At 66.6% G+C, this 114,921-nt stretch carries 101 protein-coding genes, 2 tRNA genes and 1 other RNA gene (1 of these 104 only partly in view); 39 read left to right on the top strand and 65 right to left on the bottom strand.

The genetic code is table 11. The features are described from left to right. Window positions 1–15: 15 nt before the first annotated feature. A complete protein-coding gene (locus BMY25_RS00780) occupies window positions 16–780 on the top strand; it encodes a 16S rRNA (uracil(1498)-N(3))-methyltransferase (RefSeq protein ID WP_092494691.1) in 765 nt (254 codons plus the stop codon). 30 nt (window positions 781–810) lie between these two features. Beyond that, window positions 811–2,181, top strand: coding sequence for a glutamate--cysteine ligase (locus tag BMY25_RS00775; protein ID WP_092494690.1), 1,371 nt, complete (start codon window positions 811–813; stop codon window positions 2,179–2,181). Window positions 2,182–2,370: 189 nt separating this feature from the next. On the opposite strand, the gene BMY25_RS00770 is transcribed toward BMY25_RS00775, so the two are convergent. Next, the gene (locus tag BMY25_RS00770; RefSeq protein WP_092494689.1) at window positions 2,371–3,246 is read right to left on the bottom strand and encodes a LysR substrate-binding domain-containing protein; all 876 of its coding nucleotides are present in this window, start codon (window positions 3,244–3,246) and stop codon (window positions 2,371–2,373) included. A gap of 122 nt (window positions 3,247–3,368) precedes the next feature. On the opposite strand from BMY25_RS00770, the gene BMY25_RS00765 reads away from it, so the two are divergent. After that, window positions 3,369–3,743 carry a YjiS-like domain-containing protein gene (locus BMY25_RS00765; protein ID WP_092494688.1) on the top strand — a complete coding sequence of 125 codons (375 nt, stop codon included), beginning with the start codon at window positions 3,369–3,371 and terminating at the stop codon, window positions 3,741–3,743. 73 nt (window positions 3,744–3,816) lie between these two features. Here the strand turns inward: BMY25_RS00765 and BMY25_RS00760 are convergent, their stop codons facing one another. Continuing rightward, on the bottom strand, window positions 3,817–7,008 hold the full coding sequence (locus BMY25_RS00760; protein ID WP_143061843.1) for a sensor histidine kinase: 3,192 nt from the start codon (window positions 7,006–7,008) through the stop codon (window positions 3,817–3,819). 351 nt (window positions 7,009–7,359) lie between these two features. Between BMY25_RS00760 and apaG the strand changes: the two genes are divergently transcribed. Further along, entirely contained in the window at window positions 7,360–7,752 is a 393-nt protein-coding gene (gene apaG, locus BMY25_RS00755) for a Co2+/Mg2+ efflux protein ApaG (RefSeq protein WP_092494687.1), read from the top strand. A 72-nt stretch (window positions 7,753–7,824) separates the two neighbouring features. On the opposite strand, the gene BMY25_RS00750 is transcribed toward apaG, so the two are convergent. The 3 genes from BMY25_RS00750 to BMY25_RS00740 are packed head-to-tail and all read right to left on the bottom strand — an operon-like array spanning window position 7,825 to window position 11,023. Next, complete coding sequence (locus tag BMY25_RS00750) at window positions 7,825–8,892, bottom strand: Hsp33 family molecular chaperone (protein ID WP_092494686.1); 1,068 nt, start codon at window positions 8,890–8,892, stop codon at window positions 7,825–7,827. Next, on the bottom strand, window positions 8,892–9,809 hold the full coding sequence (gene argF, locus BMY25_RS00745; protein WP_092494685.1) for an ornithine carbamoyltransferase: 918 nt from the start codon (window positions 9,807–9,809) through the stop codon (window positions 8,892–8,894). Before argF ends, BMY25_RS00750 begins: the two co-directional genes overlap by 1 nt. 17 nt (window positions 9,810–9,826) lie before the next feature. Continuing rightward, window positions 9,827–11,023 (bottom strand): aspartate aminotransferase family protein, encoded by a 1,197-nt coding sequence (locus BMY25_RS00740; protein ID WP_092494684.1) that lies wholly within the window; start codon window positions 11,021–11,023, stop codon window positions 9,827–9,829. A 352-nt stretch (window positions 11,024–11,375) separates the two neighbouring features. Between BMY25_RS00740 and BMY25_RS00735 the strand changes: the two genes are divergently transcribed. Continuing rightward, a complete protein-coding gene (locus BMY25_RS00735; protein ID WP_092494683.1) occupies window positions 11,376–11,900 on the top strand; it encodes a GcrA family cell cycle regulator in 525 nt (174 codons plus the stop codon). A 108-nt stretch (window positions 11,901–12,008) separates the two neighbouring features. On the opposite strand, the gene phoB is transcribed toward BMY25_RS00735, so the two are convergent. The 9 genes from phoB to BMY25_RS00690 form a co-directional block, all read right to left on the bottom strand. Next, a complete protein-coding gene (phoB, locus tag BMY25_RS00730) occupies window positions 12,009–12,710 on the bottom strand; it encodes a phosphate regulon transcriptional regulator PhoB (RefSeq protein WP_092494682.1) in 702 nt (233 codons plus the stop codon). Window positions 12,711–12,721: 11 nt separating this feature from the next. Further along, entirely contained in the window at window positions 12,722–13,408 is a 687-nt protein-coding gene (gene phoU, locus BMY25_RS00725) for a phosphate signaling complex protein PhoU (RefSeq protein ID WP_092494680.1), read from the bottom strand. Window positions 13,409–13,418: 10 nt separating this feature from the next. Then, entirely contained in the window at window positions 13,419–14,201 is a 783-nt protein-coding gene (gene pstB / locus BMY25_RS00720) for a phosphate ABC transporter ATP-binding protein PstB (RefSeq protein ID WP_092494679.1), read from the bottom strand. Then, the gene (gene pstA, locus BMY25_RS00715; RefSeq protein WP_092494678.1) at window positions 14,198–15,049 is read right to left on the bottom strand and encodes a phosphate ABC transporter permease PstA; all 852 of its coding nucleotides are present in this window, start codon (window positions 15,047–15,049) and stop codon (window positions 14,198–14,200) included. Before pstA ends, pstB begins: the two co-directional genes overlap by 4 nt. Window positions 15,050–15,052: 3 nt before the next feature. Beyond that, entirely contained in the window at window positions 15,053–16,030 is a 978-nt protein-coding gene (pstC, locus tag BMY25_RS00710) for a phosphate ABC transporter permease subunit PstC (RefSeq protein WP_092494677.1), read from the bottom strand. A gap of 116 nt (window positions 16,031–16,146) precedes the next feature. Next, window positions 16,147–17,427 carry a sensor histidine kinase gene (locus BMY25_RS00705; RefSeq protein ID WP_177176639.1) on the bottom strand — a complete coding sequence of 427 codons (1,281 nt, stop codon included), beginning with the start codon at window positions 17,425–17,427 and terminating at the stop codon, window positions 16,147–16,149. Between the two features lie 200 nt (window positions 17,428–17,627). Beyond that, window positions 17,628–19,517: a sulfate adenylyltransferase subunit CysN gene (gene cysN / locus BMY25_RS00700; RefSeq protein WP_238858070.1), complete on the bottom strand. Its 1,890-nt coding sequence runs from the start codon at window positions 19,515–19,517 to the stop codon at window positions 17,628–17,630. Then, window positions 19,517–20,419, bottom strand: a complete 903-nt coding sequence (gene cysD, locus BMY25_RS00695) for a sulfate adenylyltransferase subunit CysD (RefSeq protein ID WP_092494675.1) — start codon at window positions 20,417–20,419, stop codon at window positions 19,517–19,519. Before cysD ends, cysN begins: the two co-directional genes overlap by 1 nt. Before the next feature lie 107 nt (window positions 20,420–20,526). Next, on the bottom strand, window positions 20,527–21,696 hold the full coding sequence (locus BMY25_RS00690) for a glycosyltransferase (protein WP_238858069.1): 1,170 nt from the start codon (window positions 21,694–21,696) through the stop codon (window positions 20,527–20,529). 129 nt (window positions 21,697–21,825) lie between these two features. On the opposite strand from BMY25_RS00690, the gene folP reads away from it, so the two are divergent. Next, a complete protein-coding gene (folP, locus tag BMY25_RS00685) occupies window positions 21,826–22,728 on the top strand; it encodes a dihydropteroate synthase (RefSeq protein WP_143061842.1) in 903 nt (300 codons plus the stop codon). Next, on the top strand, window positions 22,725–23,237 hold the full coding sequence (gene folK, locus BMY25_RS00680; protein WP_346432135.1) for a 2-amino-4-hydroxy-6-hydroxymethyldihydropteridine diphosphokinase: 513 nt from the start codon (window positions 22,725–22,727) through the stop codon (window positions 23,235–23,237). The genes folP and folK overlap by 4 nt, the downstream gene beginning before the upstream one ends. Window positions 23,238–23,265: 28 nt before the next feature. On the opposite strand, the gene BMY25_RS00675 is transcribed toward folK, so the two are convergent. The 6 genes from BMY25_RS00675 to BMY25_RS00650 form a co-directional block, all read right to left on the bottom strand. Further along, complete coding sequence (locus BMY25_RS00675) at window positions 23,266–24,723, bottom strand: NAD-dependent succinate-semialdehyde dehydrogenase (RefSeq protein WP_092494672.1); 1,458 nt, start codon at window positions 24,721–24,723, stop codon at window positions 23,266–23,268. A 130-nt stretch (window positions 24,724–24,853) separates the two neighbouring features. After that, a complete protein-coding gene (locus BMY25_RS00670) occupies window positions 24,854–27,568 on the bottom strand; it encodes a bifunctional acetate--CoA ligase family protein/GNAT family N-acetyltransferase (protein WP_092494671.1) in 2,715 nt (904 codons plus the stop codon). 168 nt (window positions 27,569–27,736) lie between these two features. Continuing rightward, on the bottom strand, window positions 27,737–29,197 hold the full coding sequence (gene glgA / locus BMY25_RS00665) for a glycogen synthase GlgA (RefSeq protein ID WP_092494670.1): 1,461 nt from the start codon (window positions 29,195–29,197) through the stop codon (window positions 27,737–27,739). 157 nt (window positions 29,198–29,354) lie between these two features. Further along, the gene (locus tag BMY25_RS00660) at window positions 29,355–31,853 is read right to left on the bottom strand and encodes a glycogen/starch/alpha-glucan phosphorylase (RefSeq protein ID WP_092494669.1); all 2,499 of its coding nucleotides are present in this window, start codon (window positions 31,851–31,853) and stop codon (window positions 29,355–29,357) included. Between the two features lie 82 nt (window positions 31,854–31,935). Continuing rightward, window positions 31,936–33,465: a UxaA family hydrolase gene (locus tag BMY25_RS00655; RefSeq protein ID WP_092494667.1), complete on the bottom strand. Its 1,530-nt coding sequence runs from the start codon at window positions 33,463–33,465 to the stop codon at window positions 31,936–31,938. Window positions 33,466–33,567: 102 nt separating this feature from the next. Next, window positions 33,568–34,278 (bottom strand): GntR family transcriptional regulator, encoded by a 711-nt coding sequence (locus BMY25_RS00650; protein ID WP_092494666.1) that lies wholly within the window; start codon window positions 34,276–34,278, stop codon window positions 33,568–33,570. A gap of 116 nt (window positions 34,279–34,394) precedes the next feature. Between BMY25_RS00650 and uxaC the strand changes: the two genes are divergently transcribed. Genes uxaC through BMY25_RS00620 form a run of 6 tightly spaced genes read left to right on the top strand, consistent with a single transcriptional unit; the run spans window position 34,395 to window position 41,438 of the window. Further along, window positions 34,395–35,798, top strand: coding sequence for a glucuronate isomerase (gene uxaC, locus BMY25_RS00645; RefSeq protein ID WP_092494665.1), 1,404 nt, complete (start codon window positions 34,395–34,397; stop codon window positions 35,796–35,798). Between the two features lie 5 nt (window positions 35,799–35,803). After that, on the top strand, window positions 35,804–37,324 hold the full coding sequence (locus BMY25_RS00640; RefSeq protein WP_092495121.1) for a mannitol dehydrogenase family protein: 1,521 nt from the start codon (window positions 35,804–35,806) through the stop codon (window positions 37,322–37,324). A 31-nt stretch (window positions 37,325–37,355) separates the two neighbouring features. Then, on the top strand, window positions 37,356–38,555 hold the full coding sequence (locus BMY25_RS00635; RefSeq protein ID WP_092494664.1) for an ABC transporter substrate-binding protein: 1,200 nt from the start codon (window positions 37,356–37,358) through the stop codon (window positions 38,553–38,555). Between the two features lie 22 nt (window positions 38,556–38,577). Further along, window positions 38,578–39,684 (top strand): ABC transporter ATP-binding protein, encoded by a 1,107-nt coding sequence (locus tag BMY25_RS00630; protein WP_092494663.1) that lies wholly within the window; start codon window positions 38,578–38,580, stop codon window positions 39,682–39,684. Next, window positions 39,681–40,592 carry an ABC transporter permease gene (locus tag BMY25_RS00625; RefSeq protein WP_092494662.1) on the top strand — a complete coding sequence of 304 codons (912 nt, stop codon included), beginning with the start codon at window positions 39,681–39,683 and terminating at the stop codon, window positions 40,590–40,592. Before BMY25_RS00630 ends, BMY25_RS00625 begins: the two co-directional genes overlap by 4 nt. A gap of 3 nt (window positions 40,593–40,595) precedes the next feature. Continuing rightward, window positions 40,596–41,438 carry an ABC transporter permease gene (locus BMY25_RS00620; protein WP_092494661.1) on the top strand — a complete coding sequence of 281 codons (843 nt, stop codon included), beginning with the start codon at window positions 40,596–40,598 and terminating at the stop codon, window positions 41,436–41,438. 42 nt (window positions 41,439–41,480) lie between these two features. Here BMY25_RS00620 and BMY25_RS00615 read toward each other — a convergent pair whose 3' ends face one another. Together BMY25_RS00615 and hutC are read right to left on the bottom strand one after the other, a co-directional pair. After that, complete coding sequence (locus BMY25_RS00615) at window positions 41,481–42,851, bottom strand: formimidoylglutamate deiminase (protein WP_092494659.1); 1,371 nt, start codon at window positions 42,849–42,851, stop codon at window positions 41,481–41,483. An 81-nt stretch (window positions 42,852–42,932) separates the two neighbouring features. Further along, window positions 42,933–43,670, bottom strand: coding sequence for a histidine utilization transcriptional repressor HutC (gene hutC / locus BMY25_RS00610; RefSeq protein ID WP_092494658.1), 738 nt, complete (start codon window positions 43,668–43,670; stop codon window positions 42,933–42,935). 200 nt (window positions 43,671–43,870) lie between these two features. Here hutC and hutI point away from each other — a divergent pair, with 200 nt between their 5' ends. From hutI to BMY25_RS00580, 6 genes are read left to right on the top strand one after another with little or no spacing between them, the layout of a single operon-like run. Beyond that, complete coding sequence (gene hutI / locus BMY25_RS00605) at window positions 43,871–45,079, top strand: imidazolonepropionase (RefSeq protein WP_092494657.1); 1,209 nt, start codon at window positions 43,871–43,873, stop codon at window positions 45,077–45,079. Further along, entirely contained in the window at window positions 45,076–46,620 is a 1,545-nt protein-coding gene (gene hutH / locus BMY25_RS00600; protein WP_238858068.1) for a histidine ammonia-lyase, read from the top strand. Before hutI ends, hutH begins: the two co-directional genes overlap by 4 nt. Beyond that, on the top strand, window positions 46,617–47,453 hold the full coding sequence (gene hutG / locus BMY25_RS00595) for an N-formylglutamate deformylase (RefSeq protein ID WP_092494656.1): 837 nt from the start codon (window positions 46,617–46,619) through the stop codon (window positions 47,451–47,453). The genes hutH and hutG overlap by 4 nt, the downstream gene beginning before the upstream one ends. 15 nt (window positions 47,454–47,468) lie before the next feature. Next, the gene (gene hutU / locus BMY25_RS00590) at window positions 47,469–49,133 is read left to right on the top strand and encodes a urocanate hydratase (protein WP_092494655.1); all 1,665 of its coding nucleotides are present in this window, start codon (window positions 47,469–47,471) and stop codon (window positions 49,131–49,133) included. A 31-nt stretch (window positions 49,134–49,164) separates the two neighbouring features. Further along, window positions 49,165–51,180, top strand: a complete 2,016-nt coding sequence (locus BMY25_RS00585; protein ID WP_143061841.1) for a N,N-dimethylformamidase beta subunit family domain-containing protein — start codon at window positions 49,165–49,167, stop codon at window positions 51,178–51,180. 11 nt (window positions 51,181–51,191) lie between these two features. Then, on the top strand, window positions 51,192–51,770 hold the full coding sequence (locus BMY25_RS00580; RefSeq protein ID WP_092494653.1) for a HutD/Ves family protein: 579 nt from the start codon (window positions 51,192–51,194) through the stop codon (window positions 51,768–51,770). A gap of 6 nt (window positions 51,771–51,776) precedes the next feature. Here BMY25_RS00580 and BMY25_RS00575 read toward each other — a convergent pair whose 3' ends face one another. The 4 genes from BMY25_RS00575 to BMY25_RS00560 are packed head-to-tail and all read right to left on the bottom strand — an operon-like array spanning window position 51,777 to window position 56,073. Then, complete coding sequence (locus BMY25_RS00575; RefSeq protein ID WP_177176638.1) at window positions 51,777–52,544, bottom strand: LutC/YkgG family protein; 768 nt, start codon at window positions 52,542–52,544, stop codon at window positions 51,777–51,779. After that, window positions 52,541–53,959: a LutB/LldF family L-lactate oxidation iron-sulfur protein gene (locus tag BMY25_RS00570; RefSeq protein WP_092494651.1), complete on the bottom strand. Its 1,419-nt coding sequence runs from the start codon at window positions 53,957–53,959 to the stop codon at window positions 52,541–52,543. Before BMY25_RS00570 ends, BMY25_RS00575 begins: the two co-directional genes overlap by 4 nt. Next, window positions 53,956–54,720, bottom strand: a complete 765-nt coding sequence (locus BMY25_RS00565; protein WP_092494650.1) for a (Fe-S)-binding protein — start codon at window positions 54,718–54,720, stop codon at window positions 53,956–53,958. The genes BMY25_RS00570 and BMY25_RS00565 overlap by 4 nt, the downstream gene beginning before the upstream one ends. Window positions 54,721–54,747: 27 nt before the next feature. After that, window positions 54,748–56,073, bottom strand: coding sequence for a hypothetical protein (locus BMY25_RS00560; protein ID WP_092494649.1), 1,326 nt, complete (start codon window positions 56,071–56,073; stop codon window positions 54,748–54,750). Between the two features lie 70 nt (window positions 56,074–56,143). Here BMY25_RS00560 and BMY25_RS00555 point away from each other — a divergent pair, with 70 nt between their 5' ends. Then, complete coding sequence (locus BMY25_RS00555; RefSeq protein ID WP_092494648.1) at window positions 56,144–56,932, top strand: SDR family NAD(P)-dependent oxidoreductase; 789 nt, start codon at window positions 56,144–56,146, stop codon at window positions 56,930–56,932. 26 nt (window positions 56,933–56,958) lie between these two features. Here the strand turns inward: BMY25_RS00555 and BMY25_RS00550 are convergent, their stop codons facing one another. The 8 genes from BMY25_RS00550 to BMY25_RS00515 all read right to left on the bottom strand — a co-directional run bounded on the left by BMY25_RS00550 (window position 56,959) and on the right by BMY25_RS00515 (window position 64,779). Beyond that, entirely contained in the window at window positions 56,959–57,966 is a 1,008-nt protein-coding gene (locus tag BMY25_RS00550) for a zinc-dependent alcohol dehydrogenase (protein WP_092494647.1), read from the bottom strand. A gap of 19 nt (window positions 57,967–57,985) precedes the next feature. Further along, window positions 57,986–59,308 (bottom strand): histidinol dehydrogenase, encoded by a 1,323-nt coding sequence (gene hisD / locus BMY25_RS00545; protein WP_092495119.1) that lies wholly within the window; start codon window positions 59,306–59,308, stop codon window positions 57,986–57,988. 53 nt (window positions 59,309–59,361) lie between these two features. Then, window positions 59,362–60,156 carry an ABC transporter ATP-binding protein gene (locus tag BMY25_RS00540; RefSeq protein ID WP_092494646.1) on the bottom strand — a complete coding sequence of 265 codons (795 nt, stop codon included), beginning with the start codon at window positions 60,154–60,156 and terminating at the stop codon, window positions 59,362–59,364. Continuing rightward, window positions 60,153–60,998, bottom strand: coding sequence for an ABC transporter permease (locus tag BMY25_RS00535; RefSeq protein ID WP_092495118.1), 846 nt, complete (start codon window positions 60,996–60,998; stop codon window positions 60,153–60,155). Before BMY25_RS00535 ends, BMY25_RS00540 begins: the two co-directional genes overlap by 4 nt. A 93-nt stretch (window positions 60,999–61,091) precedes the next feature. Beyond that, the gene (locus BMY25_RS00530; RefSeq protein ID WP_092495117.1) at window positions 61,092–62,108 is read right to left on the bottom strand and encodes an ABC transporter substrate-binding protein; all 1,017 of its coding nucleotides are present in this window, start codon (window positions 62,106–62,108) and stop codon (window positions 61,092–61,094) included. An 86-nt stretch (window positions 62,109–62,194) separates the two neighbouring features. Next, window positions 62,195–62,977, bottom strand: a complete 783-nt coding sequence (locus BMY25_RS00525) for an ABC transporter ATP-binding protein (protein WP_092494645.1) — start codon at window positions 62,975–62,977, stop codon at window positions 62,195–62,197. Next, a complete protein-coding gene (locus BMY25_RS00520; protein ID WP_092495116.1) occupies window positions 62,974–63,747 on the bottom strand; it encodes an ABC transporter permease in 774 nt (257 codons plus the stop codon). The genes BMY25_RS00525 and BMY25_RS00520 overlap by 4 nt, the downstream gene beginning before the upstream one ends. An 84-nt stretch (window positions 63,748–63,831) precedes the next feature. Beyond that, window positions 63,832–64,779 carry an ABC transporter substrate-binding protein gene (locus tag BMY25_RS00515; protein WP_092494644.1) on the bottom strand — a complete coding sequence of 316 codons (948 nt, stop codon included), beginning with the start codon at window positions 64,777–64,779 and terminating at the stop codon, window positions 63,832–63,834. Window positions 64,780–64,957: 178 nt separating this feature from the next. Between BMY25_RS00515 and xth the strand changes: the two genes are divergently transcribed. Then, on the top strand, window positions 64,958–65,728 hold the full coding sequence (gene xth, locus BMY25_RS00510) for an exodeoxyribonuclease III (protein ID WP_092494643.1): 771 nt from the start codon (window positions 64,958–64,960) through the stop codon (window positions 65,726–65,728). Between the two features lie 9 nt (window positions 65,729–65,737). Here the strand turns inward: xth and BMY25_RS00505 are convergent, their stop codons facing one another. After that, complete coding sequence (locus BMY25_RS00505) at window positions 65,738–66,904, bottom strand: MFS transporter (protein WP_238858067.1); 1,167 nt, start codon at window positions 66,902–66,904, stop codon at window positions 65,738–65,740. Window positions 66,905–67,152: 248 nt separating this feature from the next. Here BMY25_RS00505 and BMY25_RS00500 point away from each other — a divergent pair, with 248 nt between their 5' ends. From BMY25_RS00500 to BMY25_RS00470, 7 genes are all read left to right on the top strand, one after another. Then, entirely contained in the window at window positions 67,153–68,943 is a 1,791-nt protein-coding gene (locus BMY25_RS00500) for a thiamine pyrophosphate-requiring protein (protein WP_092494641.1), read from the top strand. Between the two features lie 10 nt (window positions 68,944–68,953). After that, window positions 68,954–70,060 carry an enolase C-terminal domain-like protein gene (locus BMY25_RS00495; RefSeq protein WP_092495115.1) on the top strand — a complete coding sequence of 369 codons (1,107 nt, stop codon included), beginning with the start codon at window positions 68,954–68,956 and terminating at the stop codon, window positions 70,058–70,060. A 7-nt stretch (window positions 70,061–70,067) separates the two neighbouring features. Continuing rightward, window positions 70,068–71,036, top strand: a complete 969-nt coding sequence (locus BMY25_RS00490) for a hypothetical protein (RefSeq protein ID WP_092494640.1) — start codon at window positions 70,068–70,070, stop codon at window positions 71,034–71,036. Then, the gene (locus tag BMY25_RS00485; RefSeq protein WP_092494639.1) at window positions 71,033–71,674 is read left to right on the top strand and encodes a gluconate 2-dehydrogenase subunit 3 family protein; all 642 of its coding nucleotides are present in this window, start codon (window positions 71,033–71,035) and stop codon (window positions 71,672–71,674) included. The genes BMY25_RS00490 and BMY25_RS00485 overlap by 4 nt, the downstream gene beginning before the upstream one ends. Further along, window positions 71,667–73,307, top strand: coding sequence for a GMC family oxidoreductase (locus tag BMY25_RS00480; protein ID WP_238858066.1), 1,641 nt, complete (start codon window positions 71,667–71,669; stop codon window positions 73,305–73,307). The genes BMY25_RS00485 and BMY25_RS00480 overlap by 8 nt, the downstream gene beginning before the upstream one ends. Window positions 73,308–73,383: 76 nt before the next feature. Continuing rightward, on the top strand, window positions 73,384–74,781 hold the full coding sequence (locus tag BMY25_RS00475; protein WP_092494637.1) for an aspartate ammonia-lyase: 1,398 nt from the start codon (window positions 73,384–73,386) through the stop codon (window positions 74,779–74,781). Window positions 74,782–75,019: 238 nt separating this feature from the next. Beyond that, complete coding sequence (locus BMY25_RS00470) at window positions 75,020–77,218, top strand: TonB-dependent hemoglobin/transferrin/lactoferrin family receptor (protein WP_177176637.1); 2,199 nt, start codon at window positions 75,020–75,022, stop codon at window positions 77,216–77,218. Between the two features lie 209 nt (window positions 77,219–77,427). Here BMY25_RS00470 and BMY25_RS00465 read toward each other — a convergent pair. From BMY25_RS00465 to BMY25_RS00450, 4 genes are all read right to left on the bottom strand, one after another. Then, a tRNA-Met gene (locus tag BMY25_RS00465) sits at window positions 77,428–77,504 on the bottom strand. Window positions 77,505–77,669: 165 nt separating this feature from the next. Next, window positions 77,670–77,828 carry a DUF3309 family protein gene (locus BMY25_RS00460; RefSeq protein WP_092494635.1) on the bottom strand — a complete coding sequence of 53 codons (159 nt, stop codon included), beginning with the start codon at window positions 77,826–77,828 and terminating at the stop codon, window positions 77,670–77,672. Window positions 77,829–77,934: 106 nt separating this feature from the next. Next, window positions 77,935–78,396 carry a phage holin family protein gene (locus BMY25_RS00455; RefSeq protein ID WP_092494634.1) on the bottom strand — a complete coding sequence of 154 codons (462 nt, stop codon included), beginning with the start codon at window positions 78,394–78,396 and terminating at the stop codon, window positions 77,935–77,937. A 4-nt stretch (window positions 78,397–78,400) separates the two neighbouring features. After that, complete coding sequence (locus tag BMY25_RS00450; protein WP_143061840.1) at window positions 78,401–78,718, bottom strand: hypothetical protein; 318 nt, start codon at window positions 78,716–78,718, stop codon at window positions 78,401–78,403. 136 nt (window positions 78,719–78,854) lie between these two features. On the opposite strand from BMY25_RS00450, the gene BMY25_RS00445 reads away from it, so the two are divergent. Then, window positions 78,855–80,060, top strand: a complete 1,206-nt coding sequence (locus BMY25_RS00445; RefSeq protein WP_092494631.1) for an AI-2E family transporter — start codon at window positions 78,855–78,857, stop codon at window positions 80,058–80,060. 50 nt (window positions 80,061–80,110) lie between these two features. Here the strand turns inward: BMY25_RS00445 and mnmA are convergent, their stop codons facing one another. Further along, window positions 80,111–81,274, bottom strand: a complete 1,164-nt coding sequence (gene mnmA, locus BMY25_RS00440; protein WP_092494629.1) for a tRNA 2-thiouridine(34) synthase MnmA — start codon at window positions 81,272–81,274, stop codon at window positions 80,111–80,113. Window positions 81,275–81,441: 167 nt separating this feature from the next. Here mnmA and sciP point away from each other — a divergent pair, with 167 nt between their 5' ends. After that, on the top strand, window positions 81,442–81,717 hold the full coding sequence (gene sciP / locus BMY25_RS00435; RefSeq protein ID WP_092494628.1) for a CtrA inhibitor SciP: 276 nt from the start codon (window positions 81,442–81,444) through the stop codon (window positions 81,715–81,717). A gap of 458 nt (window positions 81,718–82,175) precedes the next feature. Here sciP and BMY25_RS00430 read toward each other — a convergent pair whose 3' ends face one another. Next, window positions 82,176–82,502, bottom strand: a complete 327-nt coding sequence (locus tag BMY25_RS00430) for a flagellar export protein FliJ (protein WP_238858065.1) — start codon at window positions 82,500–82,502, stop codon at window positions 82,176–82,178. A gap of 425 nt (window positions 82,503–82,927) precedes the next feature. On the opposite strand from BMY25_RS00430, the gene ctrA reads away from it, so the two are divergent. Beyond that, window positions 82,928–83,629 (top strand): response regulator transcription factor CtrA, encoded by a 702-nt coding sequence (gene ctrA / locus BMY25_RS00425; protein ID WP_092494625.1) that lies wholly within the window; start codon window positions 82,928–82,930, stop codon window positions 83,627–83,629. 79 nt (window positions 83,630–83,708) lie between these two features. Here the strand turns inward: ctrA and BMY25_RS00420 are convergent, their stop codons facing one another. Further along, entirely contained in the window at window positions 83,709–84,074 is a 366-nt protein-coding gene (locus tag BMY25_RS00420) for a response regulator (protein WP_092494624.1), read from the bottom strand. Window positions 84,075–84,143: 69 nt separating this feature from the next. Continuing rightward, window positions 84,144–84,818: a histidine phosphotransferase ChpT gene (gene chpT, locus BMY25_RS00415; protein WP_092494622.1), complete on the bottom strand. Its 675-nt coding sequence runs from the start codon at window positions 84,816–84,818 to the stop codon at window positions 84,144–84,146. 189 nt (window positions 84,819–85,007) lie between these two features. Here chpT and BMY25_RS00410 point away from each other — a divergent pair, with 189 nt between their 5' ends. Both BMY25_RS00410 and BMY25_RS00405 read left to right on the top strand, forming a co-directional pair. Beyond that, window positions 85,008–85,601, top strand: coding sequence for a DUF1134 domain-containing protein (locus tag BMY25_RS00410; protein WP_428976929.1), 594 nt, complete (start codon window positions 85,008–85,010; stop codon window positions 85,599–85,601). Window positions 85,602–85,714: 113 nt separating this feature from the next. Then, window positions 85,715–86,647, top strand: a complete 933-nt coding sequence (locus BMY25_RS00405) for a hypothetical protein (protein WP_092494621.1) — start codon at window positions 85,715–85,717, stop codon at window positions 86,645–86,647. 142 nt (window positions 86,648–86,789) lie between these two features. Here BMY25_RS00405 and BMY25_RS00400 read toward each other — a convergent pair whose 3' ends face one another. From BMY25_RS00400 to BMY25_RS20655, 3 genes are all read right to left on the bottom strand, one after another. Further along, complete coding sequence (locus tag BMY25_RS00400) at window positions 86,790–88,745, bottom strand: potassium transporter Kup (protein ID WP_238858064.1); 1,956 nt, start codon at window positions 88,743–88,745, stop codon at window positions 86,790–86,792. Window positions 88,746–89,103: 358 nt separating this feature from the next. Next, window positions 89,104–89,178, bottom strand: a tRNA-Glu gene (locus BMY25_RS00395). Window positions 89,179–89,237: 59 nt separating this feature from the next. Next, window positions 89,238–89,378, bottom strand: a complete 141-nt coding sequence (locus BMY25_RS20655; protein WP_177176635.1) for a hypothetical protein — start codon at window positions 89,376–89,378, stop codon at window positions 89,238–89,240. Here BMY25_RS20655 and BMY25_RS00385 point away from each other — a divergent pair. Continuing rightward, complete coding sequence (locus BMY25_RS00385) at window positions 89,358–90,686, top strand: RluA family pseudouridine synthase (RefSeq protein ID WP_346432133.1); 1,329 nt, start codon at window positions 89,358–89,360, stop codon at window positions 90,684–90,686. The two genes, BMY25_RS20655 and BMY25_RS00385, sit on opposite strands and share 21 nt — an antisense overlap. A 107-nt stretch (window positions 90,687–90,793) precedes the next feature. Continuing rightward, complete coding sequence (gene rpoH / locus BMY25_RS00380) at window positions 90,794–91,702, top strand: RNA polymerase sigma factor RpoH (RefSeq protein WP_092494618.1); 909 nt, start codon at window positions 90,794–90,796, stop codon at window positions 91,700–91,702. Window positions 91,703–91,804: 102 nt separating this feature from the next. Here the strand turns inward: rpoH and BMY25_RS00375 are convergent, their stop codons facing one another. From BMY25_RS00375 to BMY25_RS00360, 4 genes are all read right to left on the bottom strand, one after another. Further along, window positions 91,805–93,244: a hypothetical protein gene (locus BMY25_RS00375; RefSeq protein ID WP_092494617.1), complete on the bottom strand. Its 1,440-nt coding sequence runs from the start codon at window positions 93,242–93,244 to the stop codon at window positions 91,805–91,807. Between the two features lie 37 nt (window positions 93,245–93,281). Continuing rightward, window positions 93,282–94,577 carry an adenylosuccinate synthase gene (locus tag BMY25_RS00370; protein WP_092494616.1) on the bottom strand — a complete coding sequence of 432 codons (1,296 nt, stop codon included), beginning with the start codon at window positions 94,575–94,577 and terminating at the stop codon, window positions 93,282–93,284. Window positions 94,578–94,722: 145 nt separating this feature from the next. Further along, window positions 94,723–96,309, bottom strand: a complete 1,587-nt coding sequence (gene serA, locus BMY25_RS00365) for a phosphoglycerate dehydrogenase (RefSeq protein WP_092494615.1) — start codon at window positions 96,307–96,309, stop codon at window positions 94,723–94,725. A 116-nt stretch (window positions 96,310–96,425) separates the two neighbouring features. Next, window positions 96,426–97,604, bottom strand: coding sequence for a phosphoserine transaminase (locus BMY25_RS00360; RefSeq protein WP_092494614.1), 1,179 nt, complete (start codon window positions 97,602–97,604; stop codon window positions 96,426–96,428). A 193-nt stretch (window positions 97,605–97,797) separates the two neighbouring features. Between BMY25_RS00360 and BMY25_RS00355 the strand changes: the two genes are divergently transcribed. Further along, window positions 97,798–98,460 (top strand): Crp/Fnr family transcriptional regulator, encoded by a 663-nt coding sequence (locus BMY25_RS00355; protein ID WP_092494613.1) that lies wholly within the window; start codon window positions 97,798–97,800, stop codon window positions 98,458–98,460. A gap of 20 nt (window positions 98,461–98,480) precedes the next feature. Here BMY25_RS00355 and BMY25_RS00350 read toward each other — a convergent pair whose 3' ends face one another. The 11 genes from BMY25_RS00350 to tolQ all read right to left on the bottom strand — a co-directional run bounded on the left by BMY25_RS00350 (window position 98,481) and on the right by tolQ (window position 111,238). Beyond that, a complete protein-coding gene (locus BMY25_RS00350; protein ID WP_177176634.1) occupies window positions 98,481–99,707 on the bottom strand; it encodes an acyltransferase family protein in 1,227 nt (408 codons plus the stop codon). A 204-nt stretch (window positions 99,708–99,911) separates the two neighbouring features. Then, window positions 99,912–100,688, bottom strand: coding sequence for an outer membrane protein (locus BMY25_RS00345; RefSeq protein WP_092494611.1), 777 nt, complete (start codon window positions 100,686–100,688; stop codon window positions 99,912–99,914). Between the two features lie 177 nt (window positions 100,689–100,865). Then, a complete protein-coding gene (gene glmM / locus BMY25_RS00340; RefSeq protein WP_092494610.1) occupies window positions 100,866–102,206 on the bottom strand; it encodes a phosphoglucosamine mutase in 1,341 nt (446 codons plus the stop codon). 247 nt (window positions 102,207–102,453) lie between these two features. Next, entirely contained in the window at window positions 102,454–104,376 is a 1,923-nt protein-coding gene (gene ftsH / locus BMY25_RS00335) for an ATP-dependent zinc metalloprotease FtsH (protein ID WP_092494609.1), read from the bottom strand. Between the two features lie 197 nt (window positions 104,377–104,573). After that, window positions 104,574–105,917 (bottom strand): tRNA lysidine(34) synthetase TilS, encoded by a 1,344-nt coding sequence (tilS, locus tag BMY25_RS00330; protein ID WP_092494608.1) that lies wholly within the window; start codon window positions 105,915–105,917, stop codon window positions 104,574–104,576. Then, on the bottom strand, window positions 105,889–106,731 hold the full coding sequence (gene ybgF / locus BMY25_RS00325) for a tol-pal system protein YbgF (RefSeq protein WP_177176633.1): 843 nt from the start codon (window positions 106,729–106,731) through the stop codon (window positions 105,889–105,891). The genes tilS and ybgF overlap by 29 nt, the downstream gene beginning before the upstream one ends. Window positions 106,732–106,859: 128 nt before the next feature. After that, window positions 106,860–107,387, bottom strand: a complete 528-nt coding sequence (gene pal / locus BMY25_RS00320) for a peptidoglycan-associated lipoprotein Pal (protein ID WP_428976928.1) — start codon at window positions 107,385–107,387, stop codon at window positions 106,860–106,862. A 187-nt stretch (window positions 107,388–107,574) separates the two neighbouring features. Then, a complete protein-coding gene (gene tolB, locus BMY25_RS00315; RefSeq protein ID WP_092495112.1) occupies window positions 107,575–108,930 on the bottom strand; it encodes a Tol-Pal system beta propeller repeat protein TolB in 1,356 nt (451 codons plus the stop codon). Then, on the bottom strand, window positions 108,930–110,066 hold the full coding sequence (locus BMY25_RS20650) for a hypothetical protein (protein ID WP_092494605.1): 1,137 nt from the start codon (window positions 110,064–110,066) through the stop codon (window positions 108,930–108,932). The genes tolB and BMY25_RS20650 overlap by 1 nt, the downstream gene beginning before the upstream one ends. A 3-nt stretch (window positions 110,067–110,069) precedes the next feature. Further along, complete coding sequence (gene tolR, locus BMY25_RS00305) at window positions 110,070–110,522, bottom strand: protein TolR (protein WP_092494604.1); 453 nt, start codon at window positions 110,520–110,522, stop codon at window positions 110,070–110,072. Continuing rightward, the gene (gene tolQ / locus BMY25_RS00300; RefSeq protein ID WP_092494603.1) at window positions 110,522–111,238 is read right to left on the bottom strand and encodes a protein TolQ; all 717 of its coding nucleotides are present in this window, start codon (window positions 111,236–111,238) and stop codon (window positions 110,522–110,524) included. The genes tolR and tolQ overlap by 1 nt, the downstream gene beginning before the upstream one ends. Before the next feature lie 251 nt (window positions 111,239–111,489). Here tolQ and BMY25_RS20645 point away from each other — a divergent pair, with 251 nt between their 5' ends. Next, complete coding sequence (locus tag BMY25_RS20645; RefSeq protein ID WP_177176632.1) at window positions 111,490–111,654, top strand: hypothetical protein; 165 nt, start codon at window positions 111,490–111,492, stop codon at window positions 111,652–111,654. On the opposite strand, the gene ybgC is transcribed toward BMY25_RS20645, so the two are convergent. From ybgC to ruvC, 4 genes are all read right to left on the bottom strand, one after another. Further along, the gene (gene ybgC, locus BMY25_RS00295; RefSeq protein ID WP_092494602.1) at window positions 111,638–112,075 is read right to left on the bottom strand and encodes a tol-pal system-associated acyl-CoA thioesterase; all 438 of its coding nucleotides are present in this window, start codon (window positions 112,073–112,075) and stop codon (window positions 111,638–111,640) included. The genes BMY25_RS20645 and ybgC overlap by 17 nt on opposite strands. Then, complete coding sequence (gene ruvB / locus BMY25_RS00290) at window positions 112,062–113,105, bottom strand: Holliday junction branch migration DNA helicase RuvB (RefSeq protein ID WP_092494601.1); 1,044 nt, start codon at window positions 113,103–113,105, stop codon at window positions 112,062–112,064. Before ruvB ends, ybgC begins: the two co-directional genes overlap by 14 nt. Then, window positions 113,102–113,719 carry a Holliday junction branch migration protein RuvA gene (ruvA, locus tag BMY25_RS00285; RefSeq protein WP_092494600.1) on the bottom strand — a complete coding sequence of 206 codons (618 nt, stop codon included), beginning with the start codon at window positions 113,717–113,719 and terminating at the stop codon, window positions 113,102–113,104. The genes ruvB and ruvA overlap by 4 nt, the downstream gene beginning before the upstream one ends. Window positions 113,720–113,843: 124 nt before the next feature. Next, window positions 113,844–114,356 carry a crossover junction endodeoxyribonuclease RuvC gene (gene ruvC / locus BMY25_RS00280; RefSeq protein ID WP_092494599.1) on the bottom strand — a complete coding sequence of 171 codons (513 nt, stop codon included), beginning with the start codon at window positions 114,354–114,356 and terminating at the stop codon, window positions 113,844–113,846. 127 nt (window positions 114,357–114,483) lie between these two features. Between ruvC and ssrS the strand changes: the two genes are divergently transcribed. Further along, a non-coding RNA gene (ssrS, locus tag BMY25_RS00275) (6S RNA) lies at window positions 114,484–114,640 on the top strand. Window positions 114,641–114,688: 48 nt separating this feature from the next. Then, window positions 114,689–114,921: the 5' end (the start) of a 5-formyltetrahydrofolate cyclo-ligase gene (locus BMY25_RS00270; RefSeq protein ID WP_092494598.1), read on the top strand. The gene runs 361 nt beyond the window's last position; 233 of the gene's 594 nt are visible here — the first part of the coding sequence; the start codon lies at window positions 114,689–114,691; its stop codon lies off the right edge, out of view.

Genomic DNA, 114,921 nt, shown 5'->3' with positions numbered 1-114,921 from the left:
TCTGAACCGCACCGGATGAGAATCGACTTCCGCAGCCAACGCCTCTTTCTTGACCAGCCGCTTGCCCCGGGCGCGGCGATCACGCTGGACAAGGCGCAGGCGAACTATCTGCTGAACGTGCTCCGCATGGCGGAGGGCGACCGCTTCCTCGCCTTCAACGGACGCGACGGCGAATGGCGGATGCGCATCGCGGAAACCGGCAAGCGGACCTGCGGCCTCGTCGCGGAAGAGCGGATGAGGCCGCAGCCCCCGCCGGGCGACCTGCATTACCTCTTTGCGCCGCTGAAGCACGCCCGTCTGGACTACATGGTGCAGAAGGCGGTGGAGATGGGCGCCAGCGCCCTTCGTCCGGTGCTGACGCAGCATACCCAGGTGAACCGCATCAATTCCGAACGCATGCGGGCCAATGCGATGGAAGCGGCGGAGCAATGCGGCGTGCTGGCGCTGCCGACCATCGAGGAAACCGTCGCGCTGGAAGCGGCGCTCGATGATTGGGACCCCGCCCGCCGACTTGTCTTCTGCGACGAGGATGCGGAAATCGTGGACCCCGTCGAAGCGCTTCGCGCCGTGCCGCGGGGTCCGGTGGCCCTCTTGATCGGGCCGGAGGGCGGTTTTTCCGAACAGGAGCGCCGGATGCTCTTGTCTAAACCCTTTGTTGTCGCCATTTCGCTCGGTCCGCGCATCCTGCGCGCCGATACCGCCGCCGTGGCCGCCCTGGCCATTGTGCAGGCGGTTCTCGGCGACTGGCGCGACGGACTTTACCCGGCCGCGTCCTCTTGATTAAGGTCGCCGGCCTCGCAAGGAGTTTCCATGGCGCGTGACACCGCCGATCACACTTTGATCGAAAATCGCGACCAGCTCGCCGCCTATCTGGAATCCGGATCCAAACCCGAAGCCGAATGGCGCATCGGGACCGAGCACGAAAAGATCGTCTTCTATCGCGACGGCAACCGCCCCGTTCCCTATGAGGGAACGGCGGGCATTCGCGCGCTGCTGGAAGGAATGCAGGCGCTGACCGGCTGGGAGCCGATCCACGACGAGGGCGCGATCATCGGCCTCGCCGATGCCGCCGGCGGTGGCGCGATCTCGCTGGAGCCCGGCGGCCAGTTCGAGCTTTCCGGCGCGCCGCTCTCCTCCCTGCACCAGACGCGGGACGAGCTGGCCGGGCACCTGGCGCAAGTGAAGCAGGTCGCCGAGCCGCTGGGCATCGACTTCCTGGCGCTCGGGTTCAGCCCGAAATGGACGCGGGCGGAAACGCCGGTCATGCCGAAATCGCGCTACCGCATCATGACCAACCACATGCCGCGCGTCGGCTCCCTCGGTCTCGACATGATGTACCGCACCTGCACGGTGCAGGTGAATCTCGACTTCAAGAGCGAGGCGGACATGCGCGACAAGCTTCGCGCCAGCCTCGCGCTCCAGCCGATCGCAACCGCCCTCTTCGCCAATTCCCCCTTCACCGACGGCCGGCCGAATGGCTTCCAGACGTTTCGCGGCGAGATCTGGAAGGATACGGACACGGCGCGGACGGGCGGTCTGCTCTGCGCGTTCGGCGACGATTTCGGTTTCGAGCGCTACACGGACTGGGCGCTCGACGTACCGATGTATTTCGTCGTCCGCGACGGCCGCTACCACGACATGACGTCGGTCACGTTCCGCCAGTTCCTGGAAGGGGGCGCTCCGGATACGCTTCGGGACAAGACGCCCACCATGGGCGACTGGAAGAACCACCTCTCCACGCTTTTCCCCGACGTGCGGCTGAAGACCTTTCTTGAGATGAGAGGCGCCGATTGTGGCTCGCCGGAGATGATCGTGGCGCTTTCCGCCCTCTGGGTCGGCCTGCTCTACGACTGCGCGGCGCTGGATGGCGCGTTGCAGCTCGTCTCCGGCTGGAGCGCGGAGGACCGGCTCCTGCTCCGCAACGATGTGCCGAAGGCGGCACTTGCCCTGCCATTCCGCGGCGGTGCCGTTCGCGATGTGGCCCGCGAGATGGTGGAACTCGCCAAGGGCGGCCTCCAGCGCCGCGCCGTCGTTGCGAACGGCGAGGACGAGACCACCTTCCTCGCGCCGCTGGAGGAAATCCTGTCCTCCGACCGGACCGATTCAGACCGCCTGCTGGGCCGTTTTTCCGGCGCGTGGGGCGGCTCCATAGAGCCGGTCTTCACGGAAAACACCTACTGAAACGGAATAAGCCCGAGGCGATCGCTCGCCTCGGGTGCTGCCTGTTTTTCAGGCCGCCAAGGGATGGACGATCCTGCGGATCGCCAGGGCCTGCGGATCGCCAGGCGAGTTGGGCACTGGACGATCCTGCGGATCGCCAGGCGAGTTGGGCACTGGACGATCCTGCGGATCGCCAGGGGCGGGACGGCTTCAGGCCGCCAGGGGCAAGCTGACCTGGCTCAGGCTAGCCAGGATATGCTCTTCCAGACCTTCGGCGAGGCGGCTCTCGGCCTTGGCCGAGCGAAGCACCGCGATTTCGCAGCGCGGCAGCCCGGGGAAACCCTCCTCGACACCCAGCACGCGCATGCCCGGCTGCACGGCCGAGAGCGGCAGCACCGAGATCGCCAGACCGGCCAGCACCGCGGCGCTGACGGCGCTTGCATTCGAGCTGGAAAACGCGACGCGATTTTCGCGACCGACGAATTCCAGCGAACGAAGGGCCGTACGCCGCCAATCGCAATAGGTGCTGCCGAGGGCCAGCGGCAACAGTTGCTCCTCGTGCACGTTGTGCCGCTCCGAGGTTACCCAGACCAGCTGCTCGCGCCGCGCCACGACGGGCGATAGCCTCGATGCCGCGTGGCAGCTCGTGATGATGGCGATGTCGAGTTCGTCATTGTTTATCGCTTCCAGCAGCGACTCCGTCGGCAGGCAGACGACCGACATTTCCGCCAACGGATGGTGGGCCGCGAACCGCCCCAGAATTTCCGGCAGGAAGGTGGCGTAGTCGTCAGGCGTGCCCAGCCGGATCGTGCCGGCCTGTTCGGCCGTATCGAAGGCGGCGAGCGTTTCCGCCTGCAGGCGCAGCAACCGGCGCGCATAGGGGAGCAGCCGCTCGCCTTCGGCGGAGAGCCGGCTCGCGCGGCCGTCCCGCTGGAAGAGCGGCTTGCCGATACGCTCCTCAAGCTTCCGCATCTGCATCGAAACGGCCGACTGGGTCTTCGCCACGACCTCGGCGGCACGCGTGAAGCTCCCGCCTTCGGCGATGGCGATAAACGTTCTCAGCTGGTCGGGATCAAGGGGGAGCATGGCTCCAATTCCATCAAGAAGATTGATACGTCCCATCATAAACATTCGTTGGACGCATAGGTCAAGGAGGAGCATCCCGGTGCTGCGCACGAAACGCGCCAGGATGAGGAAAGGACACGACAATGTTGCGGTTCATGGTTGCACGGGCAGAGAAGCATTCGGGTTTGCCGAAGGTGCTGCGTCCGATCGCCGCCATCTGGTTCATGGGTGCTCGAATTGCCAAACGCGCCAGAAACCGCCGAGCCGTAGCCCGTCTGGCCACGTGGGACGCCCACACGTTGAAAGATATCGGCCTGACGCCGTCCGACGTACATCTGGCGCTGGCCGTACCACTGCATGAAGATCCGTCCACGCGGCTGATGTTCTGGTCGCTGGAGCGTCGCTCCGCGCGCATGGCGAACTATCGGGACATGGAGGCTCGCGCCCGCAAGTCGCGGGTTCGCCTGGACGCCCCGGCCAGCCGCGCGCCGAAGAACGAGAACGACCTGATCGCGTAAACGCCGGTAGCGATCGGCCCCACGAGAAAGCCCCGGAGAACCCTCCGGGGCTTTGTTCGTTTCGAGCAGGCCATTACTCGGAAAGCACCCGCGTTGCCGGGAAAGTGACGGCGACGACCGTCCCCTCGCCCCGCGTGCTCTTGATGGAGAAGGCGGCGCGGTTTGCCTCCACCAGCGCCTTGGTGAGCGGCAGGCCCAGCCCGGTGCCGGTCCGCTCGCGAAGGGCGGAGGTGTTGACCTGCCGGAACGGCTCCATGGCGCGGACCAGATCTTCCTCGTTCATGCCCTCGCCGGTGTCGCGCACCCGCAGGATCGCCTCGCCTTTTTCCGCCAGCGAGGTGGATACGATGACCTGTCCGCCGGGACCGGTGAACTTCACGGAGTTGGACAGGAGGTTCAGCACGATCTGGCGCAGCGTCCGCTGGTCGGCGACGAGCGCCGGCACGTCGCGCGACAGGCTGGAGCGCAGGATCACATGCGCCCGGTTCGCCTGCGGCTGCATCAGCGCCATGCATTCGCGCACGAGATCGTTCAGCGACACGGCCGCGAAATGCAGGTCGAGCTTGCCGGCCTCGATCTTGGAAATATCGAGAAGGTCGTTGACGAGGCTGACCACATGCTCGCCGGAAGTGCGGATGTCGCGGAGATATTCGCGGTACCGCTCGTTCTCGACGGGGCCGAAGCGCTCCTCGATCATCACCTCGGCAAAGCCGATGATGGCATTCAGCGGCGTGCGGATCTCGTGGCTGACGCGGGCGAGGAAGTCGGACTTCTGGCTGGACGCCGTCTCGGCATTCCGGCGCGCCGCGACGAGGTCGGCTTCCGTCCGCTTCCACGGCGTGATGTCGCGCAGCACCGCGCAGAAGCGGCCGCCATGCTCGTCGCCGATGCGGCCCATCGTCATGAAGAGCGGAATGGTCGCGCTGCCCACGCGGCCCTCTACTTCGCGGCCTTCGTTGATCAGGCTGGCGACGCCGTTGTCGCGAAGACCGTTCAGGTAATCGAGCGCCGACTGGAAACTCTTGGCCGTGAGCAGTTCGCGAAGGGTCTCGCCCTCCACGTCCGACGAGTCGATGCCGAACAGCGCCTCGGCGCTGGCATTCAGGCTCTCGATCCGGCCTTCGCGATCGAGGATGACCACGCCGTCGGTCGCCGTGTCCAGAATGGCCGTGAGTTCCTGGACCCGCTGCTGCGTGCCGCGGTCGAACGCGACCGGCGCGACAGTCGGCACCATTCGCTCAGCCCGGGGCTCGGCCGGGGGCTCAGCCAACGACTCAGGCCGGGGCTCCGGCTGCTCGTCCTCCGCCGAAAGCGCCTCCATCCGGGCCGGGCTTTCCGGCGTTTCATGGGGCGCGATATCCGGAATTTCCGGACCGGGGGCCGGCTCGCTCGGTATCTCCGGCTGCGGCTCGGACGGCTCGTCTGGAATCTCGGGCTGCGGCGTCGGGTTCGTCGGCTCTTCCGGCTGCGGCTCCGGTGTTTCCGGGGGCTGCGGTTCGCGGACGGGTTCGGAGGCCAAAGGCGACGCTTCCGCCCGGGTTTCTTCGACTGGCTGGCTGGCGGGCTCCGCCGCGGCCAGTTCCGCTGCCGCCTCGCTGGCCTGGGCAGCCCGGCGCAGCGGCTCCTCGATACGATCCCGAAGAGCGAGCGCGATCTCCTCGAAGGCGACGCGCTCCTGCGGCGAGAGGCGCGCGAAATCCGGCAGCAGCTCAAGGTCGGCGCGGATCGGGATCACGTTGCCGGGCGTGGCGAGCGGCGCTTCCTCATAAGGCGGAATCTGCTCGACGGGCGCGGACGGTTCGCCATCCTCGCGGCCGAAACGGGCGTCGAAGGCGTCCGGCATCAGGGCTTCCGCCGGCTTCAGCACGCCGAAGCCGCGATAGCCCTGAAAACTCTGGTCCAGCCCGAAGACCGGCAGGGCCGTCAGTTCCACGGGGATGCGCACCGCGGTCTCTTCCACCGGCCACCATGCGGTGAGCCCGCTCCAGGTATCGTGCCGCCCCATCATGTTGCCGATCCGCTGGCTGGGATCGAGACGCAGGCGGGAGGCGGCCTCGCCCCAGCGCTCGCCAACCACATCGGCGTTGCGACCGACAAGCTGTTTCAGGCCCGGCGAGACGAAGAGGAAGCGCCCGTCCGGATCGGTCTGCCAGAGAAAACGGACAGGACCGCGCGGCAGGCTCGACGGGCGGGCGGACTGCCCTGACGGGGAAGTCTCTGCCGGGCGCGCCGGGCCGCCCTGCTCGGAACGAGGCTCTGACCATGACTCCGGTCGGCTTTCGCCGATGGAGGTGACACGCGCAACGCCGCGCCCGCGTTCCGAGCGGATCCGGGCCTCAGTCTCGTCGCGGAACGAGACGACCAGCGGCATCTCGGGATCTCGGGCCGCCTCGCCGGTCTCTTCGGCCTGCGCGGGGATCTCTTGCGCCGAACCGTCCCGCTCCTCGACCTCGGCGATTGCCGTCACTTCGGGCTCGTCGATCTCCAGCTCGGTCGCGATTTCCGGTTGCCCGGCCACTGTCTCGCCAAGGGCCTCAGCGGCATTCATCGGATCGGAGGGAAGGGGGGGCGCCAGGGCCACGGCCTCGGGCGCGGCCGGCTCTTCCGCAACGGCGACCGATGCCTGCGGCGGGACGACGGCGGCAACGAGCGGAGCCGGCTCGATCACTTCGGCCACTTCGGCCACTTCGGACCGGGGACGGAGCGCCAGGTAAAGCGTCCGGCCGGATGCCTCGATCCGGGTTGCGCTCGGGGAGAAGGCCAGTGCCGTTCCAGATCCGGCGCCGCCTTCGCCATCCGAAGCGAGGAGGCGCTGGCTCGCGTCGAACAGCGAGGCGATGCTGTCGCGATCCGACAGGAAGCGGCTGATGGCGATTTCGCTGGCGCCGGAGCGGAGCGGAGCCATCGTCGCCACAGCGAGAAGTCCGCGCTCGCCGGAACCGGTGCGCACGCGGCGGCATTGCGCGGGGATCGTCAGCGAGCGGAGGCCCGACATGAGGCGAAGCCTTGCCATGGTGCTGCCGCCCTCGGGGGCCGCGCGCCAGACGGTTTCCAGATCGCGACGAAGCGGATGATCGGATGCCCAGTGACGAAGGGCGAGCGCGGCGAAAGCCTCGTGACCGAGCTGCTCTCCGCCCGCCATGTTCGACCACTCCACGCGGCTGCCGTCGCGCGACCACACCCAGGCCGGACGGGCGTCCATAAGCAGGGCGCCGACCTCGGGCAATGCGCTGAAAGCCAGGAAGGAATTCCGCCAGTGCGTCATCTGCCAACCGTTCTCACGCCGATACGCCACCCTAACATAATGGTAAATGAAAGGTTATTGGTGCAGGTATCTGCATGCACTGAGTCGAGCGATGTCTCCGCATCCTTTTCCGCTGAATGGTTAACGCGGATTCGCTTCCCCGAGGGCAAGTCTGCGGTTCGATGCCATTGAAATATGGCTGATTCGCGCTCATGTAGCGACCCGACCGATGAGGTACGATATCGGCGCAGGAGCCGTAAAGCCGGCGGAGGGCACTATCCCCGGACAGGCTGCTCCGGGTTGGTCGATCCCCGCGGCGCGCGGCGCTCCAGGCCCCTTGCCTTGCTATCCAATGTGGCGCAAAAGCGGGCCATGTACTCCGCGACCACACATGGCATCCGGGTGACCGTCGAGCCTCAATACATGGAAGACGAGTCCGATCCCGTCGAGGCACGATTTTTCTGGGCCTACACCGTGGAGATCGAGAACGGCTCGACCGGTCCCGTCCAGATCATCGCCCGCGACTGGACCATCACGGACCAGACAGGCGCGGTGGAATCGGTCAAGGGCCTCGGCGTCGTCGGCGAGCAGCCGGTCATCGAGCCCGGCTCGTCCTTCAGCTATACGAGCGGCTGCCCGCTGAAGACGCCCTCCGGCTTCATGGTCGGCACATACCAGGCGGTCGGTTCGGAAGGCGAGGTCTTCACCATCGAGATCCCGGCCTTCTCCCTCGACCTGCCGGATACCCGCCGCGTCCTGCACTGAGCGCCGGGCCAAGGGCTTCCCGCCGCCTCAGGAGCCGAATGTCGGTACCTGAAGCGTAAGGAGCCGGGATCGTCACGAGCCGGAGGCCGGCTCCGGGATCGTCGCCGGGAACTCGTCGCGCTCGAAGCGGTATTCCGTGCCGCAGAATTCGCACCGCACCTTGATGTCGCCCTCGGCGGCAGCCCCGTCGAGCTCCTCCGGCCCGAGTTGCAGCAGCACGCGCGAAATGCGCTCGCGCGAGCAGGAGCAGCGCTCTTCCAGATAAATCGGTTCGAAGACGCGCACGCCGCTCTCATGGAAGAGGCGGTAGAGCAGCGTTTCCGCCGAAACCTCGGGATCCGTGAGCTCGTGATCCTCGACCGTGTCCACCAGCGCCGAGGCTTCCACCCAGGCGTCGTCGTCGGGATGCTCGTGCATCGGCTCCGCCGTCTCCGGCACGTCGCCGCCCGGCAGGTCGCGCCGTCGCAGGCGATCTTCCGAATAAGGCAGGAACTGCGCGATGATGCCGCCGGCGCGCCAGCTGTGGCGAGGCGCGCCTTCCTCGTCGCGGTCGAACATTTCGGCCACGGCGATGCGGATGCGCGTCGGGATCTGCTCGGACTGACGGAAGTAGGTATGAGCCGCCTCTTCCAGCGTTTCCGATTGCAGCGGCACGAAGCCCTGGTAGCGCTGCGAGCTGTGGCCCTGCTCCACCGTCATGGCGAGCGTGCCCTGCCCGAGGAGAGAGACGGCATCGGCCTTGCCGTCCGCCACCGCCGCCGAGACCGCTTCCGCGTCGAAGGAAGCGGTGGCGCGAATCTGGCCGGGCATGCGGATATCGACCACGATCATGGAGACCGGGCCGTCCGTCTGGGTCTGCAGGATGAAGCGGCCGAAATCCTTGAGCGAGGTGGAAATCAGCGACGCGAGAACCGCCGCCTCGGCCATCAGCTTCTTCACCGGAAGCGGAAAGTCGTGACGGTTGAGGATCGTGTCGATCGACGCGCCAAGCGTCACGGTGCGACCGCGCACCTCCAGCTTGTCGACCTGAAAGGGCAGCGCGCGATCGTCGCTTCCCCTCACCTCGGATTGTTCGTGACCGTGATCTTCCGCGTGTTCGTGCTCGTTCTCGTCTCTCGGCCCGTGTTCGGCTTCCGACATCAATCCGCTGCTCCAAGACACCAGGCGAGAACGCCCTTTTGCGCGTGCAACCGGTTCTCGGCCTCGTCGAAGACCACCGATTGCGGCCCGTCCATCACGTCCGCCGTCACTTCCTCGCCCCGATGGGCGGGAAGGCAATGCATGAAGATCGCCTCGGGTTTCGCCCGCGACATAAGGCGCGCATTCACCTGGTAGGGCATCAGGAGGTTGTGGCGGCGCTCCGCCTCCTCGTCGCCCATGGAAACCCAGGTGTCCGTCACGATCGCGTCGGCTCCCTCTGCGGCTTCTTCCGCATCCTGGCCGAAGCGGATATCGGCTCCGCTTTCCGCCGCCCAGCGCGTCAGCCGCTCCGAGGGGGCGAGCTCCGGCGGCGTCGCCACGTCGAGCCGGAAGCCGAAACGGTCGGCCGCATGGACCCACGAAGCCAGCACGTTGTTGCTGTCGCCGGTCCAGACGATCTTGCGACCCTTGATCGGCCCGCGATGCTCCTCGAAGGTCATGACGTCGGCCATGATCTGGCAGGGATGAGACAGCTTGGTGAGGCCGTTGATCACCGGCACGGTGGCGTTTTCCGCCAGTTCCGTCAGCGCGTCATGGTCGAGGATGCGGATCATGATCGCATCGACATAGCGCGACAGAACGCGGGCCGTGTCGGCGATCGTCTCGCCGCGGCCGAGCTGCATTTCCTCGCCGGTCAACATCAGCGTCTCGCCGCCGAGTTGCCGCATGCCGACATCGAAGGACACGCGGGTACGCGTGGAGGGGCGCTCGAAGACCATGGCCAGCACGCGGCCGGCCAGCGGGCGCGCATGCCCGTCGGCCATGCCGCTCTTGATGCGCTTGCCGGTGTCCAGAATGGTGCGGAGGGTTTCCGGCGAATGGTCCGTCAGGTCCAGAAAGTGACGAAGCTCTGTCATGGAATGTCTTTCGCGTCTCAGGCGGCGCTCTGCCGGGCAGGCACCCGGGCCAGAGCGCGCTCCAGCCGGTTCACCGCCTCGTCGACATCGGCGGCCTCGATCGTCAGCGGCGGCAGGAAACGGATGACGTTGTCACCGGCGCCGACCAGCAGCAATTGCTCCTCGCGCGCGGCGGCAACGATGTCCGTGTTCGGGACGCGGCATTGCAGCCCGAGCATCAGCCCCTCGCCGCGAATGCCTTCCAGCTGGCCGGCATGGGTGTCCACCAGGGCCGCGAGCTTCTGCTTCAGGTAAAGCCCGGTCTGGCGGACATGCTCCAGGAACCCTTCGCCCAGCACCACGTCGAGCACCGCGTTGCCCACCGCCATGGCGAGTGGATTGCCGCCGAAGGTCGTGCCGTGCGTGCCCGGCGTCATCGCGCTGGCCGCTTCCGCCGTGGCGAGGCAGGCGCCCAGCGGGAAACCGCCGCCGATGCCCTTGGCGACCGCCATGATGTCCGGCTCCACATTCGCCCATTCATAGGCGAAGAGTTTGCCGGTGTGGCCGATGCCGCACTGGATCTCATCGAAGATCAGCAGCATGCCGTGCTTGTCGCAGAGGGCGCGGAGATAGCGCAGTTCCTCGGGCGGCACGGGGCGCACGCCGCCCTCGCCCTGGATCGGCTCGATCATAATCGCCGCCGTTTCCGGCCCGATCAGCGCCTCCAGCGCCTCGCGGTCGCCGACCGCCACCTGGTCGAAGCCTTCTGCCTTGGGCCCGAAGCCCTCCAGGTACTTGGCCTGGCCGCCGGCGGCCAGCGTCGCCAGCGTGCGCCCGTGGAAGGCGCCCTCGAAGGTGACGATGCGGAAGCGCTCCGGCTGGCCCTCGGCGAAATGGTAGCGCCGCGCGGTCTTGATCGCGGCCTCGACCGCCTCCGCCCCGGAATTGCCGAAGAACACCTTGTCGGCGAAGCTCGCCGCCACCAGCCGGGAGGCGAGTTCCGCCTGGCCGGGGATCTCGAACACGTTGGAGACGTGCCAGAGCTTTTCCGCCTGCGCCTTCAGCGCTTTCACCAGATGCGGATGGGCGTGGCCCAGCACATTGACGGCAATGCCGCCCATGAAATCGAGGTATCGCTTCCCGTCGTCAGAAATCAGCCACGCCCCCTCACCTCGCTCGAAGGCGACCGGAGCCCGAGCAAAGGTTGAAAAGAGCGCAGCATCCTTGTCCGACATCTTGAAGACACCCGAGATCTGTCTGAAAATAAAAAGCCGCCCGAAGGCGGCAGCCGATACTTGGCGACGCTATCACGCCCCCCCGTCCCCCGGCAATTGCCGTGGCGGGAAAAGGCGGGTGTGGCATTCCCGACTCACAATCGACTCAATGAAGTGGATAGTTGCCGAAAAGCGCGGACGGACTCTTGTGGGCGAGTCCACGCACCAGTAGTTTCAAACCCGTTAAAGCACGAAATGTCGTGTGGCGGGTCTGAATCCCAACAAGGTCTTGCGTGTAGCGCAACGGCGACAGCCTTGCGGACGCGGCCGGATTCTGCCCATGCGGCGGGAAGATTCAGCCTGAGGAGGCAACATGTCCTGGACCGACGAGCGTGTCGAGACTTTGAAGAAACTCTGGCAGGAAGGCCTCAGCGCCAGCCAGATCGCCGCCGAGCTCGGCAGCGTCACGCGTAATGCCGTTATCGGCAAGGTGCATCGGCTGGGCATGTCCGGACGCGGGCAGCCGGTCGCCAGCGCCAAGCGTCAGCGCCGCGCGGTTTCCCCGCAGCAGCAGCAGTCGGTCGAGCGCAAGATCGCCAAGCCTCCCGTCACGATCGGCAACCTGGCGCTGAAGCCGGAGATCGAGGTTCTTCCGGTCACGGAGACACAGGTCGTCGCCCGCTCTTCCGTCTCCGTGGTGCCGATTTCCAAGCGGCTGACCATCGAGAAGCTGACGGAGCGCACCTGCAAGTGGCCGATCGGCGACCCCAGCACCGAGGACTTCCATTTCTGTGGCTGCTCCAGCATCGAGGGCCTGCCCTATTGCGAGTACCATGCGGGCGTCGCGTATCAGGGCATCGACCTGCGCAAGCGCGTGAAGCGGTTTGCCCGCGGCTGAACGCTTGAGGTGATCACTGCGGCACCTTTCGAAACGAAAGAGGCGGGGTCGAACCCCGCCTTTTCCTTGTCTGCGGCCTCGTGAGGCCGGACGCCCGGCCGTCCTCAATCAGGCCCGCTCGAACTGCTCGTCGAAGGCATAGCCGGCGCCGCGCACCGTGCGGATCGGATCGCGCATCCGGCCCCGGTTGATGGACCGACGAAGGCGGCCGACATGGACGTCCACCGTGCGCTCGTCGACATAGACGTCGCGGCCCCAGACACCGTCCAGAAGCTGCTCGCGGGAAAAGACGCGGCCGGGGCTGCGCATCATGAACTCCAGGAGCCGGAATTCCGTCGGCCCGAGATGGATCTCGCGGCCGGCGCGGCGCACCCGGAAGGTTTCGCGATCGAGCTCGAGGTCGCCGGCCTTCAGGCTCTGCGACACGGTCTCCGGACGCGAGCGGCGCAGGATCGCCTTCAGGCGCGCCATGAGTTCCGGCACGGAGAAAGGCTTCACGACGTAATCGTCGGCGCCCGTGTCCAGGCCGCGAATGCGATCGCCTTCCTCGCCGCGCGCCGTCAGCATCAGGATCGGAACCCTGGCCATCTCGGGCCGGGAGCGTATCCGACGGCAAAGCTCGATGCCGGAAAGGCCGGGCAGCATCCAGTCCAGGATCAGCGCGTCCGGCTCGCGTTCGCGCAATCGAAGCTCCGCCTCGTCGCCGCGCGTGACGATCTCCATCTCGAAGCCTTCCGCCTCGAGATTGTAGCCGAGCAGCATGCCGAGGGTTTCTTCGTCCTCGACAACCATTACCAGCGGTTTTCTCATGGCTCGACCCGTCAGACGCGAGTGCTCGACGCGCGCTCTTCTTCGATCTGCTGGCCGGTCACCATGTAATGGACCGTCTCGGCGATGTTCGTCGCGTGGTCGCCGATGCGTTCGATGTTCTTGGCGCAGAACAGGAGATGGATGCAGCGGCTGATATTGCGCGGGTCTTCCATCATGTAGGTCAGGAGTTCGCGAAACAGCGAGGTGTAGACCGCGTCGATTTCGCTGTCGTTCTTCCAGACCTCGGCGGCGGCGGCGGTGTCGCGCAGCGCGTAGGCGTCGAGCACCTGCTTCATCTGCTGCAGGCCGAGCTGGGCGAGATGCTCCACGCCGACCATCAGCGTCTGCCGGAAGGCGGTGCTTTCCATGGCGATGGTGCGGCGGGCGATGTTCTTGCCGAGATCGGCCACGCGCTCCAGGTCCCCGGAGATGCGGATGGCGGCCATCGTCTCGCGGAGATCCTGCGCCACCGGCTGGCGCCGCGCGATCAGGAGCACGGCGCGCTCCTCGATGTCGCGCTGCATGGCGTCGACGATGCGATCCTTGGAAATGACCTCCTGCGCCATATCCGGGTCGGAATGGAGCAGCGCGGTGATGGCGTTGCCGAAGAGTTCCTCCGCATAGCCGCCCATCGCGCCGATGGCGCTGTTCAGCTCCTTGAGGTCCTCGTCGAAGGACGTGACGATATGCTGGGCCATGATGTCCCCCTCAGCCGAACCGGCCGGTGATGTAGTCTTGCGTCCGCTTGTCGGACGGCATCGTGAAGATCCGGCTGGTCTCGTCGAATTCCACGAGCTCGCCCAGATACATGAAGGCGGTGTACTGCGAGACGCGCGCCGCCTGCTGCATGTTGTGAGTGACGATGGCGATCGTGTAGTCGCTCTTCAGTTCGTCGATCAGCTCCTCGATGCGCGAGGTGGAAATCGGGTCGAGCGCCGATGCCGGCTCGTCGAGCAGCATCACTTCCGGCTCTACCGCGATGGTGCGGGCGATGCAGAGGCGCTGCTGCTGGCCGCCGGAAAGACTGAGGCCGCTGGAGTTGAGCTTGTCCTTCACCTCGCCCCAGAGCGCTGCCCGGGTCAGTGCCGCCTCGACCCGTCCGTCCAGCTCCGAACGGGAAACCTTTTCGTAGAGCCTGATGCCGAAGGCGATGTTGTCGTAGATCGACATCGGGAACGGTGTGGGCTTCTGGAAGACCATGCCGACCTTGGCGCGAAGCAGGTTCAGGTCCTGGCCGGGCGCAAGGATGTTCTCGCCGTCCAGCAGCACCTCCCCTTCCGCCCGCTGCTTCGGATACAGGTCGTACATGCGGTTCAGCACGCGCAGCAGCGTGGACTTGCCGCAGCCGGACGGCCCGATGAAGGCGGTCACCTTGCGATCGTATAGCGGCAGGCTGATGGACTTGAGCGCCAGCGTGTCGCCGTAGAAGAACTTGAGATCGCGGACGGCGACCTTCTGCTTCTGGCCCTGTCCGACCATTGGAGCGTTCATTGGGGGTTCCTCGACCTGACGAGAATGCGCGCGCCGATATTCAGGACCAGCACGGCGAAGGTGATGATGAGGGCGCCGGTCCAGGCAAGCTGCTGCCAGTCGGCGTAGGGGCTGAGCGCGAACTGGAAGATCACCGCAGGCAGGCTCGCCATGGGTTCGTTCAGGTTCGTGCTCCAGAACTGGTTGTTGAGCGCGGTGAAGAGCAACGGCGCGGTCTCGCCGCTGATGCGCGCCACCGCCAGCAGCACGCCGGTGACGATGCCGGCCTTCGCCGCCCGGTATGTGATGCTGCGCACGATGATGGAGCGCGGCAGACCGAGGGCCGCGGCCGCCTCGCGCATCTGGCCGGGCACCATCGACAGCATGTCTTCCGTGGTCCTCACGACCACCGGGATCACCAGCACGGCGAGCGAGACGGCGCCCGCCCACCCCGAGAAGTGGCCGAGCGGCGCCACCAGGATCTCGTAGATGAAGAGGCCGATCACGATGGACGGGGCGGAGAGCAGGATGTCGTTGACGAAGCGGACGACCTGCGACAGTCGGCTGAAGCGCCCGTATTCCGCCATGTAGGTGCCGGCCAGGATACCGATCGGCGCGCCGATGACGGTGCCCAGCACGGTCAGGATCAAGCTGCCCGCGATGGCGTTCAGGAGCCCGCCTTCTGAGCCGGGCGGCGGCGTGCTCTCGGTGAAGAGCGCCGGCGTCAGGCCGGGAAGGCCGTTCCACAGGAGCGTCGCCAGGATCAGCACCAGCCAGATGAGGCCGAAGCCGGTGGCGGCGAAGCAGAGCGCCACGGCGAAGCGGTTGCGGCGACGGCGGGCATTGTATCGCGACATGCTGATCGCCATGGCTCAGGCTCCCGCGCGGCGTTCCATGCGCATCAGCATGTAGCGAGCCAGCGCAAGGACGATGAAGGTGATGACGAAGAGGATCAGGCCGAGCGCGATCAGCGAGGAGGTGTAGAGATCCCCCACGGCCTCGTTGAATTCGTTGGCGATGGTCGCCGAGATCGTGGTGCCGGGCGCCAGGACGGATGCGGAAAGCCGGTGCGCGTTGCCGATCACGAAGGTGACGGCCATCGTCTCGCCCAGCGCGCGGCCGAGCCCCAGCATGATGCCGCCCGTGACGCCGACGCGGGTATAGGGCAGCACCACCTGGCGGGAGACCTCCCACGTCGTGCAACCGAGCCCGTAGGCGGCTTCCTTCAGGACCGGCGGCACGGAGGAGAACACGTCCCGCGTCACGGCGGTGATGAAGGGCAGCACCATGATCGCGAGGATCAGGCCGGCCGTGAAGACGCCGACGCCGAAGGGAGGCCCGGCAAACAGCAGGTTCAGGCCCGGAATGGGCGAAAACAGCGCGATCAGCCAGGGCTCCAGCGTGCGCTGCAGGAAGGGCGCCAGCACGAACAGGCCCCAGATGCCGTAGATGATGGAGGGAATGCCGGCGAGCAGCTCGATGGCGATGGCGATCGGCCGTCGCAGCCACATCGGACAGAGCTCGGTCAGGAAGATCGCGATGCCGATCGATACGGGCACGCCGATCAGCATGGCGATGGCGGAGGTGACGAGCGTGCCGACGATCGCGGCCAAGGCGCCGAACCGGTCCCCGACCGGGTTCCAGACCTCGGTGACGATGAAGTTCAGGCCGAAGGCATGGAGCGCCGGCAACGAACCCTGGACCAGCGAGACGATGACCCCGCTCAGGAGAGCCAGAACAAGGATTGCGGCCAGGAAGGTGAGGGAATGGAAGACCCGGTCACCGAGGCGGAAGCCCCGCAGCCGGATCGCCAGCCGTTCCTCCCTCGACACGGACCGGGCCCGCGGCATGGTTACGTCCGACAATGGAAACTCCACTTCTGCCCGAGGACGTTCGGCAATCCGTCCATGACGGCGCCGGGAAAGCTCCGGCCCGGCCCTTATAGGCGACATTCACGACAGTTTCGTTACGCCCTAAGCTCTTGCGAAGGCTCGATTTCTTCCATGAGCGTCACATCCGGGGCACGCGGCAGCGTGACATGGAAGGTCGTTCCTTCCCCCGGCGCGCTGTCCACCGTCAGGCGCCCTTCATGGCGGGTCAGGATATGCTTTACGATCGCGAGGCCGAGGCCGGTCCCCCGGGTCTGCCGGCTGGCCTGGGGATCCACGCGGTAGAACCTTTCGGTGAGGCGCGGGAGATGATCCGCCGCGATCCCCGCCCCCCAGTCGCGGACCGAGACGGTGCAGTTGCCCGGCGCCGCATCGGCCAGCGACACCAGGATGCGCTTGCCCGAGCTTCCGTATTTCAGCCCGTTTTCCATCAGGTTCTCGAAGACCTGCAGGAGCTCGTCGCGCTCGCCGAGAACGGCGACCGGCCCCTTGGGCAGATCGAATTCCAGCGCGACCTCCAGCCGTTCCGCCATGGGACCCAGCGCGTCGCCGACCTGTTTGAGCACGCCGATCACGTCCACCTTGTCCTTTGGCCGGCGATGCACCTTCATCTCCGCCCGGCTCAGCGACAGGAGATCGTCGATCAGCCGCCGCATCCGGCCCGCCTGCTCCAGCATGATGCGGAGGAAGCGGTCGGAGGCCGCGGGATCGTCGCGAGCCGGGCCGAGCAGCGTTTCGATGAAGCCGGTCAGGGAAGCCAGCGGTGTGCGCAGTTCATGGCTGGCATTGGCGATGAAGTCGGTGCGCATCCGGTCGATGGCGAGCCGTTCCGTCTGGTCCTCGAAGACGACGAGCACGAAACCCGCCTCGCTGCCCGGCAGGTTCAGCGGGCTGAAGGCGATCTCGTAGACCTTGGCCTGCCCCGCGCTGCGGATTTCGAGATCCACGCGGGCAGGCTTAGCCAGTTCGCGGAGCACCTCGCCGATGCGCGGCGCGCGGAATGTCAGGGCGAGCGGATCGCCGGCACGGGTCGCCGGGAATTCCGCCACGGCCCGGTCGTTGAGGTAGCGCACGGTGCCGCGAAGATCGAGCACCAGCGCCGACTGGCGCAGCGCGTTGACGGTGGCCTTGATCGAATTGTCCGGCCAGATCCCGTCATGGGTTTCGGCCGTCTCCAGCCGGGCGACTGCAGCCGTGTTCGACGAGAACAGGGCGGCGAGACAGATCAGGAGGAAGGAAACGAGGGCATAGGGCCAGGGCAGGCCCCAGGAGATGCAGGCGAGGCCCAGGGCGAGCGCCGCGACGAGCAGCACCGGAAGAGCACCGGCGAGAGCCGTCATCCCTCCGTTGCCACGCACTTTTCCCCTCCTCCCCGGCGCCCTACGCTCCACCATGCCACTGCGTCATGTCGACCCCCCGAAGCGCCCGGTCTGGCCCGCATTGGGTTTCCCAGCCGGGTTTCGCGCGTTCGGACAATCTATGACGGCACCATGACAGCCGGATGAAGCCTTGCTGATGGAACGGCGCTCCCGGACGAAAGCGCCGTTTCGATTGGTCCTCAGGCGTTGCTGAGCTTGCCGCGCTCTTCCAGAAAGGCGATCACCCGGTCGGCCAGCAGCTCCGGATCGACCTCTGCGGGCTTGAGATGCAGGTCCGGCTTTTCCGGCGCTTCGTAGGGCGAGTCGATGCCCGTGAAGTTGCGGATTTCGCCGGCATCGGCGCGGGCGTAGAGACCCTTGGGATCGCGCTGGCGGCAAACCTCGATCGGCGTATCGACGAAGATCTCCACGAACTCGCCTTCAGGCAGGAGTCCGCGCGCCATCTCGCGCTCGGACCTGAAGGGCGAGATGAACGAGACCAGCACGATCAGGCCGGCATCGGTCATCAGCCTCGCCGTTTCCGCGACGCGGCGGATGTTTTCCACGCGGTCCGCATCGGTGAAGCCGAGGTCGCGGTTCAGACCGTGCCGGACATTGTCGCCATCCAGGATGATCGTGTGCCGGCCACGCCCGAAGAGCTTGCGCTCCACGATGTTGGCGACGGTGGACTTGCCCGAGCCGGAAAGGCCGGTGAACCAGAGCACCGCCGGCTTCTGGTGCTTCAGGCCGGCGCGGGCGTCGCGATCGACGTCGAGCGCCTGCCAGTGGATGTTGGACGCACGGCGAAGCGCAAACGACAGCATCCCCGCACCGACGGTGGCATTGGTGAAGCGGTCGATCAGGATAAAGGCGCCGGTCTCGCGGTTCGACGCATAGGGATCGAAGGCGATCGGCTCGGATGCGGAGAGGTTGGCGAAGCCGATCTCATTCATCTCCAGCACCTTGGCGGCGCCGTGATCCAGCGTTTCCACGTCGAGCCGGTATTTCAGCTCGGTGATCTGGACCGGCACCGTCCTGGTGGAATTCTTCATCAGGTACTGGCGGCCCGGCAGCAGGTGCTCGGCATCGAACCAGATGAGGTTGGCGGCGAACTGGTCGCTGACCTCCGGGCGCGATCCCTTGGCGACGAGCACGTCGCCGCGGCTGATGTCGATCTCGTCGGCCAGCGTCAGCATCACGGACTGGCCGGCGAACGCCTCCTCGACCGGATGGTTGCCGATGGCAAGGCTCGCGACCGTGCTCGTGCGGCCCGAAGCCGCGACCACGATCTCGTCGCCCAGCTTCACGCGTCCGCCGGCGACGCTGCCCGCAAAACCGCGAAAGTTCTGGTTGGGGCGGCAGACCCACTGCACCGGAAGGCGGAAGGGACCGGAGGTCGCCGCGTTTTCCACGCCGATCGTTTCGAGATGCTCGATCAGCGTCGGCCCGGAGTACCAGGGCGATTTCGGGCTGCGGCTCGACACGTTGTCGCCGGCGCGCGCGGAAAGCGGGATGGCCGTGACGTCGGCGAAGCCGAGATCGCCCGCGAACTCCCGGAAATCGGCGACGATCTCGCGGAACGTGCTTTCCTCGAAGCCGACCAGGTCCATCTTGTTGACGGCGATCACGACATTGCGGATGCCGAGCAGCGAGACGATCACCGCGTGGCGGCGCGTCTGCGTCAGCAGGCCCTTGGACGCATCGACCAGCAGCACGGCGAGATCGGCGGTCGACGCGCCCGTCGCCATGTTGCGGGTGTACTGCACGTGGCCGGGCGTGTCGGCGACGATGAAGCGGCGTTTCGGCGTGGCGAAGAAGCGGTAGGCGACGTCGATGGTGATGCCCTGCTCGCGCTCGGCTTCCAGCCCGTCGACCAGCAATGCGAAGTCGATCTGGTCGCCGGCCGTGCCGTGCTTCTCGCTGTCGCGCGCGAGATCGGCGACCTGGTCTTCCATCAGCAACTGCGAATCGTAGAGCAGCCGCCCGATCAGGGTGGACTTGCCGTCATCCACGCTGCCGCAGGTGAGGAAGCGCAGGGTGTCGGCCTCGGCCGCCGCGGTGACGGCCTGGATCGGCATGGAAACGGTCATCAGAAGTAGCCCTCGCGCTTCTTGCGCTCCATGGAAGCCGAGGCTTCCTTGTCGATCAGCCGGCCGCCGCGCTCGGAGGTGCGGGCGGCGATCATCTCCGCGACGATCGCTTCCAGCGACGTGGCGTTGGATTCGAATGCGCCGGTCAGCGGATAGCAGCCAAGCGTGCGGAAGCGGATCATCCGTTTTTCCGGCTGCTCGCCGGGGTTGAGCCGCATGCGGTCGTCGTCGACCATGATGTATTGGCCGTTGCGCTCCACCACGGGCCGCTCGGCGGCGAAATAGAGCGGCACGATCGGCACGTTCTCGCGCAGGATGTAGGCCCAGATATCGAGCTCGGTCCAGTTGGAGAGCGGGAAGACGCGCATCGATTCCCGTTCGTTCACCCGCGTGTTGTAGAGCCGCCAGAGTTCCGGGCGCTGGTTCTTCGGGTCCCAGGCATGGCTGGCGCCACGGAAGGAGAAGACACGCTCCTTGGCGCGGCTCTTTTCCTCGTCGCGCCGCGCACCGCCGAAGGCCGCGTCGAAACCATGGAGGTCGAGCGCCTGCTTCAGCCCCTCGGTCTTCATCACGCGGGTATAGTTGGAGCCGTGGTCGAACGGGTTCATGCCCGCCGCGAGGCCTTCCTGATTGGTGTGGACCAGCAGGCGCATGCCCGCTTCCCTGGCCATGCGGTCGCGGAAGGCGATCATCTCGCGGAATTTCCACGTCGTATCGATGTGCATCAGCGGAAAGGGCGGCGGGGCGGGCGCGAAGGCCTTCATCGCCAGATGCAGCATGACGGCGGAGTCCTTGCCGATCGAATACAGCATCACCGGATTGCGGCACTCGGCGGCCACCTCGCGGATAATGTGCATGCTCTCGGCTTCCAGCCGATCAAGATGTGACAGACGATCCGACATGACGTTCCCGTTTCAAAGAGGTCCCGCGAGGGAGCAGGATCGGTCTCCGGCTCATCTTGCTCCAGTCAGCGTGCGGCGGCCACCAACAGACACGGGAAACTGACGGGTCAGGCTGACCCGGAGAATGCATTCTTATAACGCCGCGCAAGCGCCTGCCGATAGATCGCTTCCACCCGTCCGGCCATGACGGGGAGGGAAAAGATTTCCGCCAGCCGCTCGCGCCGGAGCAAGGCTTGCCGGGCAAGCGCCTCGGGATCGGCAAGTCCGGCCTGCATGGCTCCGGCAAGCGCTCCCGCGCTGCCGGGCTCGACCAGCCGTTCCGTCTCGCCCTCGAAGATCTCCGGAATGCCGCCGACATCGCTGACGATCATGGGCAGGCCGGCCGCGCCGGCTTCCAGCACGATGTAGGGCAGGCTTTCCGCCCGCGAGGGCACGACGATGATATGCGCCAGCGCGAAAGCTTCTCGCGCCGGCATCGGCGGATAGGGCGATATCCGGTCGGCGAGCCCCGCCTCGTCGATCATCCGGCGATAGCGTTCCTTGTCCTCCGCCGGGCCGTCTCCGACCATGGCGAGGCTGACGGGCTGCCCCCTCTCCTTCAGCAGCGCCATCGCGCGGATCAGCAGGTCCACGCCCTTCAGGTCGCGCAGTTCGCCGATATAGAGAAAGGTCGCGGCGCCCGAAACGGGTTTCACCGGCTCGAATTCCTCTTCCCGCAGACCGTTATGGACCACGAAAGCCGGGCAGCGCGGTACTCCGACCTTGGCGCGGTAGGTGGTCGCCTCGTATTCGGAAACGTGGAGGAGCCCGTCCGTCGCCCGTTCCAGCTCGCGCTCCACGAGGAAATAGAGCCGGCCCTTTCTGGATTTCGGATCGAAATGCAGGCTGCCGCCATGCGGGGCATAGAAGGCGACCACCTTGCGGCCGAGCGTGCGTTCCCACATTGCGGCGAGGCGGGCATAGACGCCCCCCTTCGCGCCATGGCCGTGGATCACGTCCGGGGCGATCGCGTGAATGCGCCGGCGCACGGCCGCGATCGACGGCAGGTCGGTCGGGCCGATGGAGCGGCTCATCGGCAGGCGGATGATGCCGTGATGCAGCTTCGGCGCGAGTTCCGCGATCCGGGCCGCCGCGAACTCGCCGCCGGTATTGGCGTCGCAGATCATGCCGACGCGGTGCCCGGCTTCCGTCTGCGCCAGCGCCAGATCGCCGATATGGCGGAAGACGCCGCCCACCGGCGCGCGCGCGACATGGATGATCGACAAGGATTGCGGCACGCTCACTCCACGCCCTGCGGCGCCTCTGGCTTCCCTCACAGTGAATCCCGGAAAAGCGAAGATCGCGTTAGCGCTTTGGCGCAAGAGGCTTCTCGTCTAAGAACCGCTTCTTCCGAAACCGGACCCGCCATGACGACCCCAGACAATCTGCACCCCGCCCCCGACCGGGGCCGCGCCTTTGCCCGGCTGCTGGCCGACAGGCGCGACGGCCTGACGGCTCTGGCCGCGCTCATCATGGGGATCGTCAACGTCACGCCGGACAGCTTCTCCGATGGCGGACGCTTCGACGATGCGGAGCGCGCCGTGGCGCATGCCCGCGCGCTGGTGGCGCAAGGGGCGGACCTCGTCGATGTCGGCGGGGAATCCACCCGGCCGGGCGCGACGCCGGTCCCCCAGGAAGAGGAATTGCGGCGGATCCTGCCGGTGATCGCCGCGCTCACGGCGGAAACGATCGTGTCGGTCGATACCGCCCATGCGGCGGTGGCCGACGCGGCGCTGGCCGCCGGCGCCCATGTGATCAACGACATCACCGGGCTGCAGGGCGAGCCGCAGATGGCGCAAGCAATCGCCGCGCATGGGGCGGGCGTCGTCATCATGCACAATTCCGGCATGTTCGGCTCCTCTCATGGGACGGAAGGCGATCCGGTTCTGGCCTGCATGTCCTTCTTCGAGAAGAGCCTCGGCATCGCCGCCCGCGCCGGCATCGCGACCGACCGGATCGTGCTGGATCCCGGCTTCGGCTTCGGCAAGAGCGTCGAGCAGAGCCTGCAACTGCTCGCCCGCATCGACGAATTCGCCGCCATCGGCCTGCCGATCCTGATCGGCACCTCGCGCAAGACGTTTATCGGGCGGGTCACCGGCGGCGGCGAGCCCCGTCCCGTCGACGACCGGCTGGCGGGCACGTTGGCGACCAACATCGTCGCCGTGCAGGCGAACGCGGCCATCGTCCGCGTGCATGACGTGGCCGAACATGCCGACGCGTTGCGCATGCTCGCCGCGATCCGCAACGCTCGCCCGGAGGCACAGGCGTGAGCGCGACGATGGTAGGGGCGGTGCTGGGACTTGGCGGCAATCTCGGCGACCGGCGCGGCAACATCGCCGCGGCGATCGATGCGCTGGCGGCCGAGCCGGGGATCACGGTCGCCGCCGTTTCCGCCCTCTACGAGACCCCGCCATGGGGCAAGACGGACCAGCCGGCCTTTTTGAACGCGGCGGTGCTGGTGGAAACGGATCTTGCGCCCCGCGCGCTGCTGGAAGCGGTTCTTGGCGTGGAGCAGGCGCTCGGCCGGTTGCGGCTGGAACGCTGGGGGCCGCGCCTGATCGACATCGACATCCTGCTTTACGGCGATCGCGTCATCGAGGAGGCGGGGCTGACCGTGCCCCACCCGTTCCTGCACCAGCGGGCGTTTGCGCTGGCGCCGCTGGTCGATGTCGCACCGGACGCGGAGATCGCCGGTCGGCCCGCTCGCGACTGGCTGGCGGAGAGCGACGCGGCCGGCATGATCCGGGCGGAACAGCCGGGCTGGCACCAGCCCGGCTGAGCGTATTGTGGCGGGAGCGGCGCCGCCCCTAGAGGCCGAGGCCGCCGATGCAGACGTATTTGACGTCGAGATATTCATCCAGACCGTACTTGGAGCCTTCGCGGCCCATGCCGGATTCCTTGACGCCGCCGAAGGGCGCAACCTCGGTCGTGATGATCCCCTCGTTGATGCCGACCATGCCGTATTTCAGCCCTTCGGAAACCCGGAAGGCGCGGCCGAGGTCCTGCGTATAGAAATAGCAGGCAAGGCCGAACTCGGTATCGTTGGCGAGACGGATGGCGTCTTCTTCCTTGTCGAAGCGGAAGACCGGAGCCACCGGACCGAAGATCTCTTCCTTGGCGAAGCGCATCTCCTGCGTGGCGTCGGCGATCACGGTCGGCTCGTAGAAAGTGCCGCCGAGCTCGTGCCGCTTGCCGCCGGTGACGATCTTCGCGCCCTTGTCTCGCGCATCGCCCACGAGTTCCTCGACCTTGGCGAGCGCCTTGTCGTCGATCAGCGGCCCCTGCTGCACGCCCTGGTCGAAACCGGAGCCGACCTTGAGCTTCCGGCTTTCCTGCGCGAACTTTTCCACGAAGGCGTCGTAGATGCCCGACTGCACGTAAAACCGGTTGGTGCAGACGCAGGTCTGGCCGGCATTGCGGTACTTCGCGGCAATCGCGCCGGTGACCGCGCGGTCCAGATCGCAATCGTCGAAGACGAGGAACGGCGCGTTGCCGCCGAGTTCCATGGAGAGCTTCTTCACCGTGTCGGCCGACTGCTTGATCAGCAACTTGCCGACCGGCGTGGAGCCCGTGAAGGTGATCTTGCGGACCAGCGGGTTGCCCGTGAGTTCGCCGCCGATGGCCTTGGCATCGCCCGTCACGATGTTGATGACGCCCTTGGGAATGCCGATTTCCTCGGCGAGCACGCCCCATGCCAGCGCCGAATAGGGCGTCTGCACGGCGGGCTTCACCACGACGGTGCAGCCGGCCGCCAAGGCCGGGCCGATCTTGCGGGACAGCATGGAGGACGGAAAGTTCCACGGCGTGATCGCGCCGACCACGCCCACCGGCTCCTTGGTCACCATGATGCGGCGGTCGCCCCACGGGGACGGGATCACGTCGCCATAGACGCGGCGCGCTTCCTCGGAAAACCACAGGATCTGCGCGGCGCTCTGGGCGATCTCGGCGCGGGCCTCCGCCAGCGGCTTGCCCTGCTCCAGCGTCATCAGTTCCGCCAGCGCGTCCTGGTTGTCCATGAAGGCGTCATGAAGCTTGCGCAGGAGCCTGGCGCGCTCGTCGGCCGTGGTCTTGCGCCAGGTCTGGAAGGTTTCGTGGGCGATGGCGATGGCGCGGCGGGTTTCCTCGACGCCGGCATCCGGGATGGTGCCGATCACCTCGCCATTGGCCGGGTTGGTGACCTCGATGGTCTTTCCCGAGCCGGCGGCCACCCACTCGCCGCCGATCAGATTGGCTTCGCGCTTCAGGTGATGGGATTTCTGCAACATGGGATGGCTCCGTCGGGAAGGGGACGGCCCTCATATGGGCCTTCCGCTTCCGCCGGGAAAGGGCGTCAGACTTTCGCACCCCTTTGGGGAACGTGTGGCCCGGCCGCCCCTTCCCTTCAGCGACGAAGCGTCAAGCCGACCGGGCTTCCGCGCCGCCGGCATCGCCCGCCGGCACCCTGGTGAGGTCGATCGTCACCTGCACCACGCCGTCCTCGTTCGCCGCCTTGCGCGTGAAGCCGAGATCCCCTGCCAGCCGCAGCATGGCAACGTTTTCCGTTAGGATGTCCCCCCAGACGGAACGGATCCCGCGCTTGCGGGCATAGTCGAGGATCTCCAGCATCAGCCGATAGCCGAGGCCCTGCCCCTTCTGGTCGGAGCGGACCATGATGCCGAACTCGGCGCTGTCGTTGTTGGGATCGGCGATGAAGCGGGAAACGCCCAGGATCTCGCCGCCTTCCGCGCCGGGCACGATCGCCACGAAGGCCATTTCGCGGTCGTAGTCGATCTGAGACAGGCGCGCGGCCATCATGTGCGGGAAGGCCTTGAGCGTGCTCATGAAGCGCAGCCGCACGTCTTCCGGCGAGGATGCCTCCACCATTCTCACAAGAGCGGGCTCGTCTTCCGGCCGGATCGGACGCAGGCTGAGGCTCCGCCCGCCGTTCAGCGTCAGGGCCTTTTCCAGTTCCGACGGATAGGGCCGGATCGCCAGCACGCTACCGGCCGCTCCCTCCTGCCGCACCACGACACGCGCATCCAGCGCGATCACGCCGTTCTCGTCGGCCACCAACGGATTGATGTCGAGTTCGGCCAGATCGGGGAAGTCGCAGATCAGCTCGGAAAGCTTCACCAGCGTCGAGGCAATGGCGTCGGTATCGGTCGCCGGGCGGCCGCGATGCTCGCCAAGAAGCCGAGACACGCGCGTGCGGCCGATCATCTCGCGCGCCAGCACCATGTTGAGCGGCGGCAGGCCGATGGCCCGGTCGGCGATCAGTTCGGCGGCGGTGCCGCCCTGTCCGAAGAGCAGGATCGGCCCGAAGGTCTGGTCCTGCGCGACGCCGAGGATCAGCTCGTGGGCACCCGAGCTGTCGATCATCTGCTGCACGGTGAAGCCGGTGATATGGGCGTCCGGAGCGACCTTGGCGACCGCCGCGAGCATCGCCCCCGCCGCCTCCCGCACCATCTCCGCGGATGTCAGGTCGAGCTGCACGCCGCCGACATCGCTCTTGTGGGTGATGTCGGGCGACAGGATCTTCAGGACGACGGGGAAGCCGATCTCGGAAGCCTTGTCCGCCGCTTCCGCCGGGCTCGTCACCGTCGCGGTCTGCACCGTGGGCACGCCGTAGGCTTTCAGCACCGCCTTGGCTTCCGGCTCCGTCAGCACCGTCCGGCCGCTTGCCTTCACCTCCGCGAAGATGCCGCGCACGGTTTCGCGGTCCGGCGGCGCGGCTTCCGTGCTCGCCGGCGTCTGCATCAGGAGTTCCTGGTTCCGACGATAATTGACGAGATGCATGAAGGCGCGGATCGCCTCGTCCGGCGTGTCGTAGGTCGGGATGCGATTGGCGGCGAACAGCGCGCGCGAGGGCGCGGCGTCGAGCTCGCCCAGCCAGCAGGTCAGCACCGGCACGTCGCGGCGGTCCGCCAGCGTGCGCACCACGGCCCTGGCGCCGTCGAGGCTGTCGGCCACCGCCGTCGGGCACTTCATGACGAGGACGGCATCCGGCCGCTCGGAGGTGAGCAGCGTTTCCAGCGCGCGCTCGTAGCGCTCGCCCGGCGCATCGCCCAGAATATCGACAGGGTTCGCATGCGACCACGACGCCGGCAGCCCGGCGCTCAGCGCCGCCACCGTCTCCGGCTTGATGGAATCGAGATGCCCGCCCAGTTCCTCCAGCATGTCGGTCGCGAGCACGCCCGCGCCACCGCCATTGGTGAGGATGGTGAGCCGGTCGCCGCGCACGTGGATGCCGGTGGAAAGCGTCGCGACCGCCTCGAAGAGCTCGCGCATTTCGATGACGCGCAGCATGCCGGCGCGACGGAACGCGGCGTCATAGACAGCGTCGGAACCGGCGAGCGCGCCGGTATGCGACAGCGCGGCCTTGGCACCCGCCGCGCTGCGGCCGGACTTGATGACGATCACCGGCTTGGAGCGCGCCGCGATACGGGCCGCGGACATGAATTTCCGGGCGTTGGTGACGTTCTCGACATAGAGCAGGATCGCCCGCGTCGCCCGGTCGGTTGCGAGATAGTCGAGCAGGTCGCCGAAATCCACGTCGCTCATGTCGCCGAGCGAGGCCACATGCGAGAAGCCGATGCCGCGCGCGGCGGCCCAGTCGAGAATGGAGCTGGCGATCGCGCCGGACTGAGAGACGAAGGCGAGATCGCCGGCTTTCGGCGTCAGATGCACGAAGCTCGCATTCATGCCGTGGCCGGGCGAGATGAAGCCGATACAGTTCGGCCCCACGATCCGCATCAGATATTTCGCGGCGTTGTCGAGCATCGCCTGCTTGTATTCCGGGCCGGACGGGTCGGAACCGCCGAAGCCGGCGCTGATCACCACGGCGGCGCGACAGCCGCGCGCGCCGAGCTCGTCGATGATGCCGGGAACCGTCGGCGCGGGGGTGGCGATGACGGCGAGATCCGGCGCCATCGGCAGGTCGGCGATGGTTCGGTAGTTCAGCGTCGAGCGGATCGCCTCCTCATGCGGGTTCACCGTGAGGATCGGGCCGTGAAAGCCGCTGTCGAGGAGATTGCGCGCCAGCACCGACCCGACCGAGCCCGGCCTGTTGCTCGCGCCGATCAGCGCGATCGACCTGGGCTGGAACAGGGCGTCGAAATTCCGTGTCGTCATGCCGGACCGTCTCCATCGTCGGGGGGGGGATGCGATGATCCATCGCATCCGACGCCCGGACCGGGCGCCAGGGTGGGATAGGCCGGGGGGAGGTATATCGGCATTGACCAGGATCAAGGGCAACCACACGGACTGCCTTCGATCGCGCTCGCAACGCTGGCCGGCGCGCTAGTTCGCCGGCCCCTCGGCCAGAAGCTGCCGATAGAGTTCGGCATAACGCCGCGACGGGGTGCGCCAGGAAACGTCCTTGCGCATCGCGGCGCGCTGGATGCCCTGCCAGGTCGGTCGGTCGCGGTAAAGCGCGGCCGCCCGGCGGATGGCGTTGCCGAGCTCGGTGGCATTGACCGGCGAGAACTGCACGCCCGTCGCCCGGTTCGCGGCGATCGCCTCCGGTGTCGCGTCGTCGACGGTGTCGGCGAGACCGCCGACGCGGGAAACGACGGGCACCGCGCCGTAGCGAAGCGCATAGAGCTGCGTCAGGCCGCAGGGCTCGAACCGCGACGGCGCCAGCAGCGCATCGGAACCGGCCTGGAGGAGATGCGCGAGACCTTCGTCGTAGCCCACGAAGCAGGCGACGCGACCGGGATGTTCGGCCGCGACCCGGCGTACGGCGTCTTCCGTGCCCGCATCGCCTTCGCCGACGATGGCGAGCTGCGCGCCCTCTTCCAGCAAGGCCGGCAGCGTTTCCAGCAGGAGGTCGAGGCCCTTCTGCCAGGTCAGGCGGCTGACGATGCCGAAGAGCATCGTATCGGGCTCCGGGCTCAGGCCGAGGCGGGCCTGCAGCTCGACCTTGTCGAGCCGCTTGCCCGTCAGTTCCTCGGTGGAATAGCGCGCCGCGATCAACGGATCGGTGACCGGGTTCCAGACATCCTCGTCGATGCCGTTGAGGATGCCGGAGAGCACGTCGGAGCGATTGCGCAGCAGCCCGTCCAGCCCCATGCCGAGTTCCGGGCCGCGGATCTCGTCCGCATAGGTGGGCGACACGGTGGTGATGCGGTCGGCGAATTGCAGCCCGGCCTTCAGGAAGCCGATGCCGCCATAATGCTCCACACCCTCCACATTGTAGGACCAGTCGGGCAGGCCGAGCGCGCCGAGAAGCTCCGCCGGGCACTGCCCCTGAAAGGCGAGGTTGTGGATCGTGATGACCGTGCGCGGACGCGGACCGCCATCGTAATGGAGATAGGCCGGCATCAAGCCTGTCTGCCAGTCATGCGCGTGGATGACGTCGGGGCTGTAGGCGGGCAGCAGGCCCTTGCCGAGGCTCGCGGCCACCCGCGCCAGGGCGGCGAAGCGGATCGGATTGTCCGGCCAGTCATGCCCCTCCGGGCCCACATAGGGATTGCCGTCGCGGGCAAAGAGATGCGGCGCGTCCAGCACGAACAGGTCGAGACCCAGCACGCTGCCCGCGAGCAGCCGGGCGGGGCCGCCGAACAGATTGTCGAAACGGTAGACCGCCTCGCCCTCGCCGAGACCTTCCAGCACCGAGGGATACCCCGGCACCAGCGTCCGGATGCGGATCCCCTCGGCGGCCAGCGGGCCGGGCATGGCGCCCATGACGTCGCCAAGGCCGCCGGTTTTCACCAGGGGATAAATTTCGGAAGCGACCGCAAGAACCTGGATGTCGCTCATGGCTGGGCGACCGGAGAAGACGTCAGGATGATCAAGCTTAACTCCTGGTGCGACCGCACATCGTCGGGCCGGCAGGGGGCGGCCCGATGGATCTTCGCGACTCACCGGGGCGTTGCGGCCGGTTGCTTCTTACCTTCGGATTCTCCGTTGCGCCTGCTCAATCTGTTCGCGGGTGCACATTCCAGATTTCGTCCGAATACTCGCGGATCGTGCGGTCGGACGAGAAGAAGCCGACATTGGCGGTGTTGAGGATGGCGGCCTTCCACCATTCCTCGCGGTTGCGCCAGAGCGTGGCGACGTCGCGCTGGCGGGCGTAGTAGGCGTCGAAATCGGCCGTTACAAGGAAGCGGTCGTCGTTGAGGAGACCGTCGAGAAGGCCCGTGTACCGCCCGCTTTCGCCGGGCGAAAAAATGCCGGAATAGATGGTGTCGAAGACGTCGGAGAGCATCGGCGACGCAGCGAGGGTCGCACGGGCGTCGTAGCCGCCGCTCCAGCGCTTTGTCACCTCGGCCGCCGTCAGGCCGAAAATGAAGATGTTGTCGGCGCCGACGCGGTCGTAGATCTCGACATTGGCGCCGTCCATCGTGCCGATGGTGAGCCCGCCGTTGAGCGCCAGCTTCATGTTGCCGGTGCCGGACGCTTCCATGCCGGCCGTGGAGATCTGCTCGGACAGGTCTGCCGCCGGGATGATGTTCTCGGCAAGGCTCACATTGTAGTTCGGCAGGAAGACGACCTTGAGCTTGCCCTGCACCGTGGGGTCGCTGTTCACGACCTTGGCCACGTCGTTGATCAGCTTGATGATCAGCTTGGCGCGATGGTAGCTCGCCGCCGCCTTGCCGGCGAAGATCTTGACGCGTGGCACCCAGTCGCGCTGCGGCTGCGCGCGCATGGCATTGTAGAGCGCGATCGTCTCGAGGATGTTCAGGAACTGGCGCTTGTATTCATGGATGCGCTTGATCTGCACGTCGAAGAGCGCGTCGGGATCGACCTTGATATCCAGCCGCTCCGCGATGAGATCGGAGAGCGCCGCCTTCTTAGCCCGTCGGTTGGCCGCGTATTTCTCCTGGAACGACGCGTCGCCGGCGACCGCCGCGAGCTTGGTCAGCTCGCCGGCATCGTCCATCGCCCGCTCGCCGACCGCATCCACGATAAGCCGGGTCAGCCCCGGATTGGCCTCGAACAGCCAGCGGCGGAAGGTGATGCCGTTGGTCTTGTTGACGATGCGGTCCGGATAGACACTGTTGAAGTCGCGGAACACGGTCTGCTTGAGCAAGTCCGTATGGAGCGCCGAGACGCCGTTCACCTTGTGCGCGCCGAGGAAGGCGAGGTTGCCCATGCGCACGCGGCGGCCGCCCTGCTCGTCGATCAGCGAGACGGAGGAGAGCAGCGCGTCGTCGTTCTTGCCGGACTGGCGCAGGCTGTCGAGATGCAGCCCGTTGATCATGAAGATGATCTGCATGTGGCGCGGCAGCAGCCGGCCCATGAGCGCCACCGGCCAGGTTTCCAGCGCCTCCGGCATCAGCGTGTGGTTGGTGTAGGAGATCGTGGCGTTGGTGATCTCCCAGGCTTCCGCCCAGGGGATGTTGTGCAGATCCACCAGGATGCGCATCAACTCGGCGACCGCGATCGCCGGATGCGTGTCGTTCAGCTGGATCGCCACCTTGTCCGGCAGCGTGCGGATGTCCTTGTGCTGGTTCAGGTGGCGGCGGATCAGGTCCTGCAGCGAGGCGGCGGTGAAGAAATATTCCTGGCGCAGCCGCAGCTCCTGCCCGGCCGGCGTCTCGTCGCTGGGATAGAGCACGTCGGAAATCGCTTCCGCCCAGACGCGGCCGGAATGCGCGCCGACATAATCGCCCTCGTTGAAGGCGTCGAGGCGGAGCGGATTGGTGGCGCGCGCCGACCAGAGCCGCAGCGTGTTGACGTGGCGACCGCGCCAGCCGACCACGGGCGTGTCGTAGGCGACCGCGTCGACCACGTCGCCGGGATGCCAGACATAGCGGGTCGCGCCGTCTTCGGAGACCGGCTCGACGCTGCCGCCGAAGCCGATCGGATATTCCACCTCCGGCCGCTCGAACTCCCAGGGATTGCCGAAGGACAGCCAGTCTTCCGGATATTCCTGCTGCCAGCCGTCCTTGATCACCTGCCGGAACAGGCCGTGATCGTAGCGGATGCCGTAGCCGTAGGCGGGGATGGAAAGGCTCGCCATGCTTTCCATGAAGCAGGCGGCGAGACGGCCGAGGCCGCCATTGCCGAGCGCCGCGTCAGGCTCGCTGGAGCGCAGGCGGTCGAGATCGACGCCAAGCTCGCTCAGCGCCGCGCGCATCGTGTCGGTCAGGCCGAGATTGTTCAGCGAGTCGTAGAGCAGACGGCCGATCAGGAATTCCAGCGACAGGTAATAGACGCGCTTGTCGCCGCTGGCGTAGTTCGAGCGTGTCGACGGCATCCAGCGGTCGACGATGCGGTCCCGCACGGTCAGCGCCACGGCCACGAACCAGTCGCGCTCGTTGGCGACGATCGGGTCCTTGCCCACAGCGTAGGTGAGCTTCGCCACCACAGCGCGGCGCAGCGTGGCGACATCCTCGTCCTGCGCGGGCAGAGCGATGCGCGAGGCGACCTCGGCGCTCGGAACGGTGGCCTTGGGTCGTATCTCGTTCATGCTGTTCTCATTCCCCGATCGGATCACGCCATCTGTTTCATACGGCAAGATCCATGCCGCGGCAAAGACCGCAGGATTGCGGTTACATGACGGCGCCGATCTGCCACGGCACGAACTCGTTGTCGCCGAGCCCCAGCAACTCGCTCTTGGAGCGCTCGCCGGATGCGACCGCCAGCACCTTGCGGAAGATCTCCTCCGCCTTGGATTCCACGCTCGCCCCGCCGTCGATGATGTCGCCGCAGTTCAGGTCCATGTCGTCCGGCATGGATTCGTAGAGGCGGGAGTTGGTGGCGAGCTTGATCGTCGGCGCGGGCTTGGAGCCGAAGGCGGAGCCCCGGCCCGTGGTGAAGCAGATGAGCTGCGCGCCCGAGGCGATCTGGCCGGTGGCGGAAGCCGGGTCGTAGCCGGGGCTGTCCATGAAGACGAGGCCGTGCGAGGTGATCTTCTCGCCATAGAGCACCACATCGGCCAGCGGCGAGTTGCCGCCCTTGGCGGTGGCGCCCAGCGACTTTTCGAGGATGGTGGTGAGCCCGCCCGCCTTGTTGCCCGGCGAGGGATTGTTGTTCATCTCGCCTTTGTTGCGGGTGGTGTAGTCCTCCCACCAGCGGATGCGGTCGATCAGCTTCTGGCCAACTTCGGTCGACGCCGCGCGGCGCACCAGGAGGTGCTCGGCGCCGTAGATCTCCGGCGTTTCGGACAGCACGACCGTGCCGCCATATTCCACCAGCATGTCGGCCGCGCGGCCGAGAGCCGGATTTGCCGTGATGCCGGAATAGCCGTCGGAGCCGCCGCATTGCAGCGCCAGCATCAGCTCGCTGGCGGGCACGTCCTCGCGCACCGCGCCGCCGAGGTCGGGCAGGATCTCCTCGACCATGCGCACGGCCGTCTCGATGGTCTTCCTCGTGCCGCCGGTTTCCTGGATCGTCAGCGTGTGGAAGCGCGTGCCTTCGGAGAAGCCGTATTTAGCCTTGAGCCGGCCGATCTGCATGACCTCGCAGCCAAGCCCGATGAAGATCGCGGCGCAGACATTGGGATGCGTCGCATAACCCCAGAGCACCCGCTCCAGGTTTTCCGCGCCTTCGTCGTTGCCCGACATGCCGCAGCCCGTGCCGTGCGCCAGCGCGACCACGCCGTCGATATGGGGATAGGCGTCGAGCACGCAGGAACCGTTGATGCGGTCGGCGACGTAGCGGATGACGCTCGCCGAGCAGTTCACGGTGGCGCAGAGCGCGATGAAGTTGCGCGTGCCGACCCGTCCGTCCGGCCGGCGGATGCCCCGGAAGGTCGCGCCGGTCCAGTCGTTGCGCAGCTGCACCGGGCGGTAATCCGCACCGATACGGTAGTTCTGGTCATGCGCGCCCATGGCGCAGTTCTGCACGTGAACGTGCTCGCCGGGCGCGATATCCTTCGTCGCGTAGCCGATGACCTGGCCGAACTTCACCACCGCCTCGCCGGAGGGGATCGGCCGCGTCGCGATCTTGTGCCCCATCGGGACCATGCGGGGGACGACGACGCCCTCCCCTTCCAGAACGGTTCCGGACGGCACTGACGCGGCCGCGACGACCACATTGTCCGCGACGCTCAGGCGGACCGCACGCTGCTTCGTTTCCATGTTCTTCCCCTGTGCGTCCGTCCGTTGCCGGCCGACACCTGTCGGCAGGCCCCTGTCGGCCGCCCCGTGCCGGATCGCCGCGCGAAGGCGGCAGCCGCGCCGCTAGAGGCGGTCCGCTTGTTCCTGGTCTTCAAAGAGGTCCGGATATTTCTCACAGAGTTCGTTCAGCGACAGGCGGATCTCCGATAGATGCCGCTTCATCGCCGCCTCCGCGCGATCGGGATCGCGCGCCAGCACCGCTTCCATGATCACCTCGTGCTGCTCCATCGCCACGTGCATGGGCGCGGGATCGGACATGCTGAGATAGCGGACCCGGTCCATCTGCAGCTTCATGTCCTCCACCACGCCCCAGGCCGTGATGCGGCCGGCGGCGGTGGCGAGCAGGCGGTGGAACTCGTTGTCGAGGAAGTAGAAGGTCTGCGTGTCCCCCGCCTCCACGCTCCGCCGCTGGTGGTCCATGTTGCCTTCCAGCATCGTGAGGCTGCGCGCGTCCGTCGACTGGGCGACCTCGCGGATCACCGCCGCTTCCACCGCGCTGCGCAGGAAGCGGGCGTCCTCCACCAGCACGCGCGAGATCTTGACCACCAGCGTGCCGCGCTGCGGCAGGATGCGCACGAGTCCCGCCTCTCCCAGCTTGATGAAAGCCTCGCGCACCGGCTGGCGGCTCACGCCGAATCGCGCCGCGATGTCCTTCTCCGACAGCATTTCCCCCGGCCGGATGCGCATCGTGACGATGGCCTGGTGCAGCGCCTGGCGGATCTGACGGGCCACCGGCTCGGAAGAACGGATGCGGTCGAGGGGATCGAGAAGCATGCGACAAATCTACCATACCAGATGGCGGTTGCGAAGCCGAAACTTCCATACTAGACTGTCCAGCAATACAGAAAATCCGGCAAACGGATCGTTGACCAAGCACAGGGAGGTCATCAGTGCTGCTTGATGAGGATCGTCTTTTCCCGGCGGACAACACGACGAGGGCCATTGCCCGGCGTCTCTACTCGACTGTCCGGGACCTTCCGATCGTCTCGCCGCACGGCCACACCGATCCGCGCTGGTACGCGGAAAACGAGGCCTTTCCCGATCCCGCCAAGCTCTTCGTGGTGCCGGATCACTACATCTTCCGCATGCTCTACAGCCAGGGCATCCCGCTGGAGGATCTCGGCATCCCGACGCGGGACGGCACGCCGGTCGAGACTGATCCTCGCGTCATCTGGCGACGCTTCGCGGAGAACTATTTCCTGTTCCGGGGGACGCCGACCCGGACCTGGCTCGACCACGCCTTCGCCACGCTCTTCGACCTCGACGTCCGGCTGTCGGCGGAGACCGCCGACCTCTATTACGACCGGATCTCCGAGCGGCTCGCCCAGCCGGAATACCGGCCGCGCGCTTTGTTCGAGCGCTTCAACATCGAGGTGATCGCGACGACGGAGAGCCCGCTCGACGATCTCCGCCACCACGAGACGATCCGCTCCAGCGGCTGGAAGGGCCGGGTCGTGACGGCCTATCGCCCCGATCCGGTGGTGGATCCGGACTTCGCCGGCTTCTCCGAGAATGTGGCGAAGCTCGGCGAGATCACCGGCTGCGACGTCTCCACCTTCGCCGGCTATCTCGACGCGCATCGCCGCCGCCGCGAATTCTTCAAAAGCTACGGCGCGACCTCCACCGACCACGGCCATCCCTCCGCCGCGACCGCCGATCTCTCCACGGCCGAGGCGGAAACGCTGTATCAGCGCGTCATGGCCGGAGAGGCCTCGGCCGCCGATGCGGAGCTTTTCCGCGCGCAGATGCTGACGGAAATGGCCGGCATGAGCCTTGAAGATGGACTCGTCATGCAGATCCACCCGGGCTCGGTGCGCAACCACAATCCGAAGCTGCTGGCCCGCTTCGGCCGCGACATGGGTTCCGACATACCGAGCCGCACCGATTACGTGCGCGCGCTGAAGCCGTTGCTCGACCGCTACGGCAACGAGCGCGATCTGACCGTCATACTCTTCACGCTGGACGAGACATCCTATTCCCGCGAACTGGCGCCGCTCGCCGGCCATTACCCGTGTCTGAAGCTCGGCCCGTCCTGGTGGTTCTTCGACAGCCCGGAAGGCATGAAGCGCTACCATGAACTCGTGACGGAGACGGCCGGCTTCTACAACACGGTCGGCTTCAACGACGACACCCGCGCCTTCCCCTCCATCCCCGCCCGCCACGATGTCGCGCGGCGCGTCGATTGCGGCTATCTTGCCGGTCTCGTCGCCACGCACCGGTTGGACGAGGACGAGGCTCAGGAAGTGGCGCACGACCTCGCCTACGGGCTCGCCAAGAAGGCCTATCGGCTGTGACCGTGATGACCCCCCTTCGCGACGAGCTGAACGCCGGCAGCCTTGCCGGCCTGCCGGCGCATGTACAGCGGCCGGGCTACGATCGCTCGGCGGTGAAGACCGGCATCGTCCATCTCGGCATCGGCGCGTTCCACCGCGCCCATCAGGCCGCCTACACCGATGACGTGCTGGCATCGGGCGATCTGCGCTGGGGCATCGTGGGGGCAAGCCTCCGCCGTGGCGACACGCGCGATGCGCTCGCCCCGCAGAACGGGCTCTACACCGTCGCCATCCGCAGCGGCGAAGGCGAAGACCTCCGCGTCATCGGCAGCATCGGCGATGTCCTCGTCGCGCCGGAAGGGCCGGATCGGCTCCTTGCCCAGATGACGGCACCGTCCGTCGCCATCGTCAGTCTGACGGTGACGGAAAAGGGCTATTGCCACGACCCGGCGACCGGCGAACTGGACGAAAAGCATCCCGACATCGTCCACGACCTCGCCCATCCCGACCAGCCACGCTCGGCCATCGGCTTTCTGGCCGCCGCGATCCTGCGCCGCCGGATGCACGGCCTGCCGCCGTTCACCGTGCTGTCCTGCGACAATCTCCCGTCCAACGGGCGGACCGTCCATCGCATCCTGAAGCGCTTTGCCGAACTCGTGTCGCCCGATTTCGGCGCCTACGTGGCGAGCGAGATCGCCTGCCCCGACACCATGGTCGACCGTATCGTGCCGGCGACCACCGAGGAGGATCGCGACCGCATCCGCTCCGAGCTCGGCGTCGCCGATGCCTGGCCGATCATGACGGAGCCCTTCAGCCAGTGGGTGATCGAGGACAATTTTCCCTCCGGCCGGCCCGCCTGGGAAAAGTTCGGGGCGACGCTGGTGGAGGATGTCGCGCCCTATGAGGCGATGAAGCTCCGGCTGCTCAACGGCAGCCATTCCAGCCTTGCCTATCTCGGCTATCTCGCCGGCCATCAGACCGTTGCCGACGCGATCCGCGATCCCGGCATCGGCGCTTTCGTGCCGGCGCTGATGAACGACGCCGCGACCACGCTGCAACTGCCTCCGGGCGCCGACGTGGAAGGCTACAAGTCCTCGCTGATCGAGCGCTTCCGCAACACGGCGCTGAAGCACCGGACCTGGCAGATCGCGATGGACGGCTCGCAGAAGCTGCCGCAGCGCCTGCTCGGCACGATCCGCGACTTGCTGGCCGCCGGCCGTCCGATCGACCGCCCTGTTCTCGGCGTGGCGGCGTGGATGCGCTACGTCGCCGGCACCGACGAAGCGGGCAATCCGATCGATTTGCGCGATCCGCTGGCGGCCGATCTTCGCCAGCTTGCCGATGAGGCGGGCCTCGTCGCGGACAGGCTTGCCCCGGCGCTCTTCTCCGTCCGCGCCATCTTCGGCACGGACCTGGCCGAAGACAGCCGTTTCCGCGACGCCGTGATTTCGGCCCTCGCCCGCATCATCGAGCACGGCGCCAGCGCCGCCGCGGCCAGCGCCGCCGCCGCAACCGGCCACCTCATGGGCCACGGGGAGCACTCGTGATCTAGCAACATAAAAACAGGGAGGAACAATAATGAAAGAATTCAACTTCACCCGACGCAACGTCCTGGGCGGCATGGCCGGCCTCACCGCCATCGGGTTTTCCCGTGGCGCGCTGGCGCAGGCCGCCGCGAACCTGACGCTGCCGACTTCGCCGGTCAGCCTCAACATCATCGACGTCGCCGGCAATCTCGCGCTGACGCAGAAGGCGATCGAGAACTATCGCAAGGCCAAGCCCAAGCTCGTCTCGCGCATCACCTTCACGAAGGCTCCCGCCCCGGAACTCCCGGGCAAGCTGAAGGCCCAGCAGGCCGCCAACCGCGTCGATATCGACCTCGTTCTCACCGGCACGGACGCGCTTTCCGCCGGCATCGACCAGCAGCTCTGGATCAAGCTCCTGCCGGACTACGCATCCAAGCTGCCGAACCTGCAGGACGTCTATCTGCCCGCCGCCTGGAACATGCAGAGCCTGGCGCAGAACCAGGGCGTCGTGGTTACCTATTATCCTTCCGGCCCGCTCCTGGAATACGCGCCCGACCGCGTGAAGCAGGTGCCGACCACCGCCGACGAGCTGCTGGCCTGGACCAAGCAGAATTCCGGCCGCTTCATGTATGCCCGCCCGGCCAATTCCGGCCCCGGCCGCACCTTCCTGATGGGCATTCCCTATCTGCTCGGCGACAAGGATCCGAAGGATCCGATCAACGGCTGGGACAAGACCTGGACCTACCTGACCGAGCTCGGCAAGAACATCGAGTACTACCCTTCAGGCACCACCGCCGTGATGAAGGAACTGGCCGAAGGCTCGCGCGACATGATCGCGTCCACCACCGGCTGGGACATCAATCCCCGCGTCCTCGGCGTCGTGCCCAAGGACGTCAAGGTCGCTTCGCTCAAGGGCTTCCACTGGGTTTCCGACGCGCATTACATGTGCGTTCCGAAGGGCGTCTCCAACGAGAAGCTCGCCGTCCTGATCGACCTCATGGCGTTCCTGCTCACGCCCGAGCAGCAGGCCTATACCTATGACGAGGGCTATTTCTATCCCGGCCCGGCCGTGAAGAATGTCCCGATCAGCATGGCGCCGCAGGACAGCCAGGACGCGATCAAGGAGTTCGGCCGGCCGGAATACGAGCAGCTTATCGCCAACAATCCGATCGAGCTGCCGCTGACGCCGGACAAGATGGTGCAGGCCTTCCGTCGCTGGGACGAGCAGGTCGGCAGCAAGCAAGCCAAGTAAAAGCAAGATCTGGGACGGAACGATGACGATAGCGTCGCGCGATTTTCGCGAGCTGCGGCTCGATGGCGTAAGCCGGGGTTTCGGCGCCCTCAATGCGCTGAAGGACGTGACGCTGACCATCCAGCGGGGTGAGTTCATCACCCTGCTGGGCCCATCGGGCTGCGGCAAGTCGACGGCGCTGAACTGCGTCGCCGGCCTGCTGCCTCTGACCGGCGGCAGCATCTGGCTCGACGATCGCCGGCTGGACCAGCTCCGGCCGGAAGATCGGGGGTTCGGCATGGTCTTCCAGAACTACGCGCTCTTCCCGCACATGAACGTGCGCAAGAATGTCGGCTTCGGCCTTGCCATGCGCAACGAGAGCAAGGCCGACATCGACCGCAAGGTTGAGGACGCGCTGAACGTCGTCCGTCTGTCGGCGCAGGGCGGCAAGCTGCCCGGACAGTTGTCGGGCGGCCAGCAGCAGCGCGTGGCGATCGCCCGCGCCATCGTCATCGAGCCGCCGCTCGTGCTGATGGACGAGCCGCTGTCCAACCTCGACGCCAAGCTCCGGCTGGAGATGCGCGCCGAAATCCGCCGGATCCACCAGTATCTGGGCTCGGCGACCATCTACGTCACCCACGACCAGGACGAGGCACTGTCGCTGGCCGACCGCATCGTGGTGCTGCGCGACGGCACGATCCGCCAGGTCGGCACGCCCGCCGAGCTCTACAGCCGTCCGGCCCACGCCGACGTCGCGGAATTCATGGGCTACCGCAACATCATCCGCACGGAGGCCAATCCCGGCTCCAACGGCTGGGTCAATGTCGGGATCGGCGGCGCGGAGATCGCCGGCACGCCGCTGGAAGGCGTCCAGCGCGGCCGCGCCATCGCGGCAATCCGGCCGGAAGACCTTTCCCCCGTCGGCAACGGTCCGATCGTCGCCCGCGTGGAGACGGCCGAATATCGCGGTCGCGATTTCTACGGCACGGCGCGCACCGAGGACGGGACGGAACTCTATTTCCGCTCCGAGCAGAACGCGGCCGTGGGGGAGGTGCTGCATCTCGGCGCCGATCCGGCCCGCGTGCTGGTCTATGCGGACACGGCGGCCAGCCGCCCGGCCGAACTCGCGCCCAACGGGATCGCCGCATGACGCTCGCCACCACCCACTCCGTGGGCGTGACGGAGAAACCGCCGCTGCGGCTGCGGCTGCAGCAGAAGGGCTTCGACGGCGTCACCCTGCTGGTGCTGCCGGCGGTGATCTTCGTCCTCGCCCTCTTCGTCTATCCCTTCCTCTACGGCCTCGTCCTGTCGTTCCAGCCGAAGGAAGGCGGATGGCTTGCCAATTACAGCAAGTTCTTCTCCGACCGCTTCCTGTACGGCACGATCATGACGACGTTCCGGCTCGCCGTGCCGGTGACGATCTTCAACATCGCGCTGTCGGTGCCCGTGGCCATGCGGATGCGGCTGATGCGGCGGCAGAAGGTGCTGACCACGATCCTGGTGCTGCCGATCACGCTCGGCACCGTGCTCGTGGCGCAGGGCCTCCTGAGCTATCTCGGCCCGCAGGGCTGGCTGAACCGCACGCTGCTGGCTGCCCACCTGATCTCCCACCCGATCGCGCTCCTGCACAATTACTGGGGCGTGTTCCTGTCGCTGGTGATCACCGGGTTCCCCTTCACCTTCCTGCTGATGCTCTCCTACGTCACGGGCATCGACGGTTCGCTGGAGAACGCGGCGGCGACGCTCGGCGCCAGCGCCGCGCAGCGCTTCCGCGCCATCTTCGTGCCGCTGCTGATCCCGGGGCTGGCGATCACCTTCTGCCTGTCCTTCGTGCAGGCGGTGTCGGTCTTCCCGTCCGCCGTGCTCCTCGGCGCGCCCGCCGGGCCGACACGCGTGATTTCCATCGCCGCGTATGAAGCGGCTTTCGAGCAATACGACTACTCGCTCGCTTCCGCGATCGCGATGATCATGGCGCTGGTGCAGCTCGCCATCGTCGCCATCGTGCTGGCCGCGCGCGGTCTCTTCTATCGCGGGCCTGCCGGCTCGGGGAAAGGCTAGGCCATGATCAGGCAGAGAACCACGGGCGAGAAGCTCTGGGCGACCGCGGTCTGGGTCGTCGTCGGCTTCTTCGTCCTCAACATTCTTGCGGTCATCGCGACGGTGGTGGTGGATTCCTTCGCCACGCGCTGGCTCGGGACATGGCTGCCGGCAGGCTACACGACGCGCTGGTATTACGAAGCCTGGGACGAGTTCCAGCTCCGCGACGTGCTGATCGTCACCTTCGAGATCGTCGGCATCGTGGTGCTGCTCTCCGGGCTCCTCGGCGTTCCCGCGGCCTATGCGATGGCGCGCCGGGAATTTCCGGGCAAGCGCATCGTGATGCTGCTCTTCCTGCTGCCGCTCCTGGTGCCGCCGATCACCTTCGGCATCCCGCTGGCAACCGTGCTCTACCGGACGGGCCTCGCCGGCACGATGTGGGGCGTCATCCTCGCCAATCTGGTGCCGACGCTGCCCTTCGTGATCCTGGTGATGATCCCGTTCATCGAGCAGATCGACCCCCGCATGGAATCGGCGGCGCGCGTCTTCGGTGCGGGCACGGGGCGGCTCTTCCGTCATATCCTGGTGCCGCTGCTCGCCCCCGGCATCCTGGCGGCGTTGCTCCTGGTGCTGGTGAGGACCATCGCGACCTTCGAGCTGACCTTCTTCACGGCCGGCCCGACCTCGCAGACACTCGTCGTGGCGCTTTACTACGCGGTCTTCGCCTCGGGCGTGCGCGCCGGGCAGTCGGTGGACGCGATGGCGGTGATCTACATGATCACCACGCTGATCTGGCTGCTGATCGCGCTGCGCTTCATCAACCCGACGCAGATCGTCACCCGCGCCAGACGCGAGGCGGCACACTGAAAGATGGGCTCCGCGGCACCTGTCGCGGAGCCTTTTTCTGGGTCAGGCTTCCGACCGGAGCCGGCGCAGCGTACCGGCATACCGTGAATTGATCTCGTCGCGGGCGCGGTGCCGGCCTTCGGACACGACCTCCCGCCCGCCCACGATCACACTGCGGATCGCGGCCGCGCCCGTCACGAAGATCGCGGCATCGAGCAGCCGGTCGTCGTCCAGTCCGGCAAGGTCTGGATGGTTGCCGTCCAGCGTCACGAAATCGGCGCGATATCCCGGGGCGATCTGCCCGATCCTGCGGCCCAGCGCCTGGGCCCCGCCGGCGAGCGACGCCTCGTACAAGGTGCGGCCGGTCGAGGCGCCCTCGCCCGCCGCCATGACGTTGCGCGCGCGGTGCTTCAGGCGCTGGCTGTACTCCAGTTGCTTCAACTCGCCGAAGGCGGTGATCTCGATGTTGGAGTCGGAGCCGACGCCATAGCGGCCGCCGGCCTCCGCGAATTCCGGCCCGTTGAAAATGCCGTCGCCGAGGCTCGCTTCCGTCAGCGGACAAAGCCCGCCGATCGCGCCAGATCGCGCCAGCGCCACCGTTTCCTCCGGCGTCATCTGCGTCGCGTGGATCGCGCACCAGCGCTCATCGACGTCGACATTGTCGAGCAGCCATTCCACCGGACGCCGGCCGGACCAGGCGAGGCAGTCGTCCACCTCCTTCACCTGCTCGGCGACATGGATGTGGACCGGACCTTCCGCGCAGGCGGCGAGCACCTCGGCCAGCGTTTCCGGCGTCACGGCGCGCAGCGAATGCGGCGCGATGCCCACCCGCGCGTCCGGGAGGGCGGCGACGGCGGACCGGCTTTGCTCGACCAGCCTGAGGAAACGCCCGGGATCGTTGATGAACCGGCGCTGGCCTTCCGCCGAAGCCGCGCCGCCGAAACCGCCATGAGCATAGAAGACCGGCAGCAGGGTGAGGCCGATGCCCGTTCCCGCCGCGGCCGCGGCGATGCGGCTCCCCATCTCCGCGAGGTCCGCATGCGCCTCGCCGTTCGCGGCGTGGTGGAGATAGTGGAACTCGGCAACGGCGGTGAAGCCGGTCTCCAGCATGTCCATGAAAGCCTTGGCGGCCATCGCCTCGACATCCTCAGGCGTCAGCGCGCCGAGGAAGCGGTACATCACCTGCCGCCACGTCCAGAAGCTGTCCCCGACCGGGCCCCGCGTCTCCGCCAGGCCCGCCATGCCGCGCTGGAAGGTGTGGGAATGAAGGTTCGGCATTCCCGGCAGCGCGACGCCCGAAACCGCCGGCGAATCTGCCCGCTCCGCATCCGGTGTGACGGTCGCGATAACGCCGTCGGCGACATCCACGCGGACGTGGCTCGCCCAGCCGGTGGGAAGAAGCGCCCGTTCGAAGAAAAGGGAATCCTGCTGCATCGCCCGTCCCGCAACCTTGCCCGATCATGAATTGTATAGACATAATCGGAGAGGCGAACGGGGTCCAGCCTCTGAACGCCTTCAGTCCCGCCGCCCCTGCCGAAGTCCGCCCGCCGGACTGAAGCGAGCGGTCAGTTCGTGGCGATCGCCAGGATAGGTGAGCCGAACCGACGTGATCGGCGTTCCCGCCTGCCATGTCCGGCGCTCCACCTGAAGACAGGCGGTGCCGGGCTTTAGGCCGAGCTGCTCGGCCACGTCGGCCGCGACGCCTACGGCGCGAATGGCGTGCTCCGCGTCCGTCCAGGGAATTTCCTGCAACAGCCACGTGCCCGGCGGCGATTCGATGAAATGCTCGTCACGCGCATGCGGCACGGCGGCGAGGTTCAGGAGCCGGTCCTCGTGAACGAACGGCACGCCCGCCGCCAGATGCTGGACTTCGACGGCCAGCACCGCCACGCCCGGCTCGACACCGAGCCGCCGCGCTTCCTCCGCCTCCGCCGGATGCAGCGACCGAGACAGGCAGGTATAGCGATAGGCTTTGCCGCTCGCCTGCACCTCGGCCTTGATGTCGTGGATCTCGAGGATGGTTTCCTCCGATTTCGGCACCGCCACCACCGAGCCCGACCGGCGCTTGCGGGAAATCAGACCGGCCTCGGCCAGCGCGGAAAGCGCCTTGTTCACCGTCATGCGCGAGCAGTCGTACTGCTCGGCAAGCGCCAGTTCGGAGGGGATCCGATGCCCCGGCGGCCAGTCGCCGGACATGATGCGTCCCTCAAGCGCCTGCCTGATTTCCGCGTAGCGCGGCAGGATGTCAGCCATGCCGGATCATCCCCCGTACCCGCCCTTTTCGCGCCGCCTGTGCCGGCCCGCTTGTTTCCTGCCCCATGTTCCCCGGCCGCATCGATCGCTCAACTTCAAAGCTAGCCTGAAGCGTCGGGAACCCCAACCCTCTCGACAAGAACACGCTGGCCGGATTATGTATAGACAATTGATCGGGCATCCAGCGAAGGGGAACAGCTTTGGAACTCGACAAAGTCTGGACCAATGCGCGTCTCGCGACGCTTGCCGAGGGGGAACCGGGTCTCGGCATCGTGGAGAATGCCGCGATCGGCGCGAAAGACGGGCGCATCGCCTTTGTCGGCGCGGCCGCCGGCCTGCCGACGGGCTCCCGTGCCGCCGAGACTATCGACTGCGAAGGCCGCTGGATCACGCCGGGCCTGATCGACTGCCACACGCACCTCGTCTATGGCGGCGACCGCGCGCATGAATTCGAGATGCGGCTGAACGGCGTTGCCTACGAGGAGATCGCGCGCGCCGGGGGCGGCATCGTTTCCACGGTCCGCGCCACCCGGGCCGCCAGCGAGGACGATCTCGTCGCGACCGCCCTTCTCCGGCTCGACCACCTCCTCGCCGAGGGCGTCACCACGGTGGAGGTGAAGTCCGGCTACGGTCTCGACCGCGAGACGGAGATGCGCGCGCTTGCCGCCGCCCGCCGCCTTGGTCGCGAGCGTCCCGTCTCGGTCGCCACGACATTCCTGGGCGCCCACGCTCTGCCGCCGGAGGCGAACGGCGACAGGGATGCCTTCATCGACCTCCTGTGCCGCGACATGCTGCCGGCCATCGCCGAGGCGGGCCTTGCCGACGCGGTCGACGCGTTCTGCGAGGGCATCGCCTTTTCCCCGGAGCAGACGGCGCGGTACTTCGATGCGGCGCGGGCGTTCGGCCTGCCCGTGAAGCTCCACGCCGACCAACTTTCAAATCTCCGTGGCGCGAAGCTCGCGGCGGAATACGGCGCACTGTCGGCCGACCATCTCGAACATACCGACGAGGAAGGGGCGGCTGCCATGGCGAAGGCCGGCACCGTCGCGGTGCTGCTGCCCGGCGCCTTCTACACGCTGAGGGAAACGCAGCATCCGCCGGTCGCCGCCTTCCGCCGGCACGGCACGCATATCGCGCTGGCGACCGACAGCAATCCCGGCACCTCGCCGCTGACCTCGCTGCTGCTGACCATGAACATGGGCGCCACGCTCTTCCGCCTCACCGTCGACGAATGCATCGCCGGCGTGACGCGGGAGGCGGCGCGCGCCCTGGGCCGCCTCCACGAGGTCGGCACCCTGGAGGTCGGCAAGTCCTGCGACCTCGCCATCTGGAACATCGAACGCCCCGCGGAACTGGTCTACCGGATCGGCTTCAATCCCCTTCACTCGCGCGTCTGGAGAGCTCTTTGACTGTGAATCTGCATCCGGGGTCGGTTCCCCTTTCCAACTGGCGCTCCATTTATTTCGGCGAGGGCGTCACGCTCGACGCTTCCGCCCGCGCGGCGGTGGATGCCGGCGCGGCGACCATCGAGGCGATCGTCGCCATGAACGAGCCGGTCTACGGCATCAATACCGGCTTCGGTAAGCTCGCCAGCGTCCGCATCGCCAATGCCGACCTCGCGACCCTGCAGCGCAACCTGGTGCTGTCCCACGCCGCCGGCGTGGGCGAGGCGCTGCCGGTTCAGGTGGTCCGCCTTATCATGGCGCTCAAGGCCGCGAGCCTGTCGCAGGGTGCATCCGGCGTTCGCTGGTCGACGGTGCAGCATCTGCTCACCTGTCTTGAACGCGGGCTGATCCCCGTCATTCCAGGCCAGGGTTCGGTCGGCGCCTCCGGCGATCTCGCGCCGCTGGCGCATCTGAGCGCCGCGCTGATGGGCGTCGGCGAGATGATGGTGAACGGGCAGCGCCTTCCGGCCGGAGAAGCGCTTCGCTCCGCCGGAATGGAGCCGCTCGTGCTCGGCCCCAAGGAAGGTCTGGCGCTCCTCAACGGCACGCAGACCTCCACCGCCCTGGCGCTCGCGGGCCTCTTCCAGGCCGAACGCGTGTTCCAGTCCGGCCTCGTCACCGGCGCGCTGTCCACGGATGCAGCGCGAGGCTCCGACGGTCCTTTCGACGAGCGCATTCAGAAGCTCCGCCGCCATCGCGGCCAGATCGAAACCGCTGCCGCGCTCCGCGCCCTGATGGACGGCAGCGCGATCCGCGCCTCGCACCGCGTCGATGACGAGCGGGTGCAGGATCCCTATTGCCTTCGGTGCCAGCCGCAGGTGATGGGCGCGGTCTACGACCTTCTCCGCCAGGCGGCGGCGACGCTGGAAACGGAAGCGAACGGCGTCTCCGACAATCCGCTGGTCTTCTCCGACACCGGCGAGGTGATTTCCGGCGGCAACTTCCACGCCGAGCCGGTCGCCTTCGCCGCCGACATGATCGCCATGGCGCTTTGCGAGATCGGCTCCATCTCGGAGCGCCGGATCACCATGCTGACCGACCCCGTCCTCTCCGGCCTGCCGGCCTTCCTGACGCCGAAGCCCGGCCTCAACTCCGGCTTCATGATCCCGCAGGTGACCGCCGCCGCGCTCGTGTCGGAAAACAAGCAACGCGCCTATCCCGCCAGCGTCGATTCCATCCCGACCTCGGCCAACCAGGAAGACCACGTGTCCATGGCGACCCACGGCGCGCGCCGGCTGCTCGCGATGGCGGAAAACACCGGCAACGTCATCGGCATCGAGCTGCTCTCCGCCGCGCAGGGCTGCGACTTCCACGCCCCGCTCCGCTCCAGCGAGCCGCTTGAACGCGTCCGCGCCCGGCTTCGCGCCGAGGTGCCGCATCTGGAGGACGACCGCTATTTCGCGCCCGACATGGCCAAGGCGTTCGACCTCGTCCGCAGCGGCGCGGTGGTGGAGGCTGCCGGCCTTGCCCTGCCGGCCATCGCGGACGCGGGGGAGACGGCGTGAGCGAGACGGCGCATCCTTCCTGGCTGACGGTCACGCGCGGCGTCGCGCCGCTGCTCATCAGCCTGCCGCATACCGGCACCGAGATCCCGGACGAAATCGTGCCGGCTCTCGTCTCGCCGACGCTTGCCCGCAAGGACGCGGACTGGTGGATCGACCGGCTCTACGCGTTTGCCGCCGGGATCGGCGCGACGGTGGTTCACACCGCGATCTCGCGCACCGCCATCGACGTGAACCGCGATCCTTCCGGGGCCTCGCTCTATCCCGGCCAGGCGACGACCGGCCTCTGCCCGACCGAGACCTTCGACGGGGAGCCGCTTTACCGGCCCGGCGAGGAGCCGGACGAAAAGGAGGTCGGCCGGCGGCGGCAGGCCTATTTCGTGCCCTATCATGCGGCGCTCGCGGCCGAACTGAAGCGCCTGCGCGCCATCCACCCGCGCGTGGTGCTCTACGACTGCCATTCGATCCGCTCGGTGATCCCGCGCCTTTTCGACGGCGAGCTGCCGAACTTCAACATCGGCACCAATTCCGGCGCGAGCTGCCATTCCGCGCTGACCCAGGCCGTCGAGGACCTTTGCGCCGGCAGCGGCTTCAGCCACATCCTCAACGGCCGGTTCAAAGGCGGCTGGATCACCCGGCATTACGGCAGCCCCGAAGCCGGCATCCACGCGATCCAGATGGAGCTCGCCTGCCGCGGCTACATGCCGGAAAAGCCCGGCCCGGTTTCAGAGGACGCCTGGCCGACCGCCTATGACGAAGCTTATGCCGCGCCCATGCGCGACGTCCTCACCCGCATTCTCCACGCCTGCCTGCATTTTGCCGGCACCGATTCCTGACTGAGGGGAAACACGATGACCCGCATCGACAATGAACGCCTGATCCGGGCGCCGCACGGCACGGAACTCTCCGCCAAGAGCTGGCTGACGGAAGCGCCGCTCCGCATGCTGATGAACAACCTCGATCCCGATGTCGCGGAAAAGCCGGGCGAGCTCGTGGTCTATGGCGGCATCGGCCGCGCCGCGCGCACCTGGGAGGCCTTCGACCGCATCGTGGCGGCGCTGCGCGACCTCAACGACGACGAGACGCTGCTGGTGCAGTCCGGCAAGCCGGTCGGCGTGTTCCGCACGCATACCGACGCGCCGCGCGTGCTGATCGCCAATTCCAACCTCGTCCCGCATTGGGCGAACTGGGACCATTTCCACGAGCTCGATCGCAAGGGCCTGATGATGTACGGCCAGATGACGGCCGGTTCCTGGATCTATATCGGCGCGCAGGGCATCGTTCAGGGCACCTACGAAACCTTCGTGGAGGCCGGCCGCCAGCATTATAACGGCGACCTCTCCGGCCGCTGGATCCTGACCGCCGGCCTCGGCGGCATGGGTGGCGCGCAGCCGCTGGCCGCCGTCATGGCGGGCGCCTCCTGCCTCGCCATCGAGTGCCAGCCGAGCCGCATCGAAATGCGCCTGCGCACCGGCTACGTCGACATGAAGGCCGACACGCTGGACGAGGCGATGGAGATCATCGAGCGCTCCTGCCGGGAAAAGAAGCCGGTTTCCGTGGGCCTGCTCGGCAATGCCGCCGAGATCCTGCCGGAGATCTACCGCCGCGGCATCCGCCCGGACATGCTGACCGACCAGACCTCGGCGCACGACCCGGTCAACGGCTATCTGCCCAAGGGCTGGAGCCTCGCGGACTGGGAAGCGCGGCGCGAAAGCGACCCGAAGAGCGTGGAAAAGGCCGCGAAGCACTCCATGGCGGAGCATGTCCGCTCCATGCTGGACTTCTACAAGGACGGCGTGCCGACGCTCGATTACGGCAACAACATCCGCCAGATGGCCAAGGACGAGGGCGTGGAAAACGCCTTCGACTTCCCCGGCTTCGTGCCCGCCTATATCCGCCCGCTCTTCTGCCGCGGCATCGGCCCCTTCCGCTGGGCCGCCCTCTCCGGCGATCCGGAAGACATCTACCGCACCGACGCCAAGGTGAAGGAGCTGCTGCCGGACAACAAGCACCTGCACAACTGGCTCGACATGGCGCGCGAGCGCATCCACTTCCAGGGCCTGCCGGCGCGCATCTGCTGGGTCGGCCTCGGCGACCGCCATCGCCTCGGCCTCGCCTTCAACACTATGGTGGCGAGCGGCGAACTCAAGGCCCCGGTCGTCATCGGCCGCGATCACCTCGATTCCGGCTCGGTCGCCAGCCCCAACCGCGAAACGGAAGCGATGAAGGACGGCTCGGACGCCGTGTCCGACTGGCCGCTCTTGAACGCGCTGCTCAACTGCGCCTCGGGCGCGACGTGGGTGTCGCTGCATCATGGCGGCGGCGTCGGCATGGGCTTCTCGCAGCATTCCGGCATGGTGATCGTCTGCGACGGCACGCCGGAAGCGGCAAAGCGCATCGAGCGCGTGCTCTGGAACGACCCAGCAACCGGCGTCATGCGCCATGCCGATGCGGGCTACGACATCGCGATTGACTGCGCGCGCGAGAACGGGCTGAACCTCCCCAGCCTCGACTGAGCGGAGAACCAAGCGGAATGGAAGCGGCATCGTGAGACGGCCCGTCGACCATTCCGCCATGCCCGCGGCGGGGTTCACCGCGCCTTGGAGCGCCCGGGCCGGCACCGCCATCGCGCTGCATCTCTCGTCGATCAATCCGGACCCGCAGGTCCGGATCGTGCGGCTCGACAGCGCGGAACCGGAGCCGCTGGACTGGCCGGTCGAAAAGCTGGCCTCTGCCAAATGCGAGAGCTTCCGGCAGGGCTCGTTCCTCGATTTGCCCCTGCGCGTGTCAGCGGGCGAGTTCTCCCTCACCGTCGAGTTCCGCCTCACCCGCAATCCGGGCGAGCGCGTTCTCGTCGATACCGGTGAGCTCGCATTGCGGTTGCAGGCGGATGGCCGGCTGGCGCTGCACGCGATTGGGGCCAGCATCATCGGCGCCTCGCCCCTGCCGGTCGAGCGCTGGCTGACCCTGCGGCTGACGCTGGGCGCGGCGGAAGCGACGGTGGAACTCGTTTTCCCCAAGGGGCTGGCTGTCCCTCCCCTCGCGCTTCCCCTGACGGAGGCGAAGCGCGGACCTATCCGGCTTGGAACCGACCTCGGGGAAAGCACGCCTTCGGCCAACTGGCGGATCGGGCGGATCACCCTTCAAGCCGGTGAGCAACCGCTGGAATGGCGCTTTCCGACCCGCCCCGCCACCGACCTGCCGCCGCTTGAGGGCGACGGCCCGGCGCTGGCGATCCGCAACGCGCCCACCTTCTCCGTCACTTCCGCCCGCTGGAAGGGGGATATTCTCGATCCCCGTCTCGGGCCGGAGCAATACGACGCAATCCACCTCCACGACGACGACATGGATGCGCTGGACTGGCCGGCGACGCACCGGACCGCACTGCCCGGGAGCGCCGAACCCGGCATCTATGCCTTCGAGGTCGCGACATCGGCCGGCACCGAGCGCATCCCCTTTTTCGTCCGCAGCCCGGAACGACACGCGACGCTCGCCTTCCTCGTGCCGACGCTCACCTATCTTGCCTATGCCGACGAGAACCTGCCGTCGGACCGCTTTCCCTGGGCCTGCGACGATCGCGGCCATCGCTTCGCGCAGGCGAACGACCTTCTCAGCCTCTACGACATGCACCGCGACGGCGGCGGCGTCAGCCTCGCCTCAACGCGGCGCCCCAAGGGGACGCTGCGCGACGACTACCGCTATCCCCTGTCGGACTGCCCGCATCTGCTGCCGGTCGACCTCCACCTCCTGCGCTTCTGCCGCGCCCAGGGCATCGCTTTCGACCTTCTGACCGACCACGATCTGCACGAGGAGGGCGTAACGGCACTGGACGGCTATGCCGGGATCTTCACCGGCAGCCACCCGGAATACTGGACGTCGCCGATGCAGGCGGGGCTCCGCGCCTTCCTCGATGGCGGCGGCAATCTCGCCTATCTCGGCGGCAACGGCTTCATGTGGGTCTCGGCTGTCGACGGCGACCGGATGGAGATCCGGCGCGGTCGCGAATTGGGCGCCCGCACCTGGGACAGCCCGCCGGGCGAGACCAGCCTCGCGCTGACCGGCGAACCCGGCGGCATGTGGCGGGAGCGCGGCCTCTCCGAATTCGCCCTCGTCGGCACCGGCATGACCATGATGGGCTTCGGCCCCGCTCGCCCCTATGCGCGCACGGAAGCCGGGCGCGATCCGGCTTTCGCCTGGGTCTTCGAGGGCGTCGAGGACGATCTCCTTGGCGGAGACGGCATCGTGCTCGGCGGCGCGGCCGGTTATGAGGTAGATCGCCTCGACGGTCGCTTCGGCAGCCCGGCGGATGCTGTGGTGCTCGCCCGGGCCGACGGCTTCGACGCCTCCTATGAGGTCGACCCCAACGACTGGTTCGAGGACGGGCCCATCGGTCGCGAAGCCGCGCGGCGCGCCGACATGACCGTCTTCCGCCATCCCGGCGGCGGCGAGGTGCTTTCCGTCGGCTCCGTCGCCTGGTGCGGCGCCCTTCCCGGCGGTGGCGACAGAAATGCCATCGGCCGCATCACCGCCAACATCCTCCGCCGCTTCGCCGGCTCTTCCTGACGGGACTTCCGATGCGCATCCTCCGCTCACCCCAATATCGCCAGATGCCCTGGAAGAATGGCGGCGGCGTCACGGTCGAGATCGCGGTTTCCCCGCCCGACGCGTCCGTTGCCGATTTCGACTGGCGCGTCAGCATGGCCCGGGTGGAGACGCCCGGCTCCTTCTCCCGCTTCGACGGCGTGGATCGGACGCTGTCGGTGATCGAGGGCGAGAGCATCGTGCTGTCGATCGAGGGCCGGGAAGTCCGGCTGGAGCGGAACTCGGAGCCTTGTTCCTTCGCCGGCGACGTGCCAGTGGAGGCGGCCCTGCCCGCCGGCCCCATCGCCGACCTGAACGTCATGACGCGGCGGGAGCGCTTCTCGCATGCGGTGGAGCGATTTGCCGGCGCGGCCGAAACGACCGTCGACCGCAGGGGCGAGACGACGCTGGTCGTGCTTCGCGGCTCCGGTGCCGAGGTGGTGACGGAAGATGGCGGGCAGCGCATGGCTGAAGGAGACAGCCTCGTTCTGGAAGGGGATGACCCCTCGGAGATCCTGATCCGGCCCGACGGCGAGGCCGAGATCTTCGCCGCGCACTTCACCCGCCTCTGACAGTCGTCAGAGGCTGTCCACGACGATGATGTGGACGGCCTTCGGCCCGTGCGCGCCGATCTGCAGGATTTCCTCGATATCGGCCGTACGGGACGGGCCGCCAACGAAGTTCACCACGCGCGGGAAGTCCGGCGAGCCGGGCTCCCGGATTCCTTGCCGGATCAGCGCGAAAGCATCCTCGTAGCTGCCGACGATGCGCGAGCGCGGGATGAGGCAGACGCAGAATTCCGGCAGGAAGTTCAGCGTCGTCGGCGTTTCCGGCCGTGCGGCGAGCATCAGCACGCCAGTCTCGGCCACCGCGGCCGCGGCCAGCGTCACCGAGGTCGTGTCGTCCGCGCCTGCGGGTCCCACCCGCATGTCCACGGCATGGCCCGAGAGCCCGGCCAGCGCCTCCGCCAGCACGGGTTCGCTGCCGGTCACCACCCGCGCCGGCAGGTTGCGCGCCCGCAAAGCGCTGGCCACTGCCGCCGAGACATCCGCCGCTGACCCCACATGCTCGACGCTGGCGGAAAGGAACTCCGCGCGCTCGGCAAAGGCCACGACCGCCGCGTCGCCGGCGAGATCGCCAAGGGAAAGGCGCGGACCGCCCGCTCCCTTGCCGGCCAGCCGCTCCGCCACGGCACGATGCCGCGCCTCGTCGTCAGCCGTCACCCGCAGCGCCGCACGCACCGTGGAGAGCATCGCCGCGCGGCCCCTATCGGGGCCATCATCGGGGCCATTATCGGGGCCATTATCGGGGGCCTTGTCGCCGGGGCTGTTAAAATTGCCGCTCACCGCACGCCTCGCTTCCATTGCTCGGTGAAGGTTTTTCCCTCAGGTGCGGGCAAATCGCGATGCGCCGTCCAGCCTTCCGCCAGCGGCACCTTTGCAAGCTTGCTGCGCCGTCCGCCCGCCTGCCGCAACACCCGCGCGCCGAGCCGGCTCGCCATGCGGTAGAGCCTCGGCCGCGTGGCGAAGGCTGCCCAGAGCCGGAGCGCCCAGCGCTGCGACGACGCGACGTCACCCGCCTCGAACTGCTCCTCCCGCAGGTTCCGCATCAGCTGCGGCAGCGGGATCTTCACCGGGCAGACGCTTTCGCAGCGGCCGCAGAAGGTGGAGGCGTTCGGCAGGTCGCGCGCCTCGTGCAGCCCGACGAAGTTCGGCGTCAGCACCGAGCCCATCGGACCGGGATAGACCCAGCCATAAGCGTGTCCCCCGACCGCGCCATAGACCGGGCAATGGTTCATGCAGGCGCTGCAGCGGATGCAGCGGAGCATCGCCTGATTGCGCGAGCCGAGGAGCCGCGAGCGCCCGTTGTCGACCAGCACGACATGGAAATTGCGGGGACCGTCGAGATCGCCCTCCCGGCGCGGGCCGGTGATCAGCGTCGTGTACCCGGTCGCCGGCTGGCCGGTGGCGGAGCGGACGAGCAGGCGCAGCATGACCAGCGCGTCGTCCAGCGTCGGCACCAGCTTCTCGATGCCGGTCAGCACGATATGCGTGTCCGGCAGCGTCATGGAGAGATCGGCGTTGCCCTCGTTGGTGACGACGAAGGCCGAGCCGCTCTCCGCGACGAGGAAGTTCGCGCCGGTGATACCCACATCCGCGGCGAGGAACTGCGAGCGGAGCACGGTTCGTGCTTCCGCCAGAAGCTCGGCCGGCTCGTCGATCTTGCGCCCGTCGGGCAGGTTGCGGTGATTGTCGCGGAACGCCTCCTCGATCTGGGCGCGGCCGAGATGCACGGCGGGCGCGATGATGTGGCTCGGCTGCTCGTGGCGAAGCTGGATGATGTATTCGCCGAGATCGGTTTCCACCGGTCGGATGCCGGCGCCTTCCAGCGCCGCGTTGAGGCCGATCTCCTCCGTCACCATCGACTTGCTCTTGGCGACGGTCCGCGCGCCCGCATCGCGACAGATCTTCAGTACGGCGTCGCAGGCGTCCTTGTCGGTCGCGGCGAAATGGACGTGGCCGCCGAGCTTCTCCACCTCGTCGGCGAAGCGTTCGAGATAAAGATCGAGATGGACGATCGTATGGTCCTTGATCGCCGCGCCCGCGTCGCGCAGGGCACCAAACTCCGGAAGGGCGTCCACCGCCCTCCTGCGGCCGCCGACAAGCAGGTCCTGGATCTTGGAAAGCGCGTGCTGGAGATCGTGGTCGTCCAGCGCCTTGGCCGCTTCCGGCTTGAAGGCATGGCTGCGCGGCGCATTCATCGGGCGTCTTCCCCGCGCGCCGCCGCGATCGGCGGCTCGTCCAGCCGCCCGGCCAGAACCTCCGCCACGTGCCGCACCTCGATGGCCGAGCCGGCGCGGGAGAGCTTGCCGGCGATGTTCATGAGGCAGCCGAGATCGCCGGCGAGCAGCAGGTTCGCGCCGCTGGCCTCCGCTTCCACGCACTTGTCGGAGACCATGCGATTGGAGATCTCCGGGTATTCCACGCAGAAGGTGCCGCCGAAGCCGCAGCAGATTTCCGCGCCCGGCATCTCGGTCAACTCCAGCCCCTCCACGCTTTCCAGCAGCTTGCGCGGCTGCGCCTTGATGCCGAGTTCGCGAAGGCCGGAGCACGCGTCGTGGTAGGTGGCGCGCCGGGCGCAAGCCGCGCTCACCGTCTCGACGCCCAGCACATCGACGAGGAAGGAGACGAGTTCGTGCGTCCGCTCCGCCAGCGCGCGGGCGCGGGGCGCCCAGTCGCGGTCTTCGGCCAGAAGCTCGGGATAGTGCCGGCGGATCATGCCGCCACACGAGCCGGACGGAACCACGATGGCGTCGAAGCCCTCGCAGGCGGCGATCACCTGCCGGGCGAGCGCCTGCGCGCTCTTGCGGTCGCCGGAATTGAAGGCGGGCTGGCCGCAGCAGGTCAGTCCTTCCGGCAGATCCACGTCGCAGCCGGCCCGCCCCAGCAGTTCGGCGGAGGCGAAGCCGACGGATGGGCGGAACAGATCGACCAGACAGGTCGGGAACAATCCGACGCGCAACTCATCCTCCCCGGCGTTTTTCTTGTTCTAATCTCTACCCGGCTTTACCGCGTCCAGAAAGGCCGAGACGAGATCCTTTCCGCCGCTCTCCGGCTCCGATCCCGCCATGATGGCCACGGAAAGTCCGATGGTGGAGGACACCGGATTGTGCCGCCCCGTGCCGCCGGCCGCGAGGTCCATCACCAGCGTCGGACAGCAGAAAAGCGCCGAGCGCAGCGTTTGCCGCCAATCGTCGGGCAACAGGTCGCGGGCCGACATTTCCGCCAGCAAGGGCCGCCAGAGCCGTTCCGCCTTGGATCGCAGAAAGCCCTGCCGCAGCGGCGAGGACCGCCAGTCGGTCCGGAGATCGAGCACGCCGTCGCGGTAGGTGACCGTCGCGCCGAAGCGCTGGGCGGCTTCGTCCGCGTGGTAGAGCCAGGCGGGATGGGCGAGGATATTGTGGAAGGTCGCCTTCACCTCCGCCAGGATCGCCGGGACATGCGAGCCGGCAAAGGCCGGATCGAAGAGAACGAGCCGGGGCTTGCCCCCTTCCTCTTCCCACCAGACATTGGCGTTGTGCGCGTCGCCATGCGCGACCAATGCACCGAAGCGGCCCAGCCGTTCGGGCGCCAGCACTTGGCGGCTTTTCTCCAGCAACTCGCCCAGCGTTTGGCGATAGGAGACGCCGTTGATTATCCAGCGAGCGGCACGAAGCTCATCGGCGGAGATCACCGTGCCCGCCAGGTCGAAATCTCGGTCGAAGAAAAAGCGGCGTGCCCGGCCACCTAGCTTGTCCGGGCGGTCGGGGTCGATCAGCCGCGTGTGGAAAAGCTGGTGGATCGGTTCGCGCGCGATCTCCTCGTCGGTGGCGCGGTGCAGGGTCCGGCGATAGATCGCGGCAGTGAGATCGTCGAGATCCGCCTGCGCGCGCAACGCCGGAGCCATGTCGACATCGCTCGTCGCCCCGTCCAGTTCCCGGCAGAGATCGGCGAAGCGGGGCGTGCTGCGTCGCTTGTAGAGCAGGATCTGCCGGCCGAGCTCACGCGATGCAAAGACCGGCGCGTCGACGGGATAGCCGGCATCGCGCAGGAGTTCGGCCTGGTAGAACTCCTTCAGCGTCTGCTCCTCGCCCTCCTCGTGGTGGAACTTGAAGAAGAAGTCCTCGCCCGTCGCCGTCTGCAGGAAGCCGTTGACGGAATTGAGGCTGTAGCCATCCCGGGAAATCTCCAGCGACACCGGCTCCAGCGCGAACTCCTCGGCCACGAGACGGCAAAGGATCGCGCCCGCCTCATCGAAGCGGCCCTGCTTCGCCAGCGAGAGCGCGCGGGCGGCCGGGCCGCCTTGTTCGGCCGGGGCAGCGGAAGCGTCAGGCATGGGCGATTGTCTCCGAATTCAGCGGACGTATAAAGGTTGGGCACGTTATTGCCAGGCGAGAGGCCGACCGATGCCCGTTCCCGATTACGCCCCGGTAAGCTTCAGCCTCGACGGCCAGGTCGCCGTCGTCACCGGCGCCTCGCGCGGCATCGGGCAGGCACTGGCGATCGCGCTGGCCGGCGCCGGCGCGGACGTGGCCCTTCTCGGTCGCGACGAAGCGGCGCTCGGCGAGACGGCGGAGGCGGTGCGGAAGACGGGGCGGGCCGCTTTCGTGAGGCACGTCGATGTTGCCGACGTGGCCAGCATAGAAGCAGCCTTTGCCGCTGTGGCCGGGGAGTTCGGGCGGGTCGACATTCTCGTCAACAATGCCGGAACCGAGGAGGTCCGCCCTTCGCTCGATGTGGACGAGGCGCTCTGGGACCGCCTCCTCGATACCAATCTCAAGGGCGCGTTCTTCTGCGCGCAGGCGGCCGCGAAGCTGATGACCGGAGAAAATCGAAGCGGCGGCCGCATCCTCAATCTCTGCTCGCTCACCTCGAAGGTCGGCATCCCGACCGCGACGCCCTATGGCGCTTCGAAGACCGGGCTCGTCGGCATGACACGGGCGCTGGCGGCGGAATGGGCGCCGCTCGGCATCCGCGTCAACGGCATCGGCCCCGGCTATTTCCGCACCGCGCTGACGGAAGGTTTCTACGAGAACGCGGACTGGCAGACGGCGATGCTGGGCAAGATCCCGCTCGGCCGCTTCGGCGCGATGGAGGATCTGATGGGCGCGGCCGTCTTCCTCTGCTCGCCGGCGGCGTCCTACATCACCGGGCAGGTTCTCTACGTCGACGGCGGCACGCTCGCGTCGATCTGAAGGGCCTCGATCTGAAAGGCAGGCCTTCAAGGCCGGATCAGCGTCTTCAGCGCAGGGCTCTCGCCGCGAATGAGGCGTTCGTAAGCGGCCGGAACGTCCTCCAGCCCGATTGGATCTTCTGCGAGGCGGGAAAGCCGGGCGGCCAGACGGGGCAGCATGGAGATGGCTTCCGCCTGTTCGTCGCGATAGACGCTGCAGCCCCGGAGGTCGATCTCCCGCTCCACGATCAGGTTGGGATCGAGCATCCCCTCGCCGTGGAAGGTTCCGACCATGGCGATGCGCCCGCCCGCCGACACAGTGGCGAGCAGGGTGCGAAGCACATCCAGCGACCCCGTCGCTTCCACCGCAAAGCGCGGAACCGCTTCCCCGCAACGCTCGGCAAGCGCGTCCCGCTCGAAGGGCACGATTTCCGCCCCCGCCACGTCGGCCAGCAGCTTCGCCCGCGCCTCGTTGCGCTCGGCCAGCAGCACAGGGCCGAAGCCGAGTTCGGTCAGGAGCAGCGCGGTGAGCCCGCCGATCGTGCCGCCGCCCACGATCAGGATCGGCTGGCCCCGCGCGGGGTCGAGACGGCGAACGACATGCAATGCGACGCCCAGCGGTTCGCCCATGGCGGCGATCTCCGGCGGCAATCCGAGCGGCGCCGGCAAGAGCCGCCTTGCCGGCAACACGGCCTCCTCCGCGAAGCCGCCGTCGCAGACCTCGCCGACGAAGCCCATGTTCAGGCAGACATTGCCCCGTCCTTCCCGGCAATGGACGCATGTTCCGCAATTGGCGCGGGAATCGGCCACCACGATATCGCCCCGACGCAGACCCGCGACCCCGGACCCGGTCTCGATGACCTCGCCCGCGAACTCATGACCCGGCGTGACCGGCAGGTGCGAGACCCACATGCCGGTGCGGTAATTGTGCAGGTCCGAGCCGCAGATGCCGGCGGCCAGCACCTTGACCCGAACGTCCTCCGGCCCGAGGGCATGGGGACGCGGGATGTCCTCCAGCCTGAGATCGCCGGGGCCGTGGAAGCGAACCGCCCGCATCAACCTCTCTCCTGCCGCCCTAGCCGTTCCGCACCTTGTCGCGCAGATCCGAGACGGCACGGGCATGGCCGTCGAAGCCCTCGTAGCGCGCGAGGTTGTAGGCGTGCTTCGCAAGCGCGAGATAGCCGGCCTTGGTGACGTAGCCGACGGATGAACGCTTCATGTAGTCGAAGACGGAAAGCGGCGAAGCGGTCTTGGCGGCGGCGCTCGTCGGCAGCACGGCGTTGGGTCCCAGCACGAAATTGCCGATCGTCACCGGCGTGTGCTCGCCGAGCAGAATCTCGCCGGCGTTCTTGATCTTGCCGAGAACGTCCAGCGGCTCTTCCGCCAGGATCTCAAGATGCTCCGGCGCGTAATCGTTGACGAAGGCCACCGCCGCGTCGAAATCGCGCGTCAGCACGATGCCGCCATGCGGTCCGGTCAGCACGGTGCGGGAGAAGTTGGCGCGGCCTTCCTCCATCTCCGCCCAATAGCGCGGCAGCGCCTCGCGGGCGGCTTCCGCCACCGCGCGGCTGCTCGTCACGAGATAGGCCGAGGAATCCGGCCCGTGTTCGGACTCGATTATGAGATCGAGCGCGGCCAGAGCGCCGTTGGCGCTATCGTCGGCCAGCACCACGCACTCGCTCGGGCCGGCCGGCACGCCGGGATCGATATGGTCGGAGAGCAGGCGCTTGGCCGCCACGACCCAGGGACTGCCGGGGCCGACGATCTTCAGGCACTTCGGCACGGTCTCGGTGCCGAAGGCCACCGCCGCCACGCCCTGCGCGCCGCCGCATTTATAGACCTCGGTGACGCCGACGAGCTTAGCGGCGACCAGCGTTCCCGCATCGACCTTGCCGTCCGGGCCGGGAGGCGTGATCACCACGAGGCGCGGCACGCCGGCGACGATGCCGGGGATCGTCGTCATCATCAAAACGCTCGGGAACGAACCCTTGCCGCGCGGCACGTAGCAGGCGACGGACTCGATCGGCAGGAAGCGGTCGCCGGCATAGGCGCCGGGCTGCACTTCCTTGAGCCACATCTCTTCCGGCTTCTGCGCCTCGTGGAAGCGGCGGATGTTGTCGATGGCGAACTCGATCGCCGCCTTCACCTCGGGGCTGACGCCCGCCAGCGCTTCCTCGAACTCCGTTTCCGTGACGCGGATGGAGAAGTCCGGCACGGTCACCTTGTCGAAATCGCGGCCGAAGCGCTTCAGCGCGGCGTCGCCTTCGTTCTTCACCGCCTCGATGATCGGCTTCACCCGCTCCAGAAAGCCGGAAAGATCCGCCTCGGTGCGCTTCAGGAGCGCGGGCGGAATGGCATCGGCTTCGGTCAGATCGTGCAGGTTCGGCGTGGCAGTCATGTCATCTCCCAAGGCGGTGGAGCCGTTATTCTGGTTCTGGCTGATGGCGGACATCAGGCGAGCTCGACCTTCAGGCTTTCCTCGCGGATGGAGCGCAGCACCTCGCGCTGCAGATCGATGAACTCCGCGCTGGAGGCGCTGTCGGGTTCGCGCGGACGGCTCAGATCGACGTCGAAGGTCTGCTTGATGCAGCCGGGGCCGATGCCCATCACCACGATACGGTCGGAGAGGTAGACCGCCTCCTCCACGTCGTGCGTGACGAAGAGGACGGTGAGCCGATGTTCCTCCCAGATGCGCGTCAGCAGCTCCTGCATCTGGTGGCGCGTCAGCGCGTCCAGCGCGCCGAAAGGCTCGTCCATCAGCAGCATCTTGGGTCGATAGGAGAGCGCGCGGGCGATGGCCACGCGCTGCTTCATGCCGCCGGAGAGTTCGCTCGGATAGGCATTGGCGAACTTCGTCAGCTTGACGAGCTCGATATGCTCCCGGGCAATGTCGCGCCGCTCGCCCGCGCCGTATCCCGCCGCCTTCAGCGCGAACTCGACATTCCCCTGCGCCGTCAGCCACGGCAGCAGCGTGTAGGACTGGAAAACCACGCCGCGGTCGAGGCCGGGGCCGGTGACCGGAGCGCCGTCGACCGAGAGCGTGCCGGAATCGAAATCCTCCAGTCCCGCCACGATGGAAAGCAGCGTGGACTTGCCGCAGCCGGACGTGCCGACCAGCGAGACGAACTCGTTGTCGGCAAGGCTGAGGTCGATGTCGCGCAACACCTGGATGCGTTTGTCGCCCCGCCCGAAGCTCTTGTTGAGGCCGCTGAGCTGGAGCTTGGGAACGGTAGCCGTCACGGTCATCGGCCGCGCCTCGCATAGCCGAACAACACTCGTTCCAGCGCCTTCATCACCTGATCGGTGATCAGGCCGAGCAGGCCGAGGAGCAGGATGTAGCCGATGATCGTGTTGGTCTGGAAATAGCGTTGCGACACGGTGATGCGATAGCCGAGGCCCGACGTCGCGGCCACGAGTTCCGCCAGCACCAGCCACGTCCACGCCCAGCCGAGGCTGATGCGCAGCGTGTCCCAGATGCCGGGCAGCGCGGAGCGGACCACGATGCGCGTCAGGATCTTGCGCTCGGGCAACCCGAGCGTGCGGCCGAGGCCGATGAAATCGGGCGGCACGCGCTTCACGTTGTCCATCACCATCAGCACCTGCTGGAAGAAGGTGCCGATCCAGATGATCAGGAATTTCTGCGTGTCGGCCGTGCCGGCCCAGAGAATGGTCAGCGGCACGAAGGCGACCACGGGCATGTAGCGGACGAAATCCACCAGGGGCTCGATCGCCGCTTCCCAGATGCGGAAGCAGCCGATCAGGACCCCGATCGGGATCGCCATGGCGGAGGCGATCAGGAAGCCCACCATGATGCGGTAGATGCTGATCTTCGCATCGGCCCAGAGCGTGCCGTCGCCGGCGAGCTTCACGAGCTGCGTCCACACCGCGACAGGGGAAGGCAGGAATATCGGCTTGACCCAGCCGCTGGCGGTCGCCGCCCACCAGACGAGGCCGAGCAGGACGAAGACCGCGACGGCGATGGCGACGAACGTGGCATTGCCGATCCGCGCGCCGATGCGGAAGATCGGCTTGCGCCGCCTCGCCCCGGCTCCAACCCCGCCCTGGGCCCCGCCCCCGGCCCCAACCATGGATCGAGCCGGGAAGCCGGAACGCCCCGCTTCCGGGGGGACGGGCGCCGTCGGATTGCCGTTTGTTTCGCTCGTCGCCATCGTGTTGCCGGACTACTTCGCCGCGTCCACGAAGCGCGGGTCGATCAGGTCCTTGGCCGCGACGTCCTGGGTCAGGATGCCGGCCTTCTTCGCCGCGTCGAGAACGTCGACGAAGGTCTTCTTGGAATAGTCGCCCTGCAGCGCTGACCGGTTCTCCGCCAGCGAGTAATAGCGGACACCGTCGAAGGCGGTGCTCAGGTCTTCAGCGCTGGAGCCGACGGCCTTGGCGATGATGGCCCGGTCGTCCTTGGTGTTGGCCTTGTAGTCGGAAAGCGCGGCGTCCCACGCCTTCACCATGGCCAGCACCTGGCCGGGCTTCGCCTTGGCAACCTCGTCGCGCACCACCAGCACGTCGCTGATGAGGCCCGGATCCTTGCCGGCGGTGAAGAGCAGCTTCACGTCGGCGTTCTGGGCGCGCGCAGCCGTCAGGTAAGGCTCGTAGGTGACGGCGACCGGCACCTGCCCGGCGATCAGCGCGCTGCCGGCGTCCGCTGCGGGCATGGGCACCGGCGTCACGTCGGCGATCGTCAGCCCGGCGGACTGCAGGGCGTAGTTCAGCAGGATATCGCTGGTCGTGCCCTGCTCGAAGGCGACCTTCTTGCCCTTCAGATCGGCGACGGTCGCCACGTCCTTGCCGGCGAGGATCGCATCGGCGTCCATGCTGAAATCGAGAAGCAGCACGATCTTGATCGGCAGCCCGGCAGCGGCCATGGCCATGGCCGTATGGGTGGCGACGGTGGCGCCGTCGAGCTGACCGCTCGCCAGCGCCGCGTTGATGTCCTTGTCCTCGGTGAAGTTCACGACGTTCACGTCGTCGAGGCCGTTCGCCTTGAAGAGGCCCTTCGCGGCCGCGACGTGCCACTGCCCGTATCCGAGCCACGGCTCGACGCCAAGCTTGAACGTGCCGGCTTCGGGCTTGGCCGGGATGGCATCATCGGCGGCGAAAGCCGGCGCGGCGGCAAAGCTCAGGCTCAGCGCGGCGGCGGCAAGCGACAGGCCCGCACTCTTCAAAAAACCGTTCTTCAGCATCTTCGACATCGTGGTCCCCTCTTCCCCCTGTCCGCCCGGCTTGGCCGGTTCGGACGTTCCTTCATCCCCGATCAGGGCCCGCCTGATCAATGCTCGTTTGCGGCGTGCACGGCTTCGTCGCGCAACTCATCGGTGAGCCGCGCCTTCAGGGCGGAAAATGCCGGGCTCGTCTTTACGGTGTAGTGCCGGGGATGGGCGAGTTCGACCGGCATGTCGGTCTTGATCCGCCCCGGCCGCGCCGACATGACCAGCACGCGCGAGCCGATGAAGATCGCCTCCTCGATATCGTGGGTGACGAAGATCACCGTCTTCTGTTCCCGCTCCCAGATGCCGAGGAGAAGCTCCTGCATCAGCCCGCGCGTCTGGTTGTCGAGCGCGCCGAAGGGCTCGTCCAGGAGGAGCACTTCCGGGTTGTTGGCGAGCGCGCGGGCCACCGCCGTGCGCTGCTGCATGCCGCCGGAAAGCTGCTTGGGCCAATGGTTCTCGAATCCCCGCAGCCCGACCTTGTCGATATAGGAAGCGACGATCTCGCGCCGCTGCCGCTCCGGCAAGCCCTTCTCGCGCAGGCCGAAGGCGATGTTGTCGGCAACCGTCAGCCACGGAAAGAGCGTGTAGGACTGGAAGACCACGCCGCGGTCCGGGCCGGGTCCGGCGACCGGTTTGCCGTCGAGAAGCACGCGCCCGGCGCTCGGCCGGTCCAGTCCCGCGATGATGCGGAGAAGCGTGGACTTGCCGCAGCCGGAGGGCCCGACGACCGAGATGAAATCGTTCGTCGCGACCTGCAGGTTCGTCGGTTCCAGCGCGCGGACGGGCTCGCCGCCCCGAACGCCGGGGAAGACGCGGGAAACGTTTTCGACGACGAGCTTCACGCGAACCTCCAGCGAAAGAGGCGGCGGTTGATCGCCTTGAACAGGAAATCCGAGATCAGGCCGATTATGCCGATGACGATGATGCCGAAGATGATCTGCCCGGTCGCCAGCAGCGCCTGGCTGTTGATGATCATGTAGCCGATGCCGGAGGACGAGCCGATCAGTTCCGCCACGATGACGTAGGTCCAGGCCCAGCCGAGCACGAGGCGCAGGATCTCCGCGATCTCCGGCGCATTGGCCGGCATCATCACGCGGCGCACGACACCCGTGTCGCTGGAGCCCAGCGTGTAGGCGGCCTCCATCAAATCGCGCCTCGTATGGCCGACCGCGACCGCCACCATGAGGATGATGTTGAAGACCGAGCCGATGAAGATGACGAGGATCTTCTGCATCTCGCCGATGCCCGCCCAGAGGATCAGCAGCGGGATGAAGGCGGAGGCCGGAAGGTAGCGGGCAAAGGAGACGAAGGGTTCGAGAAAGGCCTCGACCGGCTTGTAGGCTCCCATCAGGATGCCGAGCGGCACGGCGATCACGGCCGCCAGCGCGAAGCCGCCGAGCACCCGGCCGACCGTGACGAGGATGTCCTGGCTGAAACCCTGGACCGTCAGCAGGTTCCAGCCGTCGCTGACCATGGTCAGCGGGTCGGCGAGGAAGGTCCTGGAGACATAGCCGCCGAAAGTCGCGAAAGCCCAGAGCGCGACGAACAGAACAAAGAAGGCGATGCCGAGGACGATCCTGGAGGATCGTCCGACAGGCTCAAGCGGACGCAACATGCTGGACGGCGATCCCTGTCGATGATCGGAAAGCCGCGCCGCCTGCTGGGGAGGCGCGGCCCACTTCGGTGGCTTCGGTCTCTACTGGATAAAGCGCTTGTCGACCAGCGAGGCCACGTCCGGCTTCTGCTTGATCAAGCCCATCTGCATCAGGAGGTCGGCGGCCGTGCTGGTGAAGCTCTCGAACTCGGAGTTGAAGAAGGTCTTGTTGGCGTCGCGGTCGGCCCAGCGCAGATACTTCGCGGAATCGGCGAACTCGGCGGCGGACTGCTTCACGTCGGCGCCCATGATCTTGTCGGCTTCCTGCTCGTGCGCCTTGATGTAGTCCAGCGCCTCGAAGTAGCTGTCGGCCAGTGCCTTCGCCGCATCCGGGTTGCCGTCGAGGAATTTTGGCGTGCAGCCCACCGTGTCCAGCACCATCGGGTAATCCAGCGTCGTCGCGATGATGTGGCCGGCATCCGGCTTGTCGCGCACGGCGGAGAGGTAAGGCTCGTAGCTGACGGCGGCGTCGCCCTGTCCGGCGAGGAAGGCCTGCGCGGCCGGGCCCGGCTCCAGGTTGATCACCTTCACGTCCTTGGTGGAGAGGCCGTTCTTGTTCAGCACCCAGGCCAGCAGGAAGTAAGGCGACGTGCCCGGAGCGGAGGCGGCGACGGATTTGCCCTTGAGATCGGCGATCGTCTTGATGCCGGGCTTGGCGACGATGCCGTCCGCGCCGTAGGACTTGTCCATCTGGAAGATCTGCTTGGTGGCGACGCCCGCCGCGTTCCAGCTGATCCAGGTTTCCACGGTGGTGGCCGCGCATTGCACGTCGCCCGAGGCGATCGCCAGATGGCGGCTCGCCTGCGGGATCTTCTTCAGCGTGACGTCGAGGCCGTGCTTCTCGAAGATGCCGGTCTCCTTGGCCAGCGTCAGCGGGGCGAAACCCGTCCAGCCGCTGATCCCGATGGCAACCTTGGTGGCGGCGAAAGCCGGCGCGACCGACGTGACGGCAAAGGCGAGAGCGAGTGCCGAGATCCTTTTGGCAAGCATGGAGTTTCCCCTCTCCAGAATAGTGGAGGGAAAGGAAACATGCGGTCGTGCGCCCGTCAAATGTCTATACAAAGATACCGGATACCCTGGCCGTATTTGCATCCCGGGCGGGCAGAATGATCAACAACGCACCAGCCAAAGCCTGCGATATCGGCAATCCGGCCCCGAAACGCCCGTCATGAAGATCGCCACCTTCAACATCAACGGCGTCAACAGCCGGCTGGAGAACCTGCTGCGCTGGCTTCACGAGGCCCGGCCCGATGTCGCCTGCCTGCAGGAGATCAAGGTCGCGCAGAACGCATTTCCGATCGAGGCCATCCGGCAGGCGGGCTACGGCGCGATCTGGCGCGGCCAAGGGCGGCATCACGGAGTGGCGATCCTCGCGCGCGGCGCCGATCCCGTTGAAACACGCCGCGCGCTGCCGGGCGATCCCGCCGACACCGAGGCGCGCTACATCGAGGCAGCGGTGAACGGCGTGCTCGTCGCTTCGATCTACCTGCCGAACGGCAATCCCCAGCCCGGTCCGAAATTCGTCTACAAGCTCGCCTGGTTCGAGCGGCTGATCGCCCATGCCGGCGAACTCTTCGCCTCCGGGCTGCCGGTCGTGCTGGCCGGCGACTACAACGTCGTGCCGACCGACGCGGACATCTATTCCACCCGCTCCTGGAAGGACAACGCGCTGTTGCAGCCCGAGCCGCGCGCGGCCTACGCGCGAATGCTGGAGCAGGGCTGGGCCGACGCGCTCAGGTCGCGCCACCCGGACGAGCCGATCTGGACGTTCTGGTCCTATCTTCGCAATCGCTGGGAGCGCGATGCCGGGTTCCGCATCGACCATCTGCTGCTCAGCGCCGGGATCGCGGACCGGCTGGAGGATGCCGGCGTCGATCGCCGGACGCGCGGCGAGGAGAACGCCAGCGACCACGCGCCGGCCTGGATCACGCTGCGCTGACGAGACGTTTCAGAGTTCCTCGCCCTTGCGCAGGCCGAAGCTCATGGCGAGGCTGAGGAGCACCGCCGCGACCCCGAGCAGGAAGGGCGAGCCGTAGCCGAAGCGGCTGGCGAGCAGGCCGGCGAGCGGACCGGTCGCGCCGAGCGCCACGTCGAGAAAGACGGAATAGATGCCGAGCGCCACGCCCCGGTTCTGCGGCGGGGTGCGCGACATGGCCTCGCCGCCGAGTGCAGGAAACACCGGGGCGAAACCCGCGCCGGCGAGCGCCGCCCCGATGATCGCGATCTCAGGGCGCTGCGCCGTGGCAAGGGCGATCAGCCCGACCATCTCGACGGCGAGCGACACCCGCGCCACCGGCAGGCCGCCGAAGCGGGAAACGGAATTGGCCAGAAAGAGCCGCACCCCGATAAAGGCGAGGCCGAAGGCGGAGAGCGCGAAGGGCGCGCCGGCCCAGTCCCGGCTGCCGAAATAGAGCGCGATGAAGGCCGTGATCACGCCGAAGCCGGAGGACGCCAGCGCCAGCGCGACGCCATAGGGCGCGACCAGGCCGATGACCTTGCGCGCGCCGATGCTGCGCGCCGCCACAGCCGCGATGGTGGGCTTGCCGCGGGTCAGCAGCAGGCCGGCCACGCCGATCGCGAAGGTACAGATGCCGATGGAGCCGAAACCGTATCGGGCTTCGAGCACGGCGCCGATGGGAGCGGCAAGCGCCAGCCCGCCATAGGTCGCGATGCCGTTCCACGAGATGACGCGCACGGTTTCGCGCGGCCCGAGCAGGCCGATGGCCCAGGTGATCGCCGCCGTGCTGACCCAGCTTTCGCCAATGCCGAGCGCCAGCCGGCCAGCCAGCAGCAGGAGCAGGCTGAGCAGCGGCTGCCCCACCACGAAGACCGAGGCAAGCGTCAGCACGCCGCTGGAAAGGTAACCGAGGAAGCCGAGGACCACGGAGCGCTTGGGTCCATAGACGTCGATCAGCTGCCCTACCTGAGCGCGGCTCAGGATCGTCGCGATATATTGCGTACTGATCGCCACGCCCGCCCAGAAGACGCCGAAGCCCAGTTTTTCGCTGACATAGCCCGGCAGCACCGCCAGCGGCAGGCCGATGGCGAGATAGCCGAGGAAGGTCAGGCCGACGACGGAAAGAAGCGAGGCAAGGCTCGGGCGGGCGGTTTTCACGGCGGTCTCGAAGACAGGATCCAGCCCGTGCGATGCGCCAAGCGGAGGCTTCGGCGGGTGGCGGGGGCACGCCGTGCTTAGTGGCATGCCTTCGATTTGACCAGTCGGACCGGAGAAAATTCCGGGCCGCCCGATTGCGGCATAGTGCGCGGGCAAAGCTTTGGAACAGACAAAGGATTGGCTGGTTCTCCAACCCGAGCGGCCGCCACGGTCGTCCCCTGTTTTCTTCTCTCACGGAGCTTGCGACCATGGCCCAGACCGTTGGTGACTTCATCGTTCAGCGTCTGCATGCCTGGGGCGTGCGCCGGATGTTCGGTTATCCCGGCGACGGCATCAATGGCGTGTTCGGCGCGCTGGAACGGGCCGACGGCAAGATCGAGTTCATCCAGGCGCGGCACGAGGAAATGGCGGCCTTCATGGCATCCGCCTATGCCAAGTTCACCGGCGGACTCGGCGTCTGCATCGCGACGTCCGGCCCCGGCGCCTCCCATCTCGTGACCGGCCTCTACGACGCCCGCATGGATCACCAGCCGGTGCTGGCGATCGTCGGCCAGCAGGCGCGCGCGGCGCTCGGCGGCCATTACCAGCAGGAACTCGACCTGCAGAGCCTCTTCAAGGACGTGGCGGGCGCCTTCGTGCAGACCGGCACGGTGCCGGCGCAGGTGCGTCACCTCGTCGACCGCGCCATCCGCATCGCGCTCGGCGAGCGCCGCGTGACGGCGATCATCCTGCCTAACGACCTGCAGGATCTCGAATACGAGGAGCCGCCGCGCAAGCACGGCACGGTGCATTCCGGCATCGGCCTGAACATGCCGAAGATCGTCCCCTACGATGTCGATCTCCAGCGCGCCGCCGAGGTGCTGAACGCCGGCAAGAAGGTCGCCATTCTCGTGGGTGCCGGCGCGCTGCAGGCGACCGACGAAGTGATCGCCATCTCCGAGAAGCTGAAGGCGGGGGCGGCCAAGGCGCTGCTCGGCAAGGCGGCGCTGCCGGACGCGCTGCCGTGGGTGACGGGCTCCATCGGGCTGCTCGGCACGGAAGCCAGCTACAAGCTGATGACGGAATGCGACACGCTGCTGATGATCGGCTCGGGCTTCCCCTATTCGGAGTTCCTGCCGGAAGAGGGCAAGGCGCGCGGAGTGCAGATCGACCTCAAGCCCGACATGCTGAGCATCCGCTATCCCATGGAGGTGAACCTCACCGGCGACGCGGCGGAAACGCTCCGGGCGCTGCTGCCGATGATCGAGCAGAAGAGCGACACCGGCTGGCGCGAGGACGTGGAAAAGAACGTGGCTTCCGGCTGGAAGACCATGGAGGACCGCGCCATGCAGCCGGCCAAGCCGGTCAACCCGCAGCGCGTCACCTGGGAGCTGTCGCCCCGCCTGCCCGAAAACGTCATCCTCACCAGCGATTCCGGCTCTTGCGCCAACTGGTATGCCCGCGACCTGAAGATGCGCCGGGGCATGATGGCCTCGCTCTCCGGCGGCCTCGCCTCCATGGGCGCCTGCGTGCCCTATGCGATCGCCGCCAAGTTCGCCCATCCCGATCGCGCCGTGATCGGCCTTGTCGGCGACGGCGCCATGCAGATGAACAACATGGCGGAGCTGATCACCGTCATGAAGTACCACAAGCGATGGCCGGACCAGCGCTTCGTCATCTGCGTGTTCAACAACGAAGACCTGAACCAGGTGACGTGGGAGCAGCGCGTGATGGAAGGCGACCCGAAGTTCGAGGCGTCACAGGAAATCCCGAACATCCCCTATCACAAGTTCGCCGAGCTGATCGGCATGAAGGGCATCTACGTCGACACCGCCGAGCGTGTCGGCCCGGCCTGGGATGAGGCGCTCTCCGCCGGCCGCCCCGTGCTGATCGAGGTGAAGACAGATCCGGACGTGCCGCCGCTGCCGCCGCATCTGACGCTGGAGCAGGTGAAGAAGTTCACCTCCACCCTGCTCCATGGGGACCCCAACGAAAGCGGCATCCTCGTCAACACCGCCCGGCAGGTGCTGAGCTCGGTGCTGCCCGGCGACAAGGAATAGGATGACCGGGATGAGCCCGTCCCGGATCGAAGCCCCCGTCACGGCGATCCGGGCCCGGGCCTACAAGATCCCGACCGACGCGCCTGAGGCCGACGGCACCAAAAGCTGGGATTCCACCACGCTGGTGGTGGTGGAGATGGATGCCGGCGGCAGGACGGGCCTCGGCTACACCTATTCCGGCGCTTCGATCACCGGGCTGATCACCGGCGACCTCGCGAAGGCGGTGAAGGGCGTGTCCGCTCTCTCGCCACCCCGCGCCTGGGCGGAGATGCAGCGCGCCGTGCGCAATCTCGGCCGCGACGGACTGGCCTCAACCGCGATTTCCGCAATCGATGCGGCGCTCTGGGATCTGAAGGGCAAGCTCCTCGACATGCCGCTGGTGCTCCTCCTCGGCCAACTCCGCGAGGCGGTGCCGATCTACGGCTCCGGCGGCTTTACGACCTATTCCGACGGTGAGATGCGCGAGCAGCTTTCCGGTTGGGTGGAGCGCGACGGCTGCCGCTGGGTGAAGATCAAGATCGGCTCGCACCCGGAAGACGACCCTCGCCGCATCGCGCTGGCTCGCTCGATCATCGGCAAGCACGGGCTCTTCATCGACGCCAATGGCGCCTTCACGCCGAAGCAGGCGCTGCATCTGGCCGAAACCGTTCGCGATCAGGGCGTCAGCTGGTTCGAGGAGCCGGTCAGTTCCGACGACCTGCCGGGCCTTCGCCTCCTGAAGGAGCGGATGCCGGCGGAAGTGGAAGTGGCGGCCGGGGAATACGCCTACTCGCTGGATTACGTGCGCGCCATGCTGCAGGCCGATGCGGTCGACGTGCAGCAGACGGATGCCAGCCGCATCGGCGGCATCACCGGCTTCATGCGCTCCGCCACGCTCTGCGACGCCTTTCATACCGATCTCTCCGGCCATTGCGCGCCGGCTCTCCACCTTCACGCCGCCTGCGCCGCGCCGCGCCTTCGCCATCTCGAATGGTTTCACGACCATGTCCGCATCGAAGCCATGCTCTTCGACGGCGCTCCGGTGGCGAAGGAGGGGGCGATCCGACCCGACCTTTCCCGGCCCGGTCTCGGGCTGGAATTCCGCACGGCCGACGCCGACCAGTATCTCGTTCAGTGAGCCCGCCATGTTCGGACTGAAACGCCGCCCCCCTCCCCCGACGCTTTCCTCCTTCGCCGTGGATATGGCGCACGCCATGCTGCAGGCGCGGGCGACAAAGGCGCTGGCGAAAGCTCCCGCGGCCGCGGTTGAAACCGCAACTCATGTACGGCGCACCGGCAGCAACCGGCAGGACGCCTGGCTGCTGCATGGCGCGGCAGCACTTCTCGGCGGCTCCGTCTTTGCCGATAGCGGCGTGGAGCATTATCGCGGCGACTTCCAGAACCGCGCGATGTTCCTGCCGCTGATCGTATCGGCCTGCTCCATCGCCGCGAGCCTCCACGGCGCGACCACCCGCAAGCACGGCTCGCACAGGATGCGCGACGCCGCCTATGCAGCGGCGGGCCTGACCGGCATCGTGGGCACCGGCTTTCACCTCTACAACGTCACCAAGGAGCCGGGTGGCCTCTCCTGGCTGAACCTCTTCTATTCCGCGCCGATCGGCGCGCCCGCCGCGCTCTCCCTGTCCGGCATGATGGGTTTCATGGCCGAGCGCGTGCGGGAAGCGCCTGCAGGCACCGAGCCGCAGCTCCTGGGCCTTCGCACGAGCCGGGTGCTGGCGGCGCTGACCGGCCTCGGCCTTTTCGGCACCGTCGGCGAAGCCGGGCTCCTGCATTTCCGCGGCGCCTTCCACAATCCGGCCATGCTGCTCCCCGTCACCATGCCGCCGGTCGCGGCCGCGCTCATGCTGGAGGCCGCCGTCAGCCCGCCGCGCAAGCGACACCGCTGGTCGCGCATCTGGTTGGCGGTCACCGCGATTCTCGGCGTCGGCGGCGTCGGCTTCCATGCCTATGGCGTGTCGCGCGCCATGGGAGGCTGGAAGAACTGGCGGCAGAACGTGGTGGACGGACCGCCGCTCCCGGCCCCGCCCAGCTTCGCCGGGCTGGCGCTTGGCGGTCTGGCGGCGTTGCGGCTGATCGAAAGGCATCGGCGATGAACGAGCGCTATCCCGGCTACGACGTTCTCGACAAGCGCTTCACCCAGTCCTGGAACGAGAAGACGCGGGAGGTCGTGGACAAGCGCCTCTCCGTCCATCCCGGCCCGCGTTTCTTCACGGCGGAGGAATGGCCGGTCGTTCAGGCGATCTGCGGCCGCATCCTGCCGCAACCGTCCGATCGTCCGCCGGTGCCGCTGCCGGCCTATGTCGATCTCAAACTCCATGAGGACCGTCAGGAAGGCTACCGTTATGCCGGCGTGCCCGAGGAGCGGGAAGCGTGGCGGCGCGGCATCGCGGCGCTGCAGGCGGAAGCCAGCGACAGGCATCGCGGCTCCTTCGCCGATCTCCCGGCGGCGGAGCAGGACGCCCTTCTCCACGCCATGCAGAGGGACGAACTGAAGAACCCGGCCTGGGGCGACATGCCTCCGGCCCTCTTCTTCTCCAAGCGCGTCATACCCGACATCACCAACGCTTATTACGCCCACCCGACCGCGTGGAGCGAGATCGGCTTCGGCGGACCGGCGAGCCCCCGCGGCTATGTCCGCATGGACTTCAACAAGCGCGATCCCTGGGAAGCCGCCGAGGCCCATCCCGGCGGCGAAGAAAAAGCCAGACGGGAGAACCGCCGCATTGTCTGAGATCGACGAGGGGCCGCGCGCCACGGGGAACCAGGCGCCGGACGTTTTCAAGGTCGGTGCGTGGGTGCCGATGCGCCAGTTCCGCGAGGACGAGGCGGTGGATTTCGTCATCGTCGGCACGGGCGCGGGCGGCGGGACCCTCGCCTGTCGGCTGGCGGAAAAGGGCTTCTCCGTCGTGGCGATGGATGCCGGCGCGTATTACCGGCCGCTGGAGGATTTCGCTTCCGACGAGGAGGAGCAGTCCAAGCTCTACTGGACCGACCAGCGGCTCGTCGACGGCGACAACCCGCTGAAGATGGGCGCCAACAATTCCGGCAAGGCGGTCGGCGGCTCCACCGTGCACTACGCGATGGTGTCGCTGCGCTTCCGGCCGGAATGGTTCAAGGCGCGCTCCACGTTGGGCTACGGCGTTGACTGGCCGCTCGACTGGCGGGAAATGTGGGGCTATTACGCCCAGGCCGAGCGCGCGCTCACGATCTCCGGCCCGGTGACCTATCCCTGGGGCCCCAAGCGGCCGCGCTATCCCTATCGCCCGCACGAACTGAACGCCGTCGGCAAGGTGCTCGCCCGGGGCTGCGAGGCCATGGGCTACAAATGGTCGCCGACGCCGCTCGCCACCGTGTCCGCGCCGCATGGCGAATCCCCGCCCTGCGTCTATCGCGGCTTCTGCCGCATCGGCTGTTCCACCAACGCCAAGCAGAGCGCCCTTACCGTCTGGCTGCCGCGCGCGCTGAAGGCAGGCGCCGAGATCCGCGATCTCGCGATGGTCGGCCGCATCGAGACGGACGCGCGGGGTCTCGCCACCGGGGTTCACTATCATCGGAACGGCCAATGGCGCTTTCAGCGGGCGAAGAACGTCGTGGTCGCCGGTTATGCGATCGAGACGCCGCGCCTGCTGCTCGCCTCCGCCAACGAGCGCTTCCCGGATGGGCTCGCCAACTCATCCGGCGCGGTCGGCAGGTATCTGATGACGCAGAGCAACCAGGGCGTCTGGGGCCAGATGGACGACGAGGTCCGCTGGAACAAGGGTCCGCCCTCGCTCGCGATGACCGAGCACTGGAACTACGAGGATCGGAAGGATTTCTTCGGCGGCTATTGCTGGATGAGCCAGGGTCCGCTGCCGCAGGAATGGGCCTCGGTGCAGACCGGCTCGCGCGGCCTGTGGGGCGAGGAACTCCGCCGCGAGATGGAGCTCTACAATCATCAGGTCGGCGTCAAGATGGTGGGCGAAATGCTGCCGGTGGAGACCAACAGGGTCACGCTGGCCGACGAGGTCGATCAATACGGGCTGCGCGTCGCGCGCGTGACCTATAGCTGGACCGACAACGACAAGGCTCTGATCGCCCACGCGCTCGACCAGATGGAGCAGAACCTGCTCGCCGGGGGCGCCAGGAAAACCTTCCGGCAGGAGGACGACACCAATCATTTGAACGGCACGGCGCGGATGGGCGACGATCCCCGCACCAGCGTCGTGAACGCGGATTGCCGCTCCTGGGACATCCCTAATCTCTGGGTCTGCGACGGTTCCGTCTTCCCGACGGTCGGCGGCGTGAACCCCTCGCTGACGATCCAGGCGATCGCGCTGCGCACGGCCGACCGCATCGAGACACTGGCGAAGCGCGGCGAACTCTAGCCAGCCACCCGCCATTGCGAGAAGGTGGGCGGCGCAGAAGAAACGCGGCAGGCAGTCCGCTCAAGGAGGAAAGCTCATGACGGAGGCCGTCAGGGTCGAAACGGACAGCCTTGGCACGATTGACGTGCCGGCAGACGCGCTCTGGGGCGCGCAGACGGAACGGGCGCGGCATAATTTCGAGATTTCCGGCACGCCGGTCAGCCGCTTTCCCGCGATGATCGTCGCACTCGCCATGACCAAGCAGGCGGCGGCGCGGGTCAACGCCCGGATCGGACACCTGTCCGCCGACAAGGCCGACGCCATCGAGGCGGTGACGGCGGAGATCATCGGCGGCGCGCATCATGACGCCTTCCCCATCGACGCGATCCAGGGCGGCGCCGGCACTTCGCTCAACATGAACATGAACGAGGTGGTCGCGAACCTCGCCAATCTTCGCCTCGGCGGCGAACTCGGCACCTACGACCGTATTCACCCGAATGACGACGTGAACCGGTCGCAGTCCACCAACGACGTCTATCCGACGGCCATGCGGCTCTCGCTCGTGCTGGCGCAGCATTCCCTCTCGACGGCCCTCACCGGACTGGCCGACGCGTTCGATGAGCGCGGCGAAGCCTTCGCCGATATCGTCAAGCTCGGCCGCACGCAGCTTCAGGATGCCGTGCCGATGACGCTGGGGCAGGAATTCTCCGCCTTCGCCACCGTGCTGCGGGAGGACGTGTCGCGTCTTTCCGAAATCACGCCGCTGCTGCTGGAGGTCAATCTCGGGGGCACGGCGATCGGCACGCGGCTGAACGCGCCCAGGGGCTACGCCCCGGAGGCGGTGGCGGAACTCGCCGGGATCAGCGGCGAGAAGCTGGTGCTCGCCTCCAATCTCGTCGAGGCGAGCTGGGACATGGGCGGCTTCGTGCTCTTCTCCGCCATGCTGAAGCGGACGGCCACCAAGCTCTCCAAGATCGCCAACGATCTCCGGCTTCTCTCCAGCGGTCCGCGCGGCGGTATCGGCGAGATCCTGCTGCCGGAAATGCAGCCCGGCTCCTCCATCATGCCGGGCAAGGTCAACCCGGTGATCCCGGAGGTGGTGAACCAGGTCTGCTTCCAGGTGATCGGCAACGACCTCGCCGTGACGCTGGCCGCCGAAGCCGGCCAGTTGCAGCTGAACGCGATGGAACCGCTGATCGCCTACAATCTCCACAGCTCGCTGCAGCTTATGGAACGGGCGACGGTGACGCTGACCGAGCTCTGCGTGCGCGGCATCCGGGCGGACGCGGATCGCTGCCGCGAGCATCTGGACGCCAGCGTCGGCATCGTCACGGCGCTGGTGCCGGTGATCGGCTATGCCGAAAGCGCCCGCCTGGCCAAGGACGCCCTGAAGCTCGGCCGCAAGGTGGCGGAGCTGGCGGTGGAACGCGGGCTGATCGACGAGACGCAGGCCGCGGACCTGCTCGATCCGGCAAAGCTCGCCCGGCCGCAATAGGCGGATCGGTTCGAGCATCTCGATCGTCAGAGGTGCGAGCGGCTACGGCCCTCGCCCCTCGATCTGCCGCCGCAGGCAGACGACGAATGTTAAACTTGACGAGAATTATCCACTTAAGTATGCCGCGTGAGTTCCGCCATACCCGTGACCGGGCGGACCCAGCAAGCCACCTCCGGGGAGCCAGCCAGATTTTCTCCGACGGGGGTTGGGGCTTTCCATGTTTTTCAAGAGATTGCTGTTGAGCAGCGCAGCGGCCGGTGTCCTTGCGATGGCCGGCGCCGGCATTGCCTGTGCCCAGGAAACCGGAACGAGCGCGGGGGCGGCGCAGGGCAACATCGAGCTGAACACCATCACTGTGCAAAGCGGGCGGCCGAGCGACAGGCTCGACCTGGACTCGCAGGGCAAGCCGGCTGTGCTCACCACCACGACCGATCGCGACGAGCTCGACCACAAGCAGGTCCAGAGCATCGAAGACTATGGCCGGCTGGTAGATGCGGGCGTGAACTTCAACTCCAGCAACAACAGCGTCAACATCCTGGGACTTGACGAAAACCGGGTGCTGACCACGATCGACAGCATCCAGGTGCCGTGGCTGAACGATGGCGCGCGCGGCGTCGAGGGCGGCATCAACAGCTTCGACTTCGACTCGCTGTCGCGGCTGGACGTGCTGAAGGCCAACGATTCCAGCTTCTTCGGCACGGGTTCGCTCGGCGGCGTGCTGGCGCTTCGGACGCTGGATCCGGAAGACCTGCTCCAGAACGGCAAGTCCGTCGGCGGCATCACCAAGCTGACCGCCGACAGTGCGGACGACAGCTGGTCCGTGCATCAGGCGCTCGCGGCGAAGTCCGGCAACACCTACGTGCTCTTCCAGGGCGGCTACAAGCAGGGCCACGAGGTCGACAACGAAGGCCGCATCGGCGGGACCGGCGCCACGCGAACCAGGGTCAATCCCGCCGATTACGACCAGGGCAACTTCCTGGTAAAGCTGCACCAGTATCTGGGCGAGGGCAGCGTCTTCGGCCTGACCGGCGAGGTCTTCACCCGCGACAAGGACGAGAAGACGCTTACCAGCGCGGGCACGACCTACCGGGACTATACGACGGAGGAGATCCGCAAGCGCAAGCGCGTTTCCGCCACCTACGACTACAAGGGCGCGGAGGGCGACGCGGCGATCGACGAGGCGCATCTCCTCGCCTACTTCCAGCGCGTCAATCTCCAGACCAACACCGCCGCCTACCGGCTCACTGCGCCGATCGGGGAATATGATCGCGACAGCGACCTGGAGGAGAACTCCTACGGGCTGAAGGGCTCACTCACGAAGAACTTCGCCACCGGCCCCGCGACCCATGCGTTCACGCTGGGCGGCGAAGTGATCCGCACCGAGACCGAGCAATATGCCGCCGGCCGCGACAATTGCACGGCACGGATCTACAGTTGCAGCTTCCTGCATGTGAACCAGTCGGACATGCCTGACGTCGACGGAACGGCGGTGGGCCTCTTCGCGCAGGACAGGATCGGCTTCTTCGACGACCGCGTCCGCATCACGCCGGGCCTGCGCTTCGACTGGTATCGCGACGAGCCGCAGGATACGGCAAGCTACGCGGCCAATGCCGCCTATGAGGGCCTGCCCGGCAAGTCCAGCGATTCCAGGCTTTCGCCGAAGCTCCTGGCGGAATGGGACGTGGCGCCGACCGCGACGCTGTTCGCGCAGTGGTCGCAGGGCTTCCGCGCACCGAGCGCCACGGAACTGTACCTGACCTATGGCGGCTCCGGCACCTATGTCAGCATCGGCAATCCCGACCTGAAGCCGGAGACCAGCAACGGATACGTTCTGGGCGCGAAGCTCGGCGACGACCGGATGGGCGGCCGCATCAGCGTCTTCAACAACTATTACAGCAACTTCATCGACACGATCACCACCACGGCCGACGCGGCGGGGCTCAGCGGCAGCTATCCGTATGGCGTCTACGAGTACATCAACCGCGCCCATGTGCAGATCTATGGCGGGCAGGTCGATGCGCACTGGCAGTTCCGCCCGCACTGGCGCGCCTGGACGTCTGTCGCCTATTCGGTCGGCCGCGATACCGACGAGGACATCCACCTCAACTCCATCCCCCCGCTGAAGGGCATCCTTGGCCTCGGCTATGCCGACGATACGTGGGGGGCGGATCTCTCGATGACCGCCGCCACGGCTCGCAACAAGGTCGAGGACGACACGTCGGACTTCAACAAGACGCAGGGTTACGCGGTGTTCGACCTGAATGGGTGGTGGGAGCCGAAGCAGGTGAAGGGCCTGCGACTGGCGGCCGGAGTGTTCAACATCCTGGACAAGAAGTACTACAACGCCGTCGCGCTGCCGGATTCCACGACGCAGGCGAAGGAGTACTTCACCAGCCCGGGGCGGACTTTCCGGGGTTCGGCGATCTACCGGTTTTAGGGACCGGACGAAGAACAGCGAGGCCGTCGGCAAGTCCGGCGGCCTTTTCGTTCAGGCGCGCTCGCGGCAGACCCGCGCTCGAGCGGCGGGAGTGCGCAACGGAGAAAATGGGAGAACCGGAGGAGCCCTGCCCACCCGCAGCGGAAACGGGCTTGCAAGCATCGACAGGCGTTCGCCTGTCTGCCAGATCCGGGAACTGAATGGGCTGATGGTAGCAGCGGGTGGAATCGAACCACCGACCTTCGGGTTATGAGTCCGACGCTCTAACCAACTGAGCTACGCTGCCAGACGACTTGGGGCGGAATATCCGAACCGCTGTGATGCGGCCGGAGCGATACCCAAAGCACGAGGGGCGATATACTTTTGCGGACGCGCCGCGTCAAGCTGCCCCAAATGAATTCCACCGCCCATCCGACAGGACGAGCGGTGGAAACGGATGCTCGGCTGAACTTTAGATCCGGCCCATCAGCAGAAGAATGATCAGGATGATCAGGATCACGCCGACGATACCGGAGGGACCGTAACCCCAGCCGCGGCTGTGCGGCCAGGACGGCACAACGCCGATCAGCAGCAGGATGACAATGATCAGAATGATAAGGCCGATCGACATGGAAGGTCTCCGTGTTGGAGCGCGAGCGCCTCGCGCATTATGATGAGGGACTGCCGCCCTGGTGGGCCTCCCGAGAGACGTCCGCCCTGGGGCGGGGCCATGTTCGTTACTTGCGCCGGCGCCCGACGATCACGCCGGTCAGGAGCGCGGCTCCGGCCAGCTGGTAGATCGGATTCTTCCATGGAGCGCGGCTGCGGGAACGGCGCGCCACGTTGTTGATACGCTCGTAGCCACTGCGCGCCGCGTTCAGGATCTGATCGGTCGGCATCGCCGCGGCAGCCTGGGTCTTCGACGAGGATCCACCCGGCGAGGCACCCATTTTCATCGCCACCACCACCAGTATGACGGCGATGACGATCAGAACGGCGGCAACGATCGCTGCGGCGCCGATCGGCCCGACCCAGTGGGACAACGCCGCGAAGGCGCAGACCAGCAGGAAAAGCAGCGCGTAGAGCAGCACGATCAACGCGACGACGGCGAGAACGCCCTTGATCGCCAACGTCTTGAGCCGCTCCTTCAGATTGGCGACGGCATAGGCGAGGCCGACTGTTCGAAGGAGGTTGAACATGGGATCAGCGACGCGCCAGGAGCCCGATCAGGAACCCGAGGCCGAGCGCGATGAGCACTGCGGTGAGCGGATTGCGGCTGATCTGGGTTTCCAGCTCCTCTTCCAGCGCGCGGGCCTCGCCGACGTAATACTCCGTCTGGCGGGACAGCGTCTCGCGCCCCTCCCGCGCACCGACCTTGATGAAATCGGCGAAAGCGGAGCTGAGCGAGGCGATCTCGGACTTGAGGGAAGAAATCTGGCTGTCCAGCCCCTCAGCCTTGCGCTGGGTTTCGTCGTCGGCCCCGGCTTGCGCAGCCATTCCACTCAGATTCGTCTCAGACATCGCTGGCCCCTCACTATCTGGACACTACTGTTGGGCCGCTTAACGTTGGTCGGCTTGCTAAGTTCCCGGCTTGCAGGAACTTCGCAGCCGGGCCGAGGTTTATCCCGCGCCCAATCCGGGCCTGGAGACCCCTTGAATGCGCCCCGTTCAGGATCGCTACCGGCAATTCTGGGCCGATACGCACCGCAGCTTTCCGATCGTGAAGCGGGCGAGCCCCACCCACGACATGGGCAAGCTGATGACGCGCTCCTCGCAGGTCGCGCTCCTCGTGCTGGGCTTTGCGGCCTCCTTCTACATGATCGATGCATGGGCGACCTTCCTGATCCCGGTCGCGCTTGCCGTCGTGATCGGCATGATGCTGACCCCGATCCTCGTGCGGATCGAACGGCTCGGCATTCCGGCGGCGCTGGCCGGCGTGATCGTGATGATCGGCCTCGGCCTCTTCCTCTACGTGGCAGCCTTGCTCTTCGGCATGCCGCTCAGCGACTGGTTCCACCGCGCGCCGGAGATATGGGAGCAGGTGAAGCAGCGGGTCGATTCCATGCGAACGTCGCTGTCGTTCCTGACGAGCATTCAGGACAGCCTGCAGCAGGTGACCTCCCCCGGCGAAACCTCGCCACGCGTGCAGGTCGCGGATGGCGGCACCATGATCTTCAGCGTGATCAGCCTTGCGCCGCCGGCGATCGGACAGATCATCATGTTCGCGGGATCGCTGTATTTCTACCTCGCCACACGCGAGCGCATCCGCGAGACGATCCTGATGTTCTGCGTCGGACGGTCCGTGAAGATGCGCGCCGCCCGCATCATGCGCGACGTGGAGAAGAGCATCTCGCGCTATCTCCTGACGATCACCGCGATCAATATCGTGCTCGGCGTCACCACCGGTATCATCATGTGGCTTCTGGGCATGCCGACCCCGGCGCTCTGGGGTGCGATCGCGGCGGTGTTCAACTTCGTGCCCTATGTCGGGCCGTGGAGCCTTGGCGCGCTGCTCCTCGCGGTGGGGCTGGTCAGCTTCCAGTCTACCGCGCAGGGGCTGGCGCCGATGCTGGCATTCGCGGCGCTGACGCTGGTGGAGTCCCAGTTCGTGACACCCAGCGCGATCGGCCGCAGCCTCACGCTGAACCCGTTCCTGGTTTTTCTGGCCATCGGCTTCTGGATGTATGTCTGGGGCCCTGTCGGGGCCTTTCTCGCGGTGCCCATCCTGATCGTGATGGCCGTGGTGCTCACGCACATGCTGCCGGCCGGCACGGTGCCCGGCCTCATGCGCAGGCAGGAGGAGGGCGTCGACGTGCCGGGGAGCGTGGGGGGCGAGGAAGGCCTGCCCAGCGCGGCGGAGTAGGCTTTCCGGTCAAAAGCCAGCCGGATGCCGGCGCGAGCCGGAGCGAACTCTCAGGCGGCGCTGCGGCGGGAGACGAGTTCGGCGGCCGACTTGCGCGAGACGATCGTCCCGCCGCCGAGTATCCGGGCGCCGGCGCTGTCGTCGTCATAGAGTACGCAGGCCTGTCCCGGCGCGACGCCCGTTTCGGCTTCGGACAGGTTGACGCTCGCCTCCCCGTTGGCCACCACCAGCATTGCCGGCACGGGCGGCCGCGTCGAGCGCACGCGGGCGAAGACCGGGATTTCCAGCCGCTCCGTCGTCGAAAGGTCCTCGTCGCCGAGCCAGTTGAAGGCACGCAGGCTCACCAGCCGCGTTCCCAGCGCCTCGCGCGGGCCGACCACCACTTCCGCCCGGCTCGCATCCAGTCGGATCACGAAGAGCGGGGCGGACGAGGCGATGCCGAGGCCCCGACGCTGGCCGATCGTGTAGTTGATGACACCCTCGTGGCGCCCGAGCACGCTGCCGTCGATATGGACGATATTGCCCGGCTGCACCGCTTCCGGCTTCAGCTTTTCCACGATGTCGGTGTAGCGGCCCTGCGGCACGAAGCAGATATCCTGGCTGTCCTGCTTTTCCGCCACAGAGAGGCCGAACTCGCGCGCGAGTTCACGCGTCTCCGGCTTCGTCAGGCCGCCCAGCGGGAAACGCAGGAAATTCAGCTGTTCCTGCGTGGTGGCAAAAAGGAAATAGCTCTGGTCGCGGTCGAGATCGACCGGGCGAAACAGCGCCTGCTTCCCGTTCACGCCGGCCGAGCGAACGTAATGCCCGGTCGCCATGGCCGCGGCGCCGAGCTGCCGGGCGGTGCCGAGGAGATCGGAGAACTTGACCGTCTGGTTGCACGAGATGCACGGCACCGGCGTTTCGCCGGCCGCATAGCTCTCGGCGAAAGGCTGGATCACCGCCTCGCGGAAACGGGATTCGTAGTCCAGCACGTAATGCGGAATTTCCAGCTGCTCGGCCACGCGGCGCGCATCGTGGATATCGCGGCCGGCGCAACATGACCCAGAACGGTGCACCGCCGCGCCGTGATCGTAGAGTTGCAGCGTCACGCCGACCACGTCGTAGCCCGCGCGTTTGAGAAGACCGGCCACCACGGAAGAATCCACGCCGCCCGACATGGCGACGACAACGCGCGTTTCAGCCCGCGTTCCGGGGAGTCCGAGATCTATATCCATTGCGCTTCAACGATGCTTCGAGAGGTTCGCATCATACCGAAACGGCGCCCCTGATCCTAGCCGAAACCCTTAAGAAACTTAAGAGATCCGCGAATCACCACTTAGGCGAATTTTAAGAGGGGAAGGGTAGACCTAGGACATCGAACAGTTCTGCGTAAGAGTAACCGATGGCTGAACATATCCGACCGCGCGTTAAATACGTGATCGGTCCCGATGGGAGCCCACTTACGATCGCTGATCTTCCTTCCAGCGATACGAAACGATGGGTCATCCGGCGGAAGGCCGAGGTTGTAGCAGCCGTCAGGGGCGGCCTGCTGAGTCTCGAGGAAGCCTGCGACAAGTATACTCTGACCGTGGAAGAATTCCTGTCCTGGCAGGTGTCGATCGACGAGCACGGCCTCGCCGGTCTCCGCACCACCAAGATCCAGAAGTACCGGAACTAGGAAATCCGGCGGCCGCCTTCCCGGCGGCCGTTGCCGAACGGCGCGGCGGTCGGGCCTTCAGGGACGGTCAGCCAGACGCGGGGCTTCGGGATCGAAGATCCTGCTAGGGCAGCGCCTGAGGCGGATGCGCCCACGCAGGGCCGCCATACTTCTCCCACAGAGTTTCCCCCACTCTTATCCACACCCTGGCCGATACAGTCGCGCAACCCGGAAATTCCGGCCGCGCGATCGGGCGGTCGGTTCGGTCGGTTCGGTCGTGCCAGCATCCAGGATCAGCTCCGCCGGGTAATCACCTCGGGCGGATTTTTTTGCGTTCGCTCCCGGGAACGCGGGCCGTGTTCCGGCCATCTCAGGGACGCGGCGCCAGCGCGCGCAGCGCCGGGCGCGGCCACGGCCCCTCCCCGGCAGCGCGTGGCTGCCGGCGGGGATCGTTCAATCAAGGATTTCGGTCGCGCGGCTCAACCGACCGCGCGATCTGCTCCGCTGTCGCGCTCCAGGCGCTCTTCGTCGCGCTTCAATTCCGCCATCGCGGTATCGAAACCCGCCTGTGCCCGCTCCATCTTTTCCTGCAGGTCGTTGATGGAGTTCTGCAGGTTGGCGCGCCGTTGCGTCGCCGCGCGGGCAAAGGTGGAATAGGCAAAGTGCTTCGGATCGTCGATGCCGGTGCGCCGATGTTCCGCGGCAATTTCCAGGTCGAGATCTCCGACCATGCGGCGGAATTCTTCCACCATTGCCTCGATCTGGCCAATTTGCCGGCGCTTTTCCTCGATCTGAAAGCGCTTCATTCGTACCGAGTCGTTACGCGATTTCATACGCTACTCCCCCGCGTTTCGAACGCCCCTGAATGCGGCGCCGCATAAGCGACCGCACACCTGGAGAGGCGACGGTAACCTTTCATTTACAGGTCGAGTTAATCATAGGGACGAGGGCTTAAGGGCCGGTAAATCGGGGCACCCGGCAAACTGCCAAAATGCGTTTAGATTTACGGACTTAGGCCAGAAGTAGCGTGCCATTTGGAAGCGGTCTTCCAACAGAATCACGTGAGAATCGAAGCGGAATCAACGGATTGCGCCAGATCCTTCACAGCCCGGACTTGCCCGTCCCGGACAGATTCTGTTAACCATTCCGAAGTACGGTGCGTGTTGGATTTGCCGACTCGTCGGCTGCCGCCATCTCGGGATCAAGCGGCCAGGGTCAAAAGGGGATTGGCATGCGGGTTCTTCTGATTGAAGACGACAGCGCCACCGCGCAGAGCATCGAACTGATGCTCAAGTCGGAAAACTTCAACGTCTATATGACGGATCTGGGCGAAGAGGGTGTCGATCTCGGCAAGCTCTACGACTACGACATCATTCTGCTGGATCTGAACCTTCCGGACATGAGCGGCTACGAGGTCCTGAAGGGCCTTCGCGTCGCCAAGGTGAAGACGCCGATCCTGATCCTTTCGGGTCTGGGCGGCATCGAGGACAAGGTCCGCGGTCTCGGCTTCGGCGCCGACGATTACATGACGAAGCCGTTCCACAAGGATGAGCTCGTCGCCCGCATCAATGCGATCGTCCGCCGCTCCAAGGGCCACGCCCAGTCGGTCATCCAGACCGGCGAACTCCGGGTCAACCTCGACACCAAGACGGTCGACGTCCACGGCAACCGGGTTCACCTGACGGGCAAGGAATACCAGATGCTGGAGCTTCTCTCGCTCCGCAAGGGTACGACGCTGACGAAGGAAATGTTCCTCAACCACCTTTATGGCGGGATGGACGAGCCGGAACTGAAGATCATCGACGTCTTCATCTGCAAGCTTCGCAAGAAGCTCGCCTCGGCCACCGAGGGCAAGAACTACATCGAGACCGTCTGGGGCCGCGGCTACGTGCTGCGCGAGCCCGACGACCAGGAATACCGCGAAAGCGCCTGACGCTTTCGCCCTCCCCTGATCCCGCATCGACAGCAAGGGGCCTCCCGGAAGGGGCGCCCCTTTCGCGCCGTTTCGAGCCTTACAGCATCTCCACGCTGCCCAGCGCGCGCAGCAGGTGATCCTTGTCGAAGGGTTTCAGGAAATGGCGATCGGCACCGCTCCTGAGCGCCCGCGCGATCAGGACCGGATCGAATTCCGACGTGTAGTAGAGCACCTTGGCATGCTCGGCCGCCGGCAGGGCATGAAATTCGCCCAGTAAGGTCAGGCCGTCGCAATCCGGCATCTGCCCATCCAGCAGGACCAGGTCGGGCACGCTCGAAGCGCAGGCATAAAGCATTTCTTCCCGCGTTTCGGCTTCCAGAACCTCGAAGTTGAGCTCCTGCAGGTAGTGGCGCAGCACTTTGCGGGTCGATGTGGAATCGTCGACAACAAGCGCGCGCCTCATCACCCCCCCTGAAGGTTCCGCCGAGCTTTCCCGGCGATCCCATTCTGGACGGCTGGCGTTACCGACACGTCAATCGGGATCGTTAACGCCAGCGAGAGCTTCCGGACGCGTGCTTGCCTTCAGCGTCACCCGGTTTTCCTCTTCCGAAACGCTGACGCCCATGCCGGCCTCCTGCGCCAACAGAGCGGCGTAGAGCGGCTGGACGGCATGGGCGTCCAGCGGCGAGGGCACCGCGCCCTGCGTCAGCACATCGCGAATACCGGCACCGAGCCGAGCCCGATCGCCCTCGGCGACGAGTTCCAGGGTGGCCACGTCGCCTTCCTGCCCGGCGGAGACCACGATGGTTCCTCCGCGCGCGATCGAGTTCATGGCGATCAGCAGGAGATTCAGGAGCAGCTTGGCTTGCGCCTTCGGCAGCAGGCCGGCCGGCACGCGCCAGTCGAGATTGGCCTTTTCGCGCTCGAAAAAGGCTGTGGAGCAACGTCCCGCCTCGACCATGTCGATCTCGGACCCTGCCCCCCCGGACGCGCCGAAGGCGAGACGCGCGAACTGCAGCTTGGCAGAGGCTTGCCGGGCGCTCTTCTGCACGAGATCCATGGCGAAGGCCCGCATGGACTCGTCATGCTCCTCCTCCAGCACCTCCAGGCCGTTCACGATCGCGCCGACGGGGCTGATGATGTCGTGGCACACACGGCTGGCGACGAGGGCGGCGAGGTCGAGCGGGTCGATATTGTATTCGGTCATGATCTCACGAATGCTGGCAATCGGCGCGGAGCAACCTCGAATCTGGCTTCCCGGCTGGGCCGTATTGAAACAGACCCTCGTCTTCGCGCAATGCGCTTAACGCCATCTTTACCATCTTTTGAGGAAATGGGAGCCAAAGCCGAACAGAATGAGGCCGAACGGATGGGGCCGAACAGAATGGGACGCTTAATGGACCTGAAGCGCTTACTGCCTCGAATCGTCATTGGCATCGCCATGCTGATCACCTCCGCCGCCACCGGGCAGGCGGTCGCGGCCGCACGGTCGAACACGTTTTCCCCCGAGGAAATCGTCGAGGCCGGCCACGAGATGTTCGGAGGCTTCTCCGAAAGCCTCGCGGCACTGGTGGAAAAGTCCGTCCAGCAGTACGGACTGCCGAACGGCTACATCATCGGACAGGAAGCCTCGGGCGCCTTCTTCGGCGGCGCGCGCTACGGCGAGGGTAACCTCTTCACCAAGCGCTCGGGCAAGCGGCACGTCTTCTGGCAGGGGCCGTCGCTCGGCTTCGACCTCGGCGGCGACGGCAATCGCACCATGATGCTGGTCTATAACCTGCCGCAGCCGGACTGGATCTTCCGCCGCTATACCGGCGTCAACGGCTCCGCCTATCTGGTCGGCGGCCTCGGCATGACGCTCCTGACCTATCGCAGCCCCTACAAGGACCCGGTCTACGTCGTGCCGATCCGCTCTGGCGTCGGGGCGCGGCTCGGCATCAATATCGGCTATCTCAAGTTCACCCCCAGCGCGACCTGGAACCCCTTCTAGGATCGCGGATGTCCGGCACGAGCCGGCGGAATTTCGCCTGACGTGACGGATCGGATACGCGTGTCCCGCTGTTTGCGCTATATCTCGGGACGCGTGCGGAGCGGAGTGCATTGATGATCCAGTCGGCCATGATGTTCGCCCTCGGGGCGTTCGTATGCGGCCTGCTGGCACTGGGCCTCGGCGTCGCCTTCGCGCGCCGAGCGCGTCGCCTCACCGAGCGCCGGCTCCTTGCAGCCTTTGCCTCCCGCCGATCCGAATTCGCGGTCGAGCGGGACGAGATGCGAGTGCGCCATGCCGTCCAGATCCGGCGCATGGAGCAGGAGATCGACCGCCTGCTGGAATGGGCTTCCGGCCAGAGAAGCCGCAGCGAAACCCGCGCTAGCGACGCCTTTGCGCTTCGCGCCGAACTCAGCGAGCGCGACCGGACGATCCGACAACTGCAGGACAGCCTCGGCGGCACCGAGGAACGGCTGAAGCACGCGGAAACGCGGCTTGGCGAAACGCGGGAAGCCCTTCGCAAGGCGGAGACACGCCTGCGCAGCCTGCCCGCCCGCCATGCGGCGCCCCTCCAACAACCGACATCCGAAGAGCAGCCGGTCAAGGCGGAAGCCGAATTGGCGGCGTCGGCGCGATCTTCGCGTGCGCACGGGGCGGCCCGCATGAGCGCGTTCACGGACCCGGCGTCGGCCTTCTCACCTACGGCGCCAAACGAAATCCGCATCTCGGATGTGCCCGCGGCGGCCAGCATGGCGCCCCAGCAGGGCGGTCTCGCGGTCGAATTCCCGTCTTCCCGCTCCGACACGGAATCCCCGGAGAATGGCACGGCCGTCATCCACCGGATCGCGGAGGAGCTTCGGCGTATCTCCGGCGAAGCGGAAGGCACCTTCGGCCGTCGCATCTGGCGCGCCCCGGCAACGCCCGCACAAGGCGAGACAGTGCCCGAGGCGGCCGCCGGGCCCGTACCCCCGACCGAGCCCGTCGGGCCCAAGGTGATCGAGATCGCTCCCGGAGAGATCCGCCGCAGCAAGACCGGCCCCGCCGCCTAGGAGGGATTACCCGGGGTTCCGAAGGGCGTCACTGGCCGGCTCCGCTCGCGCGCCCTCTGCAGCCTCCGCCCGATTTCGGAAAGAGCCATGCGAGCCAGTCTGCCCGTGCCCCGCGCGGTTGCCGGGCACGAGCGGAACGCTGTCAGACCTTGATCTGCGTCCCGATCTCGACCACCCGATCGGTCGGCAGGTTGAAGTAGGACGACACGGAATCCGCCGTCCCGGCCAGTGCGATGAAGAGCTTGTCCTGCCAGAGCGGCATGCCGGAGCGGGGCGAGGGCAGCAGCATGCGACGCGACATGAAGAACGAGGTCGACATGATGTCGAAGCTCAGGCCCTTCTTGCGCGCCGCCGCAAGCACGCGCGGGATATTCGGCGTCTCGGCAAAACCGAAGGTCACCATCACGCTCGTGAAGCTGTCGGAAATCGGCGTCACTTCCATGCGCGATCCCTTGGCGATGCGCGGCGTGTCCGCCGTGCGGATCGTCAGGATGATGTTGCGCTCGTGCAGGACCTTGTTGTGCTTCAGATTATGCAGGAGAGCGGTCGGCGCCCCTTCCGGATCGCCGGTCAGGAACACCGCCGTGCCGGAAACCCGGTGCGGCGGCTTGTTCTCCAGCTGGCGGATAAGGTCAGCCAGCGGGATTTCCGCCCGGCGCGTCTTGTCGAACAGCAGATGCGCGCCCTTGGTCCAGGTCCACATGACGAGCGCCAGGAAGGCGGCGAGCAGAACGGGAAACCAGCCGCCCTCCTCCACCTTGACGCTGTTGGCGGCAAGGAACGTCAGGTCCACGGCGAGGAACGGCAGGATCACCAGCCCGGCGAGCCACATCGGCAACTTCCAGCAGCGCTGCATGACGATGAAGGCGAGGATCGCGGTCACCACCATCGTCCCGGTCACCGCGATGCCGTAAGCGGAGGTCAGCGCGCTCGACGAGCCGAACAGGATCGTCAGCAGCACGACGCCGATAAAGATCAGCCAGTTCATCCGGCGGACGTAGATCTGCCCGGCATGGCTCTCCGACGTGTGGAAGATCCGCATGCGCGGCAGCAGGCCCAGCTGGATCGCCTGGCGCGTGAGCGAGAAGGCGCCGGTCAGCACCGCCTGGCTGGCGATCACGGTGGCCACAGCGGCCAGGATCAGCGTCGGCACCAGCAGCCACGGCGGCATCAGCAGGAAGAAAGGGTTCTTCAGCGTCAGCGGATCGCGCAGCACGAGCACGGCCTGACCGAGATAGTTCAGCGCCAGCGAGGGAAACACCACCGCGAACCAGGCGACCCGGATAGGCTTGCGGCCGAAATGGCCGAGATCGGCATAGAGCGCTTCCGCGCCCGTCACGGCCAGGAAAACCGATCCGAGGGTGAGAAAGCCCAGATGCCCGTGATGGGTCAGGAATTCCACGCCATAGAGCGGGTTGAAGGCAAGCAGGACGCCCGGCATCCGCACCAGCGAGAGGAGACCGGCAATGCCCATCAGGGCAAACCAGGCCAGCATGATCGGTCCGAAGATGAACGCCACGCTCGCCGTTCCGCGATGCTGGACCGCGAAGAGCACGAAGAGGATCACCAGCGTCAGCGGCACCACGTAATGCGAAAAGGCCGGCGTGACGAGTTCGAGGCCTTCCACCGCGGAGAGGACGGAGACCGCGGGCGTCAGGATGGAATCGCCATAGAACAGTGAGGCCGCGATGATGCCGAGAAGCAGCACGAAGACCGACTGGCGGCCGAGCCCACGCTGGGCCAGCGCCATCAGCGACAGAGTTCCGCCTTCGCCGCGATTGTCCGCGCGCAGCAGCAAGACCACGTATTTCAGCGAGACGATGATGATCAGCGCCCACAGGATCAGCGACAGCACGCCATAGACGGCGGCGACCGAGACGTCAGGCGAGCGGCCGGTGGCGGAAAGCACCGCCTCGCGAAACGCGTAGAGCGGGCTCGTCCCGATATCGCCATAAACCACGCCCAGGGAACCGAGCGTCAGCGCGCGAAAGCTCTGGCTGGGGGCGCCCTCATGAGGCTGAACCTGGGAAGCGTCCTCGCCGGACGGCGAAGCTTCCTTCGGGGACGACGAATCGACGGAAAGGGATTCAGACTGCACCGGTCTGCTCAACTCCAAAGCGCCGCTTCCCACCAAAGGCGAGAGCGCCGAGACCGCGGATCGCGCTGCGGAAGATGATGGTCTTCCGTTTCGCGCGGCCGAAAAATGGCGGCCGACAATCCCGGTATATAAGCCGATAGGCCATGCCTTGCTAGCCTCCCCCTTCGGCCGGACCGAGGAGCGGTGACGAGCAGGCGACAGACGGCCTGTCCGCACGCGCGGAGAAGAGAGAGAGAGAGAGAGAGAGAGAGAGAGAGAGAGAGACTCACGCCGGAAACAGAAAAAGCCCCCGATTGCTCGAGGGCTTCGAAACTTCTGATCCGGCCTTCATCCCGTCACGGCCAGCTGGCCGGAAGGATGGTACTCCCTAGGGGAATCGAACCCCTGCTTCCGCCGTGAGAGGGCGGCGTCCTAACCGCTAGACGAAGGGAGCGGCGAGCGGGGATATAGCGGCTCTCGCCCCCCGACGCAAGCACCCTTGTGGGATTCTTCTCAGGAAGGATCGGCGCGGGCTTGCGGAGCCAGTTCGATGCGGCGGATCACCTTGCCGGAGGCGAGATCCATGAAAAGTAGCGTCCCGGGCCCCTCCCCCGTGACCACGTTCAGGAGGGCGTGGTCGCCGTCCAGGCTCATGGCCGCGATTCGCGCCCCGGCGGGCAAATCCAGACTGGCCAGAGCGGGCGCCGGAATCTGCCCCTGTGCCGCGGCTTCACCCTGGCCCGGTCCGGGAACAGATCCCGGCGCTGCGGCGCTCGCCGTCTCCACCCGGGAGTGACCGGTGCGGATCTTGTAGACAATGGCGCCGATGACCGCGATAAGCCCAAGGATCATGAGCGCCGTCGATGCCGCGAGCATCAGCGCCATCTTTCGCCTGACCCGTTCGGTAGCGGGATCGAGAGGGCGATCCTCATCCTGGAGCGAGTTTCGGTCGTGGTCGTTCATGGTGATCCTGCAGGGGACAAAGAGATTTTCACGGTCGAACCGGACGAGGCCGGCGAGCGCCTGGATGCGTTTCTGGCGCGACGCGACGCCCGTTTCTCGCGCAGCCGGCTGAAGGCGCTGATCAAGGACGGGCAGGTCACGGCCGGCGGGCGGACGCTATCCGACCCCAGCCGCAGAATCAATTCCGGCGAGGAGATCGCCCTTTCCGTGCCGCCGCCGGAAGATCCGGAGCCGCAACCGGAGGCCATTCCGCTGACGGTGGTCTTCGAGGACCGTTATCTCCTCGTGGTCGACAAGCCGGTCGGCCTCGTCGTCCATCCCGCCGCCGGCAACTGGACGGGGACGCTCGTCAACGCCCTCCTGCACCATTGCGGCGACAGCCTTTCCGGCATCGGCGGCGTCAAGCGCCCGGGCATCGTGCATCGGCTGGACAAGGACACGTCCGGTCTCATGGTGGTCGCCAAGACGGATGCGGCGCATCAGGGCCTTGCCGCGCAGTTCGCGGACCACAGCATCGGCGGGTCGCTGGTGCGGGAATATCAGGCGCTGGTCTGGGGTGCGCCGAAGCCCGCGTCCGGAATCATCGAGACGCTGCTCGACCGCGACAGGGGCAACCGTGAAAAGCGGGCCGTGGTGCGCAGCGGCGGCCGGCACGCGATCACGCACTACCGCACCGCAGCGAGCTTCGGCCCGGAGCGCGTCGCGAGCCTCGTCGTCTGCGAGCTGGAAACCGGCCGGACGCACCAGATACGCGTGCACCTGACGCATATCGGCCATCCACTCGTGGGAGACCCCTTGTATGGCCGGGGCTTCATCACCAAATCAGGAAAGCTTCCCCCCGACCTCTCGGAAATCACCAGGCTGTTCAATCGCCAGGCTCTGCACGCCGGAGTTCTGGGCTTTCGGCACCCGGTAACGGGGGAGGATCTGCGCTTCCAAACGCCATTGCCGCCGGACATGGCCGCGCTCGTTGAACGCTTTCGTGAATTGACCGTTTAGCGATCAGGTATTTCTTCGCAGCTGCGAAGCGTTATACTCCGTCGCTTGTTCGGCAAACGGCCGTGCAAACTGCCGTCCTTCGGGGAAGGCAGCAGGAAGGAACTACCATGGCTAGAACCAACATTCCAGTGTTTCACGCCGGTGATGGCGGCCTCTCTCGTTACCTCGACGAGATCCGGCGCTTCCCGATGCTGCAGCCGGAAGAAGAATACATGTTGGCCAAGCGCTACGCGGAACATGACGACCGCGACGCCGCCCACAAGCTCGTCACCAGCCATCTCCGTCTGGTGGCCAAGATCGCCATGGGCTATCGCGGCTACGGCCTGCCCATCGGCGAAGTCATCTCGGAAGGCAATGTCGGCCTCATGCAGGCCGTGAAACGCTTCGACGCGGAGCGCGGCTTCCGTCTGGCGACCTACGCGATGTGGTGGATCAAGGCCGCGATCCAGGAATATATCCTGCGCTCGTGGAGCCTCGTGAAGATGGGGACGACCGCCAATCAGAAGCGGCTGTTCTTCAACCTTCGCAAGGTGAAGAGCCAGATCCAGGCGCTGGACGAGGGCGAGTTGAACTCCGCCCAGGTCACCGCGATCGCCGAGAAGCTCAACGTGCCGGAAGAAGACGTGATCTCGATGAACCGCCGGCTTTCCGGCGATGCATCGCTGAACGCGCCGATCCGGGCGAGCGAGGGCGATTCCGGCGAGTGGCAGGACTGGCTGGCCGACGATTCGGAAAGCCAGGAAGCCGTGCTCATCCAGCAGGACGAACTCGGCCAGCGCCGCGACATGCTGAAGAGCGCCCTTGGCGTGCTCGACGACCGCGAACGCCGCATCTTCGAGGCGCGTCGCCTGTCGGAAGATCCGCTGACGCTGGAGCAGCTTTCGTCGGAGTTCAGCGTCAGCCGCGAGCGCGTCCGCCAGCTTGAGGTCCGCGCCTTCGAGAAGGTGCAGAAGGCCGTGGTGAACGCGGCGCGCGAGCGCGACCGCGGCCTCACCCCGCTGATGGCGCCGGCCTGAACGTCCGCGCACGAAACATGAAAAAGGGCGCGCCACCGGCGCGCCCTTTTTGTTTGACCTGAACATTCCGGGGCAGCGACGCTGCCCCGTCGACGATCGTCCTCAGGACTTCGTCCAGCTGTCGATCACGTTCTGGAAGATCTTGTCGCCCGGAATGCCCTTCTCGAAGGTGATCAAAGCGCGCGTGCCGTCCTTGAAGAGGATCGGCATGTCGAACCACGACGCGGTCCGCAGCGCGGAGAGATTGCGGGTGATGTTGTCCTGCTGGTCGGAAAGCGCCACCCAGAACAGGCGGTCGGTAACCGTCATCGGCACGCCCGCCAGCGGGGTGCCGCGTGCCTGTTCGCTGGGCTTCAGAACCAGCGCCGGAACCTTGTCCACGCCGCTGGAGGCAAGCTGGCCGGAGCCGGAGAAGGCGATCTCGACCATATGGCTCGCGGGGAGCCCCTGATCCGTGTTCCGGGTGATCGTCAGCGTCACCGTGACGTTCTGATCCGGCAGCGTCACGACGCCCTGGATCGCCGGCTGCCCGTCCTTGGACTGGATCTGCGACCAGGCGATCGCACCCTGGTTCGCCTTGCCGGGCGCGCCGTTCAGGCCCTGCTGATAGTAGATGGCGCGTTGGGCGACCAGCGACTCGCCGGCGGCGGGAGCGTTGGCCGGAGGATTGACGTTGTCCGGGTTCGCAGCGGCATCCGGGGCGGCAGGCACGGCTGCTCCGTTCGGCGGCGTGTCGGCATCAGTGCCGGCGGGCGCGGTGGCGGCCGCCGTCGGGCCGCTATCGGAAGGCAGCCGCTCCGTGTTCTTTTCGACGGGAGCCGGGGGCTGAGCCGAGCTCTGAGCGCTGTTCTGGGCACTCCGATCGGGCGCGGCATCGTTCGACGCCGTCTGGGTCGGGTGCCCGGAACCGCCGCCGAACATCGAGCCCAGCGCGTCGCGCTTGGCATAGGCGACGCCGCCGACGATCACGACGGCCAGCACAACGCCGGCAATCGCGATAGCCGGTGTCCTGGAACGGGTGGGCGCGCGAAGCTGCTTGGCCGTCGGCCCATTGTTCCGCCGCTCGGTCGACCGCGGCTCCATCTGGAAACGGGCCGCGCCCGGTTCGGCGGGATTCTTCTCCCGGCCGCGAGCTACGGGTGACGGCGCCTCAGGATCGGATTCGGGATGATGTTCGTCCTCCCGATAGTCGGCCCCCTGATAGTCGGCGCCATGCTGCTCGTCGTAATGGCCATGCCCACCGTGCCCGTCATCGTGATCACCCTCGCGGTGGTCGTGACCAGAGGACGCCTCGTGGGGCTCGTCCTCGTATTCGGGCTCATATTCGGGGAAGGCGGCGTATTCGTCTTCGAGTTCGGAAATCGCGCTTTCCAGCTGCTGCTCCTGCAGCGCGATCTCGTCCTCCGTAAGAGGCGGATCCACCGAATGGAGCTGGCGGCTCAGAGCGGACCGGGCACGCTCATAGATCGCCGCCCGGGAGGCCGCGTTCGGCTCCGGCAGGGCGGCAAAGGATCTTCTCAGGATCGAAACGTAGTCCGGCATGGCTTCTGGTAACGGATTCCTCAGAAACTCGAAAGGTCTAATCCGCGAAGGGATCGCGGACCAGGATCGTGTCGTCACGCTCCGGGCTGGTGGAGAGAAGCGCGATCGGCGCGCCGATCAGTTCCTCGATGTAGCGGACGTATTTGACGGCCTGCGCCGGCAGGTCGGCCCAGGAACGCGCACCGGCGGTGGATTCCTTCCAGCCTTCCATCGTCTCGTAGATCGGGGTGACCCGCGCCTGCGCGCCCTGCCCCGCCGGGAAGCGGTCGATCCGCTCGCCATCGAGCTCGTAGCCCACGCAGACCCGCACCTCGTCGAGCCCGTCGAGCACGTCGAGCTTGGTCAGGGCGATGCCGTGAATGCCGGAAACCTTCACCGTCTGGCGCACCAGCACGGCGTCGAACCAGCCGCAGCGGCGTTTGCGCCCCGTGACGGTACCGAACTCACGGCCGCGCGTGCCCAGGAACTCGCCGACCTCGCCGGTGTCCTCGGTCGGGAACGGGCCGCCGCCGACACGGGTCGTATAGGCCTTGGCGATGCCCAGGACATAGCCGACGCTGGAGGGGCCGATGCCGGAACCGGCGGAAGCCTGCCCCGCCACCGTGTTGGAGGAGGTAACGAAGGGATAGGTGCCATGATCCACGTCGAGCAGCGCGCCCTGCGCGCCTTCGAACAGGATGCGGTCGCCGGCGCGGCGACGACGGTCGAGCAGGTCCCACACCGCTTCGGCGTAAGGGGCCAGCGGCTCGGCGACGGCGGCCAGTTCGTCGTAGATGGCGGAAGCCTGGATCTCCGGCTGGCCGAGGCCGCGGCGCAGCGCATTGTGGTGCACCAGCAGGCGGTCGATCTTCTGCGGCAGGGTGTCGAGATCGGCGAGGTCCGTCAGGCGGATCGCGCGGCGGCCGACCTTGTCCTCATAGGCCGGGCCGATGCCGCGGCCGGTGGTGCCGATCTTGGCACCGGGCGCCAGCGCGCCCTCTCGCAGCTGGTCGAGTTCCTGGTGCAGCGACAGGATCAGGGTGACATTGTCGGCGATGCGCAGCTTCTGCGGCGTGACCTCGACGCCCTGCCCCTTCAGCTTGTCGATCTCGGCGATCAGAGCATGCGGGTTCAGCACCACGCCGTTGCCGATCACCGACAGCTTGTCGGGACGCACCACGCCGGACGGGAGCAGGCTCAGCTTGTAGGAAACGCCTGAGATGACGAGCGTGTGGCCCGCATTGTGGCCGCCCTGGAAGCGAACGACGACATCGGCCCGTTCGGAGAGCCAGTCGACGATCTTGCCCTTGCCTTCGTCGCCCCACTGGGCGCCGACCACGACAACGTTTGCCATCGGTGTACCTATGCGTCTGATCGAATTTCCGGACGCAAAAAAACCCGGCCGAGCGACCGGGTCTCTTGCAGTTCCTCTTCTCCCATCTGCCGCCGGAGGTCAAGCACCGTGGCGGCAGATCGAAGTCTTTGGGGAAACTTGCCGATCAGAAGACCAGCGGCTTCACCTGCTGGACGCCCGGCAGCGTACCGATATTGCTGACCAGGCTCGCCGGCACGTCGCCGTCCACCTCGACCAGGGCGATCGCCGAACCGCCAGGCGCATCGCGGCCGAGCGAGAAGGTCGCGATGTTGACGCCGGAATCGCCGAGAAGGCTGGCGAAGCGGCCGACAAAGCCGGGCTTGTCCTGATTGGTGACGTAGAGCATGCGCGGGCCGAGTTCGGCCTCCAGGTTGATGCCCTTGATCTGGATGATACGCGGCTTGCCGTCGGAGAAGACGGTGCCGGCGACTGCCCGCTCCTGCTCCTCCGTGACGACCGTCAGGCGCATGTAGCTCTCATAGGCGCCACGCTGCTCGCGCCGCGTTTCCTCGATCTTGATGCCCCGCTCCTTGGCGTAGGCCGGGGCGGAAACCATGTTCACGGTCTGCAGCTGCGGCTGCAGGAACCCGGCAAGCGCCGCCGCCGTCAAGGCGCGCGTGTTCATGTTGGCGACCGCGCCTTCGTACTCGATGCGCACGGCCTTGACGTCGGTGTCGGTGAGCTGACCGGCGAACGAGCCGAGCTGCTCGGCCAGCTTCACCAGCGGCGTCAGGCGCGGCGCTTCCTCGGCGGTGATCGAGGGCATGTTGAGCGCGTTCTGAACGGCGCCGTTGATCAGGTATTCCGACATCTGCTCGGCAACCTGCAGGGCGACGTTCTCCTGCGCTTCCGTCGTGGAAGCGCCGAGATGCGGCGTGCAGACGATGTTGGGCGCACCGAACAGGACGTTGGACGTCGCCGGCTCCTCGGTGAAGACGTCGACCGCAGCGCCCGCGACCTTGCCGCTGTCCAGCGCCGCACGCAGCGCCTGCTCGTCGATGAGGCCGCCGCGCGCGCAGTTCACGATGCGGACGCCGTCCTTCATCTTGGCGATCGCCGCCGCGTCGATGACGTTGCGCGTCTTGTCCGTCAGCGGCGTATGCAGCGTGATGAAATCGGCGCGCCGGAACAGCGTATCGAGATCCACCTTCTCCACGCCCATCTCCCTCGCCCGCTCGTCGGACAGGAAGGGATCGAAGGCGATCACCTTCATCGACAGGCCGATGGCGCGCTGGGCGACGATGGAACCGATATTGCCGCAGCCGATGATGCCGAGCGTCTTGGCCGTGACCTCGACGCCCATGAAGCGGGACTTCTCCCACTTGCCGGCCTGGGTGGAAGCATCCGCCGCCGGCAGCTGGCGAGCGGTGGCGAACATCATGGCGATGGCATGCTCGGCGGTCGTGATGGAGTTGCCGAAGGGCGTGTTCATCACGATGATGCCCTTGGCGGTCGCGGCCGGAATGTCGACATTGTCGACGCCGATGCCGGCGCGGCCGATGACCTTGAGATTGGTCGCCGCGGCGATCACCTTTTCCGTGACCTTGGTGGCCGAGCGGATCGCCAGGCCGTCATACTGCCCGATCAATTCGAGCAGCTTTTCCTTGTCCTTGCCGAGCTTCGGCTGGAAGTCGACTTCGATGCCGCGATCGCGAAAGATCTGGACGGCGGTTTCCGACAGGTCGTCGGAGATAAGAACGCGAGGTGCCATGGAGAGTGCTCCTGGTCGATGCGCGCGGGCTGGAGGCCGGCACGCCGATACATGAAGGGGGAAAGTGGCCCGGCTTTTCAGCGCCGGGCCGAACGGGCGTCAGCCCAAGCTGGCGCTTACGCGGCCTGCTTGCCGAGCGCGGCCTTCTGCTGGCCATAGGCCCAGTCGAGCCAGGGCAGCAGGGCCTGAAGATCGGAGGCTTCCACGGTCGCGCCGCACCAGATGCGGAGACCGGGAGGGGCGTCGCGATAGGCGCCGATGTCGAGGGCGGCGCCCTCCTTCTCCAGCGCGGTCGCGAGACCCTTGGCGAAGGCGGCCTTCTCGTCGGACGAGAGCGCGGCGACCGTGGGGTCGACGATCTGCAGGCAGACGGAGGTGTTGGAGCGCGTCGCCGCATCCTTGGCGAGGAAATCGACCCAGTCGGTCTTTTCCACCCAGTCGGCGATCACCTTGAGATTGCCGTCTGCACGCGCGAAGAGCGCGTTCAGGCCGCCCATCTTTTCCGCCCAGGCGAGCGCGTCGAGGTAATCCTCGGTGCACAGCATGGAAGGCGTGTTGATCGTTTCGCCGGCGAAGATGCCGTCGATCAGCTTGCCGCCCTTGGTCATGCGGAAGATCTTGGGCAGCGGCCAGGCCGGCTTGTAGGTCTCCAGTCGCTCAACCGCGCGGGGCGACAGGATCAGCATCCCATGCTGCGCCTCGCCGCCGAGCACCTTCTGCCAGGAGAAGGTCACGACATCGAGCTTGTCCCAGGGCAGCGGCTGCGCGAAGGCGGCGCTCGTCGCGTCGCAAAGCGTCAGGCCCTTGCGGTCGGCGGCGATCCAGTCGCCGTTCGGGACTTTCACGCCGGAGGTCGTGCCGTTCCAGGTGAAGACCACGTCATTGTCGAAGTTGACGGCGGCAAGGTCCGGCAGCTCGCCATAGGCGGCGTCGTGCACCTTGACGTTGTCGAGCTTCAGCTGCTTGGCGGTATCCGTCACCCAGCCCGCGCCGAAGCTTTCCCAGGAGAGGCAATCCACGCCGCGAGCGCCGAGCAGCGACCACATCGCCATCTCGAAGGCGCCCGTGTCGGAAGCCGGAACGATGCCGATCCGATAATCGGCGGGAACGCCCAGAAGCCGGCGCGTCTCGTCGATCGCCAGCTTGAGCTTGGCCTTGCCGCCCTTCGCGCGATGCGAACGGCCGAGGAAGGCGTCCTTGAAGATGTCGGGGGTCCAGCCGGGGCGCTTCGCCGTGGGGCCGGAAGAAAAACACGGATTCGCCGGCTTGGCCGCCGGCTTCTCAAACGTCGTCATCTGCTATCCTTTCAGATAGGCGCCCTTCGGTGGGGAAGGGTGTCCCGCCGCCGGAGGTATAGAAGACGCGCCCCGGGCGCAAGGGGCCATCGCTTCCAGAGCCGCAAGAGTTCAACGGGCGTCCAGGAATCGTCGCCGTCGATCGGACACACGGGCCGTGCTAGACCACCTTCTGCTATTCGCGGGAGATGGAATGACCGATCCGGACATGCGCGCCGACGAAGTGACTGCCGCCGAGCGGACACAGCTGGCCCGGATTTCCCAGCGCCTGACCTTCGGACGGAAGGAGACGATCTACCTGGAAGGTGCCGACAGTCAGCACGGCTACGTCCTGATCGAGGGCGTCGTGGAAAGTTACTGCATGCTGTTGCATGGCGAGCGCCGCATCACCGCCTTCCTGTTTCCCGGTGACATCTTCGGCATGTCGGAGGCGGGCTGCTTCACCACGAGCGCCCGCACCGTCACGCCTGCCGTGGTGGATCGGGTCAGGCTCACCGACCTCTGGCAATTGCTGGAGGAAGACGCGGCGCTTCGCTTTCACCTTTTCTGCCACGCCTGCCATCAGGCCCGGTCCGCACAGCGACATTTGCTGACACTGGGCGAGAAGACGGCACGGCGCCGCGTTGCCGGGTTTCTCCTGACCCTGCAGGGGACCGCCACCTGCCGGATCGACGACACGCGCATCGCTCTGCCGATGCCGCAGACGGACATCGCCGACTATCTCGGCGTCACCCCGGAAGCGGTCAGCCGATCGCTCGTCGCCATGCAAAGGGAGGGCCTGATCCGCCGAACCGACCGCCACGCGATGGAGGTGGCCGATCCAGCCGCGCTCCGCGTCGAAGCGGGGCTGGAATAGACGGTCACCGGCCGCTTGTCTCAGACCGTGCCGGTTGCCGCTCCGCCCTCATCGAAGCTCTGCCGCGCCGAGAGCGCGGGCTGCCCGGGGTCCGCCAACACCCGGGCCGTAACCCGATTGACGAACTTGGTCCAGCGGCGGTCGAAGATCGCCAGAGGGTAGGCGACGATCACCGCACCAACTACTGTGACGGCTCCTGCCAGAAATCCAGCGCCGGCGCTCGACCTTCCGTCCGCATACCAGAGATAAAAATGTGCCCCCAGCGAAGCAAGAATTGGCACATGCACGATGTAAATCGGAAAAGAGATCGAGCCGAGGAACAACGCCCATCGCCCAGAGAGTGCGATGCGCATCGCCGGGCATGCCTCCACAACGAAGATGAGCAGGCAAGCTCCTACAGTTGTTACGAAAGTATATGGTACCCGACCATCGACCAGCATGGAAATGGGCGTGAAGGCTCCACGTGCGCCTTGGGAATAGCCGAGGAGATAGAGGCCGACGGTCAAAAGCGGAATCAGACTCAGGATCGAAAGCGGCTGCGGCTTCCGAGGCAGCGCCCATGCCAGCGCAACGCCGGCAGGAAACGCGATCATCAACCAGCTTAGATAGCTCGTCATGATGAACGTTATGGTGAGAATAAATATGCCCGGAACAATCTTTCCGCGCGTCGCGCCAAGAAAAAGAGCGAGCCCAAAACCAACATAGCTGCCGATAAGCTCGCTGCGCATGCTCCACAAGTCACTGATGAAGTATGTCTCTTCGCGGAAGAAGACCGAGAAAATCCCCTGAGCCAAAGCATGCCAAAGAGTTATGTGACTTCTTACGCCCGAATGAAACGCATTCCCGAAAGTTGAGAGCCATCCGGCTCCGGTTAACTTGCCCGTCTCTACGTAGGCATACGCCCCCGTCCAGAACAGGAACCACGATCCGAGGACACCGAGGAGAACGGGGCCGATGAGTCGAGGCCAACGCTTGATCGCGCCGCGAATGATGATCGACATGTCATCGGTCAGGAAAAAACGGCGCGTGAGGACAAAGCCTGAGAGCACGAAAAAGAACTGCACAGACGATGCGCCATTCAGCACAACGAACCAAATCTGGTTTGCGGCACTCCACGTAACGTCCGGCCGGGAAGGAACTGAGACGAATTCAGGAAAAAACGCCAGCCCGATATGCCAGAAAATAACGAAGAACGCCGCTACCCCACGAAGCGCCTCAAGCGATCCATCTTTCTTGTAGGAATTCATTTGCCCCCACCCCTTGGCTTCAGGGATGACGGATAGAGAGAGGAGAAACGTTATACAACTTCTGGCTGATGGAGCCGCAAGAGGTTGCATCGCTCCCGTGGCGAAAGCGTCACTCCGGGCAGCGTGTCGGCGGACCCCTTCCCCAGACATGAAAATGGCGGCCCGAAGGCCGCCATCTGAAAGTCTCAGGCGTGCGAGGCTGGCTCAGAACGCCTTCGGGCCATCGCCGAAAGTGTAGCGCAGACCGACGCGGATTTCGTGGGCCGCGATGTCCTTGTACTTGATACGGCCGTCGTAATCCGGATCCTTCGCCACGGCGTCGCCGAGGTTCAGGTAACGGTAGCCGACATCCAGCGCGACGTTGTGGGTGATGTCGTAGGAAACACCGGCCATGAGCGCCCAGGCGAAATTGGTGCGGCCGTCGCTGTCGAAATCGACCCGCGTGCCGTCGGCGTTGATGGAGTGGACGTCGCTGGTGCGGAGGTAGGAGAGGCCGACGCCGGCGCCGATATAGGGCGCGAAGCCGGCATAGTAGCCGAGATCGGCATAGACGTTCGCGAGGCCGGTGACGGCTGAGATATCGGCATATTCGTCGTTGAGGCCGGAGCCGCAGGCGCCGCAGGGCGTATTGCCGTGGAACTTGCCCGGCCACTCGTAGTCGACCGTCACGTCGGCACGCAGCCAGTCGTTGAACTTGTAGCCGACGCCGCCTCCGATCGTGCCCGTGTTGTCGATCTTCTCGTGGCTGAAGTTCACCGCACCGATTACCGCGCCGTCATAGCGCACGTCCGGGTTCTGGTAGATCTTGTAGCCGATGTCGCCGCGCAGGTACCAGCCGCTCGCGGCCACCGGCGGCGGGGGGATCACGGCGGGCGTCGCCGGAGGGGGCGAATAGATCGGCAAGTCGGCGGCGAAGGCAGCAGGGATCGCGGAGAACGCGATCGCGCAACTTGTCAGGGCCAGCTTGGTAGAACGGAGCATTGGTCTCATCCCTCGCGAATCGGCATTGCCCAAGGCCGCCGGTCAAAGGGGATTAATTGACGGGATTGCTTAATAACGCCTTAACCATGGCCGACCTGCTCCTCGAAAGGAGTATATCCTTGAACGAAGAGCGGCCGGACTGTGGTCCGGCCGCAACACTACTTGGCCAACCCAAGATCAGGCGGCGCGTTGCAGCACGCTGACGATATCGTTCACGATCGACTGCACGAGGTCGGCATTGTCCCCCTCGCCCATCACGCGGATCAACGGCTCGGTGCCGGAGGGGCGGATGACCAGCCGGCCGCTGTTGCCGAGCTTCGACTGCCCGTCGGCGATGACCTTCTGCACTTCGCTGTCGGCGAGGGGCTGACCGCTCTTGAAGCGGACATTGGTCAGGATCTGCGGCACGCGCTCGAAGCGGTGGCAGACCTCGCTGACCGGCTTGCTCTCCCGCTTCACCATGGCGAGCACCTGCAGCGCCGCGATCAGCCCGTCGCCGGTGGTGCTGTAGTCGGACAGGATGATGTGGCCGGACTGCTCCCCGCCCACATTGAAACCGTGCTCCCGCATATATTCGCTGACGTAGCGGTCGCCCACCTGCGTGCGCGGCATGGTCAGGCCCTCCGACTGCAGGTAGCGCTCCAGCCCGAGGTTGGACATGACGGTCGCGACGATACCGCCGCCGACAAGCCGCTCCTCCTGCTTCCAGAAGGAGGCGACGAGCGCCATCAGTTGGTCGCCATCGACGATGTTGCCCTTCTCGTCCACGATCACGACGCGGTCGGCGTCGCCGTCCAGCGCGATGCCGATATCCGCGCGGACCTCGTGCACCTTGCGCACCAGCGCGTCGGGCGAAGTGGAGCCGACCTCGCGGTTGATGTTGAAGCCATCGGGCTCCACCCCCATGGAAATCACGTCGGCGCCGAGTTCCCAGAGCGCGAGCGGAGCGGCCTTGTAGGCGGCGCCATTGGCGCAGTCCACGACCACCCGCAGCCCCTCGAAGTTCATGCGGCGCGGCAGCGTGCGCTTGGCGAACTCGATATATCGGTCGAGCACGCCATCGACGCGCTTGGCGCGTCCGAGCTCGGCGGCAGCGGCAAGCTCGCGCGACAAATCGGAATCCATGAGATCCTCGATATGCGCCTCGTCGCTGTCGGAAAGCTTGAAGCCATCCGGGCCGAAGAGCTTGATGCCGTTATCGTCGAACGGATTGTGCGAGGCGGAGATCATCACCCCGTAATCGGCCCGCATCGAGCGGGTCAGCATGGCAACCGCGGGCGTCGGGATCGGGCCGAGCAGGAACACGTCCACCCCCACCGAGGTGAAGCCCGCCACCATCGCCGTCTCGATCATGTAGCCGGAAAGGCGCGTATCCTTGCCGATCACCACGCGCTGGCGATGGCCGTTGCGATAATGCACGCCGACTGCCTGGCCAACCCGCATCGCGACGTCGGGCGTCATCGGAGCGGTATTGGCCGTTCCCCGGATGCCGTCGGTGCCGAAATAGCGTCGCGTCATTGTTCGCCTCGAGCGTGCTTGCCAACCCTCATCATCTCAAGGAATGGTAAACGAGAGTTAAGCGTTGTTCCGTCTTGCCCTGCTCTTAGCCCACGGCGAGCCGGTTCGCGCTCAAATTTGGTTTCCGATTGTTGCCTGCCCTAACCATGCGCCCGTTCGCGCGGGCCCGTGCTCGGCCGACGAGGCGGCGCCAAAAAGAAAAGGCCCGGCGCTGGGCCGGGCCTTTCGTTCTCACAGATCGAGCGGATCAGGCACTCGGCTGGGGCTCCAGGCCGTTGTCGCCTTCCGGTCGCGTCTTGGGACCGATGGAGGGCACCGCCGAGCCGCGGCCGATATTGGACTTGTCCTCGCTCGGATCCTCGCGGACGGGACGCTTGCCGTCCATGAGACCGCGGATTTCATCGCCGCTCAGCGTCTCGAACTCGAGCAGGGCCTGAGCCAGGCTTTCAAGCTCGCTCCGGTGCTCGGTCAGCAGACGGGTCGCTTCCGTGTAGCCTTCGTCGACCAGACGACGGACTTCGGAATCGATCTTCTGCGCGGTTTCCTCGGAGATGTTCTGCGTGCGCTGCACGGAATGACCGAGGAAGACCTCTTCCTGGTTCTCGCCGTAAGCCACGCGACCGACCGCTTCGGAGAATCCCCAGCGGGTGACCATCGCGCGGGCGAGCTTGGTCGCCTGCTCGATGTCGGACGCCGCACCGGAGGTGACACGGTTGTTGCCGAAGATCAGCTCTTCCGCCACGCGACCGCCCATCAGGATGGCGAGGCGCGAGGTCATCTGCTCGTAGCTCATGGAGAGCTGGTCGCGCTCCGGCAGCTGCATGACCATGCCGAGGGCACGGCCGCGCGGAATGATCGTCGCCTTGTGGACCGGATCGGTCGAGGGCACGTGCATCGCGATGACGGCGTGGCCGCCTTCATGATAGGCCGTCAGCCGCTTCTCGTCCTCGGTCATGACCAGCGTGCGGCGCTCCGCACCCATCATGACCTTGTCCTTGGCGTCCTCGAACTCGCGGGCCGTCACCATCCGCTTGGAGCGACGGGCAGCGAGCAGCGCGGCCTCGTTGACGAGGTTCATCAGATCCGCGCCGGAAAAGCCGGGCGTGCCACGGGCGATGGTCTTGAGGTTGACGCCCGGAGCGAGCGGCACCTTGCGGACATGCACCTTGAGGATCTTCTCGCGACCGATGACGTCGGGGTTCGGCACGACGATCTGGCGATCGAAGCGACCGGGACGCAGCAGCGCGGGATCGAGAACGTCCGGCCGGTTGGTCGCGGCGATCAGGATGATACCTTCGTTCGCCTCGAAGCCGTCCATCTCGACCAGGAGCTGGTTCAGCGTCTGCTCGCGTTCGTCATTGCCGCCGCCGAGACCGGCGCCGCGATGACGGCCGACAGCATCGATCTCGTCGATGAAGATGATGCACGGGGCGTTCTTCTTCGCCTGCTCGAACATGTCGCGCACGCGGCTGGCGCCGACGCCCACGAACATCTCCACGAAGTCGGAACCGGAGATGGTGAAGAACGGCACGTTGGCTTCGCCGGCGATAGCGCGGGCGAGCAGCGTCTTGCCGGTGCCGGGAGGGCCGACCAGCAGAACGCCGCGCGGAATGCGTCCCCCGAGGCGCTGGAACTTCTGCGGATCGCGCAGGAACTCGACGATTTCTTCGAGGTCTTCCTTGGCTTCGTCGACGCCGGCGACATCCTCGAAGGTCACGCGGCCATGCGCCTCCGTCAGCAGCTTGGCCTTGGACTTGCCGAAGCCCATGGCCCGGCCGCCGGCACCCTGCATCTGGCGCATGAAGAAGATCCAGACGCCGATGAGAAGGAACATCGGGAACCAGGACACCAGGACCGAGAGGAAGGACATCTTCTCGGAATCCGAATGCGCGCGGATCTGGACGTTCTTTTCTTCCAGCATCGACACGTAGTCGCTGCCGTTCGGCGCATAGGTATGGAAGCGCGAGCCATCCTCGAAGGCGCCGGTGATATCCTGCCCGGTGATGTTCACGCTCTTCACGCGGCCGTTCAGGACATCGGTGCGGAACTGCGAATAGCTCACGTCACCCGCGCCCGGCTGGCTGCTGGGGTTCTGGAACAGGTTGAACAGCGCCACCAGCAGCACCAGGATCACGATCCATAGCGCGAAATTGCGTAGATTCTGGTTCATTCGTGTGTCCTCGGGACCGGACTTGGAGGCACGTGACGAAAGCGCTCCGATCCCTTCATGGTCCTAGATAGGTTGTCGCACTCCGGCTGCCAAGGCAACATCTCCATTGATGCGAAAGGCAGGATTCGCATGGCAGCATTAAGCCCTTCCTGCAGAACGCCCGCCGACCTGCCTTCGCCCCCGGCAAAGCACCGCATTCAGGGACGAACGCCGGTCCGGCCCCGCTCCAGCGCCGGGCCCACGAGACAGAGCGCACCCAGGGTGCCGACCGGGCCCGGATGCGCCTCCCGCGCCCGCTCCGAGGCGGTCACGGGCAGCGGCGCGGCAATCAGCTGGCCGTCCCGGAAAAGCGCGGGCAGCGTCTGCGACACGGCATGGCCGAGCCCGGCGATCCGGATCCCCGGTCCGGCATCGCCGAGCCCCGCGATCGTCAGGCTTTCTCCGGCATTTGCCTCCGCATCGGGAACATCGATACGGAACCGGTTGTCCCAGACCAGCCGCTCGCCGGGCTTTACGGCCCTGCGCTCCAGCCCCTGCCGGCCCCATTCCCGCCGGAGCGCCACCTGCCCCGCTCGCACGTCCACGACGCAGCCATGCAGGGTGCGCACGATCTCCCCGCCCGCGGCTTGCGCCTCGACAAGAGCGTTATAAAGCGTCTCCAGATGATCCAGCCGGGGCGTATAGGGGTCGCCGGCGGCGGCCCGCAGAAGGCGGCCGACGACGCGGAGCGCGATCTCCTCATGCACGCCGGCCAGCGCTTCGACCGGGCCGGAGATGACGCCGTTTTGATCCGCCGTGAAGCCCTCCTGCAGGACGCGGTCCGCCGCCTGCTCCAACGCGTCGGCGGCGCGGCCGAGGCGGCCCGCCGTCTTGGCGAGACGCTCGGCTGTGAGGCCATGTTCTTCCAGCAGCGGCAGCAGACCGCGAAAACGGGCGCGGCTGTAGTGCGGATCGGAATTGCTGGGATCCTGCACGACAGCCAGCCCGCTCTCGTTAGCAACATCGACGAGGTCCGCCTTGCGCCAGTCCAGCAGCGGCCGGACAAGCCGGAGCTCGCCGATCGTCGTCTCCCGGCTCATGGCTGCAAGGCCGTAGACGCCGGAGCCCCGCGCCATCCGCATCAGCAGCGTCTCCGCCTGATCGTCCAGATGATGGGCCGTCGCCACGGTGTCGAAGCCCGCTTCCGCCGCCGCCTTGGCGAGGCATGCGTAACGCGCCTTGCGGGCTTCCGACATGACATTGGCGTCCGTCGAAAAAGCGCCGCAACGCATGATGCGGGACGGAAGGCCGAGGCGGGTCGCATTCTCCGCCACAAGCCGGGCCTCGTCTGCGGCTTCCGCGCGAAGTCCGTGATCCACGCTGACGACGAGAAGCGGGGGCGCCTCGCTCCAGCGCGACGCCAGCACCATCAAAGCCGTGGAGTCCGGGCCGCCGGATACGGCGAGCACGATGCCCTTCGCACCGGCGCAGCCGGCGAAGACGCGTTCCGGATCGATCCCGGCCGGCACGGCGTCAGCAACCGGCCTTGTGCGTCTCTTCATTCACCCGCGTCTTCACCGCGGCAGAGGCCTCGGGGAACTTGCGGCCGACCTCGCCCAGTGTGGCGCAGGCCGCTTCCTTCTCGCCCAGCGCCGAGAGGGACATGCCGAGCTTCACCAGCGCGTCCGGCGCCTTGGGACTGCGCGGCGCGGCCTTGTAGACGGCCAGGAAGGTGCTGGCGGCGTCGCGGGGATCGTTGAGCTGGAAGTAGCTCTCGCCCAGCCAGAAGCGGGCGTCGTTGGCCTGCGGATCGTTGGGGTTCGCCTGCAGCCATCGCTTGAACCCGCGCTGCGCGAGGTCGTAGTCGCCACTCAGGATATAGCCGTAGGCCTGGTCGTACTGCTCGCGCGGCGTGGTGGCGGGCGAAACCGAGGCCGGAGCGGCAGGATTGCCGTCGCCCGCAGGAGCCCCGAAGGCCGGCGCGGCGCCGGGCGCGGCGCCCGAGGCAAGCGCCGAAAGATCGAGCGGCGCGTTGTCGCCCGCCGCCGAGCCGACCGGCCCGATGGGGGGAGAAACATTGGTCTGGGGCATCGCGGCGGGATTGGGCGCGGCGGTCGGCGGCACGGCGGAAGCCATCGCGCCCGGCGGCGTTGCGCCCGGGACGGCCTGAGCGGGCGCGCCCTGCGCCAATTGCTGCTGCAGGATGCCGATCTGGTGCGTGAGTTCGTCGACCTGCCCGGTGAGTTGCCGGTTCTGCTCTTCCAGTTGCTGGATATAGAGCTGCATCTGACCGATCTGCTGCTGGGCGGATTGCGCCAGAGCGGGCGAAGCAAAGGTCAGGGCAAGCAGGGACGCGGTCAGTAAACGCGTCGACATCGACGGTGGCCTCCGGGCTGATCGGCAGTGTCCTACCATCGCCTTATCGATTCGGCCAAACTGAGACGGTGTCGAACAAAAAGAAACGGCCCGCACGAGGCGGGCCGTTGTGTCGCAGTCGGACCGGTCTAGCGGCCGCTCAGCACCGTGACGGCGCGGCGGTTCTGCGACCAGCAGCTGTTGTCGCTGCAAAGCGCCACCGGGCGTTCCTTGCCGTAGGAGACGACCCGGATGCGGCCGGCGGCGACGCCGCGGGAGACCAGGTAGTCACGCGCGGCATTGGCGCGGCGGGCGCCCAGGCCGATATTGTATTCACGCGTGCCGCGCTCGTCGGCGTGACCTTCGATGGTGAAGGTGTACTGACGGTAGCGGTTCAGCCACTCGGCCTGACGGTCGAGAATACCGGCAGCCTGCGAGTTCACCGAAGATTCGTCGGTGTTGAAGAACACGCGGTCGCCGACATTGACCTGGAAGTCCTGGGCGCTGCCCGGGGTCGCGGCGCCAGCGCCGCCACCGTTCATGCCGCCCATGCCGCCGGCGCCACCGAGACCGCCGGCACCGAGCATCTTGGACTGGTTGGCGCAACCGGCACCAAGCAGCGCGGCGACCATGAGCCCCGCGAACGAAATCTTTCGAACGGACAAGCCTGAGCTCATCGCCGCACACTCCTTGCTAAATTCAGTGATGAATGAGTAACCATGTTGAGGTTAACGCTTCCCAAACACGCGAAGTAAAAGAGCTTGGGAAAGCCGGTCCGGCGCATCTTTTTCAAAGCGGCGGAGCTAGGTGTCTCGCGTCCCGCCCGGCCCTCCCGCAAGGGCGCCGGGCGGAATGCGGAGGTCGTCAGTTCAGCAGCGGCGACCAGGCCGGATCGGACGCATAGGAAGGCGTGGGGACCTGCTGCTGGTTGTAGCCGGTCAAGTCCACCGACCACAGCTTCGGGCCAGAATTCGCGCCGCCCGGATCGCGGAAGAACATCAGCACGCGACCGTTCGGCGCCCAGGTCGGGCCCTCGTTGTCGTAGCCGTCGGTGAGCAGGCGCTCGCCCGAACCATCCGGCTTGATGACGCCGATGCCGAACTGGCCGCCCGCCTGCTTGGTGTAGGCGATCAAGTCGCCGCGCGGCGACCAGACCGGCGAGGCATAGCGGCCCTGGCCGAAGCTGATGCGCTTGGCCGCGCCGCCCGAGGCGCTCATGAGGTAGAGCTGCTGGTTGCCGCCGCGGTCGGACTCGAACACGATCTGCCGGCCGTCAGGCGAATAGCAGGGCGCCGTGTCGATGGAGGGCGAGTCCGTCAGGCGCGTCAGCTGCCGGGTGCGGAGGTCCAGCGTATAGAGATTGGCGTTGCCGCCGTTCTGCAACGACAGGACCACCGTCTGGCCGTCCGGCGAGAAGCGCGGACTGAAGGCCATGTTCGGGAAGTTGCCGATCAGCTCGCGCTGGCCGCTCTCCAGGTTCAGGAGATAGACGTGCCACTGGTCGTTGTTCAGCGCGGCGTAGGTGATCTCCTGGCGCAGCGGCGAGAAGCGCGGCGTCACGACCAGCGCGTCGCCGCTGGTGAGATAGCGCACGTTGGCGCCGTCCTGGTCCATGATCGCCAGGCGCTTGGTGCGCTGACCCTTGCCGCCGCTTTCGTCGACATAGACGATGTGGGTATCGAAATAGCCCTTCTCGCCCGTCAGCCGCTCATAGATGGAATCGGCGATGATGTGCGAGATCCGGCGCCAGTTGGCGGGATTGGCGAAGAACTGCTGACCCGTGAGCTGCTGGCCGGAATAGATGTCCCACAGCCGGTACTGCGCCATGATGCGGCCGTCGCCGGTCGCGGTGACCTGACCGGACACCAGTGCCTGCGCGTTCAGCGGGCGCCAGTTGGTGAAGTTCGGCGTCGTCGAGGGGGGCACCACCGGGTCCACGAAGGACTGCGGGTTGAGCGGCGCGAAAAGCCCGGAGCGCTTCAGGTCGGCGGTAATGACCTGCGACACGTTCTGGCTCAGTTCGTCCGGTGCGTTGCCGCCGCCGACGAAGGTCGGAATGGCGATCGGCATCGGCTGCACCGTGCCCTTGTTGACGTCGACCTTCAGCTGGGCCATCGCCGGCGCCGTCATGCCGACAACTGCCACGATCAAGGCTGCGAGGAGCGAAGCGCCCCTCTTCGCCGGTCTTGTTGCAGTCAGGTTCAATTCGGAACTCCTCATCATCCACCAAGCATCTGGCTCGGATCGAAGGTGAAATCGATCTGATGCCATGACTCGAATTTGTCGGCCGGCAGCATCGTGTACGGCGCACAGGCCTCCACGGCGCGCATGGCGCTTTCCGCCGCCACCTGCCCCACGGGATCGCCACCGCCGCTCAAAAGCTGCGGGGCGGCCGCAAGCTGGCCGTTCTGCTGCAGCTCGATGCGGATCTCCACCTGCAGATTGCCGGCTTCACGCACGGCGACCGGCGGGTTCCAGCAGCGATAAAGCGCGGATTTCAGCGCATCCACTTCGCTCTGGCTGAGCGAGGCGGTCTGCTTGCCCTTGTCGGAGCCGAAGGTCTGCGGCTTGTTCGCGGGATCGGGGTCGCCACCACCGGCCTTCTGCTTGTTCAGAAGCGCGGCGATGTTGTCCTCGTCGAACTTCTTGTTCGACTTGGAATCCTGCGACTTTTCCTTCGACTGCTGCTTCGGCGTCGCCTCGGCGAGCTTGGTCAGTTCGTCCTGGTCGGCCTTGTCCATCTTCGGCGGCGTCGGCTTCGGCGGCGTCGGCTTGGGTGGCGTCGGGCGCGGCGGTGGAGGCTTCGGCGCGGGCGGAGTCGGCTTTTCCGGCTGGGGCTTGGCCTCTTCCTTCTGCTCCGGCTTGGGCGCGGGTTCGGGCGTCGGCTCCGGGGCCGGCTTCGGCGGCGGCGGAGCCGGCTTTTCGACCGGCGGCGGCACAGGCTTCGGCGGAGGCGGCGCGGGCTCGGGCGGCTTCGGCGCCGGCTCCGGTGGGGGCGGCGGAGGAGGAGGAGGAGGCGGCGTGGGTGTCGGCTTCGGCGGCTCGGGTGTCGGCGCTTGCGTCGGCGGCGGAGCCGCCTCGTTGGCGGCGTCCACGGGACGATCCACCGGCTTGTCGGCCGGCTTCGACGGCGTCGGTGCCTTGATGTTGCTCTTGGTCTGCGGCGGCTCGTCCTTGACGGGCTTCGCCTTCTTGTCGCCGATCCGCATGTCGGAAATCTCGGACATGTCGACCAGGTCGACCGGCATCGCGTCGAAATCGTCGACGTTCATGGGCTTGGAATTCGGCAGCCCAAAGAGCGCGAAGACCAGGATCCCGAGGTGGACCGCAATTGAGACACCGGCGCCCAGACGCATGGCTTAGCCACCCGTCTCCTCAAGGGTGACGAGCCCGATATGCTTGTACCCGGCCTCGCTCAGCCGACCCATCACCTGCATGATGGTGCCGTAGTCGGCCGTCTTGTCGCCACGCACGAAAATACGCTGCTCGGGACCGTCCTTGCCGAGGGCCTGGAGCGTTGCGACGAGCTTGTCGGGCGTCACTTCATTATCCTGAAGATAGATCTTGCCGTCGGACCGGACGGAAACCGTCAGCGGCTCGGTGTCGGCGGAAAGGGCCTTCGCCTGCGTTTCCGGCAGATCGATCGGCACGCCGGAGGTAAGGAGCGGCGCCGAGACCATGAAGATGATCAGCAGCACGAGGATCACGTCGACGAAAGGCGTGACGTTGATCTCGGCCATGACGGCGTTGTTGCGGTGCCCGCGCCTGCGCCGGCCACCGCCTCCACCCCCACCTGCGAGCCGGGCGCCCATCAGGCGGCGCTCCGCTCGTCGATCTGGCGCGACAGGATGGCGGCGAACTCGTCGGAGAAGCCTTCCATGCGCGTGGAAAGCCGCGACACCTGGCCGGCGAACTTGTTGTAGAACATGACGGCGGGGATAGCGGCGACCAGGCCGAAGGCGGTGGCGAGCAGCGCCTCGGCGATGCCCGGCGCCACGACCGCCAGATTGGTGTTCTTGGAAGCGGCAATCGAGGTGAAGGAGCTCATGATGCCCCACACCGTGCCGAAGAGGCCGATGAACGGACCCGCCGAGCCGACGGTCGCGAGGACCAGAAGCCCGCGCTCGAGCCGGTCGATCTCACGCGCCAGCGTGACGTCCATGACGCGGTCGATGCGGTTGCCGAGGCCGTGCAGCGATCGAGCACCGGATTCGTAGGTGCGCTTCCACTCGCGCATGGCGGCGACGAAGAGTGCACCCATGCCGTGCGCCTCGCGGGCGGAAACCTGCTGGTAGAGCTGCTCCAGCGACTGGCCCGACCAGAACACGTTCTCGAACTGATCCATCTGCCGCTTCACGCGGGAGAAGGTCATCAACTTGTCGATGATGATCGCCCAGCACCACACGGACGCGGACAAGAGTCCAAGCATCACGAGCTTGACGACGATGTGGGCCTGCCAGAACAGGGACAGCAGAGAAAAGCCGCCCGCCGGTGCAGCGAGGGAAGTCTGAACGACGGCATCATGCATGAGGTTTGATCGCCTAATTCCGATCTATGCGGCCTTTGGCCACCCAAATATGTCGAAAGCACGACCTCCCGGGTGGGAGAGACCGTCACACAGCTTAACTAGATCGTGGTTAACAATCAGTTGATAACGAAGAGGTGCGAGCGATCTTGCCGGAGAGGCGCGGGCACTGCTTGCCCGTTAACCATTTTTTTCGGAACCATCTGTTTTTGCTGGTGCTTTAGAGATCGATGTATCGTTCAGAGACAGTTTCCATGTTCCCCAGTCTCGAGAAGCTGACAGCCGCCACCCTGACCGTCGCGACATTCGTGGTTTTCACCACCGCGTTCGCAGGCGTGCGGGCCCCGGAATGGAAGCCGCGAATCGTCGCGGCCGAACCGCAGCAGGCACCTGTACTGCCGGCTACTCCGCTGCGCTGAAAAGCGCTCTGATCCGCGGCGGCATCCGCTGCGGCCTGCCGCCCGGGCCGATCAGCACCACGGTCACGGCGGCCTCGAACAGCAGATCCTCGCCCCGAAACACCTTCTGCCCGAGCCGCAGCCGGGCGCCGGACACTTCGGCCGGGCGCGTTTCCACCCGCAGGATATCGTCGATCCGCGCGGGCTTCAAAAAATCGAGCTCCATGTGACGGACCGCGAAAGCGAGCCCCTCCCCTGCCAGTTCCGCGTGGTGCACGCCCAGCAGCCGCAAGTAATCGGAGCGGGCGCGCTCGGCGAAATGCAGGTAGCGAGCGTGGTAGACGAGGCCGGAAAAATCCGTGTCCTCGAAATAGACCCGCTGCAAAAGCCGGTGGCCGAAGCCGGTCAGTTCGCCCGCAAGCGCGGCTTCAGAGATCGTCATCGCCGGCGAACAATCCGAATTGCGGAGCCTGCGGCGCCTCCGGCACCGCCAGGCCAAGATGCGAGAAGGCTCGGGCGGTGAGCACGCGGCCGCGCGGGGTACGCTGAACGAAGCCCTGCTGGATCAGATACGGCTCGACGATCTCCTCGATCGCGTCGCGAGGCTCGGAAAGTCCGGCAGAGATCGTCTCGATTCCCACGGGGCCACCGCCGAAATTTTCCGCGATCATCATGAGATAGCGCCGGTCGAGCTGGTCGAGCCCGCGACTGTCGACGTCGAGCGCCAGCAATGCCCTGTCCGCGATGGCGCTGGTGATCTCGCCCGAACCTTCCACCACCGCGAAATCGCGGACGCGGCGCAGCAGGCGGCCGGCAATCCGCGGTGTTCCCCGGGCGCGTCGGGCGATCTCGGACGCGCCGCTGTCGGTGATCGGCGCACCGAGAATGCGGGCGCCGCGCCGGACAATATATTCCAGCTCGGGCACCGTATAGAATTCCAGCCGCACCGGGATTCCGAATCGATCCCGCAGCGGTGTCGTCAAAAGGCCCAGCCGCGTCGTCGCGGCGACGAGCGTGAAGCGGGCGAGATCGATCTTGACCGAGCGTGCCGCCGGCCCCTCGCCGATGATGAGATCGAGCTGGAAATCCTCCATCGCGGGATAGAGGATTTCCTCCACCGCCGGGCTGAGGCGGTGGATCTCGTCGATGAAGAGCACATCGCGCTCTTCCAGATTGGTCAGCAGCGCCGCGAGGTCGCCGGCCTTGGCGATCACCGGGCCGGAGGTGGCGCGAAAATTGACGCCGAGTTCCCGCGCCACGATCTGCGCCAGCGTCGTCTTGCCGAGGCCGGGCGGCCCGACGAACAGCACGTGATCGAGCGCATCGCCGCGGCCGCGCGCCGCGTCGATGAAGATCTGCAAGTTAGAGCGCGCCTTGGCCTGGCCAACGAAATCGCCGAGGCGCTGCGGGCGAAGCGAGGCGTCTTCGTCCTCGCCGCGCACTTCCGGGGAGATCAACCGCTTTTCGCTCAACGCGCCAGTTCCTTCAGGCCGAGGCGGATCAGCTTGGGCGTTTCCGCGTCATCGCCGGCTTCCCGGAGGGCGGCGGCAACGGCCGCGGAGGCCTGCGCCTGCGCGTAGCCGAGATTGACCAGCGCGGACACGGCATCGGCGGCGGGCTTCGGCGCCACCTTGTCGCCGAGATCGGCCTGCAGGCGCGCGGTGCCGGAATCGACGTGCCCGAAGGTCGGCACCTTGTCCTTGAGTTCCAGGCAGATGCGCTGGGCGACCTTGGGACCGACCCCGGGCGAGCGGGCGACGGCCGCCTTGTCCTGCAGCGCGATGGCGGAGGCGAGATCCGACGATTTGAGCGTGCTCAAAACCGCCAGCGCGACCTTGGTGCCGATGCCCTGAACCGTGATCAGCAGGCGGAACCACTCGCGCTCCACCTCGCTGGAAAAGCCGAATAGCCGGATATCCTGCTCGCGCACATGCGTCTCGATGGCGAGCGAGGCGGCTTCTCCCACCTGCGGCAGCGATTGCAGCGTCTGCGTGGAGCAATGGACGAGATAGCCGACGCCATGCACGTCCACGATCGCCCAGTCCGCGCCGGTGGAGTCGATGATGCCCTTGAGCTTGCCGATCATGCTCCGCCGGTCCGTGAGTTCTCTTCGCCGCCAGCGTTAGAACATTTCGGAAACAAGCTCAATCCGCGCCATCGCAAATGGCCCGGTCGAATGGCTTGGGCGAATGACGCGTCAGCCTGCCGCTTCAGCGCGCTGCGGCGGCCAACCGCATCCGGGCGGGCCCGCGATGGTGGGCGTGACAGATGGCGATGGCCAGCGCGTCGGCGGAATCGTCGCTGTCGAAGACGGCGCGCGGCATCAGCACGGACACCATCATGCGGATTTGCTCCTTGGCGCCATGGCCGGCGCCGACCACCGTCTTTTTCACGGCGTTCGGCGCATATTCCGCCACCTGCAGGCCCGCCAGCGCCGGCACCAGCATCGCCACGCCGCGCGCCTGCCCGAGCTTCAACGTCGCGGCCGCGTCCTTGTTGACAAAGGTGGCCTCCACGGCCGCCTCGTCGGGCGTGAAGGCGGACAGAACCTTCGCCAGCCCGTCATGGATCTCGCACAGGCGAAGCGCCAGTTCCGCCTTCTCGTCCGGCCGCACCGTCCCGGCGCCGACGAAGCTCAGGCGGCTGCCGGTGACGTCGATCACGCCCCAGCCGGTGCGGCGGAGGCCGGGATCGATGCCGATGATGCGAATCGTTTCCGTCATGCGCGGACCCTAGCCCAAGCCTTTCCGTCGCGGCGAGAAGCCAGTTCCGGCCCGCGACGCACATAAGTCGGTGATGATGCGAACTTGCCATTTGCCGCCGCACTCGGAGCGACCTATATCTGCTGTTGCGTGGCTGCGCGGCTCGTCAGGAAACTATATCCCCGGGGCCTTATCAATCCTTAAGGGAGCTGTCCCCGACCAGACCCGTGGGTTTGGTCACACGGCGCCCACCTACGTTGTAGGTCCCGGGATTGTTCAACTCCAACGGCCGAGGTGGCTACGCACTCACCTCTTTCGCCGGCGATCGCCGGCCTCTCTCCCCGGAGTGCCTCATGCCCGACGCAGCGACTGTTCCAGCCGCGGCGCTGAAGGCGGAACTCCGGAAAACCGCGCTGGAGCGGCGCGGTTCTCTTTCCGTGGTCGCGCGCGAAGCGGCCTCCCGCGCGGCGATCACCCATGTCGTGCCGCTCCTCGGGAGCGGCCAGCGCGTCGCCCTCTTCTGGCCGATGCGCGGGGAAATCGATCCGCTCGGATTGGCCCCCGAGATCCGCAGGCTCGGCGGGCA

It is taken from the genome of Faunimonas pinastri (assembly GCF_900110915.1).
GTDB lineage: Bacteria > Pseudomonadota > Alphaproteobacteria > Rhizobiales > Afifellaceae > Faunimonas > Faunimonas pinastri.
This window is presented reverse-complemented; position numbering and strand designations above follow the sequence as displayed.

Coding starts and splice junctions, on each gene's coding strand:
- BMY25_RS00780 (WP_092494691.1), top strand. CDS start 16: ATGAGAATCGACTTCCGCAGCCAACGCCTCTTTCTTGACCAGCCGCTT.
- BMY25_RS00775 (WP_092494690.1), top strand. CDS start 811: ATGGCGCGTGACACCGCCGATCACACTTTGATCGAAAATCGCGACCAG.
- BMY25_RS00770 (WP_092494689.1), bottom strand. CDS start 3,246: ATGCTCCCCCTTGATCCCGACCAGCTGAGAACGTTTATCGCCATCGCC.
- BMY25_RS00765 (WP_092494688.1), top strand. CDS start 3,369: ATGTTGCGGTTCATGGTTGCACGGGCAGAGAAGCATTCGGGTTTGCCG.
- BMY25_RS00760 (WP_143061843.1), bottom strand. CDS start 7,008: ATGACGCACTGGCGGAATTCCTTCCTGGCTTTCAGCGCATTGCCCGAG.
- apaG (WP_092494687.1), top strand. CDS start 7,360: ATGTACTCCGCGACCACACATGGCATCCGGGTGACCGTCGAGCCTCAA.
- BMY25_RS00750 (WP_092494686.1), bottom strand. CDS start 8,892: ATGTCGGAAGCCGAACACGGGCCGAGAGACGAGAACGAGCACGAACAC.
- argF (WP_092494685.1), bottom strand. CDS start 9,809: ATGACAGAGCTTCGTCACTTTCTGGACCTGACGGACCATTCGCCGGAA.
- BMY25_RS00740 (WP_092494684.1), bottom strand. CDS start 11,023: ATGTCGGACAAGGATGCTGCGCTCTTTTCAACCTTTGCTCGGGCTCCG.
- BMY25_RS00735 (WP_092494683.1), top strand. CDS start 11,376: ATGTCCTGGACCGACGAGCGTGTCGAGACTTTGAAGAAACTCTGGCAG.
- phoB (WP_092494682.1), bottom strand. CDS start 12,710: ATGAGAAAACCGCTGGTAATGGTTGTCGAGGACGAAGAAACCCTCGGC.
- phoU (WP_092494680.1), bottom strand. CDS start 13,408: ATGGCCCAGCATATCGTCACGTCCTTCGACGAGGACCTCAAGGAGCTG.
- pstB (WP_092494679.1), bottom strand. CDS start 14,201: ATGAACGCTCCAATGGTCGGACAGGGCCAGAAGCAGAAGGTCGCCGTC.
- pstA (WP_092494678.1), bottom strand. CDS start 15,049: ATGGCGATCAGCATGTCGCGATACAATGCCCGCCGTCGCCGCAACCGC.
- pstC (WP_092494677.1), bottom strand. CDS start 16,030: ATGCCGCGGGCCCGGTCCGTGTCGAGGGAGGAACGGCTGGCGATCCGG.
- cysN (WP_238858070.1), bottom strand. CDS start 19,517: ATGACCGTTTCCATGCCGATCCAGGCCGTCACCGCGGCGGCCGAGGCC.
- cysD (WP_092494675.1), bottom strand. CDS start 20,419: ATGTCGGATCGTCTGTCACATCTTGATCGGCTGGAAGCCGAGAGCATG.
- folP (WP_143061842.1), top strand. CDS start 21,826: ATGACGACCCCAGACAATCTGCACCCCGCCCCCGACCGGGGCCGCGCC.
- BMY25_RS00675 (WP_092494672.1), bottom strand. CDS start 24,723: ATGTTGCAGAAATCCCATCACCTGAAGCGCGAAGCCAATCTGATCGGC.
- BMY25_RS00670 (WP_092494671.1), bottom strand. CDS start 27,568: ATGACGACACGGAATTTCGACGCCCTGTTCCAGCCCAGGTCGATCGCG.
- glgA (WP_092494670.1), bottom strand. CDS start 29,197: ATGAGCGACATCCAGGTTCTTGCGGTCGCTTCCGAAATTTATCCCCTG.
- BMY25_RS00660 (WP_092494669.1), bottom strand. CDS start 31,853: ATGAACGAGATACGACCCAAGGCCACCGTTCCGAGCGCCGAGGTCGCC.
- BMY25_RS00655 (WP_092494667.1), bottom strand. CDS start 33,465: ATGGAAACGAAGCAGCGTGCGGTCCGCCTGAGCGTCGCGGACAATGTG.
- BMY25_RS00650 (WP_092494666.1), bottom strand. CDS start 34,278: ATGCTTCTCGATCCCCTCGACCGCATCCGTTCTTCCGAGCCGGTGGCC.
- BMY25_RS00640 (WP_092495121.1), top strand. CDS start 35,804: ATGACCCCCCTTCGCGACGAGCTGAACGCCGGCAGCCTTGCCGGCCTG.
- BMY25_RS00635 (WP_092494664.1), top strand. CDS start 37,356: ATGAAAGAATTCAACTTCACCCGACGCAACGTCCTGGGCGGCATGGCC.
- BMY25_RS00630 (WP_092494663.1), top strand. CDS start 38,578: ATGACGATAGCGTCGCGCGATTTTCGCGAGCTGCGGCTCGATGGCGTA.
- BMY25_RS00625 (WP_092494662.1), top strand. CDS start 39,681: ATGACGCTCGCCACCACCCACTCCGTGGGCGTGACGGAGAAACCGCCG.
- BMY25_RS00620 (WP_092494661.1), top strand. CDS start 40,596: ATGATCAGGCAGAGAACCACGGGCGAGAAGCTCTGGGCGACCGCGGTC.
- BMY25_RS00615 (WP_092494659.1), bottom strand. CDS start 42,851: ATGCAGCAGGATTCCCTTTTCTTCGAACGGGCGCTTCTTCCCACCGGC.
- hutC (WP_092494658.1), bottom strand. CDS start 43,670: ATGGCTGACATCCTGCCGCGCTACGCGGAAATCAGGCAGGCGCTTGAG.
- hutU (WP_092494655.1), top strand. CDS start 47,469: ATGACCCGCATCGACAATGAACGCCTGATCCGGGCGCCGCACGGCACG.
- BMY25_RS00580 (WP_092494653.1), top strand. CDS start 51,192: ATGCGCATCCTCCGCTCACCCCAATATCGCCAGATGCCCTGGAAGAAT.
- BMY25_RS00570 (WP_092494651.1), bottom strand. CDS start 53,959: ATGAATGCGCCGCGCAGCCATGCCTTCAAGCCGGAAGCGGCCAAGGCG.
- BMY25_RS00560 (WP_092494649.1), bottom strand. CDS start 56,073: ATGCCTGACGCTTCCGCTGCCCCGGCCGAACAAGGCGGCCCGGCCGCC.
- BMY25_RS00555 (WP_092494648.1), top strand. CDS start 56,144: ATGCCCGTTCCCGATTACGCCCCGGTAAGCTTCAGCCTCGACGGCCAG.
- BMY25_RS00550 (WP_092494647.1), bottom strand. CDS start 57,966: ATGCGGGCGGTTCGCTTCCACGGCCCCGGCGATCTCAGGCTGGAGGAC.
- hisD (WP_092495119.1), bottom strand. CDS start 59,308: ATGACTGCCACGCCGAACCTGCACGATCTGACCGAAGCCGATGCCATT.
- BMY25_RS00540 (WP_092494646.1), bottom strand. CDS start 60,156: ATGACCGTGACGGCTACCGTTCCCAAGCTCCAGCTCAGCGGCCTCAAC.
- BMY25_RS00535 (WP_092495118.1), bottom strand. CDS start 60,998: ATGGTTGGGGCCGGGGGCGGGGCCCAGGGCGGGGTTGGAGCCGGGGCG.
- BMY25_RS00530 (WP_092495117.1), bottom strand. CDS start 62,108: ATGCTGAAGAACGGTTTTTTGAAGAGTGCGGGCCTGTCGCTTGCCGCC.
- BMY25_RS00515 (WP_092494644.1), bottom strand. CDS start 64,779: ATGCTTGCCAAAAGGATCTCGGCACTCGCTCTCGCCTTTGCCGTCACG.
- xth (WP_092494643.1), top strand. CDS start 64,958: ATGAAGATCGCCACCTTCAACATCAACGGCGTCAACAGCCGGCTGGAG.
- BMY25_RS00500 (WP_092494641.1), top strand. CDS start 67,153: ATGGCCCAGACCGTTGGTGACTTCATCGTTCAGCGTCTGCATGCCTGG.
- BMY25_RS00495 (WP_092495115.1), top strand. CDS start 68,954: ATGAGCCCGTCCCGGATCGAAGCCCCCGTCACGGCGATCCGGGCCCGG.
- BMY25_RS00490 (WP_092494640.1), top strand. CDS start 70,068: ATGTTCGGACTGAAACGCCGCCCCCCTCCCCCGACGCTTTCCTCCTTC.
- BMY25_RS00485 (WP_092494639.1), top strand. CDS start 71,033: ATGAACGAGCGCTATCCCGGCTACGACGTTCTCGACAAGCGCTTCACC.
- BMY25_RS00475 (WP_092494637.1), top strand. CDS start 73,384: ATGACGGAGGCCGTCAGGGTCGAAACGGACAGCCTTGGCACGATTGAC.
- BMY25_RS00460 (WP_092494635.1), bottom strand. CDS start 77,828: ATGTCGATCGGCCTTATCATTCTGATCATTGTCATCCTGCTGCTGATC.
- BMY25_RS00455 (WP_092494634.1), bottom strand. CDS start 78,396: ATGTTCAACCTCCTTCGAACAGTCGGCCTCGCCTATGCCGTCGCCAAT.
- BMY25_RS00450 (WP_143061840.1), bottom strand. CDS start 78,718: ATGTCTGAGACGAATCTGAGTGGAATGGCTGCGCAAGCCGGGGCCGAC.
- BMY25_RS00445 (WP_092494631.1), top strand. CDS start 78,855: ATGCGCCCCGTTCAGGATCGCTACCGGCAATTCTGGGCCGATACGCAC.
- mnmA (WP_092494629.1), bottom strand. CDS start 81,274: ATGGATATAGATCTCGGACTCCCCGGAACGCGGGCTGAAACGCGCGTT.
- sciP (WP_092494628.1), top strand. CDS start 81,442: ATGGCTGAACATATCCGACCGCGCGTTAAATACGTGATCGGTCCCGAT.
- BMY25_RS00430 (WP_238858065.1), bottom strand. CDS start 82,502: ATGAAGCGCTTTCAGATCGAGGAAAAGCGCCGGCAAATTGGCCAGATC.
- ctrA (WP_092494625.1), top strand. CDS start 82,928: ATGCGGGTTCTTCTGATTGAAGACGACAGCGCCACCGCGCAGAGCATC.
- BMY25_RS00420 (WP_092494624.1), bottom strand. CDS start 84,074: ATGAGGCGCGCGCTTGTTGTCGACGATTCCACATCGACCCGCAAAGTG.
- chpT (WP_092494622.1), bottom strand. CDS start 84,818: ATGACCGAATACAATATCGACCCGCTCGACCTCGCCGCCCTCGTCGCC.
- BMY25_RS00410 (WP_428976929.1), top strand. CDS start 85,008: ATGGACCTGAAGCGCTTACTGCCTCGAATCGTCATTGGCATCGCCATG.
- BMY25_RS00405 (WP_092494621.1), top strand. CDS start 85,715: ATGATCCAGTCGGCCATGATGTTCGCCCTCGGGGCGTTCGTATGCGGC.
- BMY25_RS20655 (WP_177176635.1), bottom strand. CDS start 89,378: ATGAGCCTGGACGGCGACCACGCCCTCCTGAACGTGGTCACGGGGGAG.
- rpoH (WP_092494618.1), top strand. CDS start 90,794: ATGGCTAGAACCAACATTCCAGTGTTTCACGCCGGTGATGGCGGCCTC.
- BMY25_RS00375 (WP_092494617.1), bottom strand. CDS start 93,244: ATGCCGGACTACGTTTCGATCCTGAGAAGATCCTTTGCCGCCCTGCCG.
- BMY25_RS00370 (WP_092494616.1), bottom strand. CDS start 94,577: ATGGCAAACGTTGTCGTGGTCGGCGCCCAGTGGGGCGACGAAGGCAAG.
- serA (WP_092494615.1), bottom strand. CDS start 96,309: ATGGCACCTCGCGTTCTTATCTCCGACGACCTGTCGGAAACCGCCGTC.
- BMY25_RS00360 (WP_092494614.1), bottom strand. CDS start 97,604: ATGACGACGTTTGAGAAGCCGGCGGCCAAGCCGGCGAATCCGTGTTTT.
- BMY25_RS00355 (WP_092494613.1), top strand. CDS start 97,798: ATGACCGATCCGGACATGCGCGCCGACGAAGTGACTGCCGCCGAGCGG.
- BMY25_RS00350 (WP_177176634.1), bottom strand. CDS start 99,707: ATGAATTCCTACAAGAAAGATGGATCGCTTGAGGCGCTTCGTGGGGTA.
- BMY25_RS00345 (WP_092494611.1), bottom strand. CDS start 100,688: ATGCTCCGTTCTACCAAGCTGGCCCTGACAAGTTGCGCGATCGCGTTC.
- glmM (WP_092494610.1), bottom strand. CDS start 102,206: ATGACGCGACGCTATTTCGGCACCGACGGCATCCGGGGAACGGCCAAT.
- ftsH (WP_092494609.1), bottom strand. CDS start 104,376: ATGAACCAGAATCTACGCAATTTCGCGCTATGGATCGTGATCCTGGTG.
- tilS (WP_092494608.1), bottom strand. CDS start 105,917: ATGAAGAGACGCACAAGGCCGGTTGCTGACGCCGTGCCGGCCGGGATC.
- ybgF (WP_177176633.1), bottom strand. CDS start 106,731: ATGTCGACGCGTTTACTGACCGCGTCCCTGCTTGCCCTGACCTTTGCT.
- pal (WP_428976928.1), bottom strand. CDS start 107,387: ATGAGCTCAGGCTTGTCCGTTCGAAAGATTTCGTTCGCGGGGCTCATG.
- tolB (WP_092495112.1), bottom strand. CDS start 108,930: ATGAGGAGTTCCGAATTGAACCTGACTGCAACAAGACCGGCGAAGAGG.
- BMY25_RS20650 (WP_092494605.1), bottom strand. CDS start 110,066: ATGCGTCTGGGCGCCGGTGTCTCAATTGCGGTCCACCTCGGGATCCTG.
- tolR (WP_092494604.1), bottom strand. CDS start 110,522: ATGGGCGCCCGGCTCGCAGGTGGGGGTGGAGGCGGTGGCCGGCGCAGG.
- tolQ (WP_092494603.1), bottom strand. CDS start 111,238: ATGCATGATGCCGTCGTTCAGACTTCCCTCGCTGCACCGGCGGGCGGC.
- BMY25_RS20645 (WP_177176632.1), top strand. CDS start 111,490: ATGTTCCCCAGTCTCGAGAAGCTGACAGCCGCCACCCTGACCGTCGCG.
- ybgC (WP_092494602.1), bottom strand. CDS start 112,075: ATGACGATCTCTGAAGCCGCGCTTGCGGGCGAACTGACCGGCTTCGGC.
- ruvA (WP_092494600.1), bottom strand. CDS start 113,719: ATGATCGGCAAGCTCAAGGGCATCATCGACTCCACCGGCGCGGACTGG.
- ruvC (WP_092494599.1), bottom strand. CDS start 114,356: ATGACGGAAACGATTCGCATCATCGGCATCGATCCCGGCCTCCGCCGC.